Genomic DNA, 113,941 nt, shown 5'->3' on the forward strand with positions numbered 1-113,941 from the left:
TTGAGCCAAAGCGGGAAGAGTGGATGGCAGCTTGGCTCCCACACGTGCTCTAGGCACCGCGATTTGTCAGCTTGCCATCCACCCCTCTCACCCCAGACTTTACCTTGATCAAAGACACAAGCGAGCTTGCTCGCGAAGAGGCCAGTAAAAACACTACATCTGCTGCGAATGTGCCGCCGTCTTCGTCGGCAAGCCAACTCCCACCGAGATTTGTGTACTTAAGTGGACAGTATTGGCTTTAGCCGCGAAGCCCTTCGCGGCTAAAGCCGCTCCTACGGGTTTGCAGACACCGAGCCGTCAAGCCACCTGCGGTTTGGCCGCCACATGGTCGAAGGTCGCTGGGTCCAGTGCGTCGGCCTGTTCATCGAGCACCAGGCGCGGGTGGTCATTGCCCGGAATGCTGCTGTCGATCATCGCCAGCAGGCTGGCGCCGCGGGGGGTGAGGATGAAATTGGTGCCGGTGCCGCCTTCCTGTTCAGGGCGCGGCTGGATGAAGCCGCGTTGCAGCAGCAGCGCTTCAAGGTCTGCCGCCTGTTGCTTCAGGTGGTCCAGGTTGCCGGCGGGATCGCCTTGCGCGGCCTGGGCCTGGGCGTGATCTTCAGCGTATTGACGCGGCGCAAAGGGCTGCCCTGCGCCATTCTGAACTTCGTGCAGCAGACGTTCGATAAGGTCCCAATCGTAAGCCATGGTGTAAAACCTCCGTCCAGCATGGATGAGTGGCCCGCACCTTGACGGTGGCGGGCAGCTTCATCGGTTGTGACAGAGGGGGGTCAGCGGCGTTCAGAGCAATCGCCGGATGGTCGCCGGTTACTCGGCGGCCGGGGCTGGGGTGCTGCGCTTTTTCAGCGGCGCCAGGCCGTCCTGGCTGACCAGCTCAGACTTCGGCTTGTTGGCCGTGCGACGCTTGGTCGGGGTTTTGCTGGCGGTTTTTTTCTTGTCGCCCTTGGCGTCGGTCTTTTTCTTTTTGCCGACCGCTTTACCGGAAGCCTTGACTTTCTTCGGCCCGCTGTAGGTGCCTTTGAGTTCCTTGATCACCCGGCGCTCGAAGGTTTGCTTCAGATAACGCTCAACGCTCGACATCAGGTTCCAGTCGGAGTGGTCGATCAGCGAAATGGCCAGGCCTTCGCTGCCGGCACGGCCGGTACGGCCCACCCGGTGCACGTAGTCGTCGCCGCTGCGTGGCATGTCGAAGTTGATTACCAGGTCCAGACCGTCGATGTCCAGACCGCGGGCCGCGACGTCGGTGGCCACCAGCACTTTCGAGCCGCCTTGCTTGAAGCGGTCGATGGCCGCCTTGCGGTCTTTCTGGTCTTTGTCGCCGTGCAGCACAAAGGCTTTGATGTCTTGTGCGACCAAGCGCCCGTACAGGCGGTCGGCCCAGGCTTTGGTGTTGGTGAAGATGATTGCCTTCTGGTAGGTCTCGTTGGCCACCAGCCAGTTGATGATCGCCTCTTTGTGCTGGTCGTGGTCGGCGGTGATGATCTGCTGGCGGGTGCCTTCGGCCAGCTCGCTGACCTGGTTGAGCAGCAGGTGCTTGGGCTCGCGCAGGACTTTCTGGGTCATTTCGCGCAGCGCATTGCCGCCGGTGGTCGCCGAGAACAGCAGGGTCTGCTGACGGTTCGGGCATTCGCCGGTCAGCCGCTCGACGTCTTCCGAAAAGCCCATGTCGAGCATGCGGTCGGCTTCATCGAGCACCAGCACTTCGACCTTTTTAAGGTCCAGGTTGCCGGCATTGAGGTGTTCGAGCAGGCGACCCGGGGTGCCGATCAGGATGTCCGGAACCTTGCGCAGCATCGCGGCCTGGACCTTGAAGTCCTCGCCGCCGGTGATCATCCCGGCCTTGATAAAGGTGAACTGCGAGAAACGCTCGACCTCTTTGAGGGTTTGCTGGGCCAGCTCGCGGGTCGGCAGCAGGATCAGCGCGCGGATATCGACGCGCACCTGGGCCGGGCCGATCAGGCGATTGAGGATCGGTAGTACGAATGCAGCGGTCTTGCCGCTGCCGGTCTGCGCCGTAACCCGCAGGTCGTGCCCTTGCAATGCCAGGGGAATGGCCGCGGCCTGCACAGGTGTAGGCTCGGCAAACTTGAGCTCTTCCACGGCTTTGAGCAGGCGTTCGTGCAGGGCTAATTCGGAAAACACGGGTGCTACCTCGAAGAAATACAAAAATACAGGCGCATAGCGTAACGGTTTCCCGCGCCAACGCCGAATTTCTTTAGCGTGATTTACGGATTTTTGTCCGCCAGATCCATCGAACTTGTACGCCGCCGGCCGGTTCATAACAGGCAAGCCCCTCGTGATGGTTGTGTTATGGATCTTGTCGTTGCCCGCCCTGAAGGTCTGTACTGCCCGCCTGGCGACTTCTATATCGACCCGTGGCGCCCGGTAGAGCGGGCGGTGATCACCCATGGCCATGGCGACCACGCGCGCACCGGCAGCCGTCACTACCTGGCCACGGCCAGCGGTGAGGGCATCCTGCGCTGGCGGCTGGGTCAGGACATCAACCTGCAGACCCTCGAATACGGCGAGTGCATTAATCATCATGGTGTGACGGTGAGCCTGCACCCGGCCGGGCATGTGCTGGGCTCGGCGCAGGTGCGTCTGGAATACCGGGGCGAAGTCTGGGTGGCGTCGGGCGATTACAAGGTTGAGCCTGATGGGACCTGCGCCACCTTCGAGCCGGTGCGCTGTCATACCTTTATTACCGAGTCGACCTTTGGCCTGCCGATCTACCGCTGGACGCCACAGGCGCAGATTTTCGCCGGCATCAATGACTGGTGGCGCCAGAACGCCGCGCAGGGCAAAGCCAGCGTGTTGTTCGCCTATGCCTTTGGCAAGGCGCAGCGCATTTTGCATGGCATTGACCCCGAGATCGGGCCGATCCTGGCCCACGGCTCGGTCGAGCCATTGAACCGGGTCTATCGCGAGGGCGGTATTCGCATTCCGCCAACCCAATACGCCGGTGACTTCAAGAAGACTGACCCGGCGCTGCGCCAGGCGCTGATCATTGCGCCGCCATCGGCCGGTGGCAGCACCTGGATGAAACGCTTTGGTGACTACAGCGACGCTTTTGCCAGCGGCTGGATGATGCTGCGCGGCACCCGGCGGCGGCGCGGGGTGGACCGGGGCTTTGTGCTGTCGGACCACGCCGACTGGCCGGGGCTGTTGTGGGCCATCGAGCAGACCGGCGCCGAGCGGGTGATGGTCACCCACGGTTCGGTGGCGATTCTGGTGCGTTATCTGCGCGAGCTGGGCCTGGATGCCCAGGGGTTCAGCACTGAATACGGCGAGGAGGATGACGACCGTACGCCCGCCAGCGAGGAGCCTGCGGCATGAAAGCCTTTGCCGAACTGTATGCCCGGCTCGACGCCACCACCTCCAGCAACGCCAAGCTGGCGGCGTTGCATGACTATTTTGCCCAGGCGCCGGCCGAGGATGCAGCCTGGGCGGTGTACTTCCTGGCCGGTGGCCGACCACGGCAACTGGTACCCAGCCGGGTGCTGCGTGAGCAGGCCACGGCGCTGAGCGACCTGCCGCCCTGGCTGTTCGAAGAAAGCTATCAGGCGGTGGGCGACCTGGCCGAAACCCTGTCGCTGCTGCTACCCCATGCCGAACACAGCAACGATGAGGGCCTGGCAGTGTGGCTGGAGCAACACCTGCTGCCGCTGCGTGGCCTGCCACCCGAGGAATTGGCCGAGCGGTTGCCGGCGCTGTGGGCGCAGCTGGACCGCAACAGCCTGATGGTGTGCATCAAGCTGATCACCGGCAGCTTTCGGGTCGGCGTGTCGAAGCTGTTGGTGACCCGCGCCCTCGCCGCACTGACCGGGCTGGACAGCAAGCGCATTGCCCAAAGACTGGTCGGCTATACCGACCTTTCGCACCGTCCTGGTGCGCAGGCTTATCTGAAACTCATCGCCCCGGAGTCTGACGACGAACACGCACAGCGCGGCGGCCAGCCCTACCCGTTTTTTCTGGCCCATGCGTTACAGCAGCCGGTCGAGCAGTTCGAGACCCTGCTCGGCCCCGCGCAAGACTGGCTGGTGGAGTGGAAATGGGATGGTATTCGGGCGCAACTGGTCAAACGCGATGGGCAGTTGTGGGTCTGGTCGCGGGGTGAAGAACTGATGACCGAACGCTTTCCGGAGCTGCACAGCCTGGCCCAGATACTGCCCGACGGCACAGTGATCGATGGCGAAATAGTGGTCTGGAAAGCCGCCGAGACGCCTGCCGATGAAACAAAGGACTTTGCGCTCAGCGGTGAGCCCGACAACGCGCCTTGGGTACAGCCGTTTGCCCTGCTGCAACAACGCATTGGCCGCAAGACCTTGGGCAAGAAGCTGCTTGGCGATGCGCCGGTGGTGCTGCTCGGCTACGACTTGCTGGAGTGGCAAGGCGAAGACTGGCGCAGCCACCCGCAACACCAGCGCCGCGCACAACTGGACCAGTTGATCGAGGCCAGCCAGAGCCCGGTGCTGCTGCCCTCGCCGGTGCTGAGCGGGCAGAACTGGAAGGCGCTGGCCGAGCTGCGCGAAGACGCCCGCCGCCTGGGCGTCGAAGGGATGATGCTCAAGGCCCGCGAGTCCTTGTATGGGGTCGGGCGCACCAAGGACATGGGCGTGTGGTGGAAGTGGAAGCTCGACCCGTTCAGCGTCGATGCGGTGCTGATCTACGCCCAGCGCGGCCACGGCCGACGCGCCAGCCTGTACAGCGACTACACCTTTGCCGTGTGGGACAGCCCGCCCGACAGCAGTGAACGCACCCTGGTGCCGTTCGCCAAGGCCTATTCCGGGCTGACCGATGAAGAAATGCGCAAGGTCGATGCAATCATCCGCAAGACCACCGTCGAAAAATTCGGCCCGGTGCGCAGCGTGACACCGACTCTGGTGTTCGAGCTGGGTTTTGAGGGCATTGCGTTGTCCAAGCGCCACAAGAGCGGCATCGCCGTGCGCTTTCCGAGGATGCTGCGCTGGCGCCAGGACAAACCGGTGGACGAAGCCGACAGCCTGGCGACGTTGCAGGATTTACTGGGGTGATGAGCCGGTTTGGTGCAATCAAAAAACCATAGATTCATTTTAGTGCACATTTATAAATGCTCTGTGCTACCACGACACCCGTAGGAGCTGCTTTAGCAGCGAAGGCCGCGAAGGCCAGGAAGACATCGCGGCTAAAGCCGCTCCTACAGGGCTCACCCCATACCGTTGATAAATGTAGAAATGCGACAAGCGCGTACATTTCAAACGCACGTTCGTCCTACTGGTTCAGAAATTGCTACCTCATGGCAGTCTGGCATCCGCCGGTAGCAGTTTTTAACTGCTGCGCCCCACTCTGGTTAGGATTGAATAATGAAAAAAGCCTGGTTGACCCTTTCTGCATTGGCCTTGTGTGTAGCCGCTGGTAGTGCGATGGCCAAGGAGTACAAGGAACTGCGCTTTGGCGTCGATCCGTCTTATGCGCCGTTCGAGTCCAAGGCCGCCGATGGCAGCCTGCAAGGCTTCGATATCGACCTGGGCAACGCGATCTGCAAAGAGCTGAAGGTCACCTGCAAATGGGTCGAAAGCGATTTCGACGGCATGATTCCGGGCTTGAAGGCCCGCAAATTCGACGGCGTGATCTCGTCGATGACCGTCACCAAGGCCCGCGAGAAGGTCATCGACTTCTCCAACGAGCTGTTCTCTGGCCCGACTTCTTTTGTGTTCAAGAAAGGCTCAGGCCTGTCCGCCGACATCACCACCCTCAAGGGAAAAACCGTCGGCTACGAGCAAGGCACCATCCAGGAAGCCTATGCCAAGGCCGTGCTGGACAAGGCCGGTGTGAGCACCAAAGCCTACGCCAACCAGGACCAGGTGTACGCCGACCTGACCTCCGGCCGCCTGGACGCTTCGATCCAGGACATGCTGCAGGCTGAACTGGGTTTCCTGAAGTCGCCCAAGGGTGCCGACTATGAAGTCAGCGCGCCGGTCGACAGCGACCTGCTGCCGTCCAAGACCGCCATCGGTATCGCCAAAGGTAACACTGAGCTCAAGGAACTCCTGAACAAAGGTATCAAAGCGTTACACGACGACGGTACTTACGCTGAAATTCAGAAAAAGCACTTCGGTGATCTGAACCTGTACAGCGGCAAATAAAAAAGCCCCGACGCCCGGTGATTTAGGTGAGAATCCGCCGCCTTTTTACCGGGCGTTTTCGTTGCTGAAGGCTTTATCCATGCTCGACACTCTGCTGAACCATTTAGGACTCTCGGCGTTCAGCCTCAGGGGCTTCGGCCCGCTGTTGCTTGAAGGCACATGGATGACAATCAAACTCTCGCTGCTGTCGCTGGCCCTGAGCATCCTGCTCGGGTTGCTGGGCGCCAGCGCCAAGCTGTCTGGCTCGCCACTGCTGCGGGTCCCGGCGCAGCTTTACACCACCTTGATTCGCGGCGTGCCCGACCTGGTGCTGATGCTGTTGATCTATTACAGCCTGCAGACCGGGCTGACCATGCTCACCGATGCGCTGGAATGGGAATACATCGAGATTGACCCGTTCAGTGCCGGGGTCATCACCCTGGGCTTTATCTATGGTGCGTACTTCACCGAGACCTTTCGCGGCGCGATTTTGTCGGTGCCGCGCGGTCAGGTCGAAGCGGCGATTGCCTACGGCCTGGGGCGCAGCCAGCGGTTTCGCTACGTGGTGTTTCCGCAGATGATGCGTTTTGCCCTGCCCGGCATCGGCAATAACTGGCAAGTGCTGCTCAAGGCCACCGCACTGGTGTCGATCATCGGCCTGGCCGATCTGGTCAAGGCGTCCCAGGACGCCGGCAAGAGCAGCTATCAATTGTTCTACTTTCTGGTGGTGGCAGCGTTTATCTACCTGATGATCACCAGCGCTTCGAACCTGGCCCTGCGCTGGGCTGAACGGCATTACGCCACCGGCAGCCGGGAGGCCAGACGATGATTGAGCTTATCCAGGAATACTGGCGCCCGTTTCTGTACAGCGACGGCGTGCACCTGACCGGCCTGGCGATGACGATGTGGCTGCTGAGTGCCTCGATCGCCATGGGCTTTTGCCTGTCGATCCCGCTGTCGATTGCACGGGTTTCGGAAAACCGCTGGCTGCGCTGGCCGGTGCAGTTCTACACCTACGTGTTCCGTGGCACGCCGCTGTATATCCAGTTGCTGATTTGCTACACCGGCATCTACAGCATCGCCGCCGTGCGTGAGCAGCCGCTGCTCGATGCGTTTTTTCGCGATGCGATGAATTGCACCTTGCTGGCCTTCACCCTCAACACTTGCGCCTACACCACCGAGATTTTCGCCGGGGCGATCCGCAGCATGGCCCACGGTGAAATCGAAGCCGCCAAGGCCTACGGCTTGTCGGGCTGGAAGCTCTACGCCCATGTGATCATGCCCTCGGTGCTGCGCCGCTCGCTGCCGTACTACAGCAACGAGGTGATCCTGATGCTGCACTCCACCACGGTGGCCTTCACCGCCACCGTGCCGGACATTCTCAAGGTGGCGCGGGACGCCAACTCGGCGACCTTCATGACCTTTCAGTCGTTCGGCATCGCGGCGCTGCTGTACCTGACCATCACCTTTATTCTGGTCGGGCTGTTCCGCCTGGCCGAACGCCGCTGGCTGGCCTTTCTCGGCCCCGCTCACTAGGACTGCACCCCATGCGTCAACTCACTCACGCGCTGGTGGCGCCAGTGCCGGGCACCGCGCGGCAGATTCACAGCTTCCACTACGGTCCGGAGCACGGCACCTGCAAGATCTACATTCAGGCCTCGCTGCACGCCGACGAACTGCCCGGCATGCTGGTGGCCTGGTACCTCAAGCAGCGTCTTGAAGAACTGGAGCGCGCCGGCAAGCTCAAGGGCGAAATCGTCGTGGTGCCGGTGGCCAACCCGCAGGGCCTGGAGCAGGTGCTGATGGACACCCCGCTGGGCCGCTACGAGCTGGAAAGCGGGCAGAACTTCAACCGGCATTTTGTCGACCTGGCTGACCAGGTCGGCGACGCGGTGCAGGCGCAGTTGAACGCCGATCCACAGCACAACCTGCAAGTGATCCGCGCCGCACTGCGTCAGGCGCTCGCGGCTCACAGCGCCGGCACCCAGTTGCAATCGCAACGGCTGACCTTGCAGCGCCTGGCTTGCGACGCCGATATGGTGCTGGACCTGCACTGTGACTTCGAGTCGGTGGAACACCTGTACACCACCCCCGAGGCCTGGCCGCAGGTCGAGCCGCTGGCACGTTACATCGGCGCCCAGGCCAGCATGCTGGCCACCGATTCGGGCGGTCAGTCGTTCGATGAATGCTTCAGCCTGGTCTGGTGGCAACTGCGCCAGCGCTTCGGTGAGCGGGTGCCGTTGGGCAGCTTCTCGGTCACCCTGGAGCTGCGCGGTCAGGGCGATGTCAGCCATGCCCTGGCCAGCCGCGACTGCCAGGCGATCATCCAGTACCTGATCGGCTTTGGCGCCATCGACGGCGACCAGCAACCCGCGCCGGCGCTGCTCTACCCGGCCACGCCGCTGGCCGCGGTTGAGCCGGTCGCCACCCCGGTCGGTGGCCTGCTGGTGTTCTGCGCCCTGCCTGGCGAGCACGTCGAAGCCGGGCAACTGATCGCCGATATCATCGACCCCATCAGCGATGCCGTGACCCAGGTCCGCGCACCGCAAGCCGGCCTGCTCTATGCCCGCTCGCTGCGGCGCATGGCCACCGCCGGCATGGTCATTGCCCACATCGCCGGCACCAAGGCCTGGCGCAGCGGCTACCTTCTTTCGCCATGAGAACCGATATGTACAAACTGACCATCGACGGCCTGCACAAGCGCTACGGCGATAACGAAGTGCTCAAGGGCGTGTCGCTCAAGGCCAAGAGTGGCGACGTGATCTGCCTGATCGGCGCCAGCGGCTCGGGCAAGAGCACCTTTTTGCGCTGCATCAACTTTCTTGAACAGCCCAACGACGGCGCCATGAGCCTGGACGGCAAGCCGGTGCGCATGGTTCAGGACAAGGACGGCATGCGCGTTGCCGACCCCGATGAGCTGCAACGCCTGCGCACCCGCCTGGCCATGGTGTTCCAGCACTTCAACCTGTGGGCGCACATGACCGTGCTGGAAAACGTCAGCATGGCGCCGCGCCGGGTGTTGGGCGTCCCGAAGGCCGAAGCCGAAGCGCGGGCGCGCAAGTACCTGGAGAAAGTCGGCCTGCCCGAGCGGGTTGCCGAGCAGTACCCGGCGTTTTTGTCAGGCGGCCAGCAACAGCGGGTAGCGATTGCCCGTGCCTTGGCGATGGAGCCGGACATCATGCTGTTTGATGAGCCGACTTCAGCGCTGGACCCGGAACTGGTCGGTGAAGTGCTCAAAGTCATCCAGGGCCTGGCCGAAGAAGGCCGGACCATGATTCTGGTGACCCACGAGATGGGCTTTGCGCGCAAGGTCGCGACCCAGGTGGTATTTCTGCATCAGGGCCAGATCATCGAGTCCGGGCATCCGGATGAGGTGCTGAACAACCCGCAGAGCGAGCGCTTGCAGCAATTTTTGAGCGGCAACCTCAAGTAATTGCCGTACTCAGGCCCTGTGGGAGATCGCCCGCCGCCTCGGCGCCGCGCTGTCGCGTAGCCAACACGCAACCCCGTAGGAGCAGCTTTAGCTGCGAAAGGCTTCGCAGCTAAAGCTGCTCCTACGGGAGGGCCTTGTAAATCAGCGATTTGTAATTTGTTTGATGAGAGGGGGCTCTGCCCGCGACAGGGCCAGTAAGACCGGCACATTTGCTGTGGATGTACCGCACCCTTCGTCGGCGAGGCCAACTCCCACCGGACCGTGTTGGCCTTAACTGATCAGCATTGATCCCACGGCACCAACACATCACGGCTGCGGTCCCTATCCTGAGTCTTTCAGGAGTGCGCCGTAGTTCATGAGCAGATCTGCCGATATCGCCCGGTCCTGGTTTCAGCGGCTGGGCTGGACGCCCTTCCCTTTTCAGAAGCAGGTCTGGGCCGCCGTGAAACGCGGCGAGTCCGGGCTGCTGCATGCCAGCACCGGCTCCGGCAAGACCTACGCGGTGTGGCTGGCGGCGCTCAATCGTTTTGTCGGCAAGACCAAAACACCGCCCAAGGGCAAGGACAAAAGCGCACCACTCACCGTGGTGTGGATCACCCCGATGCGCGCGCTGGCCGCCGATACCCAGCGCGCGCTCAGCGCGCCGCTGGCCGCGATGCAGATTGGCTGGTCGGTGGGCCTGCGCACCGGCGACACCACGAGCGGTGAACGAGCCAGGCAAAGCCGACGCCTGCCCTCGGCACTGGTCACCACCCCGGAAAGCCTGACCCTGCTGCTGGCCCGCGCCGACGCCGAGGTCGCCATGGGCCATCTACAGATGGTGGTGGTCGATGAATGGCACGAGCTGATCGGCAATAAACGCGGCGTCCAACTGCAACTGGCCCTGGCCCGCCTGCGGCGCTGGAATCCGCACCTGGTGGTGTGGGGCATTTCCGCAACCCTGGGCAATCAGGAGCATGCGCGGCAGGTGCTGCTTGGCGATGCCGGTGTCAGCGTGCAGGGCAAGGTCATCAAGGATCTGCAGGTCGACACCCTGTTGCCGCCCACTATCGAGCGTTTTCCGTGGTCCGGGCACATGGGTTTGTCGATGCTCAAGCAAGTGGTGGCCGAGGTGGATGCCAGCAGCAGTTGCCTGCTGTTCACCAATACCCGCGCGCAATCGGAGCTGTGGTATCAGGCACTGTTGCAGGCGCGCCCGGACTGGGCCGGTTTGATCGCCCTGCACCACGGCTCGCTGGCCCGGGAGGTGCGTGACTGGGTCGAGCGCGCCCTCAAGGACGGTCAGCTCAAGGCCGTGGTCTGTACCTCCAGCCTCGACCTGGGGGTGGATTTTCTGCCGGTCGAGCGGGTGCTGCAAATCGGCTCGGCCAAGGGCATTGCCCGCCTGATGCAGCGTGCCGGACGCTCCGGCCACGCGCCGGGCCGCCGCTCGCGAGTGACGTTAGTACCGACCCATAGCCTGGAACTGGTCGAAGCCGCGGCTGCTCAGGTCGCTGTGGCCGCACGCATGATCGAACCCCGGCACAGCCCGCACCAGCCGCTGGATGTGCTGGTGCAGCATCTGGTCAGCATGGCGCTGGGCGGCGGCTTCCTGCCTGACGAGCTGTATCAGGAAGTGCGCGGCGCCTGGGCTTACCGGAATCTGGACCAAACCCACTGGCAGTGGGCGCTGGCCTTTGTGCGCAGCGGCGGCCATTCGCTCACCGCTTACCCGGATTACCGCCGGGTCGAACCGGACGAGCACGGCGTATGGCGGGTGCCGGATGCGCGCCTGGCACGTCGGCACCGGATGAGTATTGGTACCATCGTCAGCGATGCCAGCATCAACGTGAAGTACTGGAAGAAAGGCAGCGGCTCGCTGGGCACAGTGGAGGAAGGCTTTATCGCCCGTCTGCGCCCTGGCGATAATTTTCTGTTCGGTGGCCGCTTGCTGGAGCTGGTACGGGTCGAGGACATGACCGCCTACGTCAAGCGTGCGACCGGCAAGAAGGCCGCCGTACCGCGCTGGAATGGCGGGCGCATGCCGCTGTCCAGTGAACTGGCCGCCGCAGTGGTCGCGCAGTTTGATGCAGCAGCGCATGGCGTATACGACAGCCCGTCGATGCAGGCGGTCAGGCCGCTGCTGGAAGTCCAGCGCCAGTGGTCGGCATTGCCGCAGAGTGACCGGCTATTGGTTGAAACCCTGAAGTCCCGCGAAGGCTGGCACCTGTTCATCTACCCGTTCGCCGGCCGCCATGTGCATCTGGGGCTGGCCAGTTTGCTGGCTTGGCGATTAAGCCAGCAAAGGCCGCTGAGTTTCTCGATGGCGGTCAATGATTACGGCCTGGAACTGCTCAGCGCCAGCGAGCTGGACTGGAACGCATTGCTGCATCAGGGCGATTTGTTCAGCGATGCCGACCTGGACCAGCACATCCTCGCCAGCCTCAATGCCAGTGAACTGGCGCAGCGACGCTTCCGGGAAATCGCCCGGATTGGCGGGCTGGTGTTTTCCGGCTACCCCGGCGCACCGAAAAGCACCCGCCAATTGCAGGCCTCCAGCGGCCTGTTTTTCGAGGTGTTCAAGCAGTACGACGCCGATAATCGTCTGCTGCTCCAGGCCCATGACGAAGTGCTGAGCCTGGAGCTGGATTATCAGCGCCTGCAGGACACGTTGCAGAAAATGGCGCGCCTGCCCATGGACCTGCATGCCCTCAAGCGCGCCTCGCCGCTGGCCTTTCCGCTGCTGGTCGAACGCCTGCGCGAGAGCCTGAGCAGCGAGAAACTCGCCGATCGCATTGCGCGCATGGTGCGTGACCTGGAAAAAGCCGCCGGCCCGGAGCCTGACGCATGAGCGCCCACTTGCCAGTACAGCTGGCCGGCGAAACTCTGTGGCTGCTGGCCGACAAGGCGCTGTATTACCCAAGCCAGCAGACCCTGCTGATCGCCGACGCGCATTTCGGCAAGGCTGCTGCCTACCGGCGTCTGGGCCAGCCGGTGCCGCATGGCACGACTGACGCCAACCTGCGGCGGATCGACCGCCTGCTGGCCGACTATCCGACTGAACAATTGATTTTTCTCGGTGATTTGCTGCACGCGCCACAATCACACGCGCCGGCCACCCTGGCGGCCTTGGCTGAGTGGCGCCAGCGGCATGGAGCGCTGAATATCTGTCTGATTCGCGGCAACCACGATAACCGGGCCGGCGACCCACCCGGCTATCTGCGTATCAAGGTGGTGGACGCCCCGCTGCTGCTCGGCCCGTTTGCCTTGCAGCACGAGCCCGATCCGCACCCGACTCATCACGTGCTGGCCGGGCATGTGCATCCGGTGTTTACCTTGCAGGGCCGGGGGCGCCAGCGCTTGCGCCTGCCGTGCTTTGTGCTCGACGAGCAGGTCAGCCTGCTGCCAGCCTTCGGCGAATTCACGGGCGGGTATGGGGTCCAGGCACAACCGCGCCGACGCCTGTTTGTGGCAGGCGACGGCGGGGTCTGGGCGCTGGAAAGCTAGAATGTCAGGCCACAGGCGCAGGTGGCGGCTCATCCGGCACGGTTGGCACACCGGGTTCCTGGGGCTGATCGGGCTGCGGCGTGTCGGGGGTCGGCTGGCCTGGAATCCCGCCGCCCACCATATTCAGATGCTCGTCGGCCAACAACGACCAGGCCAGCAGGCCGATTTCGTTAAGCGGAGCAGCGTCTTGTCCAATGGGTTTTGAGTCAATCTTCATAGGCACTCCTGAGCGTCTGGTCACCCGCCTCAAAGGCGGGCAGAAACAGCTTGCTCAGTAGAGTGCCAAACAGGCTTTAAATTCCATGAAACAATCATGAAACCTTGCCCTGGACAAGCAGTCAGCGGCCACTCAGGTACGTGGCAGGGTCACGCCGCGCTGGCCTTGATACTTGCCGCCACGGTCCTTGTACGACACTTCGCACTCTTCATCGGACTCCAGAAACAGCATCTGCGCCACGCCTTCGTTAGCGTAGATCTTGGCCGGCAGCGTGGTGGTGTTGGAGAACTCCAGGGTCACGTGGCCTTCCCACTCGGGCTCGAGCGGGGTGACGTTGACGATGATGCCGCAGCGTGCGTAGGTGCTCTTGCCCAGGCAAATGGTCAGCACATTGCGCGGAATGCGGAAGTACTCGACGGTGCGGGCCAGGGCGAAGGAGTTTGGAGGAATGATGCAGACGTCGCTCTTGACGTCGACGAAGCTCTTCTCATCGAAGTTTTTCGGATCAACGGTCGCCGAGTTGATGTTGGTGAACACCTTGAATTCATCGGCGCAACGCACATCGTAACCATAGCTTGACACACCGAAGGAGATCAGCCGGTCGGCGCCCTCACCGCGCATCTGGCGCTCGACGAAAGGCTCGATCATGCCGTGCTCTTGCGCCATGCGGCGAATCCACTTGTCCGATTTGATGCTCATGGCGGTGTCCTGAAATAGCAAGGTGAAAAATATGCGGGCATCTTACCGGTCCACGCCGTCTCGTACAAAGGCCAAAAGGCTGCCGGACCCTGTGCAGGGCCACGGCGGGCAGCCATTGTTTGGCAATACAAATAATCCTCAGATGCCCATTGGCGTTTGCAGGAAAAAGGGTTAAGGTGGCGCCACTGTGTTGCTTGTGTCACTGAGAATCTCTACACGATGTTGAATATCACCATCACCATGAATTTCCAGCTCTTTGCACTCAGTCTCGGCCAGGGTGTTTCCTGAGTCGCAGTTAACTTTGTCCAAGGAGATGTATCATGTCCAATCGCCAAACCGGTACCGTTAAGTGGTTCAACGATGAGAAAGGCTTCGGCTTCATCACTCCACAATCCGGTGACGACCTGTTCGTACACTTCAAAGCTATCCAGATCGATGGCTTCAAAACCCTGAAAGAAGGCCAGCAAGTTACTTTCGTCGCTACCCGCGGCCAGAAAGGCATGCAGGCTGAAGAAGTGCAAATCGCTTAATTTGCGCTGACTCGCTTCAAAAAACCCCGCCCACAAAGCGGGGTTTTTTTATGCCCGGAATTTGCAACGGTGCTTGCCGCCACGCGGAACCCCGTAGGAGCGGCCGGGCGGCGATCCGCTTCAGCCGCGAATTCCCTTCGCTGCTAAAGCAGCTCCTACGGCCGCCATCGGTTGCGAGGATGTGATCAGTCGTCGCTGACCGAGATCGTCGGCATCGCCGGGCTGGCCGCTTCCTGCAGCACAATCCGCGCACCCACCTGGCGGGCCAGCTCCTGATAAATCATCGCAATCTGGCTCTCAGGCTCAGCGATGGCAGTGGGTTTGCCGCCATCGGCCTGTTCGCGGATCAGCATCGACAGTGGCAATGAGGCCAGCAGATCGACGTTGTAATGACTGGCCAGTTTCTCGCCGCCACCCTCACCGAACAGATGCTCGGCATGCCCGCAGTTCGAGCAGATATGCACAGCCATGTTCTCGACCACGCCCAACACCGGGATGTTGACCTTGCGAAACATCTCCACGCCCTTCTTCGCATCCAGAAGCGCCAGATCCTGCGGGGTGGTGACGATCACCGAGCCGGCCACCGGCACCTTCTGCGCCAGGGTAAGCTGGATATCACCGGTACCCGGCGGCATGTCGATGACCAGATAATCCAGGTCGTTCCAGGCGGTCTGGGTCACCAGTTGCAGCAAAGCGCCGGAGACCATCGGCCCGCGCCAGACCATCGGCGTGTTGTCGTCGGTGAGAAACGCCATCGACATCACTTCAACGCCATGCGCCTCAATGGGCACGAACCACTTCTGGTCCTTGACCTTCGGCCGGGTGCCTTCAGGGATGCCAAACATGATGCCCTGGCTGGGGCCGTAGATATCCGCATCGAGAATCCCGACCCGCGCGCCTTCACGGGCCAGTGCCAGGGCCAGATTGGCAGCGGTGGTCGATTTGCCGACCCCGCCTTTGCCAGAGGCCACAGCGATGATGTTTTTCACGGTGGCCAGGCCTGGCACTTGGCTCTGGGCCTTGTGTGGCTGAATGTTTGTGGTGACGCTGACGCTGGCCGAACTCACTCCGTCCAGGCCTTCGATAGCGGTTTGCAGAATCTGCGCCCAGCCCTTGCTGAACAGCCCGGCGGCATAGCCCAGTTCGAGCTGCACGCTGACCCGGCCGCCGTCGATGTCGATGGCCCGCACGCAACCGGCGCTGACCGGGTCCTGGTTGAGATAAGGGTCGGTGTACTGGCGAAGAATAGTCTCCACCGCTGCGCGGCTCACTGCGCTCATGGACTGGCTCCGAATAGAAACTTGAGTAAAACAGGCGGCTATCCTACCCGTTATGACGGGCGGCGCCATGTTTTCACCGCAACATCGCAGGATGAAAAAAAAACCGCGGGCCTTTATAGTGGCCGATCCGTGTATGACTTAAGTAGCCGAGCCCCATGTCCGAGCCCCGCAAGATTCTCGTAACCAGCGCCCTGCCCTATGCCAATGGTTCCATCCACCTTGGCCACATGCTTGAGTACATCCAGACCGACATGTGGGTGCGTTTCCAGAAGCACCGCGGCAACCACTGCACCTACGTCTGCGCGGACGACGCTCACGGCTCGGCCATCATGCTGCGCGCGGAAAAGGAAGGCATCACCCCGGAACAGCTGATCGACAACGTCAAGGCTGAACACAGCACCGACTTCGCCGATTTTCTGGTCGACTTCGACAATTTCCACTCCACGCACTGCGAAGAGAACCGTGAGCTGTCGAGCCTGATCTACACCCGCCTGCGCGATGCTGGTCATATTGCCACCCGTTCGGTGACCCAATATTTCGACCCCGACAAGAAGATGTTCCTCGCCGACCGCTTCATCAAGGGCACCTGTCCGAAATGCAGCGCTGAAGACCAATACGGCGACAACTGCGAAAAATGCGGCGCGACCTACGAGCCGACCGAGCTGAAAGACCCGAAATCGGCGATTTCCGGTGCCACGCCGGTGCTCAAGGACTCCAAGCACTTCTTCTTTGACCTGCCGGCCTTCCAGGACATGCTCCAGGCCTGGACCCGCAGCGGCACCCTGCAAGACGCAGTAGCCAACAAACTGGCCGAATGGCTCGACAGCGGCCTGCAGCAATGGGACATCTCCCGTGACGCACCGTACTTCGGCTTCGAAATCCCTGACGAGCCGGGCAAGTACTTCTATGTCTGGCTGGATGCGCCCATCGGTTACATGGCCAGCTTCAAGAACCTCTGCGCACGCCGCCCGGAGCTGGACTTCGACGCGTACTGGAACAAGGACTCGACCACCGAGCTGTATCACTTCATCGGCAAGGACATCGTCAACTTCCACGCGCTGTTCTGGCCGGCCATGCTCGAAGGCGCCGGCCTGCGCAAGCCAACCGGCATCAACGTGCACGGCTACCTGACCGTCAACGGCCAGAAGATGTCCAAGTCGCGTGGCACCTTCATCAAGGCCCGCACCTATCTGGACCACCTGTCGCCGGAATACCTGCGCTACTACTACGCAGCCAAACTGGGCCGCGGGGTCGACGACCTGGACCTGAACCTCGAAGACTTCGTGCAAAAGGTCAACTCTGACCTGATCGGCAAGGTGGTCAACATCGCCAGCCGCTGCGCCGGGTTCATTCACAAGGGCAACGCTGGCGTACTGGTCGACAGCAACATCGCGCCAGAACTGACCGCTGCGTTCCAGGCTGCCGCGCCGAGCATCGCCGAGGCCTATGAGGCCCGCGACTTCTCCCGCGCCATGCGCGAGACCATGGCCCTGGCCGACCGCGCCAACGCCTTTATTGCTGACAAGGCACCTTGGTCGCTGGCCAAGCAGGAAGGCAAGCAGGACGAGGTGCAGGCCATTTGCGCACTGGGCATCAACCTGTTCCGTCAGTTGATCATCTTCCTCAAACCGGTGCTGCCGAAACTGGCCGCCGATGCCGAGCAGTTCCTCAATGTGGCACCGCTGACCTGGAACGACCACCAGACCCTGCTGGCCAACCATCAGCTCAATCCGTTCAACGCGCTGATGACCCGTATCGACCCGGCCAGGGTCGAGGCAATGGTCAGCGCATCGAAAGAAGACCTGGCGGCCAGCACCGAGCCTGCGGCCCCGCAAGGCAACGGCGAACTGACCAAGGACCCGCTGTCGCCCGAGATCGAGTTCGACGCCTTTGCTGCCGTGGACCTGCGGGTGGCGCTGATCGTCAAGGCCGAGCACGTCGAGGGTGCCGACAAGCTGCTGCGCCTGACTCTGGATATCGGTGATCAGCAGCGTAACGTGTTCTCCGGAATCAAGAGCGCCTACCCGGACCCGAGCAAGCTTGAAGGTCGCCTGACCATGATGATCGCCAACCTCAAGCCGCGCAAAATGCGCTTTGGCGTTTCCGAAGGCATGGTGATGGCAGCCGGTCCTGGCGGTGAAGAGATCTACCTGCTCAGCCCGGACAGCGGCGCCAAGCCAGGTCAGCGCATCAAGTGACACTCGGCAAAGCCCGATAACTGCGCATGCAGCTATCGGGCGTCAGGGTGCCTCTAAAAACGCAGGCGAGGCAGTCAGAGCAAGGCAAAAACAGGCAAGCAAGCGCAATTTACGGGTTGTAAATGAGCATTGCGCGCCTGTTTTTAACGCAGCGATGACAACGCAGCTAGTTTTTAGAGGCGCCCTTTTGCCTGCCTGGTGCCCTGTTCAACGAGTAACCGCAACATGAGCCTGATTCAACGCATAGATGCCTTGCTGCCCCAGACCCAGTGCGGCAAGTGTGGCCATCCCGGCTGCCTGCCTTATGCACAAGGTATTGCCAGCGGCGAGGCCATCAACAAGTGCCCACCCGGCGGCACTGAAACCATTGCCAGCCTGGCACAACTGCTGCGCATCCCGGCCTTGCCTCTGGACACTGAACGTGGTGCGGCACCGGCCCAGGTGGCTTTTATCCGTGAAGCCGAATGCATCGGTTGCACCAAGTGCATCCAGGCCTGCCCGGTGGACGCTATCGTGGGTGCAGCGAAAATGATGCACACCGTGCTGGTTGACGAATGCACCGGCTGCGATTTGTGCGTAGCGCCGTGCCCGGTCGATTGCATTGACCTGCTGCCGCTGCCATCGGCCAATGTAGTGCCCATCGTCGGAGATCTCGCGCATGACGCGGCACAATTGCAGGCCCGCGACCGCAAGCGCAATCACGCCCGTCAGCGCTATGAACAACGCACGGCACGCTTGCGCCGCGAGCAAGAACAACGTCAGGCACGCAGCCACAAGCCTCAGCCAGCGCCTGGCAGGGCAGTCGAAAGGCAAATGCCGACGCCGCGCAACGACCAGCCCCAGAACGACCAGGCCCTGAAGCAGGCCAGGATCACCCTGAACTTGAGCCGGGCCCAATTGAACAGGTCGCTCAAAGCCTTTGGTCATCCGCCGATCCGTGAGCAGGCCATGCGCTTGCTGCAGATGCAGCATGAAGTCCAGGCTGCCGAGCAGGCCGTAGCAGCGCTTGAGCAAGCCCCCGCGCCGTCTCCCGCCGCCGCCGTGCAGCCGGCCAGCAAGCCCGCCGGCGACCTCAAGCGTGCCAAGATCCAGTTGGCCATGGCCCGTGCAGCCTTGAGCAAGGCCCAGGCAAACAATGAGCCGGCATCACAGCTGGCCATGCTCAGTGTTCAATTACACAATGCCGAACAGGCCGTCCAGGCCGCAGAACAGCCATAAGGGCTCATAGAAGCCCGATCAGGAAACCGACCATGAACGCCGCCAAACGCCAGGAGATCTTCCGCAGGCTCCACGAAGACAATCCTGACCCGAAAACCGAACTGGCCTACACCACGCCTTTCGAGCTGCTGATTGCCGTGATTCTCTCCGCGCAGGCGACCGACGTCAGCGTCAACAAAGCCACCGCGCGCCTGTACCCGGTAGCCAACACACCGCAGGCAATCTACGCACTGGGCGTGGAAGGTTTGTCGGAGTACATCAAGACCATCGGCCTGTATAACAGCAAGGCGAAAAATGTCATCGAGACCTGCCGCCTGCTGATCGAGCAGCACAACAGTGAAGTGCCACAGACCCGCGAAGCCCTCGAAGCGCTTCCGGGAGTCGGACGCAAGACCGCGAATGTGGTGCTCAATACCGCGTTTCGGCAGATCGCCATGGCGGTGGACACGCACATTTTCCGGGTCAGTAATCGTACCGGGCTGGCACCCGGCAAGAATGTGGTCGAAGTCGAGAAACAGCTACTTAAGTTCGTCCCGAAAAATTACCTGATGGACGCGCACCACTGGCTGATCCTGCATGGCCGGTATGTCTGTGTCGCCCGCAAGCCACGCTGCGGCAGTTGCCGGATCGAAGACCTGTGCGATTTCAAGGAAAAAACCTCCGACGATTGAGTAATAGCTTCAACTACCGCCAGGCGATTGAAAAAATCTTTTTTACCAAGGCACGGAATGGCGATATAAGAAGCGCCAACAGGGTGGCTCTAAAAACGTAAACGCCCAGCCCGCAGGCAGTTTTTAGAGGTGCCTGACCGCCAAGCCTGGAGTCAACTTGCATGAGCACCGGCAAAGAGCAACTGGATGTAGACGTAGTAGAAGACGAATTCGCCAACGAATCAGATGATGCCGAAACCCGGACTGCCGAACCCGCAAAGACCAATCTGAGCAAACGCCGCACAATCGACAACTTGCTCGAAGAGCGGCGCCTGAAGCGGGAGCTGGCCGACTACGACTTCGATCTCTGATCGGAACTGCCGTACCCCAAGCCTCTCTGATGAGAGGCTGAGTATTGTTGCCAACCTGATCACGCCAGCCCGTTACGCTGCGCCAGCTCGATAAGATCGACCAGCGAATGCGCATTGAGCTTGAGGAGCAGGCGCGTTTTGTAGGTACTGACCGTCTTGTTGCTGAGAAACATGCTGTCGGCGATTTCCTTGTTGGTCTTGCCCCTGGCCAACTGCTGCAGCACCATCATTTCCCGCCCGGACAAGCGATCCACCATATCCGCCTCGCTGGCATTGCCCATGCTGGAGCGCACCGTGTGCAGAGCCTGGTTGGGGAAGTAGCTATAGCCAGACAATACGGCCTTGATCGCGCTAAGCAATTCAGTGAGGTCCTGCTGTTTGCAGACATAGCCCGCCGCGCCGGCCTGCATGCAACGCATCGAAAAATGCCCCGGCGATTGTGAGGTCAGGATCAGCACCTTGAACGGCAGCGCCATGGCCGACAACCGGGCAATCACCTCAAGGCCGTCGAGCTTGGGAATGCCGATGTCGAGGATCACGATATCCGGCAGGTGCTCACGCGCCAGTTGCAAGGCATCTACCCCGTTGTCAGTTTCGGCGACAACCTCGTAACCATGGCGCTCCATCAGCATCCGTACAGCCAGGCGAATGACAGGATGATCATCCACGATCAGCACTTTATTCATGGTGCAGTCCAATTTTTGCTATTCGAATTTTCGGAGCCAGCACAATAGCCTAGTCGTTTAGTAGTTTGCATGGCGCACGCCCCATAAGACCAACACCCAAAGACCATTCCCACCCTTAGAAGAGAACTTTCCTACAAATCTTGCCATAAGCAGCTGGATTTTAACTTCTATCACAAGCCTTCTCCTTCGCAATCCGACGCACCGACCATCCTCTCCATGCCCCATAAAAACCATGTTGAAGGGCCGCCCATCATCGGCTTGCGAGCCTTAACTTTTCCTGTCGGGACACGTGAATCAAACAAGACACGCTTGCAAGCCGCCATGTGTTTACACACCTTCACGCAATTACTTTGCTGGTTTCAGGTTTTGTACGAAAACTGCGGCACTCGGCCATGCTGCATCAAAAACCCGGACCGCCGCCAACAGCCACTAATTAGCCACTAACTGCACCGTGCCATCCATGGCCAGGCAACACCAGCACCGGGCCATTTGCCAGCGCCTCGTTTAAAACTACACGTAACCGAATGCCTTTTTCATACACATATCTATTTCAGGAGCGCGACTACACAATATTCAGAAATACCTTACAAAATTTCGCTCGACTCTTTATGAATCTCTTGTCATCCCATACAGACCAAACGCCTCAAAGCCCGCCCCGGCGGCATCGCCAACGACGATGAGCTAACAGCATGTGCCTATCGGAGTCCATCCTTAAACAGCTAAAGGGGAAATAGCCTACAGCACGAACAGACGCTGCCTGAGCGCTCGTAAGACCAATACCACAGCCTCAGGCGCACCGTTCTGGAGTACAACTTTTTTACTTGCAATTCCTATTGTCAATCGTTACTTTTTTGACAAAGCACCCCTGCTTACAGCACATAAACCGTTCATTAAGACAAACAACTAACACAATCGTCTTCAATGAAAGTTATGAAACCGTGCCCACCCGACAACGTGCCTGTCAGTAGGGAATAAATGACGCACGCCGCATGGCCGCGCAGCAACAGTAAGTTTGACCTGCTGACTCTTTTTGAATGGCCATGTGTATAACCATGTTCAAAAGGAATAGATCATGAACAGCAAACCCGTACCCGCTTTGTGCCTCCCCCTGTCACCCCTGGACCTGGCCGCTGCCGTTGAGGACTTCGTGGCCCAAGGGGGTGTTATCGCCATCATTCCCCAAGGAGAAACAGCCGAACCGGTTGAAACGGTTACGCCTGAAAATCTGACTGTCGCAGCGCCGGAAAAACTGCAACTGCTCAGGCTGCTGGCGGCCAAAGGTGCCGGAGTTTCATCCTTGCAGTATTCACTCAAGATGAACAGGAAGGATATTCGTCAGTTAGCACAACAACATCACATCAAGATCAACTTCAGCCGCCCGATACAGGCGCAACGTAATGTGCCAGACACGCCACTTCGCGACATTGATGATGTAACGGCCGGACATGCCATGCACTATTCAAGCCTGGGCTACAGCACAGCCGAAATCGCCAGAATCCTCGGGCTAAGCGTGCGCGAGGTTCTTGATATCGGTAAAGCCTACCGCTTTGAATTCAGCAACCATCAGGTTTGACCAGCGATCGCCAACAACCGGCCCTGCCGCTCAGGAGTCAAATAATGTTCCTTTTTAATCGCATCATGAACCCTATTAGTGTCATCGCACTGTTCGCCGCGCTGTCAGAAGCCTCGGCAGCCACGGTACTGCCCTATCTGGACACTGACAGCCGCCAGGTTTATATCTGGTTCCTGATTGTTTTCCCCACCACCCTGGTGGTGATGTTTTTCCTGACCTTGAATTTCAATGCCAGGGTATTGTATGCCCCCTGCAAATGCTTTTATCAGGAAGACACCCAAACCTGAAAACAGCCAGACTTGAGCACGCAGTAAAAAACGAGACAGCGAAGGTAGGAAAGGTCAACAAACAGAGTCAGATTTCCTATACACGATGGTAAGCCACTGAAAAAAGCCAGTCGCCATAACGGATAAGCGCAACGCAGCTCATTCATGCTGAAAGGCCATCTGATGTTAACTATTAAAAACCCGCTATTGTTATTTAAACCCTTTGCGGGTGCCCTTAGTTGAGAGGTTTCATGCGTACACACCCAATAGACACCGAACCTGTTTTCGCCACTTTCATAGAGATGGAACGATCATGTCTAAACTCAAAGAATTTCGTGAACTGGAACATGCCCTGAAGTTGCAACAGGAAAAACTCGACATGCTGGCGCATGACGAGCGGCTCGGACGAGAACTTGAGTTCGAGAAAAAACTGCTGTCATTGCTCAAGCGTTACCAGCTCGACCTCCAGGGCCTGCAGGATTTTATCCGCCCGGTCGAGCCGTCATCCGCACGGCTGCGGCGCCAGAAGAGTACCTCCAGAAACGCAGCAAGGGCACCCAAGGGCACCTCTGGTGCCGTGCAGACAGCCTAAAACCAGGGTCTGCAGCCCTGAGCAGGGCTGCAGACGACCGGTCAGAAGAACTTGCGGTTCTTGTTGGCTGCAATGCGCATGCGCAGTGCATTGAGCTTGATAAAGCCCGCCGCGTCAGCCTGGTTGTAAGCACCGCCATCTTCTTCGAAGGTGGCGATGTTGGCGTCGAACAGCGAATCGTCCGACTTGCGACCCGTCACGATCACGTTGCCCTTGTACAGTTTCAGGCGCACGACGCCATTCACGTGAACCTGGGAAGCGTCGATCATCTGTTGCAGCATCAGACGCTCAGGGCTCCACCAGTAGCCGGTGTAGATCAGGCTGGCGTACTTCGGCATCAGCTCGTCTTTGAGGTGCGCCACTTCACGGTCCAGGGTGATGGACTCGATAGCACGGTGGGCACGCAGCATGATGGTGCCGCCCGGAGTTTCGTAGCAGCCGCGGGACTTCATGCCCACGTAGCGGTTTTCCACGATATCCAGACGACCGATGCCGTTCTCGCCGCCGATGCGGTTCAGTTCGGCCAGAACCTGGGCTGGCGTCAGCTCCTTGCCGTCGATGGCAACGATGTCACCGCCACGGTAGGTCAGCTCGATGTAGGTCGGGGTGTCCGGGGCCGACTCTGGCGACTTGGTCCAGCGCCACATGTCTTCTTCGTGCTCGGTCCAGGTGTCTTCCAGCACGCCGCCTTCATAGGAAATGTGCAGCAGGTTGGCGTCCATCGAGTACGGCGACTTCTTCTTGCCGTGACGCTCGATCGGGATCGCGTGCTTTTCGGCGTAGTCCATCAGCTTCTCGCGCGACAGCAGGTCCCACTCGCGCCATGGAGCAATCACCTTGACGCCTGGCTTGAGTGCATAGGCACCCAGCTCGAAACGTACCTGGTCGTTGCCTTTGCCGGTCGCGCCGTGGGAGATGGCGTCAGCGCCAGTCTCGTTGGCGATCTCGATCAGACGCTTGGCGATCAGTGGACGGGCGATGGAAGTACCCAGCAGGTACTCGCCTTCGTAGACAGTGTTGGCACGGAACATCGGGTAGACGAAATCGCGCACGAACTCTTCGCGCAGGTCGTCGATGTAGATCTCTTTAACGCCCATGGCCTGCGCTTTGGCGCGAGCCGGCTCGACCTCTTCGCCCTGGCCCAGGTCAGCGGTGAAGGTCACCACTTCGCAGTTGTAGGTATCTTGCAGCCACTTCAGGATCACCGAAGTGTCCAGGCCACCGGAATACGCCAGTACGACCTTGTTTACGTCCGCCATGCCATCACTCCACCGGGTTGTACGGAAAACCGTTGATTCTACCGTTCAAACCCGCAGATTTACAGTGGCGCGACAGCTTGTGATTGCCAGGCGACAGACGTAGCACCCAGAACTGTCCGGCCTGACGCCCGCCTGAAAGCCCCTTTGGCTCAACACTGTTCGATCATACCGGTGGGAGTCAGGTTGCTGGCGAAGAGGGCAGCATATTCGCAGCAGATGCTGTGACTTTACCGGCCTCTTCGCGAGCAAGCTCGCCCCCAACGGCTGCATACCCGCTCGTGCGGGGCAAGGGCTGCGATCAGGATGTTTTGGCAGCAGCCGGGGTCTTGGCGGTTGGCGCGGCAGACGCCGCTGGTGCAGCCGGCGCCGCTTCCGCAGGCGTGGCAGGTGCCGGGCGTTCGGTCGGGGCAACCCGCTCCAGCTGCACATTGACCCGCCGGTTACGGGCGCGATTGGCGTTGTTGGTGTTGGCCGCCAGCGGATAACGCTCGCCATGAAAACGCAGGGTGATCTGTTCTTCCGGCACACCATTGGCCTTCAGGTAGTCCATCACCGCCAGCGCCCGGCGCCGCGACAGGTCGCGGTTGGTCAGGCGATTGCCACTGTTGTCGGAGTGCCCGTCCAGTTCAACGTGGTTCACGGTCGGGTCGGCCTTCATGTAGGCCAGCATGTTGTCCAGGCGCGCCTTGGCCTTGGCGTCGAGCTCGATCCCGCCACCCGGAAAGCCGACCTCGGTCTGTTTGATCTGTTCGAAGTTCATCGGCAACAGCTTGGCCGTGCACGCCTGATACTCGCCAAAGGCTTCACGAAACCTTGCGGGCAACAGGCGCACTTCCATATTGCCGCCGCCATCTCGGGCATAGTGACGAATCACCGGGCTCCGGCCTTCGAGCAAGCCGTTGATCAGCCTGCCAGCCTGAGCCTGCGAAGAATTGAACGGGAATTCGCCGTTACCGACCCGCACTGCGCCCAGGTTGATATCGCCACGACCGGGTTGCCATGGCGCCGCGGCGGCCAGCAGTGTGGCTGACCCGGTGCCCATCATGTTGTAGGAAGCTTTCAGACGAAAGGTCGCCTGCTCACCGGCCTTGCGCACGAACTCACCCGCACCGAAGTCGGTGATCGGCTGGCTCAGTCGACACTCGAACTGATCGCCCTCAACCTTCCATTCAATGCTTTCCAGGCGCGTCTGGAAATTGACCGCCATCGCGGGAAGACTGGCGAACAGGCTGAGCAAGGCTAGATATTGGCGCACGGGAGGCTCCACCTAAAAATGACGCTAAAACAGAAAATGCCTACTTGATGGCTATCGGTAACTTCCTACAAAACTTGATAGCGAGTGCCTGAGACTGTCTTTTCCGGTAGCATTCCCGCGAGTTCGAACCGCCTGGAATCCCCCATGTCCGACCGCCTGACCCTATTGCGTCCCGACGACTGGCACATTCACCTCCGTGACGGAGCTGTTTTGCCTCATACCGTCGCTGACGCCGCGCGCACGTTTGCCCGCGCGATCATCATGCCTAACCTGGTGCCGCCCGTACGCAATGCGCAGCAGGCCGATGCCTACCGCCAGCGGATTCTCGCAGCGCGCCCCGAGGGCAGCCGTTTCGAACCGCTGATGGTGCTGTACCTCACCGACCACACCACCGCTGACGATATCCGCGCCGCCAAAGCCAGTGGCTTCGTCCACGCGGCCAAGCTGTACCCGGCCGGCGCAACCACCAACTCCGACTCCGGTGTCACCAGCCTGGACAAGATCTCTGGTGCCCTGGAAGCCATGGCTGAGGTAGGTCTGCTGCTGCTGGTGCACGGCGAAGTGACGCGCAGCGAGATCGACGTGTTCGATCGCGAGAAGACCTTCATTGATGAACACCTGCGTAAGGTCGTCGAGCGCTATCCGACCCTTAAAGTGGTGTTCGAGCACATCACCACCGGCGACGCGGTGCAGTTCGTCAATGACGCCCCGGCCAACGTCGCGGCGACCATTACCGCCCATCACCTGCTGTATAACCGAAACCACATGCTGGTCGGCGGAATTCGTCCACATTTCTATTGCTTGCCGATCCTTAAACGCAACACCCATCAAGTGGCGTTGCTGGATGCCGCGACCAGTGGCAGTGGCAAGTTCTTCCTTGGCACTGACTCGGCGCCGCATGCCCAGCACGCCAAGGAAAATGCCTGTGGCTGCGCCGGCTGCTACACCGCCTATGCGGCCATCGAGATGTATGCCGAGGCGTTCGAGCAGCGCAATGCGCTGGACAAGCTCGAAGGCTTTGCCAGCCTGCATGGCCCGGCGTTTTACGGTCTGCCGGCCAACCAGGACACAATTACCCTGGTCCGTGAAGAATGGACCGCCCCGACCAGCCTGCCATTCGGTGAGCTGGCCGTCATCCCGCTGCGCGCCGGTGAAAAACTGCGCTGGCGCCTGCTGGAGAACGATGCGTGAGTGACGATCATTTCGACGACGATCTGGATGCTCCGACGGGGGGTGGTTCGCGCCACCCCATGGCCGCTCGTTTCCGTGGCTATCTGCCTGTAGTGGTCGATGTCGAAACCGGCGGTTTCAACGCCGCCACCGATGCCCTGCTGGAAATCGCAGCGACCACCATCGGTATGGACGAAAAAGGCTTCGTGTTCCCTGAGCACACCTATTTCTTCCGTGTCGAGCCTTTCGAGGGCGCCAACATCGAAGCCGCGGCCTTGGAGTTCACCGGGATCAAGCTGGACCACCCGCTGCGCATGGCCGTCAGTGAAGAAACCGCCCTGACCGACATCTTTCGTGGGGTGCGCAAAGCGCTCAAAGCCAATGGCTGCAAGCGTGCGGTGCTGGTCGGCCACAACGCCAGCTTTGACCTGGGCTTTTTGAACGCCGCCGTGGCGCGCCTGGACATGAAGCGCAATCCGTTTCATCCGTTTTCCAGCTTCGACACCGCGACGCTGGCTGGTCTGGCTTACGGTCAAACGGTACTGGCCAAGGCTTGCCAGGCGGCCGGCATCGACTTCGATGGCCGTGAAGCCCACTCGGCACGCTACGACACGGAAAAGACCGCCGACCTGTTCTGCGGCATTGTGAACCGCTGGAAAGATATGGGCGGCTGGCACGACTACGACGACTGAAAAGTCGCAGCCAATGCGCCGTCACTGACGGCGCATTACCCCCATTGCATGACCCGCCTGTGACAACCCCGAACCACTTATCGGGGCATCTTGTTAAAAGCCAAAACAATTTTGACAAGCATTCTCATTACGATTAATCTGCCTCGCAACCAGCATCACACAGCGATGGTTCGAGCTTATGTACGTTTGTCTTTGCCTTGGCGTCACCGACGGCAAAATCCGCGATGCGATCTTCGAAGGCTGCTGCAGCTACCGCGATGTCCGTGAGACTCTCGGCGTTGGAACTCAATGTGGCAAGTGTGCATGCCTTGCCAAGCAAGTGGTCCGCGAAACGCTGACCGAAATCCAGAGCAGCCAGGCTGCACTGGCCTACCCCGCAGAATTTTCTGCCGCGTAATTAACACCCTTTTTATCAAACCGGACCCAGTGTCCGGTTTTTTTATGCCTGTAATTCAATTACTTAACGGCAAAATGCAGAACTCAAACATTCTTATTCAGATTTAAATTCACTTATTATTCAATAACTTAGGTTTGACAGTACACTGAGTGCGGATCAAACTCGCCGCCTATAGACATTAGCCTGCGGCAGGAAACCAACATGAAAGGCGACATTACAGTCATTCAGCACCTCAACAAGATCCTCGGTAACGAGCTGGTCGCCATCAACCAATACTTCCTGCACGCCCGTATGTACGAAGATTGGGGCCTGAATAAACTCGGCAAACACGAGTACCGCGAATCGATCGACGAGATGAAACACGCTGACAAGATCATTAAGCGTATTTTGTTTCTCGAAGGCATTCCGAACCTGCAAGACCTGGGCAAAATCCTGATTGGCGAGCACACCAAGGAAATGCTTGAGTGCGACCTGAAGATCGAGAAAAAAGGCCTGGCCGATCTGAAAGCCGCCATCGCTCATTTCGAAACCGTCGGTGACTACGGCAGCCGTGAACTGCTCGAAGACATTCTGGAGTCGGAAGAAGAGCACATCGACTGGCTGGAAACCCAGCTGGGCCTGATCGACAAGATCGGTATCGAGAACTACCTGCAATCGCAGATGGGCGAAGAATAAGCCCTCAGGCTGTTCTACCTGCCAGCAAAAAGCCCCGCCTGTATGACAGAGCGGGGCTTTTTTTGGCGCATTCAGCGAGGACGATCAGCCCTTGGCTTTCTCTGCGGCCTGCTTGATCAGGGTCTGCAGCTCGCCCTTTTCGAACATCTCGATGACGATGTCGCTGCCGCCGACCAGTTCACCGTCGACCCACAGTTGCGGGAAGGTCGGCCAGTTGGCGTACTTGGGCAGGTTGGCGCGGATTTCAGGGTTCTGCAGGATGTCGACGTAGGCGAACTTCTCACCACACTGCATGACTGCCTGGGACGCTTTGGCCGAAAAGCCACATTGTGGCGCGTTCGGAGCGCCTTTCATGTAAAGCAGGATTGTGTTGTTGGCAATCTGCTCTTTGATCGTTTCAATGATATCCATGAAGCACCTCGGCTGAACTTTCCGACTCAGTTGTCGGCACGGTGGCACATTGTAACGGAAAGCCGAAGACAGCGCTCGGTCTTGAGGCGCTGCTGTGGGTTCAGCAGAATATTTTGAACAAGCGGGTGCGGTGCGGTGTAACGCAATCCTTGCCTGCCCGGCTTCCGTGCTTCACCGGCGAGTCGACTCAATTGCCGATCGGCGTGACCTTGCGTTGCATCTGGATCTCTGCAACGGTCTCGATCTGCTCCTGGGCGACAGGTACGCCGGTCAGGTCGCCGATCAGGCGCCAGTGCTCGTCCAGGCCGGAACTGATGGTCGCCATGCGGTCGATCATGCGCCGCCCCGCCGCCCGGGTGACCTCGTCTTCACTGCGCAGCAGTTCAAAAGACATGGACGTCATGGAGGCTGTCAGATGCGTCAGGGTCCGGGCAGTCAGGCCCAGAAGCTCCGTTAGTTGACGTTCCTTTGAGTTCATCCGAAAAACCCTCGTGTAATCTGTCTGCTTTTATAACTCAGGGCCGACACTAAAGATACGAGCCATCTTAGCACCGCGTGAAGCACATCGCATTCACGGTGATGACATATAGCCACCTACGTTTTCGGCGACTCCGGTTGCGACAGGCAAGCGCCTGCTTTTGTTGCGGATATTGCAAAACACCAAGAGCCCGGTGTACAACTGATCTCTTTCCCCCCAACAAAATGGACGGAACTGATTTCTCCCTCGGTCAACGCCTTCCCATGACCCCGACGGGCCACAGATCAAGCCAAAATACACTCAAACCCTTATAAATCAACGGCGCCGTTGCGATGCTGCGACATTTTTTTATACCATCGCGCCTTCCCTATTTCGTCGCTCAATGCGGCTTTCGCTGTAGATCTCGTCCGTTTTCCCGATAAAAAACCGGTTTGGACAGCTACGGTCTGTTGCAAAAAAGGTAGTCAATAATGAACGCCAGGCACTTTCTCTCGATGATGGATTACACCCCAGACGAACTGCTGGGCTTGATCCGTCGTGGCGTAGAGCTCAAAGACCTGCGAAATCGCGGCGTGCTTTTCGAACCTTTGAAGAACCGGGTGCTGGGGATGATTTTCGAAAAATCCTCGACACGTACCCGTCTTTCCTTCGAGGCCGGCATGATCCAGCTGGGTGGCCAGGCCATCTTTCTGTCTCATCGCGACACCCAACTGGGCCGCGGCGAGCCTATTTCTGACAGCGCCAAGGTCATGTCGCGCATGCTCGACGCGGTCATGATCCGCACTTACGCCCACAGCAACCTGACCGAGTTTGCCGCCAACTCCCGCGTGCCGGTGATCAATGGTCTGTCCGATGATCTGCACCCGTGCCAGTTGCTCGCCGACATGCAGACCTACCTGGAACACCGCGGCTCGATCAAGGGCAAGACCGTGGCCTGGATCGGCGACGGCAACAACATGTGCAACAGCTATATAGAAGCGGCCATCCAGTTCGACTTCCAGCTGCGCGTCGCCTGCCCGTCGGGCTACGAGCCAAACCCGGACTTCCTGGCACTGGCCGGTGACCGCGTTCAGGTGCTGCGCGATCCGAAAGAAGCCGTGGCCGGTGCGCATCTGGTAAGTACCGACGTCTGGACCTCGATGGGTCAAGAAGAGGAAACCGCACGCCGCCTGGCACTGTTTGCACCTTATCAGGTCACCCGTGAGCTGCTCGACCTGGCGGCTCCGGACGTGCTGTTCATGCATTGCCTGCCGGCGCACCGTGGCGAGGAAATCAGCGCCGACGTGCTCGACGACCCCCGCGCCGTGGCCTGGGACCAGGCAGAGAACCGTCTGCACGCGCAGAAGGCCTTGCTGGAGTTTCTGGTCGCACCGTCGTTCAAGCCATGAGCCAGCCACTGCTGCTGAACCTGCGCAATCTGGCCTGCGGCTATCAGAATCAACGGGTGGTGCAGGACCTGGACCTGCACCTGAACGTTGGCGATATCGGTTGCCTGCTGGGCTCTTCGGGTTGCGGCAAGACCACCACATTGCGTGCGATAGCCGGCTTCGAGCCGGTCCATGCCGGCGAAATCAGCCTGGGCGGTGATGTGATTTCCCGACCCGGCTTTACCCTCGCGCCAGAGAAACGCCGGATCGGCATGGTGTTTCAGGACTACGCCCTGTTTCCGCACCTGACCGTTGCGCAAAACATCGGCTTCGGCATCAACAAGCACCCGCGGCTGAATCAGGTTATCGACGAACTGCTCGAACTGGTCAACCTCGGCTCACTCGGCAAGCGCTACCCCCACGAACTGTCCGGCGGCCAGCAACAACGCGTGGCGCTGGCCCGCGCCCTGGCCCCCGAGCCTCAGTTGCTGCTGCTCGATGAGCCGTTTTCCAACCTGGATGTAGAGCTGCGTCGGCGCCTGAGCCACGAAGTGCGCGATATCCTCAAGACCCGCGGCACCAGTGCGATTCTGGTCACCCACGACCAGGAAGAAGCCTTTGCCGTAAGCGATCATATCGGCGTCTTCAAGGAAGGCCGTCTGGAGCAGTGGGACACACCGTACAACCTGTACCACGAACCCCGCACGCCTTATGTGGCAAGCTTCATTGGCCAGGGCTACTTCATCCGCGGCCAGTTGCTCGATCATGAGTCGATCAGTACCGAACTGGGCATTCTGCGCGGCAACCGTGCCTACCCCGGCGTCTCGGGCAGCGCGGTAGAGGTTCTGCTACGCCCGGACGATATCGTCCATGCGCCCGATGGTGCGCTGAAGGCAAAGGTCACTGGCCGCACCTTCCAGGGAGCCTCGACCCTCTATAGCCTGCAACTGGCCACCGGCACCCAGCTCGAAGCGCTGTTTCCCAGCCACATCGACTACAGCACGGGCGCTGAGGTGGGCATTCGTGTGGCCGCCGAGCACCTGGTGGCGTTCCCGGCTGCTGGCTCCGTCGCCACCCACGCCATCACCCCGTAGGAGCGGCTTCAGCCGCGAAGGATCCCGGCACCGACCGCTAATGTGCTGGTTTTACCGGCCCTTTCGCGAGCAAGCTCGCTCCCACACAAGCAGCAGCGCTTACATTAGCCGCGACCGATGGCCGCGAACTGTGCCTTGGTCTGCTCCGCCAGCGCCGCAGCACTCAGTTCGACCTCCAGCCCCCGCCGCCCGGCACTGACAAACACCGTCTCGAACGGCCGGGCGCTGTCATCGATAAAGGTGCGCAGGCGCTTCTTCTGGCCCAGCGGGCTGATGCCCCCCAACAGATACCCCGTTGAACGCTGCGCGGCTGCCGGGTCGGCCATTTCCGCTTTCTTGATCCCGGCAGCCGACGCCAGGGCTTTTAAATCCAGCGTGCCGGCCACCGGCACCACCGCCACCAACAGTTCACCTTTTTCACTGCTGGCCAATAGCGTCTTGAACACCCGGGCGGCCTCCAGCCCCAGTTTCTCAACCGCTTCCAGACCGTAAGACGCCGCCTTCGGATCATGTTCATAGCTATGAATCCGGTGTTCGATGCGGTTCTTTTTCAGCAAATCCAGTGCAGGGGTCATGGTCACTCCAGAGCGGTTCAGGGCGAGCGCCACTTTAAGCCAAAAACACAAAAACAGCCGCTGTTACAAATCAATCTCGCAAGGCTGAAGCCCTGATTTTTCCTACAACATCAGTCGATATTGCACAGGGCATAAACGACAAATGTCAGTCATCGTTCAATTTCGACCTTTGACAGCGCAAAACTGTGGCTATATTTTCATTTGCGAATATTGTCGAACATTCAGTTTACGGCATGCGCATCATTTACAAGACTCTACGGGATCCTGACTTACTCACTCTTTCGACAAACCACTGCTCTTCATGAGCCAGAACAAGAACGAGGTTTGCATGACAGTCCAGATACAACAACCCAGCCTGGCCGGCCAATGCACCGCCGAATTTCTCGGCACTGCCCTTATGCTGTTCTTCGGTACCGGTTGCGTGGCGGCGCTCAAGGTGGCGGGTGCCAGCTTCGGTCTTTGGGAGATCAGCATCATCTGGGGCATGGCGGTCAGCATGGGGATCTACCTGAGCGCCGGCATCTCCGGGGCTCACCTCAATCCCGCCGTCAGCATCGCCCTGAGCCTGTTTGCCGGTTTTGAAAAAAAGAAACTGCCGTTCTATATCGGCGCACAGCTCGCCGGTGCCTTCTGCGGTGCCGGGCTGGTCTACCTGCTGTACATCAGCCTGTTTTTCGACTTCGAAAACACCCACCAATTGGTTCGCGGCAGCACCGAAAGCCTGCAACTGGCAGCGGTGTTCTCGACCTACCCGAACCCGGCAATTTCCACCGGCCAGGCATTTCTGGTCGAGGTGGTGATCACCTGTGTGCTGATGGCGGTCATCATGGCGCTGGTCGACGATAACAATGGCCTGCGACGCGGCCCTATGGCGCCCTTGCTGATCGGCCTGCTGGTGGCGGTGATCGGCAGCGCCATGGGTCCGCTGACCGGCTTCGCGATGAACCCGGCCCGGGATCTGGGGCCCAAGCTGATGACATTCTTTGCCGGCTGGGGCGACATCGCCTTTACCGGCGGGCGCGATATTCCGTACTTTCTGGTCCCGTTGTTCGCTCCCATTCTGGGCGCCTGCCTCGGCGCCGCCGGTTACCGGTTGCTGGTTGCCCGCCATCTGCCAGGCAACGAGCAGCAACAACCAGCCAGCAAGAAGATCAGCGCCAAGGCCCATACGTCTTCCTGACCCCATTCACCTGCTCAAGGCAATCGACATGACTGACGTACAGAACAAGAACTACATCATTGCCCTCGATCAAGGCACCACCAGTTCCAGGGCAATCATTCTGGATCGCAACGCCAATGTGGTGAGTTCCGCGCAGATCGAATTCACCCAGCACTATCCGCAGGCCGGCTGGGTCGAGCATGACCCGATGGAGATTTACGCCACCCAGACCGCCTGCATGACCAAAGCGCTGGCCCAGGCTAACCTGCAGGCCTCGCAAGTCGCCGCCATCGGCATCACCAACCAGCGTGAAACCACTGTCGTCTGGGAAAAGGACACCGGCCGGCCGATCTACAATGCGGTGGTCTGGCAATGCCGACGCAGCACAGAGATCTGCCAGCAGCTCAAACGTGACGGCCTGGAAGACTACATCCGCGAGACCACCGGGCTGGTGATCGACCCGTATTTCTCCGGCACCAAACTCAAGTGGATCCTCGACCATGTCGAAGGCAGCCGGGAGCGGGCGCGCAAGGGTGAGTTGCTGTTCGGCACCGTTGACAGCTGGCTGATCTGGAAGCTCACTGGCGGCGAGGTGCATGTCACCGATTACACCAACGCCTCACGGACCATGCTGTTCGATATCCATAATCTGCGCTGGGACCCGCGCATGCTCGAAGTGCTGGATATCCCCGAGCAGATGCTTGCGCAGGTCAAAGGCTCATCGCACGTCTACGGTCAGACCCGCAGCGGCATCCCCATCGCGGGCATCGCCGGTGACCAGCAGGCCGCACTGTTCGGCCAGATGTGCGTTGAACCGGGTCAAGCCAAGAACACCTACGGCACCGGTTGCTTCCTGCTGATGAACACCGGCAGCACTGCGGTGCGCTCGACCCATGGCCTGCTGACCACCATCGGCTGCGGACCGCGCGGCGAGGTGGCTTATGCTCTGGAAGGCGCGGTGTTCAACGGCGGTTCTACCGTACAGTGGCTGCGCGACGAACTGAAAGTGGTCAACGATGCACTGGACACCGAGTACTTTGCCAGCAAGGTCAAGGACAGCAACGGGGTCTATCTGGTCCCGGCCTTTACCGGGCTGGGCGCGCCGTACTGGGACCCTTATGCACGCGGCGCGCTGTTCGGCCTGACCCGTGGGGTGAAGATCGACCACATCATCCGCGCCACGCTCGAATCGATTGCCTTCCAGACCCGCGACGTACTCGATGCCATGCAGCAAGATGCCGGCGAACGGCTCAAATCCCTTCGGGTCGACGGCGGCGCGGTCACCAACAATTTCCTGATGCAGTTCCAGGCCGACATTCTCGGCACCGACGTAGAGCGACCGCACATGCGTGAAAGTACCGCGCTGGGCGCCGCCTTCCTTGCCGGGCTGGCCACCGGCTTCTGGAGCAACCTGGACGAACTGCGCGACCGCACCGGTATCGAGCGGGTATTTACCCCCGACATGCCTGACGCCCAGCGCGCCCAGCACTATGCAGGATGGAAGAAGGCCGTGGAGCGCACCCGCGACTGGGCGCCACACGACACAGCTGATTGAAGCCACGACAAAGGCGGCTGACAGGCGGGGTACGGCTGGTTCATCATGACGCCATTTGCACCAGGCGCCTGAAGGAAAACAATGAACCTGCCTCCCCGCCAGAAACAGACCCTCGAACTGGTCCGCGAACGTGGCTACGTCAGTATCGAGGAACTGGCCACTTTGTTCGTCGTCACGCCGCAGACCATTCGCCGTGACATCAATCAATTGGCGGAACTGAACCTGCTGCGCCGCTACCATGGTGGCGCGGCTTATGATTCGAGTATCGAAAACACCGCCTACGCCATGCGCGCCGACCAGATGCGTGACGAGAAACAGCGCATCGCCGAAGCGGTGGCCGCGCTGATCCCGGATAACGCCTCGTTGTTTATCAATATCGGCACCACCACCGAAAGCATCGCCCGTGCCCTGCTCAATCACAACAACCTGAAAATCATCACCAACAACCTCCATGTGGCGGCGACGCTGAGCGCCAAGGATGATTTCGAAGTGCTGGTCGCAGGCGGCAACGTGCGCCGTGACGGCGGTGTGGTCGGCCAGGCCAGTGTCGATTTCATCAGCCAGTTCAAGGTCGACTTTGCCTTGATCGGCATCAGTGGCATCGATGAAGACGGTAGCCTGCTGGATTTCGACTACCAGGAGGTGCGCGGCTCCCAAGCCATGATCGGCAACGCTCGCCAGGTCATCCTCGCCGCAGACTCCAGCAAGTTCGGTCGCAACGCCATGGTCCGCCTCGGGCCGATCAGCCTGATTGATTGCCTGGTCACCGACCAGACGCCGGTGCCGGCACTGCATCAGTTGCTCAACCAGCATAAGGTTCGTCTGGAAGTGGTCTGAGCCTTGTCGTTCGAGTCGGCCGAGGATTGACCCATCGGCCGAGCTGATTGTTCGTTTTTGTTCCTTTTTATTTTCAAACCTGGTTATTTCGGCAGACCCAACTGGATCATGGCATTTTGTTGCGCTATTATTTTCGAAAGTGAACATAAATGTTCGATTTCAGACTTAGCGCCATCGTCCTGTATCCCGGAGGCCACCCATGACCGACCTGAACGCGCCCACTGCATCGCCCGCCCCGATCTACGACATCGCCGTCATCGGTGGTGGCATCAACGGTGTCGGTATCGCCGCCGATGCTGCAGGGCGCGGCCTGTCCGTGTTGCTTTGCGAACAGGACGACCTGGCCAGCCACACCTCCTCGGCCAGCAGCAAGCTGATCCACGGCGGGCTGCGGTATCTGGAACACTATGAGTTTCGCCTCGTGCGTGAGGCGTTGGCCGAACGCGAAGTACTGCTGGGCAAGGCGCCGCATATCGTCAAGCCGATGCGCTTTGTGTTGCCGCACCGCCCGCATCTGCGCCCGACGTGGATGATCCGCGCCGGCATGTTCCTCTATGACCACCTGGGCAAACGCGAGAAGCTGCCGGCTTCGCGCAGCCTGCGCTTCGGTGCCGACAGCCCGCTCAAGCCGGCCATCAAACAGGGTTTCGAATACTCCGACTGCTGGGTCGACGATGCCCGGCTGGTGGTGCTCAATGCCATGGCAGCCCGTGAAAACGGTGCGCAGATCCATACCCGCACCCGCTGCGTGGACGCCAAACGCATTGACGGGCTATGGCAGGTCAACCTGCAGGACCGGCATGGCAAGACCTTTTCGATTCATGCCAGGGCACTGGTCAACGCCGCCGGCCCCTGGGTGGCAAAACTGCTGCGCGAAGACCTCAAGGTGCAATCGCCCTACGGCATTCGGCTGATTCAGGGCAGCCACTTGATCGTACCGAAGCTCTATGAAGGCGATAACGCGTTCATTCTGCAAAACGAAGACAAACGCATCGTCTTCACCATTCCTTATCTGGACCAGTTCACCCTGGTCGGCACCACCGACCGCGAGTACCTGGGTGACCCGGCCAAAGTGAAAATCACCGATGAGGAAACGGACTACATCCTCAAAGTGGCCAATGATCATTTCAATCGCCAGTTGAGCCGCACGGATGTCCTGCACACCTATTCCGGCGTGCGCCCACTGTGCAACGATGAGTCGGACAATCCGTCGGCCATCACCCGCGACTATACCCTGGCGCTCAGTGGCGCCAGTGGCGAGGCGCCGGTGCTGTCGGTGTTCGGTGGCAAGCTGACCACTTACCGCAAGCTGGCCGAGTCGGCCATGGCGCAACTGGCCCCCTGGTTTGCCCAAATGAAACCGGCATGGACCGCCAACGCTCCACTGCCAGGAGGCGAACAGCCGATCAGCAGCGAGCAGTTGATTGCCCGCTTTGGCTGGCTGCCCGAACAGATTGCCCGCCGCTGGGCACGCACTTACGGCAGCCGTAGCTGGCAGGTGCTGGACGGCGCGCAGAGCCTGGCAGATTTGGGTGAACACTTCGGTGCCGGGCTGTATGAACGGGAAGTCGAATACCTGTGCAATCAGGAATGGGTGACCTGCGCTGATGACATTCTGCGCCGGCGCACCAAGCTGGGCCTGTTCACCACGGCCAGCGAGCAAGCCGCGCTACAAGCGTGGCTGGACGCCCGCCACGCATCGAGCCCTGCCGCAGCCTGACCCCCTCCCCCCCGCAGGGCTTGCCAGCGCAAGCCCTCAGCCGCTCTCTCCCCGACTCGACGGATCACGCGCCGTGAAAAACATTCGGATTTCCGAACGCGCGCGTTGTCTGAATTCGGCTTCCCGGACGTTCAATCACCGTCAAGAAGCCGAAACAATAAATTAATCCCTTTAAAATCAATTGGATAGCTATTCGCCACGGTCTGGCACGACTCATGCTCTACACTCCATGTCGACCGCTTCAACATCCAGGCGCGTGTCTAGCAAGAGGCGCCGTTGAAGCTTTCGTTGAACATATGACTGACGCCAGATCAGCCGTCCAAATAAAAAATGAAGTCGAGGAATCACTGATGCGTATCGTTCCCCAGTTGTTGGGCGCAGCCATTGCTGCCGCTCTGATCAGTACTCCAGTCAGCGCCGCTGAACTCACCGGCACACTGAAGAAAATCAAAGACTCCGGCACCATCACTCTCGGTCACCGTGACGCGTCCATTCCGTTCTCTTACATCGCGGACGCTTCTGGCAAACCGGTTGGCTACTCCCACGATCTGCAACTGGCCGTCGTTGAAGCGGTCAAGAAGCAGCTCGACGTACCGAACCTGAACGTCAAGTACAACCTGGTCACCTCGCAGACCCGTATCCCGCTGGTCCAGAACGGCACCGTCGACCTGGAATGCGGTTCGACCACCAACAACGCCGAACGCGCCCAGCAGGTCGATTTCTCGGTCGGCATCTTCGAGATCGGTACTCGTCTGCTGTCCAAGAAAGATTCCAGCTACAAAGACTTCGATGACCTCAAGGGCAAGAACGTGGTGACCACCGCCGGTACCACCTCCGAGCGCATCATCAAGGCCATGAACGCCGACAAGCAAATGGGCATGAATGTCATCTCGGCCAAGGACCACGGCGAGTCCTTCCAGATGCTCGAGTCGGGTCGTGCCGTAGCCTTCATGATGGACGACGCCCTGCTGGCCGGTGAAATGGCCAAGGCCAAGAAGCCTGACGACTGGGCCGTGACCGGTACCGCGCAATCCTACGAAATCTACGGCTGCATGGTCCGCAAAGGCGATGAAGCCTTCAAGAAAGCCGTCGATGACGCCATTGTCGCGCTGTACAAATCCGGCGAGATCAACAAGATCTACGCCAAGTGGTTCGAGTCGCCAATCCCGCCAAAAGGCCTGAACCTGAACTTCCCGATGAGCGAAGAGCTGAAAAAACTGATCGCCGAGCCTAACGACAAGCCAGCCCCGGAAAAAAAGGCCTGACCGGTCGCTGACCTTCCGGGCGGCCTGCATGGCCGCCCGGGACAGCTCATTCACACGCAGCAGCAATGATCCAACGTCAATGGTTGACGTGCATTCGCCTGAAAGGATTCGAGCACCACGCATGCGTGCATCTCGATCGACATCGAACAAGAGGGGGAGACCCTGATGAATTACAACTGGGACTGGAGTGTGTTCTTCAAGTCCACGGGCATTGGTGACGAGATCTATCTGGACTGGTTCATTTCCGGTCTGGGCTGGACCATCGGTATCGCGCTCGTCGCCTGGATCATCGCCCTGACCCTGGGATCGGTGCTGGGGATCATGCGTACGCTGCCCAATCGTTTCCTGTCGGGCATCGCCACAGCTTATGTGGAAATTTTCCGTAATGTACCGCTGCTCGTGCAGCTGTTCATGTGGTACTTCCTGGTGCCAGACCTGCTGCCTGAAGGCCTGCAGGAGTGGTACAAGCAAGACCTCAACCCCACCACCTCGGCCTTCATCAGCGTGGTGATCTGCCTGGGTCTGTTCACCGCCGCGCGGGTCTGTGAACAGGTGCGTACCGGTATCGAAGCACTGCCGCGTGGCCAGGAATCGGCCGCACGGGCCATGGGTTTCAGGCTGTCGCAGATCTACTGGAACGTCCTGCTGCCGCAAGCCTACCGGATCATCATTCCGCCGCTCACCTCGGAATTCTTGAACGTGTTCAAGAACTCCTCGGTGGCCTCGCTGATCGGCCTGATGGAACTGCTGGCGCAAACCAAACAGACCGCCGAGTTCTCGGCCAACCTGTTCGAAGCCTTCACCCTGGCGACCCTGATCTACTTCACTCTGAACATGAGCCTGATGCTGCTAATGCGCCTGATCGAGAAGAAAGTAGCGGTGCCCGGCCTGATTTCCGTAGGGGGTAAATGATGGATTTCAGTGGAATCATCCCTGCCCTGCCGGGCCTGTGGAACGGCATGGTCATGACCTTGCAACTGATGGCGCTGGGTATCGTCGGCGGTATCGCCCTGGGTACCGTGCTGGCCCTGATGCGGCTGGGCTCGAACAAGATTCTGGCCAATATCGCCGGTGCCTACGTCAACTACTTCCGCTCGATCCCGCTGCTGCTGGTGATCACCTGGTTCTACCTGGCGGTGCCGTTCGTGCTGCGCTGGATCACCGGCGAAGACACGCCAATCGGTGCGTTCACCTCCTGCGTCATCGCATTCATGATGTTTGAGGCGGCTTACTTCTGTGAAATCGTCCGCGCCGGTGTGCAGTCGATCTCCAAGGGTCAGATGGGCGCCGCCAAGGCGCTGGGCATGACCTACGGGCAGATGATGCGCCTGATCATCCTGCCGCAGGCGTTCCGCAAGATGACCCCGCTGCTGCTGCAGCAGAGCATCATCCTGTTCCAGGACACCTCGCTGGTCTACGCCGTCGGTCTGGTGGACTTCCTCAATGCTGCCCGTGCCAATGGCGACATTATTGGCCGCGCCAATGAGTTCCTGGTTTTCGCCGGTCTTGTGTACTTCACGATCAGCTTCGCCGCCTCGTTCCTGGTGAAGCGTCTGCAAAAAAGGTTCGCCGTATGATTACCATCAAAAATGTTAACAAGTGGTATGGGGATTTCCAGGTTCTGACCGATTGCAGCACCGACGTCAAAAAGGGCGAGGTGGTGGTGGTCTGCGGCCCGTCCGGTTCAGGCAAATCGACGCTGATCAAGTGCGTGAACGCCCTGGAGCCATTCCAGAAAGGCGACATCGTGGTCGATGGCACCTCCATCGCCGACCCGAAGACCAACCTGCCGAAACTGCGTTCGCGGGTCGGCATGGTGTTCCAGCATTTCGAACTGTTCCCGCACCTGTCGATTGTCGACAACCTGACCATCGCACAGATCAAGGTATTGGGTCGCAGCAAGGAAGAGGCCACCCAAAAAGGCCTGCAACTGCTTGAGCGCGTGGGCCTGTCGGCACATGCCAACAAACACCCTGGGCAATTGTCCGGCGGCCAGCAACAGCGTGTCGCGATTGCCCGGGCGTTGGCCATGGACCCGATCGTGATGCTGTTCGACGAGCCGACCTCGGCGCTGGACCCGGAAATGGTCAACGAAGTGCTCGACGTGATGGTGCAACTGGCCCACGAAGGCATGACCATGATGTGCGTAACCCACGAGATGGGCTTTGCCCGCAAGGTTGCCGACCGGGTGATCTTCATGGACAAAGGCCAGATCATTGAAGACTGCGCCAAGGAAGAGTTCTTTGGTGACGTGAGCGCACGCTCCGAGCGTACTCAGCAGTTCCTCGCCAAGATCCTGCAACACTAAGCAAAGCCAGCGACCAGCTACCCTTATGGGTAGCTGGTCGCGTTGGGACGACTGTGATGAAATGCGACCCCTCTCTTTATCGCGCTGCTCCGCCATCACTCGCCGTGAAACCCCGTCTGATCCGTCAACTGTTTCTGCCGCCGCTGATCCTGATCCTGGTCATCGCCATGGGCTATGGCGCCTATCGGGTCAGTGAGCATCATGGCATCCAGAACCTCAGCGAAAGTGGCGCCCGCCAGCTGGAACTGCATGCCCGCACAGTTGAGAGCGAGATCAGCAAGTACACCTATCTGCCCAGCATTCTGGAACTCGAAGACAGCGTCGGCCAGTTGCTTACCGAACCCACCCCGCAATTGCAGAACCAGGTCAACAGTTACCTGGAAGGCCTGAACCGCCGCAGCCGCAGTCGCGCCATCTATGTGCTGGACACCACCGGACGGGTCATGGCCACCAGCAACTGGCGCGACAGCGACAGCTATCAGGGTGAAGACCTGTCGTTTCGCGCCTACTTTCAGGATGCCGTGCGCGGCCAGCCCGGACGCTTCTATGGGATCGGCACGACGATTGGCGAGTCAGGTTATTACCTGGCCCACGGCCTGGAAGACAAAGGCCGGATCATTGGCGTGGCCGTCGTCAAGGTACGCCTGGAAACCCTTGAAGAACGCTGGCAACGCGCCCGCCTGGAAGCCTTCGTCAGCGATGAGAACGGCATCATCATTCTCTCCAGCGACCCGGCCCGGCGGCTCAAATCGGTCCGCCCGCTGACCCCGACCATCAAGGAGCGCCTGGCACGCAGCCTGCAATATTACTGGTGGCCGCTCAATGAGCTGGTGCCGCTGGAACGCCAGAGCCTGACCGAAGGGGTCGAAGAGCTGACCTTCCCGGCCAACGCCAGTGTCGACCGCGAACACACCCAGGTCAGCTACCTGGCCCAGACCCGGCCATTGAGTGATACCCCCTGGCACCTGACCTTGCTCACGCCGCTGGAAGACCTGCGCCGCGAAGCCGCCAACCAGGGCATGCTGGTCGCGGTGGCCTGCGCGCTGGTGACCTTCCTGCTGATTGCCTGGAACGAGCGACGCAAGGTGATCGCCACCCGGCTGGCCGCCCGTGAGGCGCTGGAGGCTGCCAACGACGAGCTGGAACGCAAGATCACCGAACGCACCGAGCACCTGCGCGCCAGCAATGAACGCCTCAAGGCGCAGATCCGGGAGCGGCGCCAGGCTGAAGAAACCCTGCGCAAAGCCCAGGACGAACTGGTCCAGGCCGGCAAACTGGCGGCCATCGGCCAGATGTCCACCAGCATTGCCCATGAGCTGAATCAGCCACTGGCCGCCTTGCGCACCCTGTCGGGCAACACCGTTCGGTTCCTCGAACGTGGCGCCCTGGACACCGCAACCACCAACCTGCGCACCATCAATGACCTGGTCGACCGTATGGGCCGTATCACCGCCAGCCTGCGCGCTTTCGCCCGACGCGGCGAAGACAAAGGCCAGGCACAACTGGACAAGGCCGTGGACGCGGCCCTGCAATTGCTGGCCGGACGCCTGGAAACCAGCCCGGTCAAACTGCACCGCGACCTGGCCGAGGCCACCCTGGGTATCGACCAGACCCGCCTGGAGCAGATTCTGGTCAACCTGATCGGTAACGCGGTGGACGCCATGCAGGCGCAGCCGCAAGCCGAACTGTGGCTGGTCGGCCAGGTGGTCGATCAGCGCTATCGGCTGAGCGTGCGTGACAACGGCCCCGGCGTCGATCCCGAGGCACGTCGGCACCTGTTCGAGCCGTTTTTCACCACCAAACCGGGCGACCAGGGTCTGGGCCTGGGCCTGACCCTGTCGGCCAGCCTGGCCGCCGCTGCCGGCGGCAGCCTGAGCGCCGAACACCCCGACGATGGCGGCGCGCTGTTTATCCTCAGTCTGCCGCTGCTTGACCACCCGGCCGGCCAACCCGACCCGTACGCGTCTACCTGAGAGCACTGCCATGAACATCAATCACAACCTGACAGTGCTGATCGTCGAAGACGACCCCCATGTGCTACTGGGCTGCCAACAGGCACTGGCCCTGGAAGATATTGCCAGCGAAGGCGTGGGCAGCGCAGAAGAAGCCCTGGCGCGGGTCGGCAGCGACTTTGCCGGTATCGTCATCAGCGATATCCGCCTGCCCGGCATCAATGGCCTGGAACTGCTGGAGCGACTCAAGGCCATCGACGCCAGCCTGCCGGTGGTGCTGATTACCGGCCATGGCGATATCACCATGGCGGTCAATGCCATGCGCGATGGCGCCTACGATTTCATGGAAAAGCCCTTCTCTCCCGAACGGCTGGTGGACGTCACGCGCCGGGCACTGGAGCAACGCGGCCTGGCCCGCGAGGTCTGGGCGTTGCGTCGGCAACTGGCCGAGCGCGACAGCCTGGAAGGCAAAATCATCGGCCGCTCACCGGCCATGCATAACCTGCGCGAGCTGATCGCCAACGTGGCCGATACCTCTGCCAACGTGCTGATTGAAGGCGAGACCGGCACCGGCAAAGAACTGGTCGCCCGTTGCCTGCACGACTTCAGCCGGCGCCGTGACCATCAATTCGTGGCGCTGAACTGCGGTGGCCTGGCCGAGAGCCTGTTCGAGTCAGAGATTTTCGGTCACGAAGCCAACGCCTTCACTGGCGCCGGCAAACGACGGATCGGCAAGATCGAGCATGCGCACAAGGGCACACTGTTTCTCGATGAAGTCGAAAGCATGCCGATCCCGTTGCAGATCAAGCTGCTGCGGGTCTTGCAGGAACGTACCCTGGAGCGGCTGGGTTCGAACCAGGCAGTCGAGGTCGACTGCCGGGTGATCGCCGCCACCAAGTTCGATCTTGATGTGTCGAGCAGGGCCGGGCAGTTTCGCAGCGACCTGTATTACCGGCTCAACGTGGTGACTCTGGAGTTGCCGCCACTGCGCGAGCGCCGCGAGGATATTCTGCAACTGTTCGAGCACTTCCTGCAGTTGTCGGCGCTGCGCTTTGATCGCGAGCCACGCGCCATTGACCGCCAGACGTTGTCGAGTTTGATGAGCCATGACTGGCCAGGCAATGTGCGGGAACTGCGCAATGTCGCCGAACGTTATGCACTGGGCCTGCCGGCATTCAAAAACAGCAGCAGCCGCGATGCGGAAAGCCCGCGCCTGAGCTTTGCCGAAGCCGTGGAAGCCTTTGAGCGGAACATGCTCAGCGAAGCCTTGCAGCACAGTGGCGGCAACCTCAGCCAGGCCAGCCAGGAGCTGGGCATGGCCAAGACGACGCTGTTCGACAAGGTTAAAAAGTACGGGTTGTAAAGGCAGTGGCAAGCTTCAAGTGGCAAGCTGCAAGGGAACAGCGTCGTCTTCGCTTGCAGGTCGGCTGCCCGATAAAGATCAGGCGGCGATGATCTGGCGGATCGCGCCGACGAACACATCCACCGGCTGGCCACCTGAGACGGCGTACTGCTCGTTGAAGATGATGGTCGGTACTGAACTGACGCCGCGGGTGATCCACAGTTGTTCGAGTTCACGTACTTCGGCGGCGTATTGACCCGAGGCCAGGACCTCTTCGGCGCGCAGCCGGTCGAGCCCGACCCGTTGCGCCAGATCGGCCAGGGTAGCGCGGTCTGAAGGGTTTTTCAGGTCGGTGAAGTAGGCCTTGAACAAGGCGTGTTTCAGCGCCAGCTGTTTGCCTTCTTGCTCAGCCCAGTGCAGCAGTCGATGGGCGTCGAAGGTGTTGTAGATGCGGCGCTCGCCGCTGGCAAAATCAAAACCCAGTTCAGCACCGCGCTCGCGGATGGTGGTGTGGATCGCTTCGATCTGCTCGGGGCTTGAGCCATATTTCTCGGCGATGTGTTCCTTGATGTCCTGACCTTCGGCAGGCATGGTCGGGTTCAGCTCATAAGGCTGCAAGTGAATCTGTGCGCTGACTTCGCTGCCCAGTTGCGCCAGGGCCTGCTCCAGTGCTTGCAGGCCGATGATGCACCAGGGGCAGGAGATGTCAGACACGAAGTCGATTTTCAGGGGTGTGCTCATGGGGTGGGCCTTGGTCTGAAGACAAAGGCTCACCATACACCCTTGGGGCTGATCCGGGCACTTGGAGGCGCGAGCTTGCTCGCGAAGGCTTCTTGTAATGTGCAGAAATCATGAGTGCAGTTGTCTGGACTGCGGGTTGCGCCCCGCCGGGAGCCGATTCGACGGCCGGCGGCAGAGCGTTGTTAAAGCTTCGCCATATGCCAGCCCTGATCATGTTGCGCCCGCAGGTAAGGCAGCACGGCGGCGAGCAGCGGGGCTTTGAAGGCTTCCTGGAAGCGGTGGGCGAAGCCAGGGATCAGTTTCAACTGGCTGCCACGAATGTGTGCGGCCAGGTGGACGCCGTGCATCACCGGTAGCAGCGGGTCGGCGGTGCCGTGTACCACCAGAGTCGGGACACGCAGGCGGTTGAGCAGTTCGACCCGGCTGGGTTCAGCCAGGATGGCGGCGATCTGGCGTTTGACGCCTTCGGGGTTGAATGCACGGTCGTAGGCGATCGCGGCCTGTTGCAGCAGTTGCCCACGATCATCCTTGACCCGCGGGCTGCCCAGCGCAGCAAGCAAGTCGGCCTGTTGTTGCAGCGCCGCTTCGCGATTGGGTGCACTGCGGCGGGCCAGTTGTTGAAGCAAGGCGGCATCCGGCATGGGCAGACCTTCGGCGCCTGAGCTGCTCATCACCAGAGTCAGGCTTTCGACACGCTGGGGGGCTTGATCGGCCAGATGCTGGGCAATCATCCCGCCCATGCTCGCGCCCAGCACATGGAAACGACTGACGTTCAACTGGTCCATCAGGCCCAGCGCGTCGTCGGCCATATCGCTCAGCGAATAAGGCGCCGACACCGGCAAACCGAGTTTGAAACGCAGCACTTCGAACGCCAGGTTGACCTCCGATACCGGCTTGACCCAGTTCGACAACCCGACGTCACGGTTGTCATAGCGAATCACCCGAAAACCCTGCTGACACAGGGCAATCACCACTTCGTCGGGCCAGTGAATCAACTGCCCGCCCAGGCCCATGACCAACAGCAGGGTCGGATCGGTCGGTTCGCCGACGCTCTGCCAAGCGATCCGTACATCCTTGAGTTGAGCCAGTTGCACCGGCGTGTCGACATCACATTTTGCGACAGCAAAAGACGGCCAGCCGCAGAGCAAGGCGGCCAGAAGGAAAAAAATGCGCATTGGAAGAAACACCGAAAAACAGAACCCCAGTAAGCCGCCAGTCTGATGATGTTTTCAGGATCGCGCTGCCACACTTGCGTGACAGTTTGATGAACCGGGACGAGTGGCAAAGCTATCTGCAAGCCTCAAGCGACTGGCTTCAAGCAAAAGCTGACCTCGACAACAGGCAGATCATGAGACAAACTCACGCCTTTTAATTTCTAATCAAATTATTTTCATGGAGCTTGCCCCGGTGCTGGAGATTCGTCACCTCAAGACGCTGCATGCCCTGCGCGAAGCCGACAGCCTGGTCGAGGCGGCTGAGCGCCTCCATCTGACCCAGTCGGCGTTGTCGCATCAGTTCAAGGAGCTTGAGGAACGGCTGGGTATGACCCTGTTCGTGCGCAAGACCAAACCGGTGCGTTTTACCAGTGCCGGGCTGCGGCTGTTACAACTGGCCGACTCGGTGTTGCCGCAGTTGCGCGGCGCCGAGCGGGATCTGTCGCGTCTGGCCGGCGGCACGGCGGGCCGCCTGCATATGGCGATCGAATGCCATAGCTGCTTCCAGTGGCTGATGCCGACCATCGACCAGTTCCGCGATGCCTGGCCGGAGGTGGAGCTGGACCTGTCGTCAGGGTTCTCCTTCGCCCCCCTGCCCGCGCTGGCGCGTGGTGACCTGGACCTGGTGGTAACCTCCGACCCGCTGGAGCTGCCAGGCCTGACTTACGTCCCGCTGTTCACTTATGAAGCCATGCTCGCTGTCGCCAATCAGCATGCGCTGGCCAGCCGCCCGTACATCCTGGCGCACGACCTGCTCAACGAGACATTGATCACCTACCCGGTGGAACGTGACCGGCTGGATATCTTCACCCGTTTTCTGGAGCCGGCCGACGTCGAACCGGCCCAGGTGCGCACTTCGGAACTGACCGTGATGATGATGCAACTGGTGGCCAGCGGCCGTGGCGTGTGCGGGCTGCCGCACTGGGCGCTGCATGAGTACAGCTCGCGTGGCTATGTGAAGGCCAAACGGCTGGGCGAAAAGGGTCTGTTTGCGACCCTTTACGCCGCCGTGCGCACCGACATGCTCGACGCACCGTACATGCGCGACTTCTTGCTGACCGCCAAGGACACCTCGTTCTCGACCCTTGATGGTGTCAGCGCAGTACGTTGATCAGCTCGGCAGGGTCTGCCAGTACTGCGGCAGGATCTGGTCGCGGGTCAGCGGTGCCAGCTCCAGCGCAGCACTGCTGCGGGCATCGACCCACTGCACTTCTTCGATTTCTGCCGCAGGCTGCACGGCATGATCGCAGTTCACGCGAAACAGCTGGCAGCGCACCTCAAAACCCGGCTCGTTGGCGGCGGCTGCCCTGAGCTCACCGAGAAACACCGCCTGGTCCGGCTCGATCCGCAGGGCCAGCTCTTCTTCCAGCTCGCGCATCAATGCCTGTAGCGCTGGCTCACCGGCTTCGATCTTGCCGCCCGGCTGCATAAAAGCCCGGGTGCCGCGCTTGCGCACCAGCAGCGTCCGGCCATCAGCCGCGACCAACAGGGCAGCGGCAATGTCGATGACCTTCACAGGCTGATATCCCGTTTCAACAGAGCAGCCTCTGCACCCCGTTCCAGCGCCAGGTCAATCAAACGGTCAATCAGCCCGGCATAGGTCAGGCCGCTGGCCTGCCACAGTTTGGGATACATGCTGATCGAGGTGAAACCCGGGATGGTATTGATCTCGTTGATCGCAATGTCGCCCTGATCGGTGACGAAGAAATCCACCCGCGACAGACCGGCACAGCCCAGTACCCGGTAAGCCCGCAGCGCCACTTCACGGACCCGCCCGGCCAATTCTTCGCTCAGTTGCGCAGGAATGTCGGTGCGTGCCTGGCCGTCATTGAGGTACTTGGTGTCGTAGGCGTAGAACTCATCGTTGGCGACCACTTCACCACAGACACTGGCCTGCGGCTCGCGATTGCCGAGCACCGCACATTCCACTTCACGGCCGCTCATGCCTTGCTCGATCAGCACCTTGTGATCGTACTCGAAGGCCAGCGCCAGCGCGGCCTGGAAGCCGGCTGCATCGGTGACCTTGCTGACCCCAACCGAAGACCCCTGGCTGGCCGGCTTGATGAACATCGGCAAGCCCAGTTGCGCGCTCACCTCGGCAAAACCGATGCTCTCACCACGTTGCACAACCACGAACGGCGCGACGTCGATCCCGGCATCGCGCAACAGCCGCTTGGTCACGTCCTTGTCCATGCACGCTGCCGAACCCAGCACATCCGGGCCCACGAACGGGATCGCCAGCATGCGCAACAGGCCTTGCAACGCGCCGTCTTCACCAAAGGCGCCGTGAATCAGCGCAAACACCACATCGATGCGCGCCAGGGCCTGGCCGGATTCGACATCCAGCAATTGCCCGCCGGTACTGCCAGGCAGTAACGCCAAGGGCCGGCCGGCCGTGCTCAGTGCGATACGCGCCGGGTCACCTGGGTTGACCAGATAATCGCTTTCATCGAAGCGCAGCCAGCGGCCTTGCTTGTCGATGCCAATCAGGGTCAGGTCGTAGCGGCCACGGTCGATGGCGTTGATGACGTTGCGTGCCGACTGCAACGACACTTCATGCTCGCTCGACTGACCGCCGAACATGATGGCGACTGATTTTTTCAAAGCGCGGTACTCCTGATTTTTCAGGCCGCGAAGATAGAAGCAATACCGAGGGGAGTCCAGAGGGCGGGCGGTCGCAGGCGGCAAAAGCCGGAAAAAAGATGCCGGGCGGTCAATTCTGCCCGCCCGGCCAAGCCACTGCAGCCACGGCTGCAAGTGAGAGGTGATCGTATGAGGGGCTGCTCAGGTGTCAGCGCCCGGACGGGTGGCCGAGCCAAAGCCGGCAAAGCGCTTGTTGAAGCCGGCGATACGGCCTTCAGTGGTGGTCTTGCGTTGCTGGCCGGTATACACCGGGTGCGAGGCGCTGGAGACATCAAGGGCCACGTAAGGGTAAGTCTGGCCATCGCTGTGCTGCTGGGTACGGGTGGTCTCAACGGTGGAGCCGATCAGGTAGAACACGTCGGCCGCAGTGTCGTGGAACAGCACAGTACGATAGTCGGGATGGATACCAGGTTTCATGACAGCTCCGGAGATCAGGTTTCAATATATGTTATACAGTAACATAATCTATCCAGAAATGATTATCAACTTTTCGCCGAACTCCCGCTGCCTCGCTTGATCGAATAGTCAGTAATCGCTAATGTCCATGTACGGTTCACCCTGACCTGTAAGAAATGTCGGCGAGTGCAGCCAGTTTCAGTCCTGCCCCCAGCCGATGGATAGGCACGACACCGGCATTCAGTGACACTGACGCCTGCTCCGCCCAGACAACCGTCATGGCTGAGCCGTTCAGGATTGTGTCGGCACATCGGTTGCCTTGATCTGCTGAGCAATCCCGCACGTGCGAGCCGCATTCAGGCTCGCAGAGCCTGGCGCACGACACTTTCTCAGCAGGATCCGCCATGTCCGACACCGCAATGCACTATGAACTCCCGCAGCATGCCCACACCCGCCTGCTCGAAGCCCGCGATTCATTGCGGCTGCTCGACAGCTACGTGAACAAGACCGATGTCCTGTGCAACCCGTCGATGCTGATTGGTTATGTGTCGATGCTGCAAAGCGCTTTGCAGGAAGTCATCAACGCCAGCACACCGGCCGAGCCCCGCAACACCTTCATACGCAAGGCCGATGAACTGGGGTTCGTTGCGCTGAACCCCAAGGAACAACATCTGATCGAGCAATTGCGCTGGATCAGCCTGGAAGGCCGTGAGGATGTGTATGCCATGGCCACGCGGATCCGGCATATCAAACCCTGGGTGCGCGAAGCCGAGCCGAGCGACAACACCTGACGGCTCCAGCGCCGACAGGGCCAGCCACGACAACGTCATGGCGACACTTTGAGACATTCTGCAATAGCGCAATTTTGCAATTGCCGTAGAATCCGGCCACTCTGCGTGGCCGCCCGGCTGTTTTTGATTGACGCGAGGCAACCAAGGAGGGCGCCCTCCGGTCTTCATATTCACCGACTTCTCCAAGAGCACACCGTTATGACTAACGGACGCGATCTTCGTATCGACTTCTTCCGGGGCCTGGCCCTGATTTTCATTTTCTGGGACCACGTGCCAGACAACCCGCTGGCCCAGTTGACGGTGCGCAACTTCGGTTTCAGCGACGCCGCAGAGATCTTCGTATTCCTGGCCGGCTACGCCTCTATCCTTGCTTATGGCCGTATCTATCAGCGCGACGGCTGGCTGGTTTCGAGCATCCGCATCCTGCGGCGTACCTGGGTGCTGTATGTGGTGCATATCTTCCTGCTCACCCTGCTGATGGGCATCGTCTTCGTGGCCAACAACTACGTCGACACCCGCGACATGATCCAGCAGATGGGCCTGCAACATTTTGTCGGCAACCCGCAACAGGCCTTGGCCGATGAGCTGCTGCTGCGCTTCAAGCCCAACCTCACCGACCCGTTACCGCTCTACATCCTGTTGCTGCTGGCGCTGCCCCTGTATCTGCCGCTGATGCTGCGCCGTATCGAGCTGGCGGTGGCGGCCTCGGTAGTGCTGTACATGATGGTCCCGCTGTACGGCTGGAACCTGCGCTCCTACGAGGGCGGTGGCGTGTGGTACTTCAACCCGGTCGCCTGGCAACTGGTGTTTGTCCTCGGTGGCGCCCTGGCCTTGTATAACCAGCGTCCGCAGCCACCTGAGCAGCGCCCGCTGAGCCAGCAACCACTGTTTATCCTGGCGGCGATCTATCTGATTATCGCCGGCGTACTGACCTTCAATGAAAAGTGGCCAGCAGTGCATGCGGCGCTGGTCTCCGCCCTGCATCTGGAAGGCCTGTACCCGATCAGCAAAACCGACCTGGCACCGCCACGCCTGCTGCACTTTGTGGCACTGGTGTATGTGGTCGCCAAACTGCTGCCACGCCACAGCGACTGGCTGAACAACTGGCCGGCGCAGCAGACCTGCCTGATGGGTCGTTACTCGCTGGAGATCTTCTGCCTGGGCGTGCTGCTCGCCCCGCTGGCCGACGCCGCCAACGCCTTGGCCGGCGACACCTGGTCGATGCGGATCATCACCGCCCTGCTCGGCCTGGGCCTGATGATGCTGATGGCCAACGGTCTGGAGCTCAACAAACGTCTGGGTAATGGCAAGCCGGTAGCCCAGACGAGCAAAAAACTGCGGACGGCTTCGCGCTGAGTGATGTTTCGGAAAAGTCCTACTGCATAATCAGGTCAGGCTCCCGGGAGCCTGGCCGTTATGCCGGAAGTGACCATTCCACAAGAGGACATCACTTTGAACGGTATCGATACTTCAGCCAATTACCTGAACCAGCAGCAACGGGTCTGGCGCCCTCCCCTACCCCCTACGCCATCTAGCTCCAATGAAATCAGCCAGGCCCTCGTGGACAAATCCACGTCGCCAAAGTCTGCCACCGACAGTTTCTATCAATACGAAGAACAACCGTGGCTGAATGAGAGTGGCGAAGGCGCGATCTGCGCCAAGACGATGTACCTGCGGTATCAGCACGCCGCCAGCATGATAGATCTGGCTTTAATGCACGTATGCTATGCAGATATTCGTAACAAACTGTACGATACCCATCCAGAGTTGGCTGCAAAAAAGTTTGGCTTTACGCTGGATGAAAGCGCCAACCTGATGATTCTCGACTACGACAATACCCTGTCGCATCAGGAGCGAGACTTTCTCGGTAATCTCCTCAACAACCATGCAAACTTGAAAGGACTGGCACAGCGTCACGCCAAGGTCATGATGACGCTGCTTGACCACGACACCGATACTTTTGGCAATCGTTACAGCCTGACACTGGATAACTTCAGGCACACGATTGATTACGCAAAGATCCTGGAGCAAGGACCAGGAAAAATGCATAAGGAGTGGATCCGCCAAGTACATAACAACGCTGAAACACGCGACGCTTCAAACCTGCATATCGAGGCTTGAAGCGTGCGCCCCTGATCAGGCCACCCTGATCAGGGTTGACTATCATCAATTATTTGGTCTCACGCTTTTCACCAACTTCTGGCTGCAGATATGCCCTAAAAAGAACACATGGGGCTGCTCCGCCTTTGACGATCGCAATGCATTGCTAGCAGAATATCCAGCCACAAGATAATGACTTTTCCAAGTGTTAAAGCCTTGCTGTTTATGAACAAAACTCTCGGCTTCATAACCACCTGTACAACGTCCCAATTCGACCATTTTGGATGCCTGCCCCTTCTCATCACTGATCAGAGAAAACCTGATTTCCGGCCGCACATGCTCCTTGTACCCCAGAGAAAATGCGGCAACACCCCCTGCAAGCGGCACGTTTTTGCTATCAGTGAAGCGAACATCCAGTAGAGCTTGTTTATAAGCCTGCGTAGCAAGCCACGCCGGTACTGTTCTGCCTCCCGAAATCCTGATAACACCTGCCTCGTCATGCAGGTCATACTTCAGAACAGGCAACGATCCAAATGCGAGGTTGTAACTACCAGCAGGAACCTCGCCAGGAACCGCAGGTGAGACCCTGACAATCATCTCGTGACCCGGTTGCAGCCCTGAAAAAACGACCTCTTCCGAGGTCAGCTGTTTCCATTCGTCATTTTCTCGGTACTCGATTTTCCATGGGTTCTTGTACGGCATCGCGTTACCAGGCGTGGATAGCAGGATATCCTGCCCGCGAAGGGCAACGAACCCGTAGTAATGAACCGGGTTTTGCTTGCTCAAATGGTCAGAGATCGAACTGATTTTGTCAGGCAAAACAGTGAAGCGAGGTTGGGAAGACTCGCCAGTACCCCCATTGTCGATTTGCCCGGTTGCGGTCTGAGCAAGAGGCTCTGGAGCCAGACCTTCAGCGACTGCACAGGTGGTGTGAGCAGAGCATATAAAACCCGACAACATAATGACCGCAATCATTTCTTTTTTTAGATAGTTCATCATTCAATCCTCAATCGATTAAAGCACGATATTTATCGTACCCATTGAGGACCTAATCGATATTCGGGACACCGTTCAAGTCAAAAACATACAAGCTGAAAATTCCTACAGCTCAATCAGACCACGACAAGACCATCAGAATTCGACACACCTCACAACACTAAAATCATCGGAAATCTCCGACACCTTTATCAGGACAAGTTCTCATGATCCCTGCCGTTACTCAGGGCATTCACCCAATGAATAAACTGCCATGGAAATTAGCCCTGCCGTAAACCCCGCTCCGAACATGCTTGATGCAATGCACCGGGCCGCCCAAGACACCACGGTGCAGGAACCCTCCAAAAAAGAAGTTGCTGCGCCCCACTACTCGATGGTCAATGCCTGGCCCGGCAGAACGTTTTTGAACGTCGATGTTCAGTCACAAACTTGTAACTGTTCAGAAGCCTTAACCGTAAAAGCTGATAGATCATCAAGCTTTTATGAATACACCCCCACGCCTTGGCGCTCGACCGCTTCCGGGGACAAGGAGGCTTGCGATCTTAAGGACAGTTTTGACGAGGCAAGCCGTGCGTTTTATCTCAATAGTGTCATTAAGCGTTCCAGCCTTGCTCTGAACGCCATGTGCACAGCATTGGCAATTTCATGGATACCTGGGCGTATCAGGTTGAACGCCATGCCCAAAGGTGTGAAGCCACTGAGGAGCCTCGGGGGCATCATGTCGATATCAAAGCCTGAATACCTTCACTTCAGATACTGCAAAAACTCTTCGAACTCTTGGGCAATCACCGGCGCCTCGCCCAGCAGATAATCGCGCAACTCACGCATCTGCCGCGCCTTGGGGCTGGTCTTCAGCCACACCAGATAGTAAGCATCGCCGGTAGCCACGACCTGGCGCAGTGGCAGGTGCAGTCGGCCATCGGCAATTTCCTGACCGGCGAGCAGCAGGTCCACCACCGAAATGCCCAGTCCCTGGGTGGCGGCGCTGATGCCTTGATCCAGGGTGTCGAACAGCTGACCGCGCTCCACACTCACCAGATCCTGGGCTCCGACCCGGCTCAGCCAGCGCCGCCAGTCACGCCGGTCGGCAGACGGGTGCAGCAGTTCGACGCTGTTCAGTTGTGCCAGCTCGACGCCTTCGGCAGGCAAATAGTCGGGCCGGCAGACCGGCACCAGCCACTCATCAAACAGCTTGCAGCTTTCGATGTCGGCGCCAAAGAGCCCGGCGCCGAGCAGGATCGCGCAGTCGTAGGGTTCGGCGTAAAGGTCAACGCTGTCGATGTCCATCCAGACACTGGAGAGCTGCACTTCGCTGTGCTGGCCGGCCTTTCGGAAACGATCAAGAACCCTGAGCAACCAACGGATGGTCAGGGTGGACGGGGCTTTGAGGCGGACAATATCGCGGCCGCTTTTGAGCAGCGCACAGGCGTTTTCGATGATTTTGAAGCCGGCCTTCAATTCGTTGGCCAACAGGCGCCCCTGCTCGGTGAGGCGCAGGCGTGGGCCGTGGCGCTCGAACAGCTCGCAGTCGAACAACGATTCAAGGTTCTTGACGTGATGGCTGACTGCGCTCTGGGTCACTGACAGTTCTTGCGCGGCTTTGCTGAACGAGCCGTGTCGGGCGGCGATTTCAAACGCGCGAAGGGCGTAGAGCGCGGTAATACGTTCGCTCATGCAAACATCCATGATGAGTTGAACTCATAGTAGGTCAGAAGCCAACCCGTTTTACAACGTGGGTTCCTGACTTAACAATTCGCGCCTTTCATAAATAAAACTCACCGGGTGCCGACTGTGAACACCGCCTTGCTACTGAGCTACATCCTTACCGTGTCGCTCCTGATCGCAACCCCAGGGCCGGTGGTGGCGCTGGTGGTCAACACCGCAAGCCGGAGCGGGCCGAAACGCGCCATGGCCACCGCGCTTGGCAGCAATTGGGGTTCACTGGTGCTGATCGGCGTGGCGGCCTGGATCATCATCGCCAGCGCAGCACTCGATACCCGGCTGCTGAGCCTGCTCAGCTTGCTGGGCTGTGTAGTGATCGGTTATCTGGCGGTCGGCAGCCTGCGCGAGGCGATGGTGTGCGAGACGGCGACCCAGCCGATCAGCCCGGCGACCCAAGGCGGCTTGCTGCAAGGTTTTGTGGTGGGCATTTGCAACCCCAAGGACATCATTTTCTTTGTCTCGTTTTTTCCGCAGTTTCTTCAGGTCAGCCACTCATTGAAGACCAGCCTGGCAGTGCTGTCGCTGCTGTGGGTGCTTATCGACCTGCTGATACTGGGGGCCTGGATCATGATCGCCGGGCGCCTGAGCAAAGCGGGCAACAGCCGGTTGATCAGCCTGTGCTCCGGCGTTGCGCTGTTGTTGATCGCGCTGCTAGGCCTTGCTTACAACCTGCGTGCGCTGTGGGCATAGAACCGATTGCCGGACAATTTCCGTCGTACCGCGTCGTCAGCGTCTAAGCTTGTGGCAAGTGCGTTGAGAGGGCCGGGGCCAATCGATTATGGGCGTATTACGGCATTCCGATAGCGGGCACCAGAAGACCCAGGCCGACCCGAATGACAACCGGCCACAGCAGCCCCCTCCACGCCGCAAGCGGTATGGCTGGCGAGTGTTCTGGGTCTTGGTGGTGATGGGGGGTGTGGCGCTTGGCGTGGCGATCGAACACGAAACCCGCAGTTCACGCCTGCAAGCCCAGGAAATCAGCCGCTTTGCCGCCCGCCTGAGCTGGTCGATGCAACCCGGCCCGAGCAATCAGCGCATCTATCCCGGTGACGGCCCGTTCGACAAGCGTCTGGGCTATTCGGCGCTCGACCAGTTTCTGCCACGGCTGCTCAAACGCGACTACCTGATCACCGAACAGACCCGCTTCTCGCCGGAGTTGATGCGCTACGCCGAACACGGCTTCTTCGTGCCCTACCAGGAAAAGATCCAGGCCGGGCTGACCATCACTGATTGCCGTGCCGCGCCGCTGTATCAGTTCCATTATCCGCAGCAGTTGTACCCCGACTTCGCGTCTATTCCGCCGCTGGTGGTACAGAGTCTGTTGTTCATCGAAAACCGCAATCTGCTCGACCCGCAGCAACCGCTGGCCAACCCGGCAGTGGACTGGCCGCGTTTCGTCAAGGCGGCCTGGTCACAGGTTGCCAAGCTGCTGTCGTTGCCCGGCCAGTCGGCCGGCGGCAGTACCCTGGCGACCCAACTGGAAAAGTACCGCCACTCGCCCGACGGGCTGACCCTGACCGGCGCCGAAAAACTGCGCCAGATGTTCTCTGCCAGCGTGCGGGCCTATCAGGCCGGTGAGCACACCCTGGAGGCACGGCAGAACGTCGTGCGCGATTATCTCAACAGCGTACCGCTGTCGGCAGTACCCGGACACGGTGAAGTCCACGGTCTGGCTGAAGGGCTGCGGGTCTGGTTTGGTGCCGACTTCCAGAGCAGCAACCAGCACCTCAATGCCCCGGCCGAAACCGCCAAGGCGCTGGCGGCCAAGGCTCTGGCGTTGCGTGAAGTGCTGTCACTGGTGATCGCCCAGCGCCGTCCTTCGCATTATCTGTCCAAGGGCCGCAACGAACTGGCCGAGCTGACCGACAGCCATATCCGCCTGCTGGCCAACGCCGGGGTGATCGACCGGCAACTGGCCGACGCGACCCTGGCCGCGCAGGTGACCTACCGCGACTGGCAGCAACAACCGACCTGGCAACCCATGGAAGGTAACAAGGGCATCAGCGTTGCGCGCAGTCGGCTGTCGAGCATGCTCGACCGGCCATTCTATGACCTGGACCGTCTCGACCTGTCGGCCACCACCACCTTGCAGGGCGAGTTGCAGGACAAGGTGACCCAGTACCTGCGCCAACTGGCCGACCCGGCATTTGCCGCCAGCCTGGGTCTTATCGGCGAGCGCCTGTTGAGCCCGGCCAGCACCGCCCAGGTGCGCTACAGTTTTACCCTGTTCGAGCGCAGCGCCGACGGCTTTCGGGTCCGTATCCAGACCGACAGCACCGACCAACCCTTCGACATCAACGAAGGCAGCAAGCTGGAACTGGGCTCTACCGCCAAGCTGCGGGTACTGACCACTTACCTTGAAATCATCGCCGAACTGCATCAACGCTATGCCGGCATGAGCGCGCCCGAGCTGCGTAAAGTCCCGGTGGAAGCGCCGGACCTGCTGACCCGCTGGGCAGTCGATTACCTGATCCAGAACCCGGACCGCGACCTGCCGAAAATGCTCAGTGCCGCGTTGGACCGACGCTACTCGGCCAGCCCTGGCGAGCGTTTCTTTACCGGCGGCGGCCTGCATCGCTTCAACAATTTTCGCCGTGAAGACAACGGCCGGCTGCCGACCCTGCGCGAATCCCTGCGCGAGTCGATCAACTTGCCGTTCATTCGCCTGATGCGCGATGTGGTGCGCTACAGCACTTATCAGGCACCGGGTAATAGCGCTGAGTTGCTCAAGGATGACAGCGACCCTCGGCGTCAGGAATACCTGAGCCAGTTTGCCGACCGCGAAGGCCGGGTGTTCCTGCTGCGCTTCTGGAAGCGCTACAAGGACAAGACCACCCAGCAACGCCTGGAAACCTTCCTCGATGGCATGCGCCCGACCGCCTCGCGGCTGGCAGCGGTGCACCGCTATCTGCTGCCGGCGGCGGATCAGGCCACCTTCAACAACTTCGTGCGGGCCCACCTGGCTGACGGCGAGGCGGCCAAGGTGACCGAAAAACGCCTCAACGAGCTGTATAGCAGCTATGGCCCCGGTGCCTACGACCTGCCCGACCAGGGCTACATTGCCCGAGTGCATCCGCTGGACCTGTGGCTGGTGGGCTATCTGCTCAACCACCCCGAAGCGCAGTTCCGCGACGCCGTGGCGACCAGTGTCCACGAGCGCCAGGAGGTCTATAGCTGGCTGTTCAAGAGCCGTCATAAAAGCGCACGCGACAGCCGGATTCGCACCATGATGGAGGTCGAAGCCTTCCTGGATATCGAGCAGCGCTGGCAGCGCCTGGGTTATCCGTTCGATCATCTGGTGCCGTCACTGGCCACCGCCATCGGCAGTTCCGGCGACCGCCCGGCGGCGCTGGCCGAGCTGATCGGCATCATCCAGAACGACGGCATTCGCCTGCCCACCGTACGCATCGACAGCCTGCATTTTGCCGAGGGTACGCCCTACGAAACCCGTCTGGTCACCAACCCGGAGCTGGGCAAACGGGTACTGCCCTCGGCCGTGGCGACGGCCATGCGCGAAGCCTTGTCTGAAGTGGTCGACGGCGGCACCGCCAAACGTATTCAGGGCTCGTTCAAGCTGCAGGACGGCAGCAACCTGATCATGGGCGGCAAGACCGGCACTGGCGACAACCGTATCCAGAGCATGAGCGCTGGCGGGCACGTGCTGCAATCACGGGCCATCAACCGCACCGCCACCTTCGTGTTTTATCTGGGCGACAACCACTTCGGCACCCTCACCGCCTACGTGCCAGGCCGCGCTGCCGAAGGGTTTCGCTTCACCTCGGCGCTGCCGGTGCAGGTGCTCAAGGGGATGGCGCCGTTCCTCACGCCTTACCTGGAACAGCATGGCCAGGCCATGTGCGCGGCGCCGCCAGCCGGACCCGTTGTTGCCGGTTCAGGAGCGCATTGATAGCTCAGCACTTCAGCCAAGATGATTCACCAAAGATGAGAATGACTCCGGATAAAGTGCTTGCGAAATCGTAAAGATATATCTTAAGGTATATCTAAACGTAATCGGAGAAGCTCAGATGGGTGAAGACTCACAAGCCTGCGGGTCATTGACGGCAGACAAACGCGGCGGCCGCGAGCGCGGTGGCCGGGGCCCGCGGGTATTTGCACCGGGTGACCTCAAGCTGCTGATTCTGGACCTGATCGCTGCTCAGCCTTGCCATGGTTATGACCTGATCCGCCAGATCGAGAGCCTGTTCGACGGCAATTACAGCCCCAGCCCTGGGGTCATCTACCCGACCCTGACCTTTCTGGAAGAAAGCGAGCTGATTCTCGGCGACGCTGCCGCCGGCAAGAAGCGTTACGCGCTGACCGACACCGGCCGCGCCTGGCTGGCTGAGCAGGCCGTGGCGCTGGATGGCGCGCGCCAGCGTATCGACGTCAGCAAACGTGCCCTGCGCGGCCATGACCGGCCAGCGGAGATCCACGAAGCCGTGCACAACCTGCGTCATGCCATGCACATGCACCACGGTCGCTGGACACCCGAAGAAATCGCCCGGGTGCGCGACCTGCTCAACAGCACCGCCAAGGCCATCGCCGATGGCGCTCATTCCCGCATCGAGGAACCACAATGAATTCACCGCAAGCGATTCACCGCGTCATGCATGAAATCAAGCGTCGCAAACTCGAAGTGTTGCGCGTCACCGACCTCACGCCACTGATGCGCCGTGTCACCCTGCACGGCCCAGAGCTGGCCGGGTTCATCAGCCTGGGCGCTGACGACCACGTCAAATTGCTGTTCCCGCGCACCCCGCAAGAGCAGGAGGCGCTGGAAACCATGACGCTCGGCGCCGACAGCGCAGGCCCGCGCCCGGCCATGCGTGACTACACGCCGCGCCGCTATGACCCGCAAAGTAACGAGCTGGACATCGACTTCGTGCTGCACGGCGACGGCCCGGCCGCGACCTGGGCCGCCCAAGCGGCTGCGGGACAGCATCTATACATCGCAGGCCCGCGTGGCTCGCTGGTGGTCCCGGATATTTTCGACAGCTACCTGTTGATCGGCGACGAGACCGCTATCCCGGCCATTGCCCGGCGCCTTGAAGAGCTGCCGGCAGGTCGCAGCGCCCGCGTATTGATCGAAGTGGCCAGCCTCGATGAGCGCCAGCCACTGAACAGCCAGGCCCAGGTCGAAGTGAGCTGGGTGGTGCGTGGCGACCAGGATTTGCTGGAGGCCATCCGTCAGGTGCAAGTCCCCACTGGCAAGCTGTATGCCTGGGTCGCTACCGAAGCGGCCCTGTCGCGCAAGGCGCGGCGCATCCTGCTCGATGAAAAGGGACTGGATGATGAATTCGTCAAGGCTGCCGGTTACTGGCGCCTCGACGAATCAGAGCCCCAAGGGCACTGAGCGCCTCTGGTCAGGGCTTTTTCAGCCGCCGGTCAACCACCAGTAGCAGCAGTGCGATCAGCACAAACCCGGCCAGCACTCCACCGGCATTGATGAACGCCTGGGCGTAGCCCAGGTTGCCCGCGTCGACGAAGGGATAGACGTAATCGCCAAGCAGGTCGCCGCGCAGCAAGACATAGCCGAAGTACACCAGTGGGTAGAGCATCCACAGCAGCACATGGCGCAGTCCCAGCCCGGCCTTGGGCACGTACAGCCACCAGTACAGCACGAACAGCACCGGCATGATGTCGTGCAGCAGTTCATCGGCCAGCCACTGCAAGCCCTGCGGTTGCCACAGGTGGCGTAACAAAAGGCTGTAGGCAATCGCCACCAGGGCAATACTGGCGGCGATACCGCTGCAGACCACCGGGTGCCGGAAAAACCGCTGCAACGCCGTGTTTCGCTGACTGACTACACAGGTCAGCGCCACAGCCACCAGGGTGTTGCTAAGCACGGTGAAAAAGCTGAAGAACTTCACCAACCCGCCCAGCAGGCTGGCCTGATCAATCCAGCGAGAGATAAAGATCAGGTATTGCTGGATCGCCAGTCCGGACCAGCCCAGCACTGCCGCAACCAAGGCATAGCGACGTGCGCCGGGGGCCGCTGGCAGGTGTTTGTCGAGCATCAAGCATCCTTAACGTTTTTTCTGCAGCTTCACATACAAGGCTTCGACCTTCTCACGGGCCCAAGGTGTCTTGCGCAAAAACGTCAGGCTCGACTTGATGCTCGGGTCGCTCTTGAAGCAGCGAATATCGATACGCTCGGCAAGGCCCGACCACTGATAGTGCTCGACCAGCACTTCGAGAATGCGCTGCAGGGTCACGCCATGCAGCGGATCGGTGTTAGGAGTAGTCATCTGGCACCTTGGGCAGGGTTTGCGGCAAAAGGAGCGCACCATAGCCGAGCCGGGCGTCAGCGGGAAGCCCGGTTGGGCAGTTTAGAACGCTCCGGCAGGCAGTCGGATGTGCCATCGGTCTTGTACCTACGCATATTTTTGAAACGTTTTGTTACTGCAAGCCTCTGCATGCAGAGGCGGCTCGTGACCCACACACCGCCGAATATTCATTTCGCGGAGATTTGCACTATGGGCACTGATGCAGTTGCACGCAGCCATCCCTTGCCACTGAAGATCGTTGGGTTGGTATTACTGCTGATGGGGCTGGTCCTGCTCGGCTACGGGATCAAACTCCTGCAACTGGGCGGTTCGCTTTATTACGTGCTGGCCGGCGTCGCGCTGACCCTGACCGCCATACTGCTGTTCAAAAGGCATCGCGCCGCCCTGAGCCTCTACGCACTGTTCCTGTTCGCCAGCACCGGCTGGTCGCTCTGGGAAGTCGGTCTGGACTGGTGGCAACTGGTTCCGCGCCTGGCGCTCTGGTTTGCCTTGGGCATCGTACTGTTGCTGCCCTGGCTGCGCCGGCCGTTGCAGGGCGCTGCACCCGCCCCCCTGGCTACCGGCAGTTTGAGCCTTGCGGTGCTGCTCGCAGGTCTGGTGGCACTGGCCAGCCAGTTCACCCACCCTGGCCGTATCGAAGGCCAGCTCGACCGCGAAACAGCCGGCACCACCAGCACCGCACCGGCAATACCCGACGGCGACTGGCAGTCCTACGGGCGCACCGCCTTTGGTGACCGCTATTCTCCGCTCAAGCAGATCACGCCTGACAACGTTCACCAACTCGAAGCGGCCTGGACCTTCCGTACCGGTGATATCCCAGGCCCTGGCGACCCAGGCGAAACCACCGCCGAGAACACACCGCTGAAGGTCAACGGCATGCTCTATGTGTGCACGCCGCACAGCCAGGTGATTGCGCTGGACCCGGACAGCGGCAAGCAAATCTGGCGCTATGATCCGAAGATCAGCACCCAGAGCGCTGAAAACTTCAAGGGCTGGGCGCACATGACCTGCCGTGGCGTGGCTTATCACGACCAGGCCAGCTACGCCGACTCCGATGAGCAAGCCAGCCCGGCGACCGCCAGCGCCTGCCCAAAACGCATTTTGCTGCCCACCGCCGACACCCGGTTGATCGCCTTGAACGCTGACACCGGCAAGGTCTGTGAAGACTTCGGCAATCAGGGCGCGATCGACCTGAGCAGCAACATTGGCAGCTTCGCCCCCGGCGGCTATTACTCCACCTCGCCACCGGCGGTGACCCGCGACCTGGTCATCATCGGCGGGCATGTCACTGACAACGTCTCCACCGACGAGCCATCCGGAGTGATTCGGGCCTATGACATCCGCACCGGCCATCTGGTCTGGAACTGGGACAGCGGCAACCCGGACCAGACCGCGCCTCTCGCGGCGGGCGAAACCTACACCCGCAACTCGCCCAACATGTGGTCAATGTTCAGCGTCGACGAACAGCTGGGCCTGATCTACCTGCCGATGGGCAACCAGATGCCCGATCAGTGGGGCGGCAACCGTACCCCGGCGTCAGAGCGATTCAGTGCAGGCCTGGTGGCGCTGGAGATCGCCAGTGGCAAGGTGCGCTGGAACTATCAATTCACTCATCATGATCTGTGGGACATGGACGTCGGCGGTCAGCCAACGTTGATGGACCTGAAAACCGCCGATGGCCTGAAGCCGGCGGTACTGGCCTCGACCAAGCAAGGCAGTATCTACGTGCTGGACCGCCGCAGCGGTGAGCCTATCGTGCCGATTCATGAAGTGCCGGTGCCGCAAGGCGCGGTCGAGGGCGATCGTACTTCGCCGACCCAGCCGAAATCGGAGCTGAACTTCATGCCGCCGGTGCTCACCGAGCGTGACATGTGGGGCGTGACCCCGTTCGATCAACTGCTGTGCCGCATCGACTTCAAGTCGCTGCGCTATGAAGGCCCGTTTACCCCGCCGTCACTGCAAGGCACGCTGGTCTACCCCGGTAACTTTGGGGTGTTCGACTGGGGCGGTATTTCGGTCGATCCGGTGCGTCAGATCGCCTTCGTCAACCCCAGCTACATGGCGTTCCGCTCGAAACTGGTGCCGGCCGCTGAAGTGGCGGCCGGGCCGGGCCGCAAGAGCGAGACCGAAGGCGTGCAACCCAACAAGGGCGCCCCGTACGGGGTGATTCTCGAAGCGCTGCTGTCGCCCATGGGCCTGCCTTGCCAGGCACCAGCCTGGGGCTATGTGGCCGCCGTTGACCTGACCACCCACAAAACCCTGTGGATGCACAAGAACGGCACCGTGCGTGACAGCTCGCCGGTTCCGATCCCGTTGACCATGGGCGTGCCCAGTCTTGGCGGCACGATCACCACCGCCAGCGGCCTGGGCTTTTTGAGCGGGACGCTGGACCAGTACCTGCGCGCCTATGACCTGCGTAACGGCAAGCAGTTATGGCAAGGCCGCCTGCCTGCCGGCGCGCAGACCACGCCGATGACCTACACCGGCAAGGATGGCCAACAATACGTGCTGGTGGTCGCTGGCGGCCATGGTTCGCTGGGCACCCGACAAGGCGACTACGTAGTAGCGTACCGCTTGCCGAGGTAAAGAGCGCTGCACTTGCAGGAGCGACCAAGGTCACGAAGAGGCCGGCACAGGCACAACAGCTGTATTGCCCGACCAGCCGCCTTCGCGACCAAGGTCGCTCCTACTGGTGAATCACCTGGTCACGCATTGCGGCCAGACGGGCGATCAGGCGGTTCTGTACGGGCACTGATATGTTCTGCTCGTCCATCGACTTGATCAGATTCTCGACCAGCGCATTGAAGTTGCCACGGGTCAGGTCCTGGCCTTTGTGTGACTCGCGCAGGTTGTCGCCGGTGTAGGTGCAGGGCCCGCCGGTTTCCATACACAAGAACTCGACCAGCTTGTCACGCAGACGCTCGATATCGACCCGACGAAAGCGTTCGACGATACGCTTGTCTTTGGCCACGTTGAGCAGCATTCCTTCGACGATGCGCTGGATACCGGCACGCTGGCCCAGGTCCTGATACAGGCTGTCATCTTTGGCCGGTTGAGGCTGCTGGGCGCAGCCGACCAGCATTACCAGCAGCAATGCACTGAGCAGACGCTTCATCAGAAACTCCCCTGCAGGGACAGGTAGGCACCGTTCTGGTTTTCCAGAGTCGCAATCTCACCGAGCCGGGCGTAGGCCAACACTACGGAGAAATGTTTGTTGGGGAAGTAACCGACGAACACATCGGCCCAATCGCTTTCCCCGGCGAACGACAGATTGTCGGGCTTCTCGCGATATTCCACACCCACCGCCCAGCGCGGGTTGAACAGCACCGCCAGCGAGCCTTCCTTGAGCACGCTACGACTGTCACGCCGGTCACCACCAAAGCCCAACAGGCCGATTTCGTTGGCGCGGCTGTAGCGCACGCCGCCGTTGACCAGCAGGTTGTAGCCGAACGCCCCGCCGATGAACAGGCGGCTGGCGGTCAGGTAACCCTCAACGTCAGAGTTGCGCTTGGCGCCGACCAGGCTGGGAATCAGGAAGTCGTTCTGATGTTTGTATTGCACCCCCAGCGACACCTGCGGCAGGTTGTCGAAGATCAGGTCGCCGAACAGCCTGACCTTTACCCCAAAAATATCCTGGGTGAAGTTGTCATCGGGCAAGCTCAGTTTGTGCTGTAGCGTGCTGATGTCGAAGCGCTGGCGGGCGTAAGAGAACTCAACCCGGTTTCCATAGGCCACCGCCAGCCCCGCGACATCCAGGTTGTAGTCGGGCAGGTCGACCCGGGTTGCAAAGGCGCTGGCGCCCCACTCGCCTTCTTCACCGTAACCGGTGAGTACCGCCCACGGCGTGATGCCTCCGCCGGCACTGCCTTCGATACTGCTGGCGCCGCCAGTGGCAAGCAGTTTGCTGTTCTCGGCTTGAACCAGAGGCGCAGTGGCCCCCAACAGGCAACTCAACAACAACGCATTTCTGTAGTGCATGTCAGTGAACCATCAGGTCAGTGGGTGCATGGCTCTTGGCAATCCATGCCTCGAAGGCCGCCGCCGACAGCGGACGACTGATGAGATAGCCCTGGGCCGTATCGCAATGCCAGCGTTGCAGCAACTGCAGGCTGTGTTCGTACTCAACCCCTTCAGCGACCACCTTCAAGCCCAGGTTGTGGCTCATTTCGATGGTCGAACGAACAATCACCGCGTCCTCGCTGGTCTCATCCAGGTTGCGTACAAATGACTGGTCTATTTTCAGTTCCTGAACCGGCAAGCGCTTGAGGTGTGCCAATGAAGAATAGCCAGTGCCGAAATCGTCCACCGACAAACTGATGCCACACTCACGCAGGCGGTTGAGCACCACCAGTGCCTGCTCCGGCTCGCTCATCACCGCGCTTTCAGTGATCTCGAAAATCAGTTGCTCAGCCGGTACATGGTGCTTGGTCAGGGTCCGGGTCACGTGGCCCACCAAGTCCCCACCGAGCAAATCGTCGGCCGACACGTTGACCGAAAGCTGCACCAATAACCCGCGGGTAGCCCATTCGGCGAGTTGGCGGATCGCTTCTTCGATCACCCAGTTGGTCAACAACTGGATGCTGCCGGTGCGCTCGGCAAGGATGATGAATTCCCCCGGCGACACGTTGCCAAACTGCGGATGCGCCCAACGCAACAAGGCTTCAGCCTGGCGCACATGGCCTTGGCGAATGTCCAGCTTGGGCTGGTAATGCAGATGCAATTCGCCATTCTGCGCGGCCTTGCGCAGGTCACGGATCAGGCTGATCTGGCGCTGGTGGGCCAGGTCACGACCGTCTTCATAGATATGCAGACGGCCGGGCATGTTGATCGCATCCTTGCGGGCGATCAGTGCCCGGTTGAGCAGCTCCTGGGCGGCATCACCATGTTCGGGGTAGACCGCAATGCCGATGCAGCACTCCAGCGCGATGTCGTACCCGTCAACGCGCTGGCTCTCGCTGAGCAGGCGCTGCAACTGATCGCCGCGCGCCACCGCCGCATCGACCGTGGCGTGATCGAGCAGGATGAGAAACTCGTTGGCCGTCAGCCGGGCGACAGTGTCACCTGCACTCAGGGCACCCTGCAGACGCTGTCCAAGCTCGTGGAGCAGGTGGTCGACCGTCTCGACCCCGACGCTCTCGTGAATGGCGCGGAAGTTGTCGATGCCCAGGTACATCAAGGCCATTTGACGCTCAACGGCAATCGAACTGCCCAGCCGTTCCATCACCAGCGCCCGGTTGGGCAGGCCGGTCACCGCATCGTGCAGGGCGTTGTGCGCCAGTTGATCCTCACGCACAGCAATGCCGTGCTGCATGCTGTTGATTGCACCGGCCAACATGCCCAGCTCGTCTTTGCGAGCCATGACCACTGGCGTGCGATAGTCGCCATCGCCAATGCGCTTGGCAGCCACTGCCAGGGCGCGGACCGGCAGCGAGACACTGCGGGCCAGCGCCAGGGTGCCGATCAACGAAGCCAACAGCGCTGCCAGAGAGATCCAGAAGATCTTTTCATCGAGTGGCACGAACGCCTGCAAGGCTTTGTCCAGCGGGCTTTGCAGTAACGCCAGAACCTGATTGTCGCCAGAGCCTGCGAGAGTCAGGGTCTGGCTGAGAAACTTCAGCTTGCCGCTTTCGGTCAGATGCATCTGACCGCCTGCAGAGGTGCGCATGAACTCGACCAACGCCGGATACATGGCGGCTGGCTGGGTGCTGATCAACTCGCCCGGCTTGCCGTTTTCGATCGTCAGGAATGACACCTCCAGACCACTGAGTGAACGCAGCTCCTGAGCGATATCGCTGTCGATGGTAAAGCCCATGACCACCCGGCCAAGCGGCAAGGGCGCCAGCACGGTACTTTCGACCAGCAAGTGCGGAGTACCGCCACCAGGCACGATCAGCATTGACTGATTATTGCGCTTGGCGCTGCGCAGCGCCTGGTCGTAGACGAATTTGGAGCCCTCCGCCACCTCGTCCTCGGTGCTGGCAACGACCGTGCCGTCCATGCCCAGCAAAAACATATCGCTGGCGTTGATCCGCCCGCCGTGGTTAAGCAGCACCGAGCGGATGGTCGAAGCATCGGAGCTGGCCACTGCATCGCGAAAGCCAAAGTCCGCCGAGAGCAACTGCACCGCATCGCGCAACCGCCGGCCGCGCAGGTCGATCAACCGCTCGAACACCCGGCTGCCAACCTCCAGTTGCGCCTGGGCCTGGCTGCGCACTGCATCGCCGGTGGCGAATTTGACCGAGACAAAAACCGCTCCGATCACAACCAGAACCAATGCAATCAACACCCCGGCGATGCGCGCCTGGAAGCTCAGACGAAGTTTCATCAGTGTGCAGCCTTGTGGAACGCATCACCGAAAGCGCCAGGGGCCGGGCGTGCAGGCTGATCTTCGGGTTTGACCTCGACGGCCAGGTCAAAACGCTTGCTCAGCCCGTCGGCTGGCACCTCAAGCACACCACCGGCGAGGGGCTGCATGTCTTCGGCCTGCGGGTGCCAGAGGGTCGCGGTATAACGGCCGGGCGGCAATTGATCGAGCTTGAGCACACCTTGCTCATCACTGACCCCATACCAGGGGTCGTCAGTGACGTACACGTAACCCACCATCCAGTCATGAATGTTGCAACCCAGCACAACCAGACCGGGTTTATCGAACTGCACAGGCTCTGACGGGGTCTTTTCGTAAAGGCGCAACTCGAAGCGCTTGGTGGGCGAGAATGAATACACCTGATGGCGAATGTCATCGCTGTTGGGGAAACTGACCTGGGTGCCGGTGTGGACCGCCAGCACCCGTGGCACGAACTCCTGGTTACGCTGGTCCATGCTGGCCTTGAGCGTCGGTGCGGCCGGGCCAGCAGCGCCCTTGAGGGTCAACACAGCATTGGCCAGTGGCTTGCCTTGGCGATCGAACATCTGTGCCGTCAGTGTCGCGGCCGAGACACTGGCCGCCGAAAACACGTACAGGCCCGCGAGAACCATCGAATGCAGTAACTTGGTCATACGTGTGAACCCTTCCACAACGGCAATGCCGGAAAGTGATGCCGACCCTGGCAACGATGTGTCTGGCAAGCAGAGTAGCTGTCATGCCAGAGCAGGGATATGCCGCAGAGACATCATTTTGATATCAGTCATTCAAATTCGACGAAAGGCGCTCGCCTGCGGCCCTGCACGAGCTTTGCAACACTCTGCCATGCTATCGACCGCAGCCATTGAAACCTGAGACCACTCGCCCCATCTAAGAGCCATGTCCAATTTCGCAGGTGCCCCATGAGCGACCAGCAAAACGCCCCACTTGATTCGTCCGACGACGCCACCGAGCATGAAGTGACGCTCGGTTCAGGCGGCACCTCGCTCGCCCTGCCTGGCCAGAACCTGCCGGACAAGGTCTATATCATTCCGATCCACAACCGTCCGTTCTTCCCGGCGCAGGTTTTGCCGGTGATCGTCAACGAAGAGCCGTGGGCAGAAACCCTGGAACTGGTCAGCAAGTCGGAGCACCACTCGCTGGCGCTGTTTTTCATGGACACGCCGCAGGAAGACCCGCGCCACTTCAATACCAAGGCCCTGCCGGAGTATGGCACGCTGGTGAAAGTTCACCACGCCAGCCGCGAGAATGGTCGTTTGCAGTTCGTTGCCCAGGGTTTGTCGCGGGTGCGAATCAAGACCTGGCTCAAGCACCATCGCCCGCCGTATATGGTCGAGGTCGAGTACCCGCAAGTGCCCAACGAGCCCACCGATGAGGTCAAGGCCTACGGCATGGCGCTGATCAACGCCATTAAAGAGCTGCTGCCGCTCAACCCGCTGTACACCGAGGAGCTGAAAAACTACCTCAACCGCTTCAGTCCCAACGACCCGTCGCCGTTGACCGACTTCGCTGCCGCCCTGACCTCGGCCAGCGGCGTGGACCTGCAAGAGGTGCTCGATTGCGTACCGATGCTCAAGCGGATGGAAAAAGTCCTGCCGATGCTGCGCAAGGAAGTCGAAGTCGCGCGCCTGCAAAAAGAGATCTCGGCCGAGGTCAACCGCAAGATCGGTGAACATCAGCGTCAGTTCTTCCTCAAGGAACAGCTCAAGGTCATCCAGCAGGAACTGGGCCTGAGCAAAGACGACCGCAGCGCTGACATCGAACAGTTCGAACAGCGCCTGGAAGGCAAGGTTCTGCCGACTCAGGCGCGCAAAAAGATCGACGAAGAGCTCAACAAGCTCAAGGTGCTGGAAACCGGCTCGCCGGAATACGCCGTGACCCGCAATTACCTCGACTGGGCCAGTTCGATTCCCTGGGGCGTCACTGGCGTCGACAAACTTGATCTCAAGCATGCCCGCAAGGTTCTTGATCGGCATCACGCAGGCCTGGACGACATCAAGTCGCGGATTCTCGAATTCCTCGCCATCGGTGCCTATAAAGGCGAGATCAATGGCTCGATCGTATTGCTGGTGGGCCCGCCGGGTGTCGGCAAGACCAGCATCGGTCGCTCCATCGCCGAATCCCTGGGCCGACCGTTCTACCGGTTGAGCGTCGGCGGCATGCGCGACGAAGCCGAGATCAAGGGTCATCGCCGCACCTACATTGGCGCCCAGCCCGGCAAGCTGGTGCAGGCGCTGAAGGACGTTGAGGTAATGAACCCGGTCATCATGCTCGACGAGATCGATAAGATGGGCCAGAGCTTCCAGGGCGACCCGGCCTCGGCGCTGCTGGAAACCCTCGACCCGGAACAGAACGTCGAATTTCTCGACCACTATCTGGACTTGCGCCTGGACCTGTCGAAAGTCCTGTTCGTCTGCACCGCCAACACCCTGGATTCGATCCCCGGTCCATTGCTCGACCGGATGGAAGTGATTCGTCTGGCCGGCTATATCACCGAAGAAAAACTGGCCATCGCCAAACGGCACCTATGGCCCAAGCAACTGGACAAGGCCGGCGTGGATAAAGCCAGGCTGTCGATCAGCGACGCCGCCCTGCGCGGTGTGATCGAAGGCTACGCCCGCGAGTCCGGGGTGCGCCAACTGGAGAAACTGCTGGGCAAGCTGGTGCGTAAATCGGTGGTCAGGCTGCTGGACGAGCCAGACGCCGTCATCAAGATCGGCCCCAAGGACCTGGAAGCCCTGCTCGGCATGCCGGTGTTTCGCAGTGAGCAAGTGCTGTCTGGCACCGGTGTGATTACCGGCCTTGCCTGGACCAGCATGGGCGGCGCGACCCTGCCGATCGAAGCGACGCGGATTCACACCCACAATCGCGGTTTCAAGCTCACTGGTCAGTTGGGCGAAGTCATGAAAGAGTCGGCGGAAATCGCCTACAGTTACGTCAGCTCGAATCTGGGCAAGTTTGGCGGCGATGCCAAGTTCTTCGATGAGGCCTTCGTCCACCTGCACGTGCCGGAAGGCGCGACCCCCAAGGACGGCCCGAGTGCGGGCATCACCATGGCCAGCGCGCTGCTGTCGCTGGCACGTAACCAGGCGCCAAAGAAAGGCGTGGCCATGACCGGCGAGTTGACCCTGACCGGCCATGTACTGCCGATTGGCGGTGTGCGCGAGAAGGTTATCGCGGCACGTCGGCAGAAGATCAACGAACTGATCCTGCCCGAGCCGAACCGCGGCAACTTCGAAGAGTTGCCGGCTTACCTCAAGGAAGGCCTGACCGTGCACTTCGCCAAACGCTTCAGTGATGTGGCCAAGGTGTTGTTCTAAACGGCTCGCTGCTCAAGCAGCTCCTACGGAGTGTGGCGACAACCTCATTCTGTAGGAGCGGATTTATCCGCGAAGGCTGCGCGGCTAAAGCGGATCGCGAAAGCGGTCTGGACACCTGCAACACATGTTGTGGTTTCATAGGCCCTTTCGCGACCAAGGTCGCGCCTACTGATCTGTCTTGCCGAAAGGATCTCTCCATGACCCCTGCCCGCCTGCTCGTGCCCCTGAGCCTTGCCCTGCTTGCGGCCTGTGCGCAAAAGCCTGCCAATGTCGTCTCGCTGGACGATGCCGATGACTGCCCGCTGACCCTCAGCACTGGCCAGACCCTGATCCTGTCCCTGCCCAGCAACCCTACCACCGGCTACCGCTGGCAGGTCCGCGATGCTGCCCCCGGAGTGCTGCGCAGCCTGGGCCCGGAGGTGTACAACGCTGACCAGAGCAAAGAGCTGGTCGTTGGCAACGGCGGTCAATCGGTGTGGCGCTTCAAGGCCGACAGTGCCGGCACCGGCAACCTGTCACTGACCTACCAGCAAGCCTGGGATGCCGACAGCGCGCCGCAGGAACGCTTCGAGTGCGTAATCAGGGTTCATTGACCCGGCGTCCTGTCCGCTAACAGGTAGAGGGCCATGCATCGGCGCAACAAACTGGCTAAAATGCGCGCCCTTGCTTAGCTTGCGCCGGAACCGCCGTGACCCAGGAACCTGATCGCCTCTTCTCCCAGCCCCTGTCCCAGGTGCCTGACTTCGCCTTCAATGAAGACGTGGTGCGGGTGTTCCCGGACATGATCAAGCGCTCGGTGCCGGGTTACCCGGCCATTGTCGAGAATCTCGGCGTACTCGCTGCCCACTTCGCCAAAGCCGATACCGTGCTTTACGACCTCGGCTGCTCGCTGGGTGCAGTGACCCAGGCGCTGCGTCGCCATGTGCGTCAGGACGGCTGCCAGGTGATCGCCGTCGACAACTCCTCGGCCATGGTCGAGCGCTGCCGCGAATACCTCAAGGCGCAAGACTCGATGTTCCAGGAACTGCTGCCGGTGGAGGTTCGCGAAGCCGATATCCTCGAACTGCCCTGGCAGCCGGCCTCGGTGGTGGCGCTGAACTTCACCCTGCAGTTCATTGCCCCCGCGCAACGTCTGGAACTGCTCAGCCGTATCCGCCAGACCCTGGTGCCCGGCGGCGCGCTGATCCTCTCGGAAAAACTGCGCTTTGCCGATGCCGACGAGCACGCCCTGCTCACCGAACTGCACATCGACTTCAAACGCGCCAACGGCTACAGCGACCTGGAAATTGCCCAGAAGCGCAGCGCCATCGAACACGTGATGAAACCCGACAGCCTTGAAGAACACCGCCAGCGCCTGCGCGAAGCCGGGTTTTCCAAAGTCGTGCCGTGGTTTCAGTGCATTAACTTCGCCTCATTGATTGCCCTGCCATGATCGATCTCGCTCCACTGGTCCGCCGCCTGGCGGGCACGCCTCTGGCCAACTGGGCCAACGGCCTGCAAGCTCAACTCGATGCCAAACTGGAAAAAGGCCATGGCGACCTGGCGCGCTGGCGCAGTGCACTGGATGCGTTGCCGCCCGTGCAGCCCGGCCGGGTTGAACTGCTCGATACGTTCAGCCTGCAGGCCGAACTCGACGAGGCCACCCGCGCTCAGTTGCACGCCGCCCTGATGGGCCTGTCGCCTTGGCGCAAAGGTCCGTTCGATGTATTCGGTGTGCATGTCGACACCGAATGGCGCTCGGACTGGAAATGGACCCGCGTCGCGCCGCATCTGGACCTCAACGGCAAGCGTGTGCTGGATGTCGGTTGCGGCAACGGCTATTACCAGTGGCGCATGCTCGGCGCCGGTGCCGACAGCGTGATTGGTGTCGACCCGAACTGGCTGTTCTTCTGCCAGTTCCAGGCCATGCAACGCTACATGCCGCAGCTGCCGGCCTGGCACTTGCCGTTCGCGCTGGAAGACCTGCCAGAGAAGCTCGAAGGCTTCGACACGGTGTTTTCCATGGGCGTGCTGTATCACCGCAAATCGCCCATCGACCACCTGTTGGCGCTCAAAGACTGCCTGCTCAAAGGCGGTGAACTGGTACTGGAAACCCTGGTGGTGCCTGGCGATGTACAGCAAGTGCTGGTGCCGGAAGACCGTTATGCGCAAATGCGCAACGTCTGGTTCCTGCCGTCGGTCCCGGCCCTGGAGCTGTGGATGCGCCGTGCCGGCTTCACCGAGGTGCGCTGTGTGGATGTGAGTACCACCAGTGTTCAGGAGCAGCGCAGCACCGACTGGATGCGCTACCAGTCACTGGAGCATTTCCTTGACCCCGACGATCACAGCCGCACCGTCGAGGGCCTGCCGGCACCGATGCGTGCAGTGATTATTGGCCGCAAGCCCTGAGCGCGACAAACACGGGGTCTTGTAGGAGCCGCTTTAGCGGCGAAGCTTTAGCGGCCGGCCGCTCTTACCCTTGCGCCTTGCTCGCTGCCCGGCGCATGCGGAAAAACTCGCTGAGCATCGCCCCGCACGCTTCGCCCAGCACGCCGCCTTCATACAGCACCCGGTGGTTGAGAAACCCTTGGGTAAAGAACTGCCCCTGGCTCTGCACCACCCCGGCCTTGGGCTCCAGCGCGCCATACACCACCCGACCGATGCGCGAATGCACGATCAAGCCGGCGCACATGCTGCACGGTTCCAGGGTTACATACAGCGTGCTGCCCGGTAGCCGGTAATTGCTCAGCGCCTGGGCTGCATCGCGGATGGCGACCATCTCGGCATGGGCGCTGGGGTCATTGCCGCTGATCGGGCAATTGTAGCCACGGCCCACCACCTGACCATCGACCACCACCACCGCGCCCACCGGTACTTCTCCCAAGGCCGCGCCCTGAGCTGCCAGTTCAAGCGCCTCACGCATGAAATCCTGATCGCGGCTACGGTCGATGATCAGCGGCTGACGCATCACGACACCTCGATGGCGGCCATCAGGCCGGTTTCCATGTGATCGATCACATGGCAGTGGAACATCCATACCCCCGGATTATCCGCCACCAGCGCCACCCAGGCGCGCTCGTTGCGGCCCAGCAGGAAGGTGTCAGTGAAATACGGAATGATCTGGCGCCGGTCGGATTTGAGCACCTTGAAACTCATGCCGTGCAAGTGAATCGGGTGCTGATACTGGGCCATGTTCTTCAGCTCGAAGATATAGCTTTTGCCCAACTGCAATTTGGCAATCGGCCGGTCGGCGCAGGTCTTGTCGGTGATGTCCCAGGCCTGGCCGTTGATCTGCCACAGGCTCGGCGGCTTGCCATCATCGGTGCCGGTAGACACCGCACCGGCCCACTCGAAGTTGAAATTGATGGTCTCGGCGTTGTCCAGGTCTGGCTCCGGCAAAGGATTGGCCGGCAACGCAGGCGGCCAGTCCCCCGGCGCCCCTTCCGCCGCCACCGAACGCAGCGTGCCCAGGCGCACCGGACCATTGCGCAACGACAGCGCCTCGCCAGCCGGCGGCGCCTTGATCGCCAGACACAGGCGCATGCCCGGCCCCAGCCAGTACTCCTTGCCCAACGGCCGTGGCGCTACCGGGTTGCCATCAATGGCATAAATCCGCGCCTCGGCATCCGGCAGGTTGATGCGGTAAGTCACGGTGTTATCGAGGTTGAGCAACCGCACACGAGTGATCTGCCCGGCCGGCAGGTCGATCACCCCCAGATGAGTACCATTGATGGTCGACAGCCGCCCGGCAGTGCCTTCGCGCGCGGCTTCACGCAGCACGCTGAACTCAGTAAATGCACCGGTCTCGTCCACATGCCAGTTCTTCAGGCTCAGCGTGCGCTCATGGGCAAACCCGGTAGGTTCACGTTCTTCGACGATCAATGGCCCGACCAGACCGCGGCCCAACTCTTCGCTGCTGCTGACGTGCGGGTGATACCAGAAGCTGCCGGCATCCAGCACCCGGAACTTGTAGTCGAAGTATTCGCCCGGTTTGACCGGCAGTTGCGACACATAGGGCACGCCGTCCATCTCCAGCGGCACCCGGATGCCGTGCCAGTGAATGGTGGTTTCCACTGACAGCTGGTTGATGAAACGCAGACGCAGCCACTCGCCCTGGCGAACCCGCAACTCGGTGCCCGGCACCGACCCGCCAAACGCCCAGGCCGGGGTTTTGTGACCCGGCACCAGCTCGACATCCAAGGGCGCCGCGATCAGCTCAAAGTCATGCCCTTCTCCCGGCCCACGCTGAGCCAGCCAATAACGCGCAGCCCCGCCCGCGCCCATACCGACCACAGCAAGACCGGCGATACCTCCGAGAATTTGACGACGGGTAAAGGACATGACAACGGACACCTTGAAAACGACTGCGACAGGCATCTGCGGGCAGATGCGAAGGGGTCAATACGATACACGTGCGAATGGGAATGTGTAAGTTGGCTGATGGTCGCTGGGGGCAGGCTGATCTGGTTTTATAGACGAATCGGGACTGGGGTCAGGTGCCGATAGGGCGTTGCGGGCTTTATCGGGCAGCCTGCGCAGTCAGAGCCAAGACTACTGACTCCGCAAGTGGAACCGACAGAGTGTTGTGGTGGTCTTCAACTGTGCTCCCAAGCACGGCCTTTTCTTACATGGGAGTAGCCCGCAACGTTGAGGTATTTTTCCATAGGAGGTTTCGCGTGCTCAGGAAGTCAAGTCTTGTCGTACTCGCCCTGTCTGCCGTTGCCGTTTCGGCGCAGGCCCAGTCTGATCGTCAAGTGGTCGAGGATATGGTCACTCGCTCGGCCAATGTCTGCCCGGGCCACAGCACCGAGCGCACCACGCCCACGGTGAAAGCGGTGCCCGTCGGCGCGTTGCGGGTCATGCTGGATCGCGGTTTGGTCATGTGTCCCGACCGGCGCCTGGATACCGACGCACCGGCGGTGTTCTACGGCAGAGTTGGGGTCTTCGGATGGAACCCGGAAGTACCTGCCAGTTCGGAGGTGATCGTCAAGCAGATCGACGTCATGACCCGCAAGGACGAGTACCCATCAGACACCCTGGTTTGGGATGCCAAGGGCACGCCACTGGAGCAGCGCACTGTGCCCGCCTTCGAAGCCAAGCCAGGGGCTGCTGTGCTGTACAAGATACGCTAAGCCCCGTGTTCGAGGATCAGCCCGGACATTAACGGGCTGGTGTCCGACTCGGCGCTGTATGGATTGCTCGCACAGGACTGAGTAACGATCTGGCTCAATCAGCCAAAGCCTGCAACTGTGGCGTCAGAGGCTGCGGCAGGCGGCGCTGCTCACGCAGGATGTTGACCTGCATGGCCGCTTGGGCCACATCCCGCACACTCTGAGCCAGCGTATAGTCTCGTCCCTGCAACCAACCGAGAATATCCGCCAGATGCCAAAGCGAAGTACTGCCTTCGTGTACCGGCAAAGGAAAGCTGCCCGGATGCCCCAGCATCAGCTTGCGCATGTTTTGCCGTGAAACACCGGCGATTTCAGCCATATCGCTCAGGCCCACCAGATCAGGTGCGACCTCAATCAGTCGAGCTTGTGGCAAGGCGCGATGAACGTCGGCCAGCGCACTGTGCAATGCTGCCTCGGCACTGACCGCCTCGCGGGTGAACTCAAGGGCAATACGGCCGGGGAGACCGATGCCCACCAGCGCGTCGTCACAACCTGCTTCGCCCAAACGTTCGACAACCAAGGCGGTGTCATTTTCGCCTTCGCCCAACTGGTACTTCAGGGTAAAGATGTAATCCATGTTCATTCCTCGCTTGAATCCTTGCGCAGCTTGCTGCAGTTATCCACCACCCTGCGCAACGCCCGGCCGTGATTCACCGGGTTTCTTGGTGTGCTCCACACGCTGGTAATACAGAACTCACCACAGCGACACGCCTTGTCGTTGTAGGGACAATAAATCCTGCCCCAAGCGTGATGCCCGCCGATTTCTACACGCCAGCCGCAAGCCTCTGCATGCCTCAGCGCTTCCTCGATTTCCTTGCGTGGATGAGAGGGACGAGCCATTAACGGCCTCCAGTATCGTGACGACGGACAAGGTTGTCAAATGACAACGAAGAACTTTTCATATCCTCTTCTACTGCGCAGAAGATAGATATGGGTGCTCACGATAAGGCAAGCCGGCACAGCATGCTCAAGCGGTTCTCAAGAAAAGAAATCTGATCGTCAGCAAAAATTTCAGGCAGCCAGAAACAGACAGGCCCGCATCAATGCGGGCCTGTCTGTTCACTGCATGTACGGACGAGCCGGACGCGGGATCATTCCCACTCAATCGTGGCCGGCGGCTTGCTCGACACGTCGTAGGTCACGCGGGAAATACCGTCGATCTCGTTGATGATTCGCCCGCTGACGGTTTCCAGCAGTTCGTAAGGCAGGTGTGCCCAACGTGCGGTCATGAAGTCGATGGTTTCTACTGCGCGCAGGGCCACGACCCAGGCGTAACGGCGGCCGTCGCCGACCACGCCAACCGATTTGACCGGCTGGAACACGACGAAGGCCTGGCTGACTTTGTGGTACCAGTCGGCCTTGCGCAGTTCTTCGATGAAGATGTGGTCAGCGCGACGCAGCAGGTCGGCGTATTCCTTCTTCACTTCACCGAGGATGCGTACGCCCAGGCCCGGACCCGGGAACGGGTGACGGTAGACCATGTCGTACGGCAGGCCCAGTTCCAGACCCAGACGGCGGACTTCGTCCTTGAACAGTTCGCGCAGCGGCTCGACCAGTTTGAGGTTCATTTCCTCAGGCAGGCCACCGACGTTGTGGTGCGACTTGATCACGTGAGCCTTGCCGCTCTTGGCGCCAGCCGACTCGATGACGTCGGGGTAGATGGTGCCCTGGGCCAGGAACTTGATGTTGTGCAGTTTGGCAGACTCGGCATCGAACACGTCGATGAAGGTGCGGCCGATGATCTTGCGCTTTTTCTCCGGGTCCGCTTCGCCGGCCAGGTTGTTCAGGAACTGCTCTTCGGCGTTGGCGCGGATCACTTTGACGCCCATGTTTTCGGCAAACATGGCCATCACTTGCTCGCCTTCGTGCAAGCGCAGCAGGCCGTTGTCGACGAATACGCAGGTCAACTGATCGCCGATGGCCTTGTGCAGCAGGGCCGCGACCACGGAGGAGTCAACACCGCCAGACAGGCCCAGCAGGACGTTGTCGGTGCCAACCTGGGCGCGAATGGTGGCGATGGCGTCTTCAACGATGTTCGATGCCGTCCACAGCGCTTCACAGCCGCAAATGTCGAGGATGAAGCGCGACAGGATGCGACCGCCCTGCTTGGTGTGGGTCACTTCCGGGTGGAACTGCACGCCGTAGTAGCCACGGGTGTCGTCGGCCATGCCGGCGATCGGGCAGCTCGGGGTGCTGGCCAGCACGTGGAAACCAGCCGGGATTTCGGTGACCTTGTCGCCGTGGCTCATCCACACGTCCAGACCCAGCACGCCGTCGGCGTCTACGTGGTCTTCGATGCCGTCGAGCAGGCGCGCCTTGCCGACCACGTCGACACGGGCGTAACCGAATTCACGCAGGTCGGAACCTTCGACACGACCGCCCAGTTGCTCGGCCATGGTCTGCATACCGTAGCAGATGCCCAGCAGCGGCACGTTGAGGTCGAACACCGCTTGCGGGGCACGCGGGCTGTTGGCCTCGTGGACCGACTCCGGGCCGCCGGCCAGGATGATGCCGTTCGGTGCGAATTCGCGAATCGCCGCGTCGTCCATGTCGAACGGATGCAGTTCGCAGTACACGCCGATTTCACGCACGCGGCGGGCAATCAGTTGGGTGTACTGGGAACCGAAGTCGAGGATCAGGATACGGTGGGCGTGAATGTCGAGGGCCATGGCTCATTCTCGTCAAAAAACAGAAACGACACGGGGCTGCGAAAACAGCCCCGGCTACAAAATTCGCTAGGCGGCAACGCAGCACTGGCCACGTTGCCTGCCCGATCAACCAACGCGGTAGTTAGGCGCTTCTTTGGTGATCTGTACGTCATGCACGTGGGACTCGGCCATGCCGGCACCGGTGATGCGGACGAACTCAGGCTTGGTGCGCATTTCTTCAATGTTGGCGCTGCCGGTGTAGCCCATCGAGGAACGCAGGCCGCCCATCAACTGATGGATGATGGCTGCCAGCGAACCTTTGTAGGCCACACGGCCTTCGATGCCTTCCGGAACCAGTTTCTCGGCACCGGCCGAGGAATCCTGGAAGTAACGGTCCGAAGAACCCTGGGCCTGGGACATGGCGCCCAGCGAGCCCATGCCACGGTAGGCCTTGTAGGAGCGGCCCTGGAACAGCTCGATCTCGCCAGGCGCTTCTTCAGTCCCTGCGAACATCGAACCCATCATCACGGCAGAGGCGCCGGCCACGATGGCCTTGGACAGGTCACCGGAGAAACGGATGCCGCCGTCGGCGATCAGTGGCACGCCAGTGCCTTCCAGCGCTTCGGCAACGTTGGCAATGGCGCTGATTTGCGGCACGCCGACACCAGCCACGATACGGGTGGTGCAGATCGAGCCCGGGCCGATACCGACCTTGACCGCGTCAGCGCCGGCGGCGACCAGCGCCTTGGCGGCAGCGCCAGTGGCGATGTTGCCACCGATGACCTGCACCTGCGGGTAGTTTTCCTTGACCCAGCGTACGCGGTCGATCACGCCTTTGGAGTGACCATGGGCGGTGTCGACGACAACCACGTCAACGCCTGCCGCCACCAGCGCGGCTACGCGCTCGCCGGTGTCTTTGCCGGTGCCGACTGCCGCGCCAACGCGCAGACGACCCTGGTCGTCCTTGCTGGCCAGCGGGTAGGCTTTGGCTTTTTCGATGTCCTTGACGGTCATCATGCCCTTGAGGGCGAACTTGCCGTCGACGATCAGGACTTTTTCAAGACGGTGCTTGTGCAGCAGCTCACGCACTTCGTTCTTGTCAGCGCCTTCACGCACGGTGACCAGACGCTCTTTGGGCGTCATGACTTCACGCACCGGGATGTCCAGACGGGTTTCGAAACGCACGTCGCGGGAGGTGACGATACCGACCAGGTCGCCGTTGTGCAGCACCGGCACACCGGAGATGTTGTGCTGGCGGGTCAGGTCGAACAGATCGCGCACAGTGGCGTCGGCCTCGATGGTGATCGGGTCCTTGACTACACCGGCTTCGAATTTCTTGACCTTGCGCACTTCAGCAGCCTGCTGGTCAATGGTCATGTTCTTGTGGATGATGCCGATACCGCCTTCCTGAGCCATGGCGATGGCCAGACGTGCTTCAGTGACGGTGTCCATGGCTGCGGAGACCAACGGAATATTCAGCTCGATGCCACGGGTCAAACGGGTCTTGAGACTGACTTCGTTGGGCAGTACCTCGGAATAACCGGGTACAAGGAGAATGTCGTCAAAGGTTAGGGCTTCTTGACTGATACGCAGCATCGCGGGGGCTCCCGAGCGGGAAAATTGGAAGCGCGCCATTATACCTGTACACACAAGCAGGCTCAATGCAAAAACTTGGCCTGTTTTACGATCGGTATTACAAACGCACCTTCACCCAAGCCACCTTGCGGTCCAGCCGTGCAGCAAAGTCATCGAGAAAGCTTTGCTTGAAGCCGGCGGCCAGCCAGTTGTTGAAGATAAAGCCCAGATTGGAAAAGCCGCAGGGGTCAAGAAACAGAAAGCCATTGATGTCGTCTTCATGACCACACAGCGGGCAGGTGAAGTTGTCGGTATGCCCCGGCATCCAGTCTTCCAGGCTTTCGAACAGCGCTTCGCCGACCTCCTGGCGGCACTCGGCGCAGCCGGCTTCTTCGGCAAACCCGTCCAGCGGTGTATAGATGCAGCGCTTGGTAACGATCTCCAGACCGTTGACCGGCTCGCCGAACGGCAATGCATCGGGATTGTCCACCACGTTGCGCGCCCCGGCGGCAATGGCATAGGCCATGCGGTTACCGGTGCGCCCACAGGTGCTCAGTTCTGGCTCGACCACGTTCAGCTTGACCAGCCAGCGCAGTGCCTGGCGGGCCTTGAGCTCGTGCAGCGGAAAGCTGGAGATTTGCGGGACGATGATGCTCTGGCTGTTCATGGCACGCGGTCACTCAAGATCAATCGGGGGCGGCAGCTTAATCGCCCGTCGCAGCAGGTCAAGCATCAGCCGCTGAAGTAACGCACCAGCAAGGCAATGCCACTGATCAACACCAGCCAGGTAATCAGCCTGACAAATGCCTCACGCGACAGCTTCATGGTAATCCCGCGCCCGATCCACGAGCCGATCAACATGGCCGGCAGCAGACAAACGGCCAGCACCAGCAGCGATAGTTCGGCATAGACCCCGGCGATCACGAATAAGCCCAGGCGCACGACGGTACTGCAACTGATCAAGGCCCCCTGAGTCGCACGGGCCTGCTCCTTGGAGGTCAGCCGAGCATTGAGGTAGATGGCATAAAGAAAACCGCCACTGCCGAACAACGCCCCGAACAACCCGCCCACCGTGCCCATCGGCACCGCCCAGCCAGCCGCCAATTGCGTGGGCCGCACCTTGACCATCAGGCTGTACAGCGCATAAGCGGTCACGAACAGCCCCATCAACAACAGCAGCACGTCGGATTTGAGGTTGAGCAGAAACAGCACGCCCAGCGTGCAGCCCACCGCCATGCATGGCAGCAAGCGCAGCAGTTCACCCTTGACCACTGACCGTCGGGCTGGCAGCAGGTTGCCCAAGGCGGCGATGAAATCCAGCACGACCAATAGCGGAATGATCCGCGACAGCGGCATGAAGTGAATCAGCACCGGACCTGCCACCAGCGCCGTGCCAAACCCGGCGATACCGAACACGACGTAGGCCCCTACCACCGTCAGTTCGATGCACAGCCAGCCCAGCGGCGTCAGGCCCACGACAGAGAACCACTCGATTACTTGCTCCATCACCGCATGAAACTCCCTGTTACGTCTTATTCTTTTCTATATAACGTCACCCGCCCGGAAACCGCCAGTGGTGGTTAGCAGGCAAATCGCTTTATGATGCCAACCATGATCAAAGACCCTTTTGCAAGACTCGGCCTGGACCGGGAAGTCCTTACTGTCAGCCAGCTCAACGGCCGCGCCCGGGTATTGCTCGAAGACGTGTTCACTGGCATCTGGGTCGAAGGCGAGATTTCCAACCTCTCGCGCCCGGCCTCGGGCCATGTCTACTTCACCCTCAAGGATTCCAGCGCTCAAGTCCGTTGCGCGCTGTTTCGCCAGAATGCCGCACGGGTCCGCCAGGCGCTGAAAGACGGCCTGCAGGTCAAAGTGCGCGGCAAGGTCTCCTTATATGAAGGCCGCGGCGACTATCAGCTGATTCTCGACACCGTAGAGCCAGCCGGGGACGGGGCATTGCGCCTGGCGTTCGAAGCGCTGAAAAACAAGCTGGACGAAGAAGGCTTGTTCAGCACCGACCGCAAGCGCGCCCTGCCCCAGCATCCCCAGCGCATTGGCATCATCACCTCGCCCACCGGCGCGGTGATCCGCGACATTATCAGTGTGTTCCGCCGCAGGGCGCCGCAGGTCGAGCTGATCCTGGTCCCGACCGCCGTGCAGGGTCGCGAGGCCATCGGGCAGATCGTCCGCGCCTTGCAACTGGCCGACCGTGGCGGCTTCGACGCCTTGATCCTGGCCCGTGGCGGCGGCTCGCTGGAAGACCTCTGGTGCTTCAACGAAGAACCGGTGGCGCGAGCGATTGCTGCCTGTGTCACGCCGATTGTCAGCGCCGTGGGTCACGAGACCGATGTGTCGATCAGCGACTTTGTCGCAGACGTGCGCGCACCAACGCCATCGGCTGCCGCCGAACTGCTGGCCCCGGACTCCAGCGACTTGCTGCGCCGGGTCGAAAACCTGCAACGCCGCCTGCTCAGCCGCATGCGGGAAAAACTGATGCGTGAGCAGCTCAAACTTGATGGGCTGTCACGCCGCCTGCGCCACCCCGGCGAGCGCCTGCGCCAACAGGCGCAACGCCTCGACGAGCTGGACATGCGCATGCGCCGCGCCTTTGAGCAGCACATGCACAAGCAGCAATTGCAGGTCGCGCACCTGCAAAGCCGGCTGGCCGCGCAGCACCCCGGACGCACACTGGGCTTTCTGCGCCAGCGCCTCGATAGCCTGGCCGAGCGCCTGCCACGGGCGATACGTGAACAGATCAAAACCCGTCGACTGCAGTTGCAAAGCCAGGTGCAGACCCTGCAGGTGGTCAGCCCGCTGGCAACCCTGGGGCGCGGCTACAGCATCCTGCTCGACGAGCGCGGCCAGGCGATTCGCAAAGCCGACCAGACCCACACCGGCCAGCGCCTCACCGCACGACTGAGCGAGGGCGAACTGCAAGTGCGTGTCGAAGACAACCACCTCACGCCCGTAACCCTTTCCCTTCTGGACTGACCTGCCGATGCTACGTTTTATCGCACCGCTGCTTGCCCTGCTGATCTGCCTGCCCGCCCAGGCCGACAGTTACATCGCCCGCATGCTCAACAAACCCGTGCCCGGTGGCGTGGCAGTGATCGATCTGGGCAACGCCGCCCAGGCACCCAAAGCCACTTATCAGGGTAAACCGGTGCTGGTGGTGCGCGAGCAGGACGCTCGCTGGCTGGCCATCGTCGGCATCCCATTGACGGTCAAGCCCGGTAGCCAGCAAATACTCAGCGGCGGTCGCACCCTGCCCTTCACGGTGGGCAGCAAGAAATACAAGGAACAGCGCATTACCCTGAAAGATCAGAGCAAGGTCACCCCGGACCCCGAGCAGACCAAACGCTATGAGCGCGAACTGGCCGAACAACTGCGTGCCTACCGCAGCTTCAGCCCAGGCACGCCGAGCAACCTGATGCTCGACAAGCCGGTCAACGGTCCGTTGTCGAGCCGCTTTGGCGTACGCCGCTTCTTCAACGGTGAAGAACGCAACCCGCACTCGGGCCTGGACTTCGCCGTGCCGGCCGGCACACCGATCAAGTCCCCGGCGGCAGGCAAAGTGATTCTGACCGGTGATTACTTCTTCAATGGCCAGACGGTATTCGTCGACCATGGCCAAGGCTTCATCAGCATGTTCTGCCACCTGTCGAAGATCGATGTAAAGGTCGGCGACGCGGTTGCACGGGGTGGCGTGGTCGGCAAGGTCGGCGCCACGGGCCGTGCGACGGGCCCGCACATGCACTGGAACGTCAGCCTCAATGATGCGCGGGTGGATCCGGCGATCTTCATCGGCGCGTTCGAGCCCTGAGCCTGACTGAGTTGCGCGACCAGAACGGACGCAACAATTAAAATTCAAAAACCCCGGAATTCTCGCCATGAAAACTCGTACAACGAGAGCATGCGAGGATTCCTATCAATTTTTTTCAAGTGCTTGCCAAGTTTTACCCCAATGGGTACGTTTGACCGCATGAAAATCTCTCACACCCTCATCCTGCTGCGCCAGCACGCCTGCCTGGACCTGGTCAGCGCACGACTGCCAGGCCTGACTGCCTGACCTCGCCCCTGCCTGCATTCGCATTACCTATGGCTGGCCGCCTCTTTTCGGCCGATATCAGTACAAGGATTAGCCCGATGACCATGCTCAAAGACCCTTCGAAGAAGTACCGTGCGTTCCCGACCATCGACCTGCCTGATCGCACCTGGCCTTCGAAGTCCATCACCAGCGCGCCGATCTGGTGCAGCTCCGACCTGCGTGATGGCAACCAGTCGCTGATCGAGCCAATGGACTCGGCCAAGAAGCTGCGCTTCTGGAAGACCCTGGTCAGCGTCGGCGTCAAGGAAATCGAAGCCGCCTTCCCGGCCGCTTCGCAGACCGATTTCGACTTCGTGCGCACCCTGATCGAAGACGGCCACATCCCCGACGACACCACCATTCAGGTCCTGACCCAAGCGCGTGAAGACCTGATCGCCCGGACGTTCGAGTCGCTGCGCGGCGCCAAGAAGGCCATCGTTCACCTGTACAACGCCACCAGCCCGTCGTTCCGCCGGATTGTCTTCAATCAGGACAAACAGGGCGTCAAAGACATCGCGGTCAATGCCGCCAAGCTGTTCGTCAAATACGCCGCCCAGCAGCCAGAAACCCAGTGGAGCTTCGAGTACTCGCCAGAGACCTTCAGCGCCACCGAGCTGGAGTTCGCCAAAGAAGTCTGCGACGCGGTCATCGAAGTCTGGAACCCGACCCCCGAGCACAAGATCATCCTCAACCTGCCGGCCACCGTTGAAGTCTCGACGCCGAACGTCTATGCCGACCAGATCGAGTGGTTCTGCCGCAACGTCAATCGCCGCGACAGCGTGCTGATCAGCCTGCACACCCACAACGACCGTGGCACCGGCGTAGCCGCCACCGAGCTGGGCCTGATGGCCGGTGCCGATCGCGTCGAAGGCTGCCTGTTCGGTAACGGCGAGCGCACCGGTAACGTCGACCTGGTGACCCTGGGCCTGAACCTCTACACCCAAGGCGTCAACCCTGAACTGGACTTCTCCGACATCGACGGGATCCGCAAGGTGGTCGAAGAGTGCAACCAGATTCCGGTCCACCCACGTCACCCGTACGTCGGTGACCTGGTCCACACCGCATTCTCCGGCTCGCACCAGGACGCCATCCGCAAGGGCTTCGCCCAGCAGAAAGACGACACCCTGTGGGAAGTACCGTACTTGCCAATCGACCCGGCCGATATCGGTCGCAGCTATGAAGCGGTCATCCGCGTCAACAGCCAGTCTGGCAAAGGCGGTATCACTTACCTGCTGGAGCAGGAATACGGCATCTCCCTGCCACGCCGCATGCAAATCGAGTTCAGCCAGGTCGTTCAGGGTGAAACCGACCGTCTGGGCCTGGAAATGACGGCGCAACAGATCTACGCGCTGTTCAAGCGTGAATATCTGCAGGCCAACAAGCCTTACGCGCTGATCAGCCATCGCTTGCAGGAAGAGAACAACACCAGCGCGGTGGATGCCGAAGTCAACGTCAATGACGAGACCCATCACTGGAAAGGCAAAGGCAACGGCGCTCTGGAAGCGCTGGTTTCCAGCCTGCCAGTCAAGGTCGAGATCATGGACTACAACGAGCACTCGATCGGTGCCGGCACCACTGCCAAGGCCGCTGCCTACATCGAATTGCGGGTGAATGGCGAACGTGCGGTGCACGGCGTAGGCATCGACGAAAATATCACCACAGCCAGCTTCCGTGCCCTGTTCAGCGCCCTCAACCGCTCGCTGAGCCAGACCCCGGCCAAGCCTGTAGCAGCCTGATAAGCGCCCTGGATCTCGCCCAAAATGCACCTCATTGGTGCTTTGGGCGAAATCCGCCGGGCATTACGCCCTCATTTTGTGCAAGTTGCATTTCCCGCATACCCCCCGCAGATTCGGCATAAGACACGGCAAAACGCTGTGATAGCATTGCGGCCTTAAACGATTCAGGCATAAGCCTCTGGCCACTCCGGTCAGCATTCCGGCTTTGAACTTGCCTCTTCGCTGTACTTCACTCCTGATTACCACGACGACCCAGCATTGATTTTCAGACGAGAATCCTGCACGGAGCGACTCACCGTGCATTGAGAAAAACCGTCAGCCCCGCTGCTGCCCGGCTGACCCTGCCCTGTATGGAGCGACTATGCCCAAGGCTTCCCATCAAGATCTGCGCCGCAGCTTCCGCGCGCTGACCTCCTCCAGTTCCTGCTACCGCACCGCCTCGGTGTTCGACCCCATGTCGGCCCGCATCGCCGCCGATCTCGGCTTTGAAGTCGGCATCCTCGGCGGCTCCGTCGCGTCGCTGCAAGTGCTGGCCGCTCCGGATTTCGCGCTGATTACTCTGAGCGAGTTCGTCGAGCAAGCCACCCGCATCGGTCGCGTGGCTGAACTGCCATTCATCGCCGACGCAGACCACGGCTACGGCAATGCGCTGAATGTCATGCGTACCGTGATCGAACTGGAGCGCGCCGGTGTGGCAGCCCTGACCATCGAAGACACCCTGCTGCCAGCGCAATTTGGCCGCAAGTCCACCGACCTGATCTCGGTAGGTGAAGGCGTGGGCAAGATGCGCGCGGCACTGGAGGCCCGGGTAGATCCTGAGCTGTCGATCTTCGCCCGCACCAATGCCGGTATTCTGCCGGTCGCCGAGACCATCGACCGCATGCAGCAGTACCAGGCGACCGGTGTGGACGGCATCACCATCGTCGGGGTACGCGACTTCGATCATCTGGCGCAAATCTCCGAAGGCATCACTGTGCCGCTGATGCTGGTCACCTACGGCAACCCTGAGTTGCTCGACAACCAGCGCCTGGCCGAAATGGGCGTACGGGTATGCGTCGATGGCCACGCGGCCTATTTCGCGGCGATCAAGGCCACCTACGACAGCCTGCGCGCGCAGCGCCAGATCACCTGCAAGACCAGTGAAATGAGCGCGACCGAACTGACCCACACCTACACTCAGCCGGAAGACTATGTGCAGTGGGCCAAGAAGTTCATGGACGTGAACGAGTAACCGCCAAGACTCATGAAAAAGCCTCCGTCTCGTAAGAGCCGGAGGCTTTTTTACATGCATCTTTCGCGGCTGAAGCCGCTCTTGCAGCACTCAGGCAATTCAGGCTTTGGTGTTGACCAGGCCTTGAGATACCAGTTGCAGCAGCGAGCCTTGCAAAGTGCTCAGTTGGGAATTGACTGTCGAGATCTGGGCCTGAATCGTGGCCACCTGGACCGCCTTGTTTTCCTCGGACTGCTTGCTTACCTGTGCGGCGGCCAGTTGCTGCTGCAACTCTTGAAGTTGCTTCTGCGCCTCTTCAATCTGCTTTTTGATCTGCTGGATCAACTTTTCAGTCGAGACACCACCAGACGCAGGCGTGCCGACGGACTCCAATGAGACGTCAAGCTTCTTGGGCTCGGAGGTCTCAGCTGTCGCTGAATCGGTCTTTTCAGCCTGAGTCTTGCTTTGCAACGCGTAGGCGCTGTTGTAGATGCTAACGTTACCGGCATTGATGGTGGTCATGATGGGCTCCTGTATCCCTGCCCCTGTATCGGCGCGAATGCACTCAACTGTAACTAATTATTGAATCTGGAACGTGTCGGCATCCAGATAAGCCGGGAAACGGGACCGGTACTCGGCCAGCGCACCACCCTCGAGGGTCACTTGAAACACACCATCGCCCTCATCGGCGTTCAGCAAGCATTCGCCCTGAAAGTCCAGCACCTGGCTATCGCCCGTGTAGGCCAGCCCCTTGCCGTCCGTACCGACCCGGTTCACTGCAGCGACATAACACAGGTTTTCGATAGCCCGCGCCGGCAGCAGGCGGTTCCAGTGCAGGCGCCGAGCGCCCGGCCAGTTGGCGGTGTAAAGCAACAGATCGGTGTCGCGACCGTCACGGCTCCAGACCGGAAACCGCAGGTCGTAACAGATCAGCGGACGAATCCGCCAGCCATTCAATTCAAAGGTCACCTGCCGTTCACCGGGGGTGTAGTGCTCATGCTCGCCCGCCATGCGGAACAGGTGGCGCTTGTCGTAATGCAGCAGCTCACCGTCAGGGCGCGCCCAAAGCAGGCGGTTGCGATGAGTGCCATCAGCGGCGCGCACGATCACGCTGCCGGTAATCACCGCCTGCAAGCGGCGGGCCTGGGCCAGCAACCATTGTGCGGCAGGCCCCTGCTCCGGCTCAGCCTGGCCGGCCGAGTCCATGCTGAAACCGGTGCTGAACATCTCCGGCAGCACCACCAGGTCGGCTTTTTGCACCTGATCGAGCAACGCCTCGAAATGGGCGAAGTTGGCCTGCGGGTCATGCCAGGCCAGCCGGGTCTGGACCAGAGCGATGTTCAGTGGCGGCAGGTTGCTCAGATCGCGCATAGCTTTTGCGCTGCCTGACGCAGCGTCTCCCCACGTTTGGCGAAACACAGGCGGATCAGACGCTGGCCTTCGGGTGGGGTCTGGTAGAACACCGACACCGGGATGCTCGCCACGCCGTGTTCGCGGGTCATCCACAGCGCCATATCGACATCGTTCAGGTCAGGACGGATCTGTGAATAATCGACCAACTGGAAGTAGGTGCCAGCCACTGGTGCAAAGCTGAAACGCGAGCCGGCCAGTTGCGCACTGAAGTAATCACGCTTGGCCTGGTAGAACGCCGGCAACTGCTCGACATGTTCCGGGTGCTCGGCCATGAAATCTGCCAGGGCAAACTGCAACGGGGTCACACCACAGAAACTGACATATTGATGCACCTTGCGCAGTTCAGCAGTGAGTGCCGGTGGCGCAACCACGTAGCCGGTCTTCCAGCCGGTGACGTGGTAGGTCTTGCCGAATGAACTGACCACAAAGGCACGGGAATACAGCGTCTCGTGCGCCAGAACGCTGACATGCTGCAGACCGTCGTAGACCAGATGCTCGTAGACCTCATCACTGATCAGGTAAATATCGCGATCAGCGATCAAGGCTGCCAGTTGGTCCAGCTCGGCACAACTGACCAATGCCCCACAAGGGTTGTGCGGGGTATTGAGGATGATCATGCGGGTGCGCGGGCTTAGCGCATCGCTGAGCTGCTGCCAGTCGATGGAGAAATCCCGGGTATTGAGCTGCACATGCACACAGCGGCCACCGGCCAACTCTACAGACGGCTCATAGCTGTCGTAGCAAGGGTCGAAAACGATGACTTCATCGCCCGGCCGGATCACCGCCTGCACCGCGCAGAAGATCCCCTGGGTAGCGCCCGGGGTGATGGTGATCTCGGTATCAGCATTGACCGTGACGCCGTAGCTGCGGGCGATCTTGGCCGCAACCTGTTCGCGCAGTGCAGGCAGGCCGGTCATGGGGGAATATTGGTTGCGCCCTTCGGCAACATGGCGGCCGACCGCATCACGCAGCGCCTGCGGGCCGTCGAAATCAGGAAAACCCTGAGACAGATTGATCGCCCCGGTTTGCGCGGCGAGCTGGGACATGACGGTAAAGATGGTGGTGCCGACGTTGGGCAGTTTGCTGTCGATCATTGAAGGCCTGCGCTGGGGTTGAGCTGTAATAGCCAACCCTACCGCAGGTTTGAGCTGCAAGCTACAAGCTGCAAGCCACAACAAAAAGCACACCGTAGTCCGCTCTTGCTTGCCGCTTATGGCTTGCAGCTTGCCGCGGCTTCTAGCGCTTCTTGTCGCGGCGTTTCTTGTCGGCTTTCTTGTGGTGCGACATCAAGCGGCGCTTCTTGTTGACCTGGCGGTCGGTGAGCGTGTTCTTGTTGCCTTCGTACGGGTTGTCACTGCCTTTGAATTCAATGCGGATCGGCGTACCGACCAGCTTGAGCACCCGGCGATAGGTGTTTTCCAGGTAGCGGATGTACGACTTGGGCACCGCATCGACCTGGTTGCCGTGAATCACGATGATCGGCGGGTTGGCACCGCCCAGGTGGGCATAGCGCAGCTTGATGCGGCGGCCGTTGACCATCGGTGGTGCGTGGTCGCTGACCGCGTCTTCGAGGATCTGGGTCAGGCGGCTGGTCGGCCAGCGGGTGACCGCCGAGGTGAAGGCATTCTGTACCGACTTGTACAGGTTGCCCACGCCGGTGCCATGCAGCGCCGAGATGAAGTGAATGTCGGCAAAGTCGACGAAGAACAACCGGCGCTCCAGCTCGATCTTCACGTAGTCGCGCTCGCCAGGGGTCATGCCATCCCACTTGTTCAGCGCGATGACAATGGCCCGACCGGCTTCCAGGGCAAAGCCGAGCAGGTTCAGATCGTGATCGACCACGCCTTCACGCGAGTCCATCACGAAGATCACCACGTTGGCGTCCTTGATGGCCTGCAGGGTCTTGACCACCGAGAACTTCTCGACTTCCTCGTGGATCTTGCCGCGCTTGCGCACCCCGGCGGTGTCGATCAGGGTGTATTTCTCTTCGTTGCGCTCGAAGGGAATGTAGATGCTGTCGCGGGTGGTGCCCGGCTGATCGTAAACGATGACCCGGTCCTCACCGAGCATGCGGTTGACCAGGGTCGACTTGCCAACGTTCGGACGGCCGATGATTGCGATCTTGATGCCGTCTTTTTCGCTAGGGCCAGGAATGCGCTTGGCTTCCTCGCCTTCGGCGACGTCTTCAGCGTCCAGGTCGACGGTTTCTTCTTCGTCCCAGACCAGCCCCTGCAGCGCGATTTCCAGCATCTGCGAAATACCGCGCCCGTGGGCACCGGCCACCGGGATTGCGTCACCCAGGCCCATCGGGCTGAACTCGGCGCGCGCCAGGTTTTCGTCGATGTTGTCGATCTTGTTGGCCACCACAAAGCTGCGCTTGTTGCGTTTGCGCAAGTGCTCGCCAATCATCTGATCGGCTGCGGTGTAACCGGCTTTGGCGTCGACCAGGAACAATACGACATCGGCTTCTTCGATGGCCATGAGCGATTGCTCGGCCATTTTTTCATCCATGCCGTGTTCGTCACCGGAAATACCACCGGTGTCGATCAGGATGTACGAGTGCCCCTGCCACTTCGCCTCTCCGTATTGGCGATCACGGGTCAGACCGGACAGGTCGCCGACAATGGCGTCGCGGGTCCGGGTCAGGCGGTTGAACATGGTGGACTTGCCGACGTTCGGTCGACCCACCAGGGCGATTACGGGAACCATGCGGCTCTCCACTGCGTTATTTCAGAAAATACAAAAGCCGCTGCAGGGCAGCGGCCGGAGTTCAGGGCGGCACCTCGCGGTGCCGCCACCCTGCAAAACAGGGCTTATTGCTTGATGGTCAGGGCTTCGAGCTTGCCGCTGTTGCCATACACGTAAATCGTATCGCCGACCACCAGAGGACGTGCCCGCAGGCCGTCACTGTCGATGCGCTCACGACCTACGAAGCGGCCATCGACCTGGCTGAGCAGGTGCAGATAGCCTTCGAAGTCACCCACGGCCACGTAGCTGGAGAACACCTCAGGCGCGCTCAGCTGACGACGGGCCAGCGACTCGTTGCTCCACAGCGCCGTGGAAGAGCGCTCATCGATACCTTCGACAGTACCGGACGCCAGGCTCACATAAACGCTGCCAAAGCCCTGGGCCACGCCGTCGTAGCTCGACGCATCGCGCTGCCACAGCACCCGGCCGCTCTCCAGATCAAGACCGGCAACCCGGCCCTGATAGCTGGCGACGTACAGGGTACCACCGGACAGCAGCAGGCCGCCGTCGATGTCGACCACCCGCTCAAGCTCGGAACGGCCTTGCGCAATGGCAACACGCTGCTCCCAAACCGGTACGCCGTTGCTGATGTCCAGCGCGACGACCTTACCGGTAGACAGGCCGGCCACTGCCAGGCGATTGGTCACCAGCGGTGCGCTGGTGCCACGCAGGGTCAGCACCGCCGGAGTGCTCTCGTAGATCCAGCGCTGCGAGCCAGTATAGGCGTCCAGGCCGATCACGCGATCATCCTGGGTCTGTACGACCACGACATCACCGTTGTTGGCCGGCGGCGCCAGCACTTCGCTGGTCACCCTGGCACGCCATTTTTCATCACCGCTGCTGGCGTCCAGTGCCACGACCTCACCCTTGAGGGTGCCAATGGTCAGCAGGCCGTAAGCCACGCCGACAGCACCGGATACCGGCAGGTCGAGATCTTTCTTCCAGAGCGTTGCGCCGGTCTCGCGATCCAGAGCGACGATCTCACCGTTCACGTCGGCAGCATAGATGCGCTCACCATCGATGGCCGGCACCAGCATGTTGTAAGTCTTGCCCTGGCCGTCGCCGACCGAGTGGCTCCACTTCTTCTGCAGGATGACTTCCTCGGTGAACTTGGTCAGCTCGGCCGGTGGCAGCTCTTTCTTGCTGTTGCTGCTGCAACCCACGGCCATGACGGCCAGGGCCAGCAATGCTGCATGTTTCCAACGAATCACGTCACGCATCCCCTTTAGCCAGATCGTCGAGCTTCATTTGCAGACCACCCACTGCTGCGTCTGGCGACAGTGCGGACTTGGCCTTTTGATAAGCAGCATGGGCCTCATCGGTACGGCCCAGTTGCACCAGCAGGTCGCCTTTGAGTTCTTCGCGGCTGGCCAGGAAGGCCTTGTCGGCATCGCCGGTTAGCAGCTTCAAAGCCTCTTCGGTCTTGCTCTGCGCAGCCAGGACACGGGCCAGACGCTGGCGGGCGATTTCGCCCAGCGTGGCGTTGGCCGGTTTGTCGGTGACCGGCTTCAATTCCGCTGCGGCATCATCAAGCTTACCGGTGTCGACTGCAACCTTGGCGACGAACAGGCTGGCGTACTGCGCGTAAGCAGTGCCGCCAAACTCGTTCTTGAGTTTGCCTGCCAGCTCGGCCACTCGGGCCGGGTCAGCTTCGCCCGACGGGGTCAGCGCGGTTTCCAGCAGTTGCTGGTAGAGCACGGAGGCGTTGGAGGACTGAGCGGCCTGATACTTCTGCCAGTACTGCCAGCCAAACACCACCACCAACGCCAGCAGACCGCCAGTCACCAGGGGTTTGCCGTTGCGCTGCCACCAGTCCTTCATTACTGCCAGATCTTCATCTTCGGTACGCGACACCCCAATACTCCTATAAGCCTAATCTGCTGTTTATCCGTTTCACGCCTGTGCCAGGCTGGCCGCCAGGTACTCGGCGAGAGCATCCCAGGCAATATTCTGTTGCTCACCCTGGCCGCGCAGCGGCTTGACGCCGATCTGCCGGTTGGCCAGTTCTTCTTCCCCGAGAATCAGAGCGAACAGCGCACCGCTCTTGTCAGCCTTCTTGAACTGGCTCTTGAAGCTGCCGGCGCCAGCATTGACCTGCAGGCGCAGGCCCGGCAGACGATCACGAACCTGCTCGGTCAGGGTCAAGGCTGCCAGCTCGGCGGCCTCGCCAAAGGCGCACAGGTAGACATCGACCTGACGGGCGAGATCTTCCGGGATCTGCTCAAGGGTTTCCAGCAGCAATACCAGGCGCTCGATGCCCATGGCGAACCCGACACCGGCAGTCGGCTTGCCGCCCATCTGCTCGACCAGGCCGTCATAGCGTCCACCGGCGCATACGGTGCCCTGGGCACCAAGCTTGTCGGTGACCCACTCGAATACGGTCTTGCTGTAGTAATCCAGGCCGCGCACCAGCTTCGGATTGATGACATATGGAATGCCAGCGGCGTCCAGACGCGCCTTGAGGCCGTCAAAGTGAATCCGCGACTCCTCGTCGAGGTAGTCGGCCAGCTTCGGCGCATCGACCAGCAACGCCTGGGTGTCCGGGTTCTTGGTATCCAGAATACGCAGCGGGTTGGTGGTCAGGCGGCGCTGGCTGTCTTCGTCCAGTTGCTCATGACGCGCCGAGAGGAACTCGACCAGCGCATCTCGGTAGCGGGCGCGGGCTTCGCTGGTGCCCAGGCTGTTGAGTTCCAGCTTGACTGCATCACGAATACCCAGCTGGCCCCACAGCCGCCAGGTGAGCACGATCAGCTCGGCATCGACGTCCGGGCCGTCGAGGTTGAACACTTCGACGCCAATCTGATGAAACTGGCGATAACGGCCTTTCTGTGGCCGCTCGTGGCGGAACATCGGGCCGATGTACCACAGTTTCTGGACCTGGCCACCACCGGTGATACCGTGCTCCAGCACGGCACGCACGCAGGCCGCAGTGCCTTCGGGGCGCAAGGTCAGGGAGTCGCCGTTACGATCGGCGAAGGTGTACATCTCTTTCTCGACGATATCGGTGACTTCACCGATCGAGCGCTTGAACAGCTCGGTGAACTCGACGATCGGCATGCGGATCTGGCGATAGCCGTAGTTGTCCAGCAGGCCCGAAACGGTGCCTTCGAAATAGCGCCACAGCGGGGTCTGCTCGGGCAGGATGTCGTTCATGCCACGAATGGCTTGCAGAGACTTACTCACAAAAAATCCTTAGCAATCTTGATTAACCGCGCGCGATGACAGCGGCGTCGGCTTCTGCTTTTTCGGCCGCTTTCTCGCGAATCAGGCGCTCGAGTTCGGTCACAAGGTTGTCGTTGCCCAGCTTCTGGGCAGGCTTGCCGTCGATGTAGATCAGGTTCGGGCTGCCACCGGTCAGGCCGATATGCGCCTCCTTGGCCTCACCCGGACCGTTGACCACACAGCCGATGACCGCCACGTCCAGCGGCACCAGCAGGTCTTCGAGGCGGCCTTCGAGTTCGTTCATGGTCTTGACCACATCGAAGTTCTGCCGCGAACAGCTCGGGCAGGCGATGAAGTTGATGCCACGCGAACGCAAGTGCAGCGACTTGAGGATGTCGTAGCCGACCTTGACCTCTTCTACCGGATCGGCAGCCAGCGAGATGCGGATAGTATCGCCAATTCCTTCGGCCAGCAGCATACCCAGCCCTACGGCAGATTTCACTGTGCCTGAACGCAGGCCACCGGCCTCGGTGATACCCAGGTGCAGCGGCTGGACGATCTGCCTGGCCAGCTGCCGATAGGCTTCGACCGCCATGAACACGTCCGACGCCTTGACACTGACCTTGAAGTCCTGGAAATCCAGACGATCGAGGTGTTCGACATGGCGCAGCGCCGACTCGACCAACGCTGCCGGGGTCGGCTCGCCGTATTTTTTCTGCAGGTCTTTTTCCAGGGAACCGGCGTTGACGCCAATCCGGATCGGGATACCCCGGTCACGAGCCGCATCGACCACCGCCTTGACCCGGTCTTCACGACCGATGTTGCCGGGGTTGATACGCAAACAGTCGACACCCAGCTCGGCCACCCGCAGGGCAATCCGGTAGTCGAAGTGAATATCGGCAACCAGCGGTACTTTGACCAGTTGCTTGATACGCCCGAACGCCTCGGCAGCGTCCATGTCTGGCACCGACACCCGCACGATGTCCACGCCGGCGGCCTCCAGACGGTTGATCTGCGCGACAGTGGCCGCTACATCGTTGGTATCACTGTTGGTCATGCTCTGTACGGCGATCGGTGCGTCGCCACCGACAGGAACCGAACCAACCCAGATCTTTCTGGATTCGCGACGCTTGATGGGGGATTGGCCGTGCATGACTTATTGCCCTAGTTTCAGGCGAGCGGTCTCGCCACTGGTAAATGGAGCCACATCTACAGGCTGTCCGTTGTAGCTGACTTCAGCGCCACGGGCATAGCCCAGACGCAATGAAAGCGGCGGTTTGCCGCTGACTTCAAGATTTTCGCCCTTGCGCTTGAGGCCGCTGGCAAGCACCTTGCCGTTGCCGTCGGTGACCTGGGTCCAGCAATCAGCGGTGAACTTGACGCTGACCTGACCAGAACCCGGCAGGATCGGCGCGATGGTCTCGGTGCTGGCCGGTGCCGACGCCACAGGAGCAGGCTGTGTGGCAGGCGCTGGCGCAGTAGCGGCTGGCGCTGGCGCGACAGCGGTGCTGGCGGGCGCCACAGGAGCGGCAGGAACCGTTGCAGGTGCTGCGGCGCTGTTCTGGGCTGGCGCGCTGTCAGTAGCCGGAGCCTCGCTGATCAGTGGCAAGGGCGCACTATTGGCGGGTGCGGCAGACTCTGGCGCCGCTTGCGGCCGTGGCTCGTCGATCGGGTGAATCTGGGTGGTGCCGTCCGCGCTCTCGACCTCAACGTGTTCAAGCACCAGACCGGCCAGGTCCTTGCCACGCATCGCAGCCTGGTCCTGCCACCAGAGAAAACCGCCACCTACCAGCACCACCAGCAACAACAGGCTGACGATGCGCAGAATGTTGTGGGACAGGCGCACAGGTTCTTCAATGCGGCCCAGCGCGTGTACGTCACTGCCCTTGCCGTTGGTGCCGGTATATTGATCAAACTGCGCCACCAGCGCAGCCTGGTCCAGTTCCAGCAGCTTGGCGTAGGCACGCACATAACCACGAGCGAAGGTATGTCCTGGAAGCTTGTCGAAAGCGCCGTTCTCAACGTGATTCAGCGAGCCGACGGTGAGATTGAGCCTCAGCGCCACATCAGGCAAAGACCAGTTCCGATGCTCACGAGCCTGGCGCAGGGTTTCCCCAGGATTCTGGTGACTGGCTGCTACAACTTCGGGATGCGCCGCTTTCATCATTGCTCCGACAGGTATTGCTGATATTCCGGCGTGCCGGGATAGAGTCTTTTCAACTGCAGCCCATAACTGGCTGCCTTGTTACGGTCTTCATAGATCTTCGCCAGGCGCAGCCCCAATAACAGGCTACGGGCATTCTGCTCGCTGAGCTGGCTGAACTGCTCGTAGAAATCACGCGACGGCACATAGTGCCCTTGCTCGTAGTTCAACTCAGCCATTTCCAGCAAGGCACGTGGCTGGCGACGGTCCAGCCGCAAGGCACGGGTGAAATGCTCACGCGCCAGTTCGCGCTTGCCCAGTTGCAGCGCAGTCATACCCAGACTTTCAAATACCCGCGAGCGCTCAGGATACAGGTTATCAGCAGCGGCCTGCTCAAAACGCGCGTACGCTTCGTCAAAGCGGCGCTGCTCATAAAGGAAACTGCCGTAGTTATTGACGATTCGCGAGTTGTTACCGCTGGCGGAAATCGCCTTGAGGTAATACTGATCGGCCAGGGTGTACTCCATCTCGGCCTGGAAGACCAGAGCGAGTGCCGCGTTGGCGTCAGGATCCCTGGCGTTGAGCTCCAGGGCCTTTTTCAAGGGCACCTTGGCCCGCTCGGTCTGCCCTTCCTGGAGATAACCAATGCCAAGATGGACATAAGCCTGGAGCGCCTCGTCACGCCCTTTGCTGGTCGACAACGGGTTGACATCACCCGATGAAACACAACCGGCCAGCAGGATGGCGATACATAACAGCAACGAGGCACGCACAGACATGGAGTCTCTCTTCGCAGTCAGGTTCAAGAAGCGGCGGATTGCCCCTGCCGGGCTTCGGCAGCCAGCTCACGAACGGCGATATGACGCTCGCTGCGCCGGGTCCGGTCCATGACCTGGCCCACCAGCTGGCCGCAGGCCGCATCGATGTCTTCACCACGAGTGGTGCGTACGGTGACGTTGTAGCCGGCCTGATGCAGCATGTCCTGGAAACGGCGAATCGCGTTGTTGCTCGGGCGCTCGTAGCCGGAGTGCGGGAACGGGTTGAACGGGATCAGGTTGATCTTGCACGGTGTGTCGCGCAGCAGCTCGATCATCTCAGCCGCATGCTCGGGCTGGTCGTTGACGTCCTTGAGCAAGGTGTACTCGACGGTCAGTACGCGCTTCTCGCCCAGTGCGGACATGTAGCGACGGCACGAGTCGAGCAGCACGCTCAACGGATACTTCTTGTTGATCGGTACCAGCTTGTTGCGCAGCGCATCATTGGGCGCGTGCAGCGACAGGGCCAGGGACACATCGATGTGCTTGGCCAGCTCGTCGATCATCGGCACCACGCCGGAAGTGGACAGCGTCACCCGGCGCTTGGAAATGCCATAGCCCAGGTCATCCATCATCAGACGCATGGCAGCAATGACATTGTCGAAATTCAGCAGCGGCTCACCCATGCCCATCATCACCACGTTGGTGATGGCACGGTCGATGGTGGCGGGTACGCTGCCAAAGGATTTGTTGGCAATCCACACCTGGCCGATCACTTCGGCGGCGGTGAGGTTGCTATTGAAGCCTTGCTTGCCCGTGGAGCAGAAACTGCAATCCAGGGCACAGCCTGCCTGGGACGAAACGCACAAAGTACCGCGTTTGCCCTGGGGAATGAAGACCGTCTCGACGCAGCTGCCGGACGCCACGCGCACCACCCATTTACGGGTGCCGTCGCTGGAGATGTCCTCGCTGACGACTTCAGGACCACGAATCTCGGCACAGCTCTTGAGTTTTTCACGCAAGGCCTTGCTGACGTTCGTCATGGCGTCGAAATCATCGACGCCAAAGTGGTGAATCCACTTCATGACCTGCCCGGCACGGAAGCGTTTCTCCCCGATTGACTCGAAGAATTTTTCCATTTCCTGTTGGGTCAGACCCAGCAAGTTGGTTTTACCAGTGGTCGCGATCATGGATTCACCCTGCGCTCTGTAAACCCGAAGGCTTAGCGAGCGGTTACCTCGGTAGCTGCGAAGAAGTAAGCGATTTCGCGAGCAGCAGCAGCTTCGGAGTCCGAACCGTGAACGGCGTTGGCGTCGATGGACTCGGCGAAGTCAGCACGGATAGTGCCGGCAGCAGCTTCTTTAGGGTTGGTAGCGCCCATCAGCTCACGGTTGCGAGCGATAGCGTTTTCACCTTCCAGAACCTGAACAACAACAGGACCGGAAGTCATGAAGGCAACCAGGTCACCGAAGAAACCGCGCTCGCTGTGCTCAGCGTAGAAGCCTTCGGCTTCGGCTTTGGACAGTTGCTTGATTTTCGAGGCAACGATGCGCAGACCGGCGTCTTCGAAGCGAGTGGTGATCTTGCCGATCACGTTCTTGGCAACGGCGTCTGGCTTGATGATGGAGAAAGTACGTTGAACAGCCATGGTGAAACTCCAGAAACAGAAATTAAAGCGAAAAATTAAACCCGCGAATTATACGCGGGTTATGGAGTATTGCCTAACAAGATCCGTTGCAGGATCAGTCAGCCTCTTCGATCCACAACGCCTGGATGGCCTCAAGGACCTTCTCGCCGCCACGATCACGGTCGTCTTCGAACCCGGGCAACTGGGTCACCCAGTTGCGCAGATCGACGAAGTTAACGTAACGCGGATCGACGTCCGGCTTGCTCTCGGCCAACTGGATCGCGATTTCCTGCACATCAACCCACTTGAGACTCATGAATATCCCCCTCAGGAATCAGTGCGGCGCTTCGGCGGCGTGGTTGAGCGAGTATTTGGGAATCTCGACCGTGATGTCTTCATCACCGACAGTGGCCTGACAGGCAAGGCGCGACTGCGCTTCCAGGCCCCAGGCCTTGTCGAGCATGTCTTCTTCAAGCTCATCAAGCTCGCCGGTCGAATTGAAACCTTTGCGAATCACGCAATGGCAGGTGGTGCAGGCACACACACCACCGCAGGCGCTCTCGATCTCGATGTGATGCTCGTGGGCCAGATCCAGAATCGTCGTACCAGGCGCGGCCTCGACGACCATCCCCTCCGGGCAATGCTCCGCATGGGGCAGAAAAGTCACCTTCGGCATCAGTTATTCCTCAATATCATTCAGGTTGCGCCCCGCCAGTGCGGCTTTGACCGTCGAATCCAGGCGGCGGGCAGCAAATGCATCAGTCACCTGCGACAGACGCTTGGTCTGCTGCTCGATGGCCAGCCCATCGGTGCCTTGCATCAATTCACGTAATTCGTCCATCTGCAGCCGGATCACCAGCCGCTCTTCTTCGTCGAGCAAGCGCTCACCGTCGACTTCAAGCGCACCTTCAACCGCTTCGAGCAGGCGCTCGGCATCGACCTGCTGCTCGCGCAGTACGCGGGCCTCTTTGTCTTGGCCGGCGTTCTGGAAGGAGTCCTTGAGCATCCGGGCGATTTCGCCATCGGTCAGGCCGTAAGACGGCTTGACCTGGATGCTGGCCTCAACCCCCGACCCCAGCTCACGGGCGGAGACATCGAGCAGACCGTCGGCGTCCACCTGAAAAGTCACGCGGATCTTTGCCGCACCAGCGACCATCGGCGGAATGCCCCGCAGTTCAAAGCGCGCCAGCGAACGGCAATCACTGATCAGCTCACGCTCGCCCTGCAGCACATGAATCATCATGGCGGTCTGGCCGTCTTTGTAGGTGGTGAATTCCTGGCCACGCGCCACCGGGATGGTGGTGTTACGGGCAATGACCTTCTCCATCAACCCGCCCATGGTCTCAAGCCCCAGCGACAACGGGATCACATCGAGCAACAGCAGCTCGCCACCGTCTCGCTTGTTGCCAGCCAGCGTATCAGCCTGGATCGCAGCCCCGATGGCCACCACCTGATCCGGGTCGATATCGGTCAACGGCTGACGAGCAAACAACTCGCCGACCGCTTCGCGAACACGCGGCACGCGGGTCGAGCCACCGACCATCACCACGGCACTCACCTCGCCGACTTCGAGATCCGAGTCGCGCAGGGCGCGCCGGCACGCCTTGAGGCTGCGGGCAATCATCGGTTCGATCAGAGCGTTGAACGCTTCACGGGTCAGCTCAGCGCGCCAGTCACCATAGACCACCGGCACAACATCAGCGTCGGTCAGTGCCTCTTTGGCAGCGCAGGCGACTTGCAGCAAGCTGCGCTGGTCGGCCGGGGCCAGGTCGGACGACAGCCCTGCACCGCTGATGATCCACTGTGCGATGGCGTGGTCGAAGTCGTCGCCGCCCAGCGCGGTATCACCGCCGGTGGCCAGCACTTCAAAGACACCGCCGGTCAGGCGCAGGATGGAAATATCGAAAGTACCGCCACCCAGGTCGTAGATAGCCACTACGCCTTCGGCGTTCTGATCCAGGCCGTAGGCAACGGCAGCAGCGGTCGGCTCGTTGAGCAGACGCAGCACGTTCAGACCGGCCAGCCGCGCAGCATCCTTGGTGGCTTGGCGCTGGGCATCGTCGAAGTAGGCCGGCACGGTGATCACCGCCCCCACCAGCTCGCCGCCCAGCGTCGCTTCAGCGCGCAGGCGCAGAACTTTAAGGATGTCAGCCGAGACCTGCACCGGGCTCTTGGCGCCCTGCACGGTGTCGATGAACGGCATGTGCGACTCACCACCGACAAACCGGTACGGCAGTTGCTCACCCAGCTGCTTGACGTCAGCCAGGCCGCGGCCCATCAGGCGCTTGACCGACAGCACGGTGTTGAGCGGGTCCTGTGGCGCCGCCGCTTTGGCGGCCTGCCCGACTTCAACACGGTCAGCGTGATAACGCACCGCGGACGGCAGGATGACCTGGCCGTTTTCATCGGGCAGTGGCTCGGAAAGACCGCTGCGCAGTGCAGCGACCAGCGAATTGGTAGTGCCCAGGTCAATACCGACAGCCAGACGGCGCTGATGCGGTTGTGGACTCTGGCCAGGTTCGGCGATCTGCAGTAAGGCCATGCTTTTAAGAATAATCACAGGCGTGCGACCAGGGCCGCACGGGGTTAATCGTCGAGGCGCTCTTCGAGCTGGCGCACTTCTTGGGAGAGCTTGTCGAGAAACTGCATACGGCGCATCAGGCGTTCAGCCTGCTCGCGCTGTGCAGCATCATTCCAACAAGCGGCGAAGCTGTCGTTGAGGGCATCCTGGGCAGTCTTGAGGCGCTTCTTGAAGACCGCGACGCCTGCCACATCGGCATCGTCCTGCAGGTCTTCGAGCTCTTCACGCAACGCCATCTGCTGCAGCAGGAAATCCGGGTCATGCACCGTGACTTCCAGCGGCACTTCGTTGCCTTGCAGAGTCAGCAGGTAACGTGCACGGCGCGGCGAACTCTTGAGGGTCTGGTAGGCCTCGTTGAGGTTGGCCGACCGCTCCAGCGCCTGACGCTGCTCCTGCTCGGAAGCATCAGCAAAACGGTCCGGGTGCACACTGCGCGCCAGCTCACGGTAGCGGCCCGCCAGTTGCTCGGAATCGATGACGAAATCCGGTTTGAGATCAAACAGCGCGAAATGACAAGGAGTACCCACGATCACCCGCCTTAGACGTTGAAGCTTTCGCCACAGCCGCACTCACCGCGCGAATTGGGGTTGGTGAACTTGAAGCCTTCGTTCAACCCTTCGCGGACGAAGTCCAGCTCGGTACCGTCGAGATAGACCAGGCTTTTCGGGTCGATGATGACCTTCACGCCATGGGATTCGAACACGGTGTCGTCAGGCTCGGTCGCATCGACGAATTCCAGCACATAGGCCAGACCCGAACAGCCCGTGGTACGCACACCCAGGCGAATGCCCTCACCCTTGCCACGCCCGTCGAGGGAGCGACGCACGTGTTTGGCCGCGGCTTCTGTCATGCTGATAGACATCGGAGCTCCTTGGATTGTCCCGGTTGGTGTTCGCCAGCGATAGACCGCGACGACTTACAGCAGACCTTTCTTCTGCTTGTAGTCACGCACTGCAGCCTTGATGGCGTCTTCGGCCAGAACCGAGCAGTGGATCTTGACCGGTGGCAAGGCCAGCTCTTCGGCCAGCTGGGTGTTCTTGATGGTTTCAGCTTCGTCCAGCGTCTTGCCCTTCATCCACTCGGTGGCCAGGGAGCTGGAAGCAATTGCCGAACCGCAACCGTAGGTCTTGAACTTGGCGTCTTCGATCACGCCTTGCTCGTTGACCTTGATCTGCAGACGCATCACATCGCCGCACGCCGGAGCGCCGACCATGCCGGTGCCTACGTCCGGGTCTTCAGCGTCCATCTTGCCGACGTTGCGTGGGTTTTCGTAGTGGTCGATGACCTTTTCGCTGTAAGCCATGATTCTGTTCCTCTCACATCAGGGAGTCGCTCTACAGGCCGCAGCATGGCGGCCTGTCCGGGGGCGACTTTAAATTAGTGCGCCGCCCACTCGATCTTGGAGATGTCGACACCGTCTTTGTACATGTCCCACAGCGGCGAAAGCGCACGCAGCTTGGTGACCGCTTCACGAACTTTCTGTGCCGCGTAATCGACTTCTTCTTCGGTGCTGAAGCGACCGAAGGTGAAACGGATCGAACTGTGCGCCAGCTCATCGTTACGGCCCAGGGCACGCAACACGTAGGAAGGCTCCAGCGAGGCCGAAGTACAGGCCGAACCGGACGACACCGCCAGATCCTTGAGCGCCATGATCAGCGACTCGCCTTCAACGTAGTTGAAGCTCAGGTTCAGGTTGTGCGGGATACGGGCGGTCAGGCTGCCATTGACGTACAGCTCTTCGAGGTCTTCGACCTGCTTGTAGAAGCGATCGCTCAAAGCCTTGATGCGCACGTTCTCGGCGGCCATCTCTTCTTTGGCGATGCGGAAGGCTTCACCCATGCCGACGATCTGGTGGGTTGGCAGGGTGCCCGAACGCATGCCGCGCTCGTGACCGCCACCGTGCATGGCAGCTTCCAGGCGCACACGCGGCTTGCGGCTGACGTACAGCGCACCAATACCTTTTGGACCGTAGGCCTTGTGAGCCGAAAACGACATCAGGTCGACCTTCAGCTTCGACAGATCGATCTCGACCTTGCCTGGCGACTGGGCGGCGTCAACGTGGAACAGTACGCCGCGCGAGCGGGTCAGCTCACCAATGGCGGCGATGTCGGTGATGGTGCCGACTTCGTTGTTGACGTGCATGATCGAAACCAGAATGGTGTCTTCACGCAGCGCGGCTTCGATCATGGCCGGGGTGACGATGCCGTCTTCGCCCGGTTCCAGATAAGTGACTTCGAAGCCTTCGCGCTCCAGCTGGCGAGCGGTGTCCAGGATCGCCTTATGCTCGATCTTGGAGGTGATGATGTGCTTGCCTTTGGTGTGATAGAAGTGCGCAACGCCTTTGAGGGCCAGGTTGTCGGACTCGGTGGCACCGGAAGTCCAGACGATTTCACGCGGGTCGGCACCGACCAGATCGGCGACCTGACGGCGGGCGTTCTCGACCGCTTCTTCGGCTTTCCAGCCGAACACATGGGAGCGCGAAGCCGGGTTACCGAAGTTGCCGTCCAGCGTCAGGCAATCCATCATTTTCTGGGCGACACGCGGATCGACCGGGGTCGTCGCGGAATAATCGAGGTAAATCGGCAACTTCATTGCATATCTCCTATCAGGCAGGCGCACCGCTCATTCATCTGCGTTCATTCAACGGCGGACGTTTCAATCTTACCCAGTTGCGACACGTTGCTCGTGTTCGAGCAGCGACGCTGATCCTGGCGCTGAGCGACTTCTTGTACCTCACGGCGAGTGACAAGATCCGCCAGGCTGATACCGCTTAAAAACTCGTGGATCTGCTGACTGAGGTCGCACCACAAATGGTGAGTCAGACAGGTGTCACCGGCGTGGCAGTCACCCAGCCCCTGGCAACGGGTGGCATCGACCGATTCGTTGACCGCGTCGACCACCTGAGCAACCTGGATACCCTGCATGTCGCGTGACAGCTGATAACCGCCACCCGGCCCGCGCACACTGGAAACCAGGTTGCCGCGACGCAGTTTGGCGAACAACTGCTCGAGATAAGACAGGGAAATGCCTTGACGCTCGGAAATATCAGCCAGTGACACTGGCCCGTGCTGCGCATGCAATGCCAGATCCAGCATGGCTGTGACAGCGTATCGGCCTTTGGTAGTCAGACGCATGGCATGTACCGCGGTGGTTCAGAATAGGTGCAAGTATGCTATTCCCGAGTATTTGAGTCAACTATAAAACCGAGCAAAATAGTCGGACTTACAGCGAAATAGCGGGCGGGATCATAGCAAACATGGCACCGCAATGACACATTTCAAGCGCTGGCCTTGGCCGGATTGTCCTTGACGCAGTCGAATACCTCATCGCGCAACTCCGGCAATTCACCGGCGCAGTAGTCGCTGCCCAGCTTGTTCAGCGCGCCACACATGCCCTCAAGGCGCACGTCGACCGCCTGCAAGTGATCGAGCAACTGACCGATCGCTCGCGCCACCGGGTCCGGCATATCCTGGCTGACACCATAAGCATCGAAGCCGAGCTTTTCAGCCATGGCCTTGCGCTTGGCCTCTGTCTCATCGTCTGGCTTGGCGATGACCCGCCCCGGAATGCCCACCGCCGTCGCGCCGGCCGGCACCGCCTTGGTGACCACCGCATTGGAACCGATCTTGGCCCCCGCCCCGACCGTGAACGGCCCCAGCACCTTGGCACCGGCACCGACCACCACACCATTTTCCAGAGTCGGATGACGCTTGCCGGCATTCCAGCTGGTGCCGCCCAGAGTAACCCCTTGATACAGGGTCACGTCATCGCCAATCTCGGCCGTTTCGCCAATCACGATGCCCATCCCATGATCGATGAAGAAACGCCGACCGATCTTCGCCCCCGGATGAATCTCGATGCCGGTCAGCCAGCGACTGAAGTTGGAAACCATGCGCGCCAGCAGCTTGCAGTCAGCACGCCACAGTTTGTGCGCCCCACGATGCAGCCAGATCGCATGCATGCCGGGGTAGCAGGTCAGAACCTCGAAGGCATTGCGCGCCGCCGGGTCACGGTGGAAAACGCTTTGAATATCTTCTCGCAAACGCTCGAACATCACTGATCCTTCCGCTTATGGGGTTCACCACGTGCTGCTTTCTGAGTCTCCGTCAGGATGCCCCGCAGGATACTCAGCTCCGGTCGCTCGACCTCACTGCGCCCATACAGGCGGCGCAGGCGCGCCATCAGGTGGCGCGGCTTCTCAGGATCAAGAAAACCGATTGCCACCAGGGTCTGCTCAAGATGCGCGTAAAAACCTTCCATCTCATCCATGGTTGCCAGCTCGCTCTCACGCGCAGGCTGATTACTCGCCTGCGCATTAACCGGCACTTGCCCGGCCAGCCAGGCGGTACGCACTTCATAGCTGAGCACCTGAACCGCAGCAGCCAGGTTCAGCGAGCTGAAATCAGGATTGGAAGCAATGTGGACATGAAAGTGACAGCGCTGCAGCTCGTCATTGGTCAGGCCGGCATGCTCGCGACCGAATACCAGCGCCACCTCCAGACCTTGCGCAGCTTGCTCGACGACTTTCACGCCAGACTCGCGCGGGTTAAGCATCGGCCACGGCAGGCTGCGATCCCGGGCACTGGTGCCGAGCACCAGACTGCAACCGGTCAGCGCCTCTTCGAGACTGGCCACCACCTGGGTAGACGCCAGGATGTCATCGGCGCCGGAAGCTCGGGCATCTGCTTCCGGCGACGGAAAGACTCGCGGCTCGACCAGCACCAGGCGCGTCAGGCCCATGTTTTTCATGGCACGGGCCGCCCCGCCGATATTACCGGGGTGCGTGGTACCGACCAGGACAACACGAATGTTCTGCAACACCGCAAGCGCTCACTGACAAAATCAAGGGGCGCAAATCTTACAGAAACAGGCGTTCCTGCGCCATTAAGCTTGCGACACTTCGCCGCGCAGGCGACGGACGAACACGGGCTGCAACTCGTCTGCCGGGGAGCGCTGCAACAAAACCACGCTGGAAATAATTTGTCGCAGCCCCTAAAATGGCCGGCTCTCTTTAACAGCCCTAGGTGACCTATCCATGCAGCCCATGCTGAATATCGCGCTGCGCGCCGCACGCAACGCCAGCGAATTGATTTTCCGCTCCATCGAGCGCCTGGATACCATCAAGGTTGACGAAAAAGAAGCCAAAGACTACGTCAGCGAAGTTGATCGCGCTGCCGAGCAGAGCATCATCGCCGCACTGCGCAAGGCCTACCCGGACCACGGCATCCTTGGCGAAGAAAGCGGCATGCACCCAGGCAAAGGTGAAGGCGCCGACTACCTGTGGATCATCGACCCGCTGGACGGCACCACCAACTTCGTACGCGGCATTCCGCACTTCGCGGTCAGCATCGCCTGCAAATACCGTGGCCGCCTGGAACACGCCGTGGTTCTGGACCCTGTTCGCCAGGAAGAATTCACCGCCAGCCGTGGCCGCGGCGCCGCCCTCAATGGCCGCCGCCTGCGTGTCAGCTCGCGCCGCAGCCTGGAAGGCGCCCTGCTGGGCACCGGCTTCCCGTTCCGCGAAAACCAGCTGGATAACCTGGAAAACTACCTGGGCATGTTCCGCAGCCTGATCGGCCAGACCGCCGGCATCCGCCGCGCCGGTGCCGCCAGCCTGGACCTGGCCTACGTGGCTGCGGGTCGCTTCGACGCATTCTGGGAGTCGGGCCTGTCCGAGTGGGATATCGCTGCGGGCGCCCTGCTGATTCAAGAAGCTGGCGGCCTGGTCAGCGACTTCACCGGTGGCCATGAATTCCTCGAAAAAGGCCATGTGGTGGCCGGTAACGCCAAGTGCTTCAAGGCCGTACTGACCTCCATCGCGCCACACCTGCCAGCTTCGATCAAACGCTGATCGCAGCCGCATAAAAAAACCGGTCTTGATGACCGGTTTTTTTGTACCCGAATCAGGTGATCCCGATTATTGGGCCTGACCCAGAATCAACTGGCCGTTCTTGTCGACCGGAATACGATTACCTGGCTCTTCATTCATGCGCACCTTGCCGGTCTTGTCGCCCAACTGGTACTTCACGTCATAGCCAACCACCTTCTCGCTGATGTCATTGACTGTGTTGCAGCGAGTCTGGGTCGTGGTGTAGGTATCGCGATTCTGCATACCTTCCTGAATCTTGTTACCGGCATAGCCGCCGCCGGCCGCACCGGCCACTGTAGCGATTTTCTTGCCGTTACCGCCACCGACCTGGTTGCCCAGCAAACCACCGGCCACCGCCCCCAGCACCGTACCGACGATCTGATGCTCATCCTTGACCGGCGCCTTGCGGGTCACGGTCACGTCCTTGCACACCTCACGCGGCGTCTTGACTTGCTGTTTGACCGGCTCGACCGCCAGCACATCAGCGTACTCAGGTCCCTTGACCAGACTGTAGGTGGCAAACGCGCCACCGGCTGTCACAGCAACGGCCCCCAACACGGCACCCACCAACAGAGACTTGTTCACTTGAACCTCCAAAGCTTCTCAAGCGCAAAATTATTGCGATCTACCCAGCCTTGGAGCATAAAAAAAAGCGCGAGTTCAACACTCGCGCCTTTCTCGAACAAGCCTGACGTTTACGGCAGTTCGTCGACCTTATCGGTGGTTACCGGTGGAATCAGATCTTCAGCACTGAGTTTCAGCCAGATCAGCACCACGTTGGCGATGTAGATCGACGAGTAGGTCCCCGCCAGAACACCCACAAACAATGCGATGGAGAAACCTTCGAGGTTGTCGCCACCAAACGCCCACAGCGCAATGATCGCCAGCAGGGTCGACACCGAGGTCGCGATGGTACGCAGCAGGGTCTGGGTGGTGGAGATGTTGATGTTCTCGATCAGCGACGCCTTGCGCAGTACCCGGAAGTTCTCACGCACCCGGTCAAAGACCACAATGGTGTCGTTGAGCGAGTAACCGATGATCGCCAGCACCGACGCCAACACGGTCAGGTCAAAGGTGATCTGGAAGAACGACAGGATCCCCATGGTCACGACCACGTCGTGAACCAGCGAGACAATCGCGCCGACACCGAACTTCCACTGGAAGCGGAACGCCAGGTACAGCAGGATGCCGCCCAGCGCCAGGAGCATGGCAATGCCGCCCTGGTCGCGCAATTCTTCACCCACCTGCGGACCGACGAACTCGACACGCTTGACCGTCACCGGGTTACCGGCGTCATTTTTGCGCAATGCGTCGGCAACGCTGGTGCCCAGATGCGGGTCGTCACTGGGCATGCGCACCAGCAGGTCGGTGGTCGCGCCGAAGTTCTGCACCACTGCATCGTGGTAGCCGGCATTGGTCAGCTCCTGGCGCACCTTACCCAGGTCGGCAGGCTGCTCGTAGGTCAGCTCGATGAGCGTACCGCCAGTGAAGTCCAGGCCCAGGTTAAGCCCTTTGTAGGACCAACTGAACAACGCCAGCACAGTCAGGAGCATGGTCAGGGCGAACGCAACGTTGCGCACGCCCATGAAGTTGATGGTTGATAACTTCATGGCAGCCTCTTAAATCCACAACTTCTTGAAGTCACGCCCGCCATAGATCAGGTTGATCATTGCGCGAGTTACCATGATGGCCGTGAACATGGAGGTAAAGATCCCCAACGACAGGGTGACGGCGAAGCCTTTGACCGGGCCGGTACCCATGGCATAGAGAATCCCGCCGACCAGCAGGCTGGTCAGGTTGGCGTCGATAATCGCCGTGTAGGCACGGTTGAAACCTTCGTTGATCGCCCGCTGCACGGTCATCCCGTTGGCCAGCTCTTCACGAATCCGCGAGAAGATCAGTACGTTGGCGTCGACCGCCATACCCATGGTCAGGACGATACCGGCGATACCTGGCAGGGTCAGTGTCGCACCCAGCAAGGACATCAGGGCCAGCAGCGCCACCATGTTGAAGGCCAGGGCCACGGTCGCAATCACACCGAAGAAGCGGTAGATGGCGATAATGAACAGCGACACCAACAACATGCCCCACAGCGAAGCATCGATGCCCTTGGTAATGTTGTCAGCCCCCAGGCTCGGGCCAATGGTGCGCTCTTCAGCGAAGTACATCGGCGCAGCCAGACCACCGGCACGCAGCAGCAGGGCCAGCTCGGAAGACTCACCCTGGCCATTGAGACCGGTGATCCGGAACTGACTGCCCAGCGGCGACTGAATGGTCGCCAGGCTGATGATTTTCTTGTCTTCCTTGAAGGTCTGCAACTGGACTTCTTTCTCTACCCCGTCCACGACCTGTTTGGCGTAGGTGGTCACCGGACGCTGCTCGATGAAGATCACCGCCATGCTGCGACCCACGTTACTGCGCGTGGCGCGGCTCATCAGTTCGCCACCGTGACCATCAAGGTTGATGTTCACTTGTGGGCGACCGTGTTCGTCGTAGCTGGCCTGAGCATCGGTCACCTGGTCACCGGTGATGATCAGCGCACGCTCGACCGCAGCGGCCGGACGGCCACCCTCGCGGAACTCGAACATCTCGGTGGTGGCTTTGCTGTCATCGGGACCTGCACCCAGACGGAATTCCAGGTTGGCAGTCTTGCCGAGAATACGCTTGGCTTCTGCAGTGTCCTGCACGCCTGGCAGCTCGACCACGATACGGTTGGCGCCCTGACGCTGAACCAGCGGCTCGGCCACGCCCAGCTCGTTGACCCGGTTACGGACCGTGGTCAGGTTCTGCTTGATCGAATATTCGCGAATCTCCGCCAGCTTGGTCGGGGTCAGTGCCAGGCGCAGCGTGGCAATGCCGTTAAGCTCGGACGGGGTCACTTCGAAATCGGTGAAATTCTTGCGGATCAGGGCACGCGCCTGCTCACGCTCGGCATCGTCGCTGAAGCCCAGCTGGATGACGTTGTTCTGCTGCGGCAGGCTGCGATAGCGCGCCTTCTCTTTGCGCAACAGGGTTTTGACTTCGCCTTCGTAGACTTTCAGGCGCGCGTCGATGGCTTTGTCCATGTCGACTTCGAGCAGAAAGTGCACGCCGCCAGACAGGTCCAGGCCCAGTTTCATAGGGCTTGCACCCAGGTTGCTCAGCCAGGCCGGAGTCGTCCGGGCCAGGTTCAGCGCCACGACGTAATCGTCGCCCAACGCTTTGCGGATCACATCCTTGGCCGGCAACTGGTCTTCCTGCTTGGTCAGACGCAGCAAACCGCCCTTGCCATTCTCAGCCAGTGAAGCACCCTTGACGGCAATGCCGGCATCGGTCAGCGCCTTGCTGGCACGATCGACATCCGCCTGACTGACCTGCAAGGCCGTGCTCGTGCCGGTGATCTGGATAGCCGGATCGTCAGGGTAGAGATTGGGTGCGGAATAAATGAAACCGATCGCCAGTACTGCAACGATCAGAATGTATTTCCACAGAGGGTATTTGTTCAGCATCACGCCGCCCGCTTAGAACGCGGGGCGCCTTGCGCGCCCCGTCGATTGGTAGATATGAAACTCAGAGCGCCTTCAAAGTGCCCTTTGGCAGAGTGGCGACAACCGAGCCTTTCTGAATTTTCAGCTCAACGTTGTCAGACACCTCGATAACCACAAAGTCGTCAGTCACTTTGGTGATTTTGCCGGCGATACCGCCTGCGGTGACCACTTCATCACCCTTCTGCAGGTTGCCCAGCAGGTTTTTCTGCTCTTTGGCACGCTTGGCCTGCGGGCGCCAGATCATCAGATAGAAGATGACCAGGAAGCCGACCAGAAAGATCCACTCAAAACCGGAACCCGCAGGACCTGCGGCAGCTGCCGGTGCTGCACCGTCCGCAAAAGCGGGAGAGATGAAAAAGCTCATTTAGCGCTCCATTTGCATAATTAGTATGTAAAGCAGGAAAAACTCTTTGGTTTCAGTCCAGAGGCGGTACCGCAAGGCCGCGCTTGGCATAGAAGACTTCAACGAAGTCGGCCAATTTACCCTGTTGGATAGCCTCGCGCAAACCAGCCATCAGCCGCTGGTAATGCCGCAAGTTGTGGATCGTATTGAGCATGCTACCCAGCATTTCGCCGCACTTGTCCAGATGGTGCAGATAGGCGCGAGAGAAGTTCTGGCAGGTGTAGCAGTCACAGGTCGGATCCAGCGGCGAATCATCATGGCGATGGAACGCGTTGCGGATCTTCAGGACACCGGTGTCGATGAACAGATGACCGTTGCGGGCATTGCGGGTCGGCATCACGCAATCGAACATGTCGACGCCGCGGCGCACACCTTCGACCAGATCTTCGGGTTTGCCTACCCCCATCAAGTAACGGGGTTTGTCTGCTGGCATCTGGCCAGGGAGATAATCCAGCACCTTGATCATTTCGTGCTTGGGTTCGCCCACCGACAGACCGCCAATCGCCAGGCCGTCGAAGTCCATCTCGGCCAGCGCGTCCAGCGAGCGCTTGCGCAGGTTCTCGTGCATGCCGCCCTGGACGATACCGAACAACGCCGCATCGCTGTCGCCGTGAGCGATCTTCGAACGCTTGGCCCAGCGCAACGACAGCTCCATGGACGTGCGCGCCACATCTTCGGTCGCCGGATACGGGGTGCACTCGTCGAAGATCATCACGATGTCCGAGCCCAGGTCACGCTGCACCTGCATCGACTCTTCCGGGCCCATGAACACCTTGGCACCGTCCACCGGCGAGGCAAACGTCACGCCCTCCTCCTTGATCTTGCGCATGGCGCCCAGGCTGAACACCTGAAAACCACCCGAGTCAGTGAGGATCGGGCCTTTCCACTGCATGAAATCGTGCAGGTCGCCGTGGGCCTTGATCACCTCGGTGCCCGGGCGCAACCACAGATGGAAGGTGTTGCCGAGGATGATCTGTGCACCAATGGCCTCGATATCCCGTGGCAGCATGCCCTTGACCGTGCCGTAAGTGCCCACCGGCATGAACGCCGGGGTTTCCACCACGCCACGCGGGAACGTCAGCCGACCGCGACGGGCCTTGCCGTCGGTGGCCAGCAACTCGAAAGACATACGACAGGTGCGACTCATGGACGATCCTCCGGGATCGATTCCTGCGGCCCCGTGGGCGCGGGATTGCGGGTGATGAACATCGCATCACCGTAACTGAAGAAGCGGTAACCCTGCTCGATGGCTGCCGCATAGGCCGCCATGGTCTCGGGGTAACCGGCAAACGCCGAAACCAGCATCAGCAGCGTGGATTCAGGCAAATGGAAATTGGTCACCAGCGCATCGACCACATGAAAGGGTCGGCCAGGATAGATGAAGATATCGGTATCGCCGCTGAACGGCTTCAAAACACCATCACGCGCAGCGCTTTCAAGCGACCGCACACTGGTGGTGCCCACCGCAACCACCCGGCCACCGCGCGCCCGGCACGCCGCCACGGCATCGACCACATCCTGGCCGACTTCCAGCCACTCACTGTGCATGTGGTGATCTTCGATGCGCTCGACGCGTACCGGCTGGAAGGTGCCCGCACCCACGTGCAGGGTCACGAACGCGGTCTCGACGCCCTTGGCGGCAATCGCCTCCAGCAGCGGCTGGTCGAAATGCAGCCCTGCCGTGGGCGCCGCCACAGCACCGGCACGCTGGGCATACACGGTCTGATAACGCTCACGGTCCGCGCCTTCATCAGGGCGATCGATATAAGGCGGCAGCGGCATATGCCCGACCCGGTCGAGCAACGCCAGCACCGGCTCGGCGAACGCCAGCTCGAACAGCGTATCGTGGCGGGCAACCATGGTCGCCTCGCCACCGCCATCGACCAGGATCGCAGTACCCGGCTTGGGCGATTTGCTCGAAC

At 60.4% G+C, this 113,941-nt stretch carries 113 protein-coding genes (1 of these 113 cut by a window edge); 53 read left to right on the forward strand and 60 right to left on the reverse strand.

Annotated features, from left to right (window positions below; genetic code table 11):
* Positions 1-297: 297 nt before the first annotated feature.
* Together NJC38_RS20315 and NJC38_RS20320 are read right to left on the reverse strand one after the other, a co-directional pair.
* Complete coding sequence (locus NJC38_RS20315; protein ID WP_045482340.1) at positions 298-687, reverse strand: hypothetical protein; 390 nt, start codon at positions 685-687, stop codon at positions 298-300.
* Positions 688-807: 120 nt separating this feature from the next.
* Positions 808-2,142: a DEAD/DEAH box helicase gene (locus NJC38_RS20320; protein WP_045493702.1), complete on the reverse strand. Its 1,335-nt coding sequence runs from the start codon at positions 2,140-2,142 to the stop codon at positions 808-810.
* A gap of 168 nt (positions 2,143-2,310) precedes the next feature.
* Here NJC38_RS20320 and NJC38_RS20325 point away from each other — a divergent pair, with 168 nt between their 5' ends.
* The 9 genes from NJC38_RS20325 to pdeM all read left to right on the forward strand — a co-directional run bounded on the left by NJC38_RS20325 (position 2,311) and on the right by pdeM (position 13,023).
* Complete coding sequence (locus NJC38_RS20325) at positions 2,311-3,336, forward strand: ligase-associated DNA damage response exonuclease (RefSeq protein ID WP_253116862.1); 1,026 nt, start codon at positions 2,311-2,313, stop codon at positions 3,334-3,336.
* Positions 3,333-5,033 carry an ATP-dependent DNA ligase gene (locus tag NJC38_RS20330; protein ID WP_253116864.1) on the forward strand — a complete coding sequence of 567 codons (1,701 nt, stop codon included), beginning with the start codon at positions 3,333-3,335 and terminating at the stop codon, positions 5,031-5,033. The genes NJC38_RS20325 and NJC38_RS20330 overlap by 4 nt, the downstream gene beginning before the upstream one ends.
* 309 nt (positions 5,034-5,342) lie before the next feature.
* Entirely contained in the window at positions 5,343-6,125 is a 783-nt protein-coding gene (locus NJC38_RS20335; RefSeq protein ID WP_045482349.1) for a transporter substrate-binding domain-containing protein, read from the forward strand.
* Between the two features lie 79 nt (positions 6,126-6,204).
* Entirely contained in the window at positions 6,205-6,933 is a 729-nt protein-coding gene (locus tag NJC38_RS20340; protein WP_045482352.1) for an ABC transporter permease, read from the forward strand.
* The gene (locus NJC38_RS20345; RefSeq protein ID WP_045482354.1) at positions 6,930-7,640 is read left to right on the forward strand and encodes an ABC transporter permease; all 711 of its coding nucleotides are present in this window, start codon (positions 6,930-6,932) and stop codon (positions 7,638-7,640) included. The genes NJC38_RS20340 and NJC38_RS20345 overlap by 4 nt, the downstream gene beginning before the upstream one ends.
* An 11-nt stretch (positions 7,641-7,651) precedes the next feature.
* Positions 7,652-8,764: a succinylglutamate desuccinylase/aspartoacylase family protein gene (locus NJC38_RS20350; protein WP_253116866.1), complete on the forward strand. Its 1,113-nt coding sequence runs from the start codon at positions 7,652-7,654 to the stop codon at positions 8,762-8,764.
* Between the two features lie 8 nt (positions 8,765-8,772).
* Positions 8,773-9,537, forward strand: coding sequence for an ATP-binding cassette domain-containing protein (locus NJC38_RS20355; RefSeq protein ID WP_045482359.1), 765 nt, complete (start codon positions 8,773-8,775; stop codon positions 9,535-9,537).
* Positions 9,538-9,892: 355 nt separating this feature from the next.
* Positions 9,893-12,367 (forward strand): ligase-associated DNA damage response DEXH box helicase, encoded by a 2,475-nt coding sequence (locus NJC38_RS20360; protein ID WP_253116868.1) that lies wholly within the window; start codon positions 9,893-9,895, stop codon positions 12,365-12,367.
* A complete protein-coding gene (gene pdeM / locus NJC38_RS20365; protein ID WP_253116871.1) occupies positions 12,364-13,023 on the forward strand; it encodes a ligase-associated DNA damage response endonuclease PdeM in 660 nt (219 codons plus the stop codon). Before NJC38_RS20360 ends, pdeM begins: the two co-directional genes overlap by 4 nt.
* 4 nt (positions 13,024-13,027) lie before the next feature.
* Here the strand turns inward: pdeM and NJC38_RS20370 are convergent, their stop codons facing one another.
* Positions 13,028-13,240 (reverse strand): hypothetical protein, encoded by a 213-nt coding sequence (locus tag NJC38_RS20370; protein WP_045482365.1) that lies wholly within the window; start codon positions 13,238-13,240, stop codon positions 13,028-13,030.
* 132 nt (positions 13,241-13,372) lie between these two features.
* The gene (gene dcd, locus NJC38_RS20375; protein WP_003184751.1) at positions 13,373-13,939 is read right to left on the reverse strand and encodes a dCTP deaminase; all 567 of its coding nucleotides are present in this window, start codon (positions 13,937-13,939) and stop codon (positions 13,373-13,375) included.
* A 320-nt stretch (positions 13,940-14,259) separates the two neighbouring features.
* Here dcd and NJC38_RS20380 point away from each other — a divergent pair, with 320 nt between their 5' ends.
* Positions 14,260-14,469: a cold-shock protein gene (locus NJC38_RS20380; protein WP_045482367.1), complete on the forward strand. Its 210-nt coding sequence runs from the start codon at positions 14,260-14,262 to the stop codon at positions 14,467-14,469.
* A gap of 185 nt (positions 14,470-14,654) precedes the next feature.
* Here the strand turns inward: NJC38_RS20380 and apbC are convergent, their stop codons facing one another.
* Positions 14,655-15,749, reverse strand: a complete 1,095-nt coding sequence (apbC, locus tag NJC38_RS20385) for an iron-sulfur cluster carrier protein ApbC (RefSeq protein WP_253116873.1) — start codon at positions 15,747-15,749, stop codon at positions 14,655-14,657.
* 155 nt (positions 15,750-15,904) lie between these two features.
* Between apbC and metG the strand changes: the two genes are divergently transcribed.
* The 4 genes from metG (at position 15,905) to NJC38_RS20405 (ending at position 20,186) form a co-directional block, all read left to right on the forward strand.
* Positions 15,905-17,947 (forward strand): methionine--tRNA ligase, encoded by a 2,043-nt coding sequence (metG, locus tag NJC38_RS20390; protein ID WP_253116876.1) that lies wholly within the window; start codon positions 15,905-15,907, stop codon positions 17,945-17,947.
* Between the two features lie 225 nt (positions 17,948-18,172).
* Positions 18,173-19,165, forward strand: a complete 993-nt coding sequence (gene rsxB / locus NJC38_RS20395) for an electron transport complex subunit RsxB (protein ID WP_253116878.1) — start codon at positions 18,173-18,175, stop codon at positions 19,163-19,165.
* Positions 19,166-19,197: 32 nt separating this feature from the next.
* Positions 19,198-19,836: an endonuclease III gene (gene nth, locus NJC38_RS20400; protein WP_253116880.1), complete on the forward strand. Its 639-nt coding sequence runs from the start codon at positions 19,198-19,200 to the stop codon at positions 19,834-19,836.
* A 161-nt stretch (positions 19,837-19,997) separates the two neighbouring features.
* A complete protein-coding gene (locus NJC38_RS20405; RefSeq protein ID WP_045482380.1) occupies positions 19,998-20,186 on the forward strand; it encodes a PA3496 family putative envelope integrity protein in 189 nt (62 codons plus the stop codon).
* A 59-nt stretch (positions 20,187-20,245) separates the two neighbouring features.
* Here the strand turns inward: NJC38_RS20405 and NJC38_RS20410 are convergent, their stop codons facing one another.
* Complete coding sequence (locus NJC38_RS20410; RefSeq protein WP_045482383.1) at positions 20,246-20,872, reverse strand: response regulator transcription factor; 627 nt, start codon at positions 20,870-20,872, stop codon at positions 20,246-20,248.
* A gap of 1,072 nt (positions 20,873-21,944) precedes the next feature.
* Here NJC38_RS20410 and NJC38_RS20415 point away from each other — a divergent pair.
* The 3 genes from NJC38_RS20415 (at position 21,945) to NJC38_RS20425 (ending at position 23,303) form a co-directional block, all read left to right on the forward strand.
* The gene (locus NJC38_RS20415; protein ID WP_253116882.1) at positions 21,945-22,445 is read left to right on the forward strand and encodes a hypothetical protein; all 501 of its coding nucleotides are present in this window, start codon (positions 21,945-21,947) and stop codon (positions 22,443-22,445) included.
* 44 nt (positions 22,446-22,489) lie between these two features.
* Positions 22,490-22,732 (forward strand): hypothetical protein, encoded by a 243-nt coding sequence (locus NJC38_RS20420; RefSeq protein ID WP_045482390.1) that lies wholly within the window; start codon positions 22,490-22,492, stop codon positions 22,730-22,732.
* Positions 22,733-23,024: 292 nt separating this feature from the next.
* Entirely contained in the window at positions 23,025-23,303 is a 279-nt protein-coding gene (locus NJC38_RS20425; RefSeq protein ID WP_253116884.1) for a hypothetical protein, read from the forward strand.
* 41 nt (positions 23,304-23,344) lie between these two features.
* Here NJC38_RS20425 and NJC38_RS20430 read toward each other — a convergent pair whose 3' ends face one another.
* Together NJC38_RS20430 and NJC38_RS20435 are read right to left on the reverse strand one after the other, a co-directional pair.
* A complete protein-coding gene (locus tag NJC38_RS20430) occupies positions 23,345-24,562 on the reverse strand; it encodes an argininosuccinate synthase (protein ID WP_045482393.1) in 1,218 nt (405 codons plus the stop codon).
* A gap of 298 nt (positions 24,563-24,860) precedes the next feature.
* Positions 24,861-25,817, reverse strand: a complete 957-nt coding sequence (locus tag NJC38_RS20435; RefSeq protein ID WP_045482396.1) for an OmpA family protein — start codon at positions 25,815-25,817, stop codon at positions 24,861-24,863.
* Positions 25,818-25,961: 144 nt separating this feature from the next.
* On the opposite strand from NJC38_RS20435, the gene pyrC reads away from it, so the two are divergent.
* From pyrC to bfr, 4 genes are all read left to right on the forward strand, one after another.
* Complete coding sequence (pyrC, locus tag NJC38_RS20440) at positions 25,962-27,008, forward strand: dihydroorotase (RefSeq protein ID WP_045482399.1); 1,047 nt, start codon at positions 25,962-25,964, stop codon at positions 27,006-27,008.
* Positions 27,005-27,679, forward strand: coding sequence for a ribonuclease T (rnt, locus tag NJC38_RS20445; RefSeq protein ID WP_045482402.1), 675 nt, complete (start codon positions 27,005-27,007; stop codon positions 27,677-27,679). The genes pyrC and rnt overlap by 4 nt, the downstream gene beginning before the upstream one ends.
* A 178-nt stretch (positions 27,680-27,857) precedes the next feature.
* A complete protein-coding gene (locus NJC38_RS20450) occupies positions 27,858-28,076 on the forward strand; it encodes a bacterioferritin-associated ferredoxin (protein WP_045482405.1) in 219 nt (72 codons plus the stop codon).
* 201 nt (positions 28,077-28,277) lie between these two features.
* The gene (bfr, locus tag NJC38_RS20455) at positions 28,278-28,751 is read left to right on the forward strand and encodes a bacterioferritin (protein ID WP_045482408.1); all 474 of its coding nucleotides are present in this window, start codon (positions 28,278-28,280) and stop codon (positions 28,749-28,751) included.
* 84 nt (positions 28,752-28,835) lie between these two features.
* On the opposite strand, the gene grxD is transcribed toward bfr, so the two are convergent.
* Together grxD and NJC38_RS20465 are read right to left on the reverse strand one after the other, a co-directional pair.
* On the reverse strand, positions 28,836-29,162 hold the full coding sequence (grxD, locus tag NJC38_RS20460; protein WP_253116886.1) for a Grx4 family monothiol glutaredoxin: 327 nt from the start codon (positions 29,160-29,162) through the stop codon (positions 28,836-28,838).
* A gap of 187 nt (positions 29,163-29,349) precedes the next feature.
* On the reverse strand, positions 29,350-29,640 hold the full coding sequence (locus NJC38_RS20465) for a hypothetical protein (RefSeq protein ID WP_045482415.1): 291 nt from the start codon (positions 29,638-29,640) through the stop codon (positions 29,350-29,352).
* A 470-nt stretch (positions 29,641-30,110) separates the two neighbouring features.
* Between NJC38_RS20465 and argF the strand changes: the two genes are divergently transcribed.
* Together argF and NJC38_RS20475 are read left to right on the forward strand one after the other, a co-directional pair.
* Entirely contained in the window at positions 30,111-31,028 is a 918-nt protein-coding gene (argF, locus tag NJC38_RS20470; RefSeq protein WP_045482417.1) for an ornithine carbamoyltransferase, read from the forward strand.
* Positions 31,025-32,101 carry an ABC transporter ATP-binding protein gene (locus NJC38_RS20475; RefSeq protein ID WP_045482420.1) on the forward strand — a complete coding sequence of 359 codons (1,077 nt, stop codon included), beginning with the start codon at positions 31,025-31,027 and terminating at the stop codon, positions 32,099-32,101. The genes argF and NJC38_RS20475 overlap by 4 nt, the downstream gene beginning before the upstream one ends.
* A 104-nt stretch (positions 32,102-32,205) precedes the next feature.
* Here NJC38_RS20475 and ybaK read toward each other — a convergent pair whose 3' ends face one another.
* Positions 32,206-32,676: a Cys-tRNA(Pro) deacylase gene (gene ybaK, locus NJC38_RS20480; protein ID WP_253116888.1), complete on the reverse strand. Its 471-nt coding sequence runs from the start codon at positions 32,674-32,676 to the stop codon at positions 32,206-32,208.
* Positions 32,677-33,004: 328 nt separating this feature from the next.
* Between ybaK and NJC38_RS20485 the strand changes: the two genes are divergently transcribed.
* The 10 genes from NJC38_RS20485 (at position 33,005) to NJC38_RS20530 (ending at position 44,835) form a co-directional block, all read left to right on the forward strand.
* A complete protein-coding gene (locus NJC38_RS20485) occupies positions 33,005-33,856 on the forward strand; it encodes an MIP/aquaporin family protein (protein WP_253116889.1) in 852 nt (283 codons plus the stop codon).
* A gap of 28 nt (positions 33,857-33,884) precedes the next feature.
* Positions 33,885-35,390, forward strand: a complete 1,506-nt coding sequence (glpK, locus tag NJC38_RS20490; protein WP_253116891.1) for a glycerol kinase GlpK — start codon at positions 33,885-33,887, stop codon at positions 35,388-35,390.
* 81 nt (positions 35,391-35,471) lie between these two features.
* The gene (locus NJC38_RS20495; protein ID WP_253116893.1) at positions 35,472-36,227 is read left to right on the forward strand and encodes a DeoR/GlpR family transcriptional regulator; all 756 of its coding nucleotides are present in this window, start codon (positions 35,472-35,474) and stop codon (positions 36,225-36,227) included.
* Between the two features lie 199 nt (positions 36,228-36,426).
* Positions 36,427-37,947 carry a glycerol-3-phosphate dehydrogenase gene (gene glpD, locus NJC38_RS20500; protein WP_253116895.1) on the forward strand — a complete coding sequence of 507 codons (1,521 nt, stop codon included), beginning with the start codon at positions 36,427-36,429 and terminating at the stop codon, positions 37,945-37,947.
* Positions 37,948-38,297: 350 nt separating this feature from the next.
* Positions 38,298-39,212: a glutamate/aspartate ABC transporter substrate-binding protein gene (locus NJC38_RS20505; protein WP_253116897.1), complete on the forward strand. Its 915-nt coding sequence runs from the start codon at positions 38,298-38,300 to the stop codon at positions 39,210-39,212.
* Positions 39,213-39,377: 165 nt separating this feature from the next.
* Complete coding sequence (locus NJC38_RS20510) at positions 39,378-40,124, forward strand: amino acid ABC transporter permease (protein WP_045482436.1); 747 nt, start codon at positions 39,378-39,380, stop codon at positions 40,122-40,124.
* Complete coding sequence (locus tag NJC38_RS20515; protein WP_253116899.1) at positions 40,121-40,789, forward strand: ABC transporter permease subunit; 669 nt, start codon at positions 40,121-40,123, stop codon at positions 40,787-40,789. Before NJC38_RS20510 ends, NJC38_RS20515 begins: the two co-directional genes overlap by 4 nt.
* Positions 40,786-41,520, forward strand: coding sequence for an amino acid ABC transporter ATP-binding protein (locus NJC38_RS20520; RefSeq protein WP_253116901.1), 735 nt, complete (start codon positions 40,786-40,788; stop codon positions 41,518-41,520). Before NJC38_RS20515 ends, NJC38_RS20520 begins: the two co-directional genes overlap by 4 nt.
* A gap of 56 nt (positions 41,521-41,576) precedes the next feature.
* Positions 41,577-43,493, forward strand: a complete 1,917-nt coding sequence (locus NJC38_RS20525; RefSeq protein WP_253116903.1) for an ATP-binding protein — start codon at positions 41,577-41,579, stop codon at positions 43,491-43,493.
* Between the two features lie 10 nt (positions 43,494-43,503).
* Complete coding sequence (locus NJC38_RS20530) at positions 43,504-44,835, forward strand: sigma-54 dependent transcriptional regulator (protein WP_253116905.1); 1,332 nt, start codon at positions 43,504-43,506, stop codon at positions 44,833-44,835.
* 78 nt (positions 44,836-44,913) lie between these two features.
* Here NJC38_RS20530 and NJC38_RS20535 read toward each other — a convergent pair whose 3' ends face one another.
* The gene (locus NJC38_RS20535; RefSeq protein WP_253116907.1) at positions 44,914-45,555 is read right to left on the reverse strand and encodes a DsbA family oxidoreductase; all 642 of its coding nucleotides are present in this window, start codon (positions 45,553-45,555) and stop codon (positions 44,914-44,916) included.
* Between the two features lie 182 nt (positions 45,556-45,737).
* Positions 45,738-46,730, reverse strand: a complete 993-nt coding sequence (locus NJC38_RS20540; protein ID WP_253116908.1) for an alpha/beta hydrolase — start codon at positions 46,728-46,730, stop codon at positions 45,738-45,740.
* A gap of 232 nt (positions 46,731-46,962) precedes the next feature.
* Between NJC38_RS20540 and metR the strand changes: the two genes are divergently transcribed.
* On the forward strand, positions 46,963-47,880 hold the full coding sequence (metR, locus tag NJC38_RS20545) for a transcriptional regulator MetR (RefSeq protein WP_045482457.1): 918 nt from the start codon (positions 46,963-46,965) through the stop codon (positions 47,878-47,880).
* On the opposite strand, the gene NJC38_RS20550 is transcribed toward metR, so the two are convergent.
* From NJC38_RS20550 to NJC38_RS20560, 3 genes are all read right to left on the reverse strand, one after another.
* Complete coding sequence (locus tag NJC38_RS20550) at positions 47,881-48,285, reverse strand: NUDIX domain-containing protein (protein ID WP_253116909.1); 405 nt, start codon at positions 48,283-48,285, stop codon at positions 47,881-47,883.
* Positions 48,282-49,373 carry a D-alanine--D-alanine ligase gene (ddlA, locus tag NJC38_RS20555; RefSeq protein ID WP_045482463.1) on the reverse strand — a complete coding sequence of 364 codons (1,092 nt, stop codon included), beginning with the start codon at positions 49,371-49,373 and terminating at the stop codon, positions 48,282-48,284. Before ddlA ends, NJC38_RS20550 begins: the two co-directional genes overlap by 4 nt.
* Before the next feature lie 180 nt (positions 49,374-49,553).
* Positions 49,554-49,829 (reverse strand): type B 50S ribosomal protein L31, encoded by a 276-nt coding sequence (locus tag NJC38_RS20560; RefSeq protein ID WP_045482469.1) that lies wholly within the window; start codon positions 49,827-49,829, stop codon positions 49,554-49,556.
* A 383-nt stretch (positions 49,830-50,212) separates the two neighbouring features.
* Here NJC38_RS20560 and NJC38_RS20565 point away from each other — a divergent pair, with 383 nt between their 5' ends.
* The 3 genes from NJC38_RS20565 to NJC38_RS20575 all read left to right on the forward strand — a co-directional run bounded on the left by NJC38_RS20565 (position 50,213) and on the right by NJC38_RS20575 (position 52,720).
* A complete protein-coding gene (locus NJC38_RS20565) occupies positions 50,213-50,599 on the forward strand; it encodes a hypothetical protein (RefSeq protein WP_045482472.1) in 387 nt (128 codons plus the stop codon).
* 198 nt (positions 50,600-50,797) lie between these two features.
* Positions 50,798-51,955, forward strand: coding sequence for an OpgC domain-containing protein (locus NJC38_RS20570; RefSeq protein WP_045482475.1), 1,158 nt, complete (start codon positions 50,798-50,800; stop codon positions 51,953-51,955).
* 60 nt (positions 51,956-52,015) lie between these two features.
* A complete protein-coding gene (locus tag NJC38_RS20575) occupies positions 52,016-52,720 on the forward strand; it encodes a hypothetical protein (RefSeq protein ID WP_052483340.1) in 705 nt (234 codons plus the stop codon).
* 45 nt (positions 52,721-52,765) lie between these two features.
* Here the strand turns inward: NJC38_RS20575 and NJC38_RS20580 are convergent, their stop codons facing one another.
* Positions 52,766-53,695 (reverse strand): hypothetical protein, encoded by a 930-nt coding sequence (locus NJC38_RS20580; RefSeq protein ID WP_231906347.1) that lies wholly within the window; start codon positions 53,693-53,695, stop codon positions 52,766-52,768.
* A 253-nt stretch (positions 53,696-53,948) separates the two neighbouring features.
* Here NJC38_RS20580 and NJC38_RS20585 point away from each other — a divergent pair, with 253 nt between their 5' ends.
* A complete protein-coding gene (locus NJC38_RS20585) occupies positions 53,949-54,506 on the forward strand; it encodes a hypothetical protein (protein ID WP_253116910.1) in 558 nt (185 codons plus the stop codon).
* Here NJC38_RS20585 and NJC38_RS20590 read toward each other — a convergent pair.
* Positions 54,440-55,369, reverse strand: a complete 930-nt coding sequence (locus NJC38_RS20590) for a LysR substrate-binding domain-containing protein (RefSeq protein ID WP_253116911.1) — start codon at positions 55,367-55,369, stop codon at positions 54,440-54,442. The genes NJC38_RS20585 and NJC38_RS20590 overlap by 67 nt on opposite strands.
* A 117-nt stretch (positions 55,370-55,486) precedes the next feature.
* Here NJC38_RS20590 and NJC38_RS20595 point away from each other — a divergent pair, with 117 nt between their 5' ends.
* The 4 genes from NJC38_RS20595 (at position 55,487) to NJC38_RS20610 (ending at position 60,770) form a co-directional block, all read left to right on the forward strand.
* Positions 55,487-56,107: a LysE family translocator gene (locus NJC38_RS20595; protein ID WP_253116912.1), complete on the forward strand. Its 621-nt coding sequence runs from the start codon at positions 55,487-55,489 to the stop codon at positions 56,105-56,107.
* An 88-nt stretch (positions 56,108-56,195) separates the two neighbouring features.
* Positions 56,196-59,324, forward strand: a complete 3,129-nt coding sequence (locus tag NJC38_RS20600; RefSeq protein WP_253116913.1) for a transglycosylase domain-containing protein — start codon at positions 56,196-56,198, stop codon at positions 59,322-59,324.
* A gap of 118 nt (positions 59,325-59,442) precedes the next feature.
* A complete protein-coding gene (locus NJC38_RS20605; RefSeq protein ID WP_253116914.1) occupies positions 59,443-59,997 on the forward strand; it encodes a PadR family transcriptional regulator in 555 nt (184 codons plus the stop codon).
* Entirely contained in the window at positions 59,994-60,770 is a 777-nt protein-coding gene (locus NJC38_RS20610) for a siderophore-interacting protein (protein WP_253116915.1), read from the forward strand. Before NJC38_RS20605 ends, NJC38_RS20610 begins: the two co-directional genes overlap by 4 nt.
* A 10-nt stretch (positions 60,771-60,780) precedes the next feature.
* Here the strand turns inward: NJC38_RS20610 and NJC38_RS20615 are convergent, their stop codons facing one another.
* A complete protein-coding gene (locus NJC38_RS20615; protein ID WP_253116916.1) occupies positions 60,781-61,434 on the reverse strand; it encodes a Pr6Pr family membrane protein in 654 nt (217 codons plus the stop codon).
* A gap of 9 nt (positions 61,435-61,443) precedes the next feature.
* Positions 61,444-61,665: a VF530 family DNA-binding protein gene (locus tag NJC38_RS20620; RefSeq protein ID WP_045482485.1), complete on the reverse strand. Its 222-nt coding sequence runs from the start codon at positions 61,663-61,665 to the stop codon at positions 61,444-61,446.
* Positions 61,666-61,893: 228 nt separating this feature from the next.
* On the opposite strand from NJC38_RS20620, the gene NJC38_RS20625 reads away from it, so the two are divergent.
* Positions 61,894-64,290: a glucose/quinate/shikimate family membrane-bound PQQ-dependent dehydrogenase gene (locus NJC38_RS20625; RefSeq protein ID WP_253116917.1), complete on the forward strand. Its 2,397-nt coding sequence runs from the start codon at positions 61,894-61,896 to the stop codon at positions 64,288-64,290.
* 100 nt (positions 64,291-64,390) lie between these two features.
* Here the strand turns inward: NJC38_RS20625 and NJC38_RS20630 are convergent, their stop codons facing one another.
* The 4 genes from NJC38_RS20630 to NJC38_RS20645 are packed head-to-tail and all read right to left on the reverse strand — an operon-like array spanning position 64,391 to position 68,700.
* Positions 64,391-64,819, reverse strand: coding sequence for a group 1 truncated hemoglobin (locus NJC38_RS20630; protein WP_253116918.1), 429 nt, complete (start codon positions 64,817-64,819; stop codon positions 64,391-64,393).
* On the reverse strand, positions 64,819-65,682 hold the full coding sequence (locus NJC38_RS20635; RefSeq protein WP_253116919.1) for a DUF3034 family protein: 864 nt from the start codon (positions 65,680-65,682) through the stop codon (positions 64,819-64,821). The genes NJC38_RS20630 and NJC38_RS20635 overlap by 1 nt, the downstream gene beginning before the upstream one ends.
* A 1-nt stretch (position 65,683) precedes the next feature.
* Positions 65,684-68,029 (reverse strand): EAL domain-containing protein, encoded by a 2,346-nt coding sequence (locus tag NJC38_RS20640; RefSeq protein WP_045482503.1) that lies wholly within the window; start codon positions 68,027-68,029, stop codon positions 65,684-65,686.
* The gene (locus NJC38_RS20645) at positions 68,029-68,700 is read right to left on the reverse strand and encodes a methylamine utilization protein (RefSeq protein ID WP_253116920.1); all 672 of its coding nucleotides are present in this window, start codon (positions 68,698-68,700) and stop codon (positions 68,029-68,031) included. The genes NJC38_RS20640 and NJC38_RS20645 overlap by 1 nt, the downstream gene beginning before the upstream one ends.
* Before the next feature lie 267 nt (positions 68,701-68,967).
* Here NJC38_RS20645 and lon point away from each other — a divergent pair, with 267 nt between their 5' ends.
* From lon to cmoB, 4 genes are all read left to right on the forward strand, one after another.
* Positions 68,968-71,385 (forward strand): endopeptidase La, encoded by a 2,418-nt coding sequence (lon, locus tag NJC38_RS20650; RefSeq protein ID WP_045482509.1) that lies wholly within the window; start codon positions 68,968-68,970, stop codon positions 71,383-71,385.
* A gap of 197 nt (positions 71,386-71,582) precedes the next feature.
* The gene (locus NJC38_RS20655) at positions 71,583-71,978 is read left to right on the forward strand and encodes a protease inhibitor I42 family protein (protein WP_045482512.1); all 396 of its coding nucleotides are present in this window, start codon (positions 71,583-71,585) and stop codon (positions 71,976-71,978) included.
* A gap of 95 nt (positions 71,979-72,073) precedes the next feature.
* A complete protein-coding gene (gene cmoA / locus NJC38_RS20660; RefSeq protein WP_253116921.1) occupies positions 72,074-72,817 on the forward strand; it encodes a carboxy-S-adenosyl-L-methionine synthase CmoA in 744 nt (247 codons plus the stop codon).
* A complete protein-coding gene (cmoB, locus tag NJC38_RS20665; protein ID WP_253116922.1) occupies positions 72,814-73,773 on the forward strand; it encodes a tRNA 5-methoxyuridine(34)/uridine 5-oxyacetic acid(34) synthase CmoB in 960 nt (319 codons plus the stop codon). Before cmoA ends, cmoB begins: the two co-directional genes overlap by 4 nt.
* 64 nt (positions 73,774-73,837) lie before the next feature.
* Here cmoB and tadA read toward each other — a convergent pair whose 3' ends face one another.
* On the reverse strand, positions 73,838-74,332 hold the full coding sequence (tadA, locus tag NJC38_RS20670; RefSeq protein ID WP_253116923.1) for a tRNA adenosine(34) deaminase TadA: 495 nt from the start codon (positions 74,330-74,332) through the stop codon (positions 73,838-73,840).
* Positions 74,332-75,705, reverse strand: coding sequence for a multicopper oxidase family protein (locus NJC38_RS20675; RefSeq protein WP_045482520.1), 1,374 nt, complete (start codon positions 75,703-75,705; stop codon positions 74,332-74,334). Before NJC38_RS20675 ends, tadA begins: the two co-directional genes overlap by 1 nt.
* Before the next feature lie 335 nt (positions 75,706-76,040).
* Here NJC38_RS20675 and NJC38_RS20680 point away from each other — a divergent pair, with 335 nt between their 5' ends.
* Complete coding sequence (locus NJC38_RS20680) at positions 76,041-76,496, forward strand: hypothetical protein (protein ID WP_253116924.1); 456 nt, start codon at positions 76,041-76,043, stop codon at positions 76,494-76,496.
* Between the two features lie 94 nt (positions 76,497-76,590).
* Here NJC38_RS20680 and NJC38_RS20685 read toward each other — a convergent pair whose 3' ends face one another.
* The 6 genes from NJC38_RS20685 to NJC38_RS20710 form a co-directional block, all read right to left on the reverse strand.
* Complete coding sequence (locus tag NJC38_RS20685; protein WP_253116925.1) at positions 76,591-77,112, reverse strand: DNA-binding protein; 522 nt, start codon at positions 77,110-77,112, stop codon at positions 76,591-76,593.
* Positions 77,113-77,114: 2 nt separating this feature from the next.
* Complete coding sequence (locus NJC38_RS20690; RefSeq protein WP_253116926.1) at positions 77,115-77,375, reverse strand: hypothetical protein; 261 nt, start codon at positions 77,373-77,375, stop codon at positions 77,115-77,117.
* A gap of 251 nt (positions 77,376-77,626) precedes the next feature.
* Positions 77,627-79,204 (reverse strand): glutamine-hydrolyzing GMP synthase, encoded by a 1,578-nt coding sequence (gene guaA, locus NJC38_RS20695; protein ID WP_045482526.1) that lies wholly within the window; start codon positions 79,202-79,204, stop codon positions 77,627-77,629.
* A gap of 105 nt (positions 79,205-79,309) precedes the next feature.
* Positions 79,310-80,779 carry an IMP dehydrogenase gene (gene guaB, locus NJC38_RS20700; protein ID WP_045482529.1) on the reverse strand — a complete coding sequence of 490 codons (1,470 nt, stop codon included), beginning with the start codon at positions 80,777-80,779 and terminating at the stop codon, positions 79,310-79,312.
* 97 nt (positions 80,780-80,876) lie between these two features.
* Positions 80,877-81,425 (reverse strand): sugar ABC transporter ATPase, encoded by a 549-nt coding sequence (locus NJC38_RS20705; RefSeq protein WP_045482532.1) that lies wholly within the window; start codon positions 81,423-81,425, stop codon positions 80,877-80,879.
* Positions 81,426-81,490: 65 nt separating this feature from the next.
* Positions 81,491-82,264 carry a sulfite exporter TauE/SafE family protein gene (locus NJC38_RS20710; protein WP_253116927.1) on the reverse strand — a complete coding sequence of 258 codons (774 nt, stop codon included), beginning with the start codon at positions 82,262-82,264 and terminating at the stop codon, positions 81,491-81,493.
* A gap of 105 nt (positions 82,265-82,369) precedes the next feature.
* On the opposite strand from NJC38_RS20710, the gene xseA reads away from it, so the two are divergent.
* The 4 genes from xseA (at position 82,370) to NJC38_RS20730 (ending at position 87,812) form a co-directional block, all read left to right on the forward strand.
* Entirely contained in the window at positions 82,370-83,749 is a 1,380-nt protein-coding gene (gene xseA, locus NJC38_RS20715; RefSeq protein WP_253116928.1) for an exodeoxyribonuclease VII large subunit, read from the forward strand.
* Between the two features lies 1 nt (position 83,750).
* Positions 83,751-84,581, forward strand: coding sequence for a peptidoglycan DD-metalloendopeptidase family protein (locus NJC38_RS20720; protein ID WP_173426707.1), 831 nt, complete (start codon positions 83,751-83,753; stop codon positions 84,579-84,581).
* 323 nt (positions 84,582-84,904) lie between these two features.
* Complete coding sequence (gene leuA, locus NJC38_RS20725; RefSeq protein ID WP_045482541.1) at positions 84,905-86,581, forward strand: 2-isopropylmalate synthase; 1,677 nt, start codon at positions 84,905-84,907, stop codon at positions 86,579-86,581.
* 361 nt (positions 86,582-86,942) lie between these two features.
* Complete coding sequence (locus NJC38_RS20730; RefSeq protein ID WP_253116929.1) at positions 86,943-87,812, forward strand: oxaloacetate decarboxylase; 870 nt, start codon at positions 86,943-86,945, stop codon at positions 87,810-87,812.
* Between the two features lie 99 nt (positions 87,813-87,911).
* Here the strand turns inward: NJC38_RS20730 and NJC38_RS20735 are convergent, their stop codons facing one another.
* The 22 genes from NJC38_RS20735 to trmJ form a co-directional block, all read right to left on the reverse strand.
* On the reverse strand, positions 87,912-88,313 hold the full coding sequence (locus tag NJC38_RS20735; RefSeq protein WP_045482544.1) for a FlxA-like family protein: 402 nt from the start codon (positions 88,311-88,313) through the stop codon (positions 87,912-87,914).
* 57 nt (positions 88,314-88,370) lie between these two features.
* A complete protein-coding gene (locus tag NJC38_RS20740) occupies positions 88,371-89,162 on the reverse strand; it encodes an amidohydrolase (protein WP_253116930.1) in 792 nt (263 codons plus the stop codon).
* Positions 89,150-90,298, reverse strand: a complete 1,149-nt coding sequence (locus tag NJC38_RS20745) for a pyridoxal phosphate-dependent aminotransferase (protein WP_253116931.1) — start codon at positions 90,296-90,298, stop codon at positions 89,150-89,152. Before NJC38_RS20745 ends, NJC38_RS20740 begins: the two co-directional genes overlap by 13 nt.
* Positions 90,299-90,440: 142 nt before the next feature.
* On the reverse strand, positions 90,441-91,913 hold the full coding sequence (der, locus tag NJC38_RS20750; protein ID WP_253116932.1) for a ribosome biogenesis GTPase Der: 1,473 nt from the start codon (positions 91,911-91,913) through the stop codon (positions 90,441-90,443).
* Positions 91,914-92,017: 104 nt separating this feature from the next.
* Positions 92,018-93,172: an outer membrane protein assembly factor BamB gene (bamB, locus tag NJC38_RS20755; protein WP_045482552.1), complete on the reverse strand. Its 1,155-nt coding sequence runs from the start codon at positions 93,170-93,172 to the stop codon at positions 92,018-92,020.
* Positions 93,165-93,773 carry a tetratricopeptide repeat protein gene (locus NJC38_RS20760; RefSeq protein WP_173426708.1) on the reverse strand — a complete coding sequence of 203 codons (609 nt, stop codon included), beginning with the start codon at positions 93,771-93,773 and terminating at the stop codon, positions 93,165-93,167. Before NJC38_RS20760 ends, bamB begins: the two co-directional genes overlap by 8 nt.
* A gap of 72 nt (positions 93,774-93,845) precedes the next feature.
* Positions 93,846-95,135: a histidine--tRNA ligase gene (gene hisS / locus NJC38_RS20765; RefSeq protein ID WP_045482558.1), complete on the reverse strand. Its 1,290-nt coding sequence runs from the start codon at positions 95,133-95,135 to the stop codon at positions 93,846-93,848.
* 22 nt (positions 95,136-95,157) lie between these two features.
* A complete protein-coding gene (ispG, locus tag NJC38_RS20770; RefSeq protein ID WP_045482560.1) occupies positions 95,158-96,267 on the reverse strand; it encodes a flavodoxin-dependent (E)-4-hydroxy-3-methylbut-2-enyl-diphosphate synthase in 1,110 nt (369 codons plus the stop codon).
* 3 nt (positions 96,268-96,270) lie between these two features.
* Complete coding sequence (locus NJC38_RS20775; protein WP_253116933.1) at positions 96,271-97,278, reverse strand: RodZ family helix-turn-helix domain-containing protein; 1,008 nt, start codon at positions 97,276-97,278, stop codon at positions 96,271-96,273.
* Positions 97,278-98,036 carry a type IV pilus biogenesis/stability protein PilW gene (pilW, locus tag NJC38_RS20780; protein WP_253116934.1) on the reverse strand — a complete coding sequence of 253 codons (759 nt, stop codon included), beginning with the start codon at positions 98,034-98,036 and terminating at the stop codon, positions 97,278-97,280. Before pilW ends, NJC38_RS20775 begins: the two co-directional genes overlap by 1 nt.
* Positions 98,037-98,059: 23 nt before the next feature.
* Complete coding sequence (rlmN, locus tag NJC38_RS20785) at positions 98,060-99,202, reverse strand: 23S rRNA (adenine(2503)-C(2))-methyltransferase RlmN (RefSeq protein ID WP_045482569.1); 1,143 nt, start codon at positions 99,200-99,202, stop codon at positions 98,060-98,062.
* A gap of 32 nt (positions 99,203-99,234) precedes the next feature.
* A complete protein-coding gene (ndk, locus tag NJC38_RS20790; protein ID WP_045482572.1) occupies positions 99,235-99,660 on the reverse strand; it encodes a nucleoside-diphosphate kinase in 426 nt (141 codons plus the stop codon).
* Between the two features lie 94 nt (positions 99,661-99,754).
* The gene (gene iscX / locus NJC38_RS20795) at positions 99,755-99,955 is read right to left on the reverse strand and encodes a Fe-S cluster assembly protein IscX (RefSeq protein WP_045482575.1); all 201 of its coding nucleotides are present in this window, start codon (positions 99,953-99,955) and stop codon (positions 99,755-99,757) included.
* Between the two features lie 18 nt (positions 99,956-99,973).
* Positions 99,974-100,315, reverse strand: a complete 342-nt coding sequence (fdx, locus tag NJC38_RS20800; protein WP_045482578.1) for an ISC system 2Fe-2S type ferredoxin — start codon at positions 100,313-100,315, stop codon at positions 99,974-99,976.
* 3 nt (positions 100,316-100,318) lie between these two features.
* Positions 100,319-102,181, reverse strand: coding sequence for a Fe-S protein assembly chaperone HscA (gene hscA, locus NJC38_RS20805; RefSeq protein ID WP_253116940.1), 1,863 nt, complete (start codon positions 102,179-102,181; stop codon positions 100,319-100,321).
* A 44-nt stretch (positions 102,182-102,225) separates the two neighbouring features.
* Entirely contained in the window at positions 102,226-102,747 is a 522-nt protein-coding gene (hscB, locus tag NJC38_RS20810) for a co-chaperone HscB (RefSeq protein ID WP_045482584.1), read from the reverse strand.
* An 11-nt stretch (positions 102,748-102,758) separates the two neighbouring features.
* Positions 102,759-103,082 (reverse strand): iron-sulfur cluster assembly protein IscA, encoded by a 324-nt coding sequence (gene iscA, locus NJC38_RS20815; protein WP_045482587.1) that lies wholly within the window; start codon positions 103,080-103,082, stop codon positions 102,759-102,761.
* A gap of 54 nt (positions 103,083-103,136) precedes the next feature.
* Entirely contained in the window at positions 103,137-103,523 is a 387-nt protein-coding gene (gene iscU, locus NJC38_RS20820) for a Fe-S cluster assembly scaffold IscU (RefSeq protein WP_040261926.1), read from the reverse strand.
* 74 nt (positions 103,524-103,597) lie between these two features.
* A complete protein-coding gene (locus NJC38_RS20825) occupies positions 103,598-104,812 on the reverse strand; it encodes an IscS subfamily cysteine desulfurase (RefSeq protein ID WP_045482593.1) in 1,215 nt (404 codons plus the stop codon).
* A 44-nt stretch (positions 104,813-104,856) separates the two neighbouring features.
* Complete coding sequence (gene iscR, locus NJC38_RS20830; RefSeq protein WP_045482596.1) at positions 104,857-105,354, reverse strand: Fe-S cluster assembly transcriptional regulator IscR; 498 nt, start codon at positions 105,352-105,354, stop codon at positions 104,857-104,859.
* Between the two features lie 143 nt (positions 105,355-105,497).
* Positions 105,498-106,274 carry a serine O-acetyltransferase gene (gene cysE / locus NJC38_RS20835; protein WP_045482599.1) on the reverse strand — a complete coding sequence of 259 codons (777 nt, stop codon included), beginning with the start codon at positions 106,272-106,274 and terminating at the stop codon, positions 105,498-105,500.
* Positions 106,274-107,041, reverse strand: coding sequence for a tRNA (cytosine(32)/uridine(32)-2'-O)-methyltransferase TrmJ (gene trmJ, locus NJC38_RS20840; RefSeq protein WP_253116935.1), 768 nt, complete (start codon positions 107,039-107,041; stop codon positions 106,274-106,276). Before trmJ ends, cysE begins: the two co-directional genes overlap by 1 nt.
* 214 nt (positions 107,042-107,255) lie before the next feature.
* On the opposite strand from trmJ, the gene suhB reads away from it, so the two are divergent.
* Complete coding sequence (suhB, locus tag NJC38_RS20845; protein WP_045482604.1) at positions 107,256-108,071, forward strand: inositol-phosphate phosphatase; 816 nt, start codon at positions 107,256-107,258, stop codon at positions 108,069-108,071.
* 66 nt (positions 108,072-108,137) lie between these two features.
* Here the strand turns inward: suhB and NJC38_RS20850 are convergent, their stop codons facing one another.
* From NJC38_RS20850 to queA, 6 genes are all read right to left on the reverse strand, one after another.
* Positions 108,138-108,674 (reverse strand): glycine zipper 2TM domain-containing protein, encoded by a 537-nt coding sequence (locus NJC38_RS20850; RefSeq protein WP_045493718.1) that lies wholly within the window; start codon positions 108,672-108,674, stop codon positions 108,138-108,140.
* Positions 108,675-108,784: 110 nt separating this feature from the next.
* The gene (gene secF / locus NJC38_RS20855) at positions 108,785-109,699 is read right to left on the reverse strand and encodes a protein translocase subunit SecF (protein WP_045482606.1); all 915 of its coding nucleotides are present in this window, start codon (positions 109,697-109,699) and stop codon (positions 108,785-108,787) included.
* A gap of 9 nt (positions 109,700-109,708) precedes the next feature.
* Positions 109,709-111,577 (reverse strand): protein translocase subunit SecD, encoded by a 1,869-nt coding sequence (gene secD / locus NJC38_RS20860; RefSeq protein WP_045482609.1) that lies wholly within the window; start codon positions 111,575-111,577, stop codon positions 109,709-109,711.
* A gap of 61 nt (positions 111,578-111,638) precedes the next feature.
* Positions 111,639-111,980 (reverse strand): preprotein translocase subunit YajC, encoded by a 342-nt coding sequence (gene yajC, locus NJC38_RS20865; RefSeq protein ID WP_045482610.1) that lies wholly within the window; start codon positions 111,978-111,980, stop codon positions 111,639-111,641.
* Positions 111,981-112,032: 52 nt separating this feature from the next.
* Positions 112,033-113,148, reverse strand: a complete 1,116-nt coding sequence (gene tgt / locus NJC38_RS20870; RefSeq protein WP_162484342.1) for a tRNA guanosine(34) transglycosylase Tgt — start codon at positions 113,146-113,148, stop codon at positions 112,033-112,035.
* Between the two features lie 14 nt (positions 113,149-113,162).
* Positions 113,163-113,941, reverse strand: the 3' portion of a protein-coding gene (gene queA / locus NJC38_RS20875; protein ID WP_045482615.1) for a tRNA preQ1(34) S-adenosylmethionine ribosyltransferase-isomerase QueA. The gene runs 286 nt beyond the window's last position; only the last 779 of its 1,065 coding nucleotides appear in the window; its start codon lies off the right edge, out of view — the gene reads right to left on this strand; it ends in the stop codon at positions 113,163-113,165.

Origin of the sequence: Pseudomonas sp. 21LCFQ010, assembly GCF_024129905.1 — a bacterium.
Taxonomy (GTDB): Bacteria; Pseudomonadota; Gammaproteobacteria; order Pseudomonadales; family Pseudomonadaceae; genus Aquipseudomonas.

Coding starts and splice junctions, on each gene's coding strand:
- NJC38_RS20570 (WP_045482475.1), top strand. CDS start 50,798: ATGACTAACGGACGCGATCTTCGTATCGACTTCTTCCGGGGCCTGGCC.
- metG (WP_253116876.1), top strand. CDS start 15,905: ATGTCCGAGCCCCGCAAGATTCTCGTAACCAGCGCCCTGCCCTATGCC.
- NJC38_RS20675 (WP_045482520.1), bottom strand. CDS start 75,705: ATGTCCTTTACCCGTCGTCAAATTCTCGGAGGTATCGCCGGTCTTGCT.
- NJC38_RS20760 (WP_173426708.1), bottom strand. CDS start 93,773: ATGAAGGACTGGTGGCAGCGCAACGGCAAACCCCTGGTGACTGGCGGT.
- NJC38_RS20515 (WP_253116899.1), top strand. CDS start 40,121: ATGATGGATTTCAGTGGAATCATCCCTGCCCTGCCGGGCCTGTGGAAC.
- NJC38_RS20640 (WP_045482503.1), bottom strand. CDS start 68,029: ATGAAACTTCGTCTGAGCTTCCAGGCGCGCATCGCCGGGGTGTTGATT.
- NJC38_RS20535 (WP_253116907.1), bottom strand. CDS start 45,555: ATGAGCACACCCCTGAAAATCGACTTCGTGTCTGACATCTCCTGCCCC.
- NJC38_RS20340 (WP_045482352.1), top strand. CDS start 6,205: ATGCTCGACACTCTGCTGAACCATTTAGGACTCTCGGCGTTCAGCCTC.
- NJC38_RS20600 (WP_253116913.1), top strand. CDS start 56,196: ATGGGCGTATTACGGCATTCCGATAGCGGGCACCAGAAGACCCAGGCC.
- NJC38_RS20530 (WP_253116905.1), top strand. CDS start 43,504: ATGAACATCAATCACAACCTGACAGTGCTGATCGTCGAAGACGACCCC.
- glpD (WP_253116895.1), top strand. CDS start 36,427: ATGACCGACCTGAACGCGCCCACTGCATCGCCCGCCCCGATCTACGAC.
- secF (WP_045482606.1), bottom strand. CDS start 109,699: ATGAAGTTATCAACCATCAACTTCATGGGCGTGCGCAACGTTGCGTTC.
- bfr (WP_045482408.1), top strand. CDS start 28,278: ATGAAAGGCGACATTACAGTCATTCAGCACCTCAACAAGATCCTCGGT.
- NJC38_RS20410 (WP_045482383.1), bottom strand. CDS start 20,872: ATGAATAAAGTGCTGATCGTGGATGATCATCCTGTCATTCGCCTGGCT.
- pyrC (WP_045482399.1), top strand. CDS start 25,962: ATGTCCGACCGCCTGACCCTATTGCGTCCCGACGACTGGCACATTCAC.
- NJC38_RS20370 (WP_045482365.1), bottom strand. CDS start 13,240: ATGAAGATTGACTCAAAACCCATTGGACAAGACGCTGCTCCGCTTAAC.
- suhB (WP_045482604.1), top strand. CDS start 107,256: ATGCAGCCCATGCTGAATATCGCGCTGCGCGCCGCACGCAACGCCAGC.
- NJC38_RS20565 (WP_045482472.1), top strand. CDS start 50,213: ATGTCCGACACCGCAATGCACTATGAACTCCCGCAGCATGCCCACACC.
- lon (WP_045482509.1), top strand. CDS start 68,968: ATGAGCGACCAGCAAAACGCCCCACTTGATTCGTCCGACGACGCCACC.
- rsxB (WP_253116878.1), top strand. CDS start 18,173: ATGAGCCTGATTCAACGCATAGATGCCTTGCTGCCCCAGACCCAGTGC.
- NJC38_RS20685 (WP_253116925.1), bottom strand. CDS start 77,112: ATGGATTACATCTTTACCCTGAAGTACCAGTTGGGCGAAGGCGAAAAT.
- ybaK (WP_253116888.1), bottom strand. CDS start 32,676: ATGACCCCTGCACTGGATTTGCTGAAAAAGAACCGCATCGAACACCGG.
- NJC38_RS20465 (WP_045482415.1), bottom strand. CDS start 29,640: ATGAACTCAAAGGAACGTCAACTAACGGAGCTTCTGGGCCTGACTGCC.
- der (WP_253116932.1), bottom strand. CDS start 91,913: ATGGTTCCCGTAATCGCCCTGGTGGGTCGACCGAACGTCGGCAAGTCC.
- NJC38_RS20560 (WP_045482469.1), bottom strand. CDS start 49,829: ATGAAACCTGGTATCCATCCCGACTATCGTACTGTGCTGTTCCACGAC.
- nth (WP_253116880.1), top strand. CDS start 19,198: ATGAACGCCGCCAAACGCCAGGAGATCTTCCGCAGGCTCCACGAAGAC.
- secD (WP_045482609.1), bottom strand. CDS start 111,577: ATGCTGAACAAATACCCTCTGTGGAAATACATTCTGATCGTTGCAGTA.
- ispG (WP_045482560.1), bottom strand. CDS start 96,267: ATGCACGGCCAATCCCCCATCAAGCGTCGCGAATCCAGAAAGATCTGG.
- NJC38_RS20330 (WP_253116864.1), top strand. CDS start 3,333: ATGAAAGCCTTTGCCGAACTGTATGCCCGGCTCGACGCCACCACCTCC.
- hscA (WP_253116940.1), bottom strand. CDS start 102,181: ATGGCCTTACTGCAGATCGCCGAACCTGGCCAGAGTCCACAACCGCAT.
- NJC38_RS20425 (WP_253116884.1), top strand. CDS start 23,025: ATGTCTAAACTCAAAGAATTTCGTGAACTGGAACATGCCCTGAAGTTG.
- argF (WP_045482417.1), top strand. CDS start 30,111: ATGAACGCCAGGCACTTTCTCTCGATGATGGATTACACCCCAGACGAA.
- cysE (WP_045482599.1), bottom strand. CDS start 106,274: ATGTTCGAGCGTTTGCGAGAAGATATTCAAAGCGTTTTCCACCGTGAC.
- NJC38_RS20325 (WP_253116862.1), top strand. CDS start 2,311: ATGGATCTTGTCGTTGCCCGCCCTGAAGGTCTGTACTGCCCGCCTGGC.
- NJC38_RS20615 (WP_253116916.1), bottom strand. CDS start 61,434: ATGCTCGACAAACACCTGCCAGCGGCCCCCGGCGCACGTCGCTATGCC.
- NJC38_RS20485 (WP_253116889.1), top strand. CDS start 33,005: ATGACAGTCCAGATACAACAACCCAGCCTGGCCGGCCAATGCACCGCC.
- NJC38_RS20360 (WP_253116868.1), top strand. CDS start 9,893: ATGAGCAGATCTGCCGATATCGCCCGGTCCTGGTTTCAGCGGCTGGGC.
- NJC38_RS20505 (WP_253116897.1), top strand. CDS start 38,298: ATGCGTATCGTTCCCCAGTTGTTGGGCGCAGCCATTGCTGCCGCTCTG.
- NJC38_RS20745 (WP_253116931.1), bottom strand. CDS start 90,298: ATGATCGACAGCAAACTGCCCAACGTCGGCACCACCATCTTTACCGTC.
- NJC38_RS20775 (WP_253116933.1), bottom strand. CDS start 97,278: ATGAAAGCGGCGCATCCCGAAGTTGTAGCAGCCAGTCACCAGAATCCT.
- guaA (WP_045482526.1), bottom strand. CDS start 79,204: ATGGCCCTCGACATTCACGCCCACCGTATCCTGATCCTCGACTTCGGT.
- NJC38_RS20705 (WP_045482532.1), bottom strand. CDS start 81,425: ATGAACAGCCAGAGCATCATCGTCCCGCAAATCTCCAGCTTTCCGCTG.
- NJC38_RS20540 (WP_253116908.1), bottom strand. CDS start 46,730: ATGCGCATTTTTTTCCTTCTGGCCGCCTTGCTCTGCGGCTGGCCGTCT.
- NJC38_RS20510 (WP_045482436.1), top strand. CDS start 39,378: ATGAATTACAACTGGGACTGGAGTGTGTTCTTCAAGTCCACGGGCATT.
- NJC38_RS20345 (WP_045482354.1), top strand. CDS start 6,930: ATGATTGAGCTTATCCAGGAATACTGGCGCCCGTTTCTGTACAGCGAC.
- NJC38_RS20520 (WP_253116901.1), top strand. CDS start 40,786: ATGATTACCATCAAAAATGTTAACAAGTGGTATGGGGATTTCCAGGTT.
- NJC38_RS20350 (WP_253116866.1), top strand. CDS start 7,652: ATGCGTCAACTCACTCACGCGCTGGTGGCGCCAGTGCCGGGCACCGCG.
- leuA (WP_045482541.1), top strand. CDS start 84,905: ATGACCATGCTCAAAGACCCTTCGAAGAAGTACCGTGCGTTCCCGACC.
- pilW (WP_253116934.1), bottom strand. CDS start 98,036: ATGTCTGTGCGTGCCTCGTTGCTGTTATGTATCGCCATCCTGCTGGCC.
- xseA (WP_253116928.1), top strand. CDS start 82,370: ATGATCAAAGACCCTTTTGCAAGACTCGGCCTGGACCGGGAAGTCCTT.
- NJC38_RS20590 (WP_253116911.1), bottom strand. CDS start 55,369: ATGAGCGAACGTATTACCGCGCTCTACGCCCTTCGCGCGTTTGAAATC.
- NJC38_RS20575 (WP_052483340.1), top strand. CDS start 52,016: ATGCCGGAAGTGACCATTCCACAAGAGGACATCACTTTGAACGGTATC.
- NJC38_RS20655 (WP_045482512.1), top strand. CDS start 71,583: ATGACCCCTGCCCGCCTGCTCGTGCCCCTGAGCCTTGCCCTGCTTGCG.
- NJC38_RS20450 (WP_045482405.1), top strand. CDS start 27,858: ATGTACGTTTGTCTTTGCCTTGGCGTCACCGACGGCAAAATCCGCGAT.
- apbC (WP_253116873.1), bottom strand. CDS start 15,749: ATGAGCGCAGTGAGCCGCGCAGCGGTGGAGACTATTCTTCGCCAGTAC.
- cmoB (WP_253116922.1), top strand. CDS start 72,814: ATGATCGATCTCGCTCCACTGGTCCGCCGCCTGGCGGGCACGCCTCTG.
- NJC38_RS20710 (WP_253116927.1), bottom strand. CDS start 82,264: ATGGAGCAAGTAATCGAGTGGTTCTCTGTCGTGGGCCTGACGCCGCTG.
- grxD (WP_253116886.1), bottom strand. CDS start 29,162: ATGGATATCATTGAAACGATCAAAGAGCAGATTGCCAACAACACAATC.
- tadA (WP_253116923.1), bottom strand. CDS start 74,332: ATGCGTCAGCCGCTGATCATCGACCGTAGCCGCGATCAGGATTTCATG.
- yajC (WP_045482610.1), bottom strand. CDS start 111,980: ATGAGCTTTTTCATCTCTCCCGCTTTTGCGGACGGTGCAGCACCGGCA.
- NJC38_RS20420 (WP_045482390.1), top strand. CDS start 22,490: ATGTTCCTTTTTAATCGCATCATGAACCCTATTAGTGTCATCGCACTG.
- NJC38_RS20580 (WP_231906347.1), bottom strand. CDS start 53,695: ATGAACTATCTAAAAAAAGAAATGATTGCGGTCATTATGTTGTCGGGT.
- NJC38_RS20690 (WP_253116926.1), bottom strand. CDS start 77,375: ATGGCTCGTCCCTCTCATCCACGCAAGGAAATCGAGGAAGCGCTGAGG.
- NJC38_RS20605 (WP_253116914.1), top strand. CDS start 59,443: ATGGGTGAAGACTCACAAGCCTGCGGGTCATTGACGGCAGACAAACGC.
- dcd (WP_003184751.1), bottom strand. CDS start 13,939: ATGAGCATCAAATCGGACAAGTGGATTCGCCGCATGGCGCAAGAGCAC.
- iscR (WP_045482596.1), bottom strand. CDS start 105,354: ATGCGTCTGACTACCAAAGGCCGATACGCTGTCACAGCCATGCTGGAT.
- glpK (WP_253116891.1), top strand. CDS start 33,885: ATGACTGACGTACAGAACAAGAACTACATCATTGCCCTCGATCAAGGC.
- NJC38_RS20380 (WP_045482367.1), top strand. CDS start 14,260: ATGTCCAATCGCCAAACCGGTACCGTTAAGTGGTTCAACGATGAGAAA.
- NJC38_RS20405 (WP_045482380.1), top strand. CDS start 19,998: ATGAGCACCGGCAAAGAGCAACTGGATGTAGACGTAGTAGAAGACGAA.
- NJC38_RS20740 (WP_253116930.1), bottom strand. CDS start 89,162: ATGCGCGATCTGAGCAACCTGCCGCCACTGAACATCGCTCTGGTCCAG.
- bamB (WP_045482552.1), bottom strand. CDS start 93,172: ATGCGTGACGTGATTCGTTGGAAACATGCAGCATTGCTGGCCCTGGCC.
- tgt (WP_162484342.1), bottom strand. CDS start 113,148: ATGTCTTTCGAGTTGCTGGCCACCGACGGCAAGGCCCGTCGCGGTCGG.
- iscX (WP_045482575.1), bottom strand. CDS start 99,955: ATGAGTCTCAAGTGGGTTGATGTGCAGGAAATCGCGATCCAGTTGGCC.
- NJC38_RS20335 (WP_045482349.1), top strand. CDS start 5,343: ATGAAAAAAGCCTGGTTGACCCTTTCTGCATTGGCCTTGTGTGTAGCC.
- NJC38_RS20645 (WP_253116920.1), bottom strand. CDS start 68,700: ATGACCAAGTTACTGCATTCGATGGTTCTCGCGGGCCTGTACGTGTTT.
- rlmN (WP_045482569.1), bottom strand. CDS start 99,202: ATGATCGCGACCACTGGTAAAACCAACTTGCTGGGTCTGACCCAACAG.
- NJC38_RS20730 (WP_253116929.1), top strand. CDS start 86,943: ATGCCCAAGGCTTCCCATCAAGATCTGCGCCGCAGCTTCCGCGCGCTG.
- NJC38_RS20415 (WP_253116882.1), top strand. CDS start 21,945: ATGAACAGCAAACCCGTACCCGCTTTGTGCCTCCCCCTGTCACCCCTG.
- NJC38_RS20475 (WP_045482420.1), top strand. CDS start 31,025: ATGAGCCAGCCACTGCTGCTGAACCTGCGCAATCTGGCCTGCGGCTAT.
- NJC38_RS20495 (WP_253116893.1), top strand. CDS start 35,472: ATGAACCTGCCTCCCCGCCAGAAACAGACCCTCGAACTGGTCCGCGAA.
- NJC38_RS20585 (WP_253116910.1), top strand. CDS start 53,949: ATGGAAATTAGCCCTGCCGTAAACCCCGCTCCGAACATGCTTGATGCA.
- fdx (WP_045482578.1), bottom strand. CDS start 100,315: ATGCCGAAGGTGACTTTTCTGCCCCATGCGGAGCATTGCCCGGAGGGG.
- NJC38_RS20620 (WP_045482485.1), bottom strand. CDS start 61,665: ATGACTACTCCTAACACCGATCCGCTGCATGGCGTGACCCTGCAGCGC.
- NJC38_RS20825 (WP_045482593.1), bottom strand. CDS start 104,812: ATGAAGTTGCCGATTTACCTCGATTATTCCGCGACGACCCCGGTCGAT.
- NJC38_RS20635 (WP_253116919.1), bottom strand. CDS start 65,682: ATGCACTACAGAAATGCGTTGTTGTTGAGTTGCCTGTTGGGGGCCACT.
- NJC38_RS20630 (WP_253116918.1), bottom strand. CDS start 64,819: ATGAAGCGTCTGCTCAGTGCATTGCTGCTGGTAATGCTGGTCGGCTGC.
- iscA (WP_045482587.1), bottom strand. CDS start 103,082: ATGTCTATCAGCATGACAGAAGCCGCGGCCAAACACGTGCGTCGCTCC.
- NJC38_RS20430 (WP_045482393.1), bottom strand. CDS start 24,562: ATGGCGGACGTAAACAAGGTCGTACTGGCGTATTCCGGTGGCCTGGAC.
- NJC38_RS20610 (WP_253116915.1), top strand. CDS start 59,994: ATGAATTCACCGCAAGCGATTCACCGCGTCATGCATGAAATCAAGCGT.
- NJC38_RS20355 (WP_045482359.1), top strand. CDS start 8,773: ATGTACAAACTGACCATCGACGGCCTGCACAAGCGCTACGGCGATAAC.
- NJC38_RS20735 (WP_045482544.1), bottom strand. CDS start 88,313: ATGACCACCATCAATGCCGGTAACGTTAGCATCTACAACAGCGCCTAC.
- NJC38_RS20625 (WP_253116917.1), top strand. CDS start 61,894: ATGGGCACTGATGCAGTTGCACGCAGCCATCCCTTGCCACTGAAGATC.
- pdeM (WP_253116871.1), top strand. CDS start 12,364: ATGAGCGCCCACTTGCCAGTACAGCTGGCCGGCGAAACTCTGTGGCTG.
- ndk (WP_045482572.1), bottom strand. CDS start 99,660: ATGGCTGTTCAACGTACTTTCTCCATCATCAAGCCAGACGCCGTTGCC.
- NJC38_RS20525 (WP_253116903.1), top strand. CDS start 41,577: ATGAAATGCGACCCCTCTCTTTATCGCGCTGCTCCGCCATCACTCGCC.
- iscU (WP_040261926.1), bottom strand. CDS start 103,523: ATGGCTTACAGCGAAAAGGTCATCGACCACTACGAAAACCCACGCAAC.
- guaB (WP_045482529.1), bottom strand. CDS start 80,779: ATGCTGCGTATCAGTCAAGAAGCCCTAACCTTTGACGACATTCTCCTT.
- NJC38_RS20315 (WP_045482340.1), bottom strand. CDS start 687: ATGGCTTACGATTGGGACCTTATCGAACGTCTGCTGCACGAAGTTCAG.